Raw genomic sequence first — 115074 nt, forward strand, 5'->3', positions numbered from 1 at the left:
GCTCATAACCCGAAGGTCGCAGGTTCAAATCCTGTCCCCGCAATCATGGTCCCGTGGTGTAGCGGTTAACATGCCTGCCTGTCACGCAGGAGATCGCGGGTTCGATTCCCGTCGGGACCGCCATTTATTTAGGCTCAGTAGCTCAGTTGGTAGAGCAAAGGACTGAAAATCCTTGTGTCGGCGGTTCGATTCCGTCCTGAGCCACCATTTAAAGTAATGCCGGTGTAGCTCAATTGGTAGAGCAACTGACTTGTAATCAGTAGGTTGGGGGTTCAAGTCCTCTTGCCGGCACCATTCTCGATCTATTTATATGTGGAGGGGTAGCGAAGTGGCTAAACGCGGCGGACTGTAAATCCGCTCCCTCCGGGTTCGGCGGTTCGAATCCGTCCCCCTCCACCATTTATCATTCTAGGGGCATAGTTTAAAGGTAGAACTGAGGTCTCCAAAACCTCCAGTGTGGGTTCGATTCCTACTGCCCCTGCCAATTAAGTTTCTATCCTGGCGATTGTGGCGAAGTGGTTAACGCATCGGATTGTGGTTCCGACATTCGTGGGTTCGATTCCCATCAGTCGCCCCATTCTTTTTTTACAATTACATTTTGATGGGCTATAGCCAAGCGGTAAGGCAACGGACTTTGACTCCGTCATGCGTTGGTTCGAATCCAGCTAGCCCAGCCATTTATGCGGAAGTAGTTCAGTGGTAGAATACAACCTTGCCAAGGTTGGGGTCGCGGGTTCGAATCCCGTCTTCCGCTCCAAATATATGGCGGCATAGCCAAGTGGTAAGGCCAAGGTCTGCAAAACCTTTATCCACCGGTTCGAATCCGGTTGCCGCCTCCAAGAAACATGCCGGTGTGGCGGAATTGGCAGACGCGCACGACTCAAAATCGTGTTCCTCACGGAGTGTCGGTTCGACCCCGACCACCGGTATCAAATAGGTCGAAAAACAAGAGAGCCAGTGCTTTGTACAATCAGAGCGCTGGCTTTTTTGCATTTTTTGGCCAATCTAAAAAGCCAATGGCACGGTAGGATCGGCGCTTTATTAGTAAGAAAAGTACAGGTTAACAACCCAATCCAAAAATTGCGCTTATCAGCTATAGAAATTATTATTACCGACATTATAACCAGCCATCAATGAGCTTCCTGTCTAATCCATTTAGAAACGAGGCCATGACTACTATTCGATGATCCGAGACTCCGGCGTTATTGTTTAGTTTATGAGTTAATTCAATGCTTTATATCTACATAAACGTAATCGATAGAAAGCAGTTCTTATTTCCATTAAAGATAGAATTGACATTTAATATTAAGTGGAATCTAAATATTAATATACAATGAAGGTGACGTTCCATTGATAATCAACGATAAAGGGCTAATTTATTTAAATGAAACGACCATGACAGCTATTTTTGATTGTGTCTATGGGATAAATGACTATTTGAAACCGGAAACAAAACAACTACTGAACGAGAAAATGTTTCAAGATTTTGTGAATCTATTGCTTGTGCAGCAGAATTACAATTACTGGTATCGCCAAGGGATAGCTGCTGAGTTATTTTCTTTATTCGAATCCACAGTTGGACCAATGGAAAGAAATTCAGACGGAACAATTCTTTGGCTTGCTCTTGGACTAGCTATAAAAGAATTGTATGGATTAAGATATTCAACACTTAAAGAACTGCTTAAAAAGGTTAACGTGAGAAAATGAGCAATAATGTGATTCCAAGTTAAATAGGAGGATAAGAGATGGATATAGAAGTGTTTATTGGAGACTTAAGTGATCCGGACTTTGATTATGAAACCGGGAGCTGGTCCGGAAATATACCGAAAAGAATAAGTGGCTATTTTCCAAACCCACATAATATTTTCCCAAAGCTAGTTGATAAGATTGATAAAAAGGAAATAACAGGGAGACAAACAGATTGGGGTTCATGGACAGCAATTCTTTATCCAAATGAATTGACCAATGTAATTATTGATCTCTATGGTGAACAATCATTTGAGACAGATACTATGGTCAGTAGCTTACTAACGTTTGTCAGACAGTTGGATAACACTAAACAGTATGGTTTAGTAGCCAGTGAAATGTCATAGACATAACTTTATACTCCCTAAATCATTTGATAGATGTTCGAGAAGAGAGTGAAAGTACATCTTCGAGATTTTTGTCCAGAATATGAGCCTGGCACTTGCTGTTGCATCTGGATAAGGATGATTTCGGCGTTGTTGTTTCGTTGTAGGTGAACCATCATCAATATACGCTGTGAGACTTTTTTGGTATCAATAGCATTGAATTAATAAAATGGTACAGTTACCATTCTCTTTTTTATAAAGCGGGAAAAACGCTCCCGCTCATACAGTCAGGTTCCCTCTTGAAAGTTATATTTATCCCCATTTCTAAATTCACGCAAACCAATCGAGATAAAATCATTAACCATTAGCGTAACAAATTCCTCGCCGTATGCTTCAGTCAGAGCGGACAGTTCTTTCTCGACTTCTCTGGATACGAGAAATTTGAATTCACGCTTGGATATTTCATCATATAACTCATCGGTTAATTCATCGAGTTGCCGTAATAGCTCCAGGTAACGTTCGTGCGGTAATTTTCCATTACTCACAATACCAGCCCCTTTTTTGATTTTGTTTCATTCTACTGCATAAAGGGATGATCTATGCTTGTTAAGAAGGATGGAGGGGTAAAAATATCCCCACACTCTTCGTTGAATGCAGGGAATTAACGGAACTGGTTAATCATGTTTATGTATTTAAGATGTTTAAGTTTATCTTCTACAAATTCTTCGCATATTGGTTAAGCTTGTTCGACATGTCTTGAATATCCTGGATAAAGGCCGAAGTTTCTTGTATGGATGCTGCTTGTTCCTCGCCAATCGCAGCGATTTGGCCAATTGCAGCGGCGATTTGTTTTGTCGCTTCCTGGATTTGGGCCAAGGTGTCACGTATTGTTTGGGTAGATGAGACCGTCTCTTTGGAAAACTTGCGAATTTCATTGGCGACCACTTCAAAGCCTTTTCCTTTTTCCCCGGCCCGGGCTGCCTCTATGGCTGCATTCAGCCCTAATAAATTCGTCTGGTCTGCCACTCTTTTTATCATGGATACCACTTCATCAGTGTTCTTCACATGTTCTTCGGCTTGAAGGGACCTGGACAAAAGTTTTTTCGAAGAATCTGCCAGTGTACTGGAACCATCCGCAACTGAATTGATGCGCTCGGTTGCTTGTGATAAGGAAACGGATATCTGGTCGGCAATGGCCCTTAATTCACTTTGCCTGCGCAATTGAATGGCAATTCCGCCAATGACTTTACCGCTTTTGTCACTCAGCGGGGTTGCAGTTCCGGTGAACTCAAAACCATAAAAATCTGCCGGTACTTCTGACTTTAAGGACTTGTTTTGGCGTAGAGCGAGAGAGAGGGGTTCTTCCTTATTTAAGGCTTGGCCTATCTTAATATTTAAATTAATCGTTTCTCCCGGGTAATAGGCAATAAAGCGGTCTAAATCGCAAATGGCGATCGAGAGGTCAGCAGGTACCGCAGCTTTTAGGATTGGAACCATAGCAACAATGCTCTCTAATGATTCAATTTTGTTGATCATCGAAGTACAACTCCCCATTTCTTTATAAGGCTACTAGATTAATTATCGTCTAATTTACCGGAATATTTAAGACAGTAAATATAGAGCCTATTCATTTTCCATTTTCTATGGAAACACCAAGATAACTATTTAGTTGGTATATCGGAAACGAATGTGCCATGTTAACGCTTTGAAAATTTGTTAAGGTTTTTTTAATAAATAGGCTTGATTATATCAAAAGGAGGGTTTATAATAGATTTTATTGATAGGGAACATAATTCGACAGAATAAGACATAATCCTACGCGGGTGTAGTTTAATGGTAAAACCTCAGCCTTCCAAGCTGATGTCGTGAGTTCGATTCTCATCACCCGCTCCATACATATGATCACAACGCAGTGTTTCGTTACATAGAGAACGAGGTATTGCGTTTTTTAATTTTTTAGGGCATACCAACTTATGGTATGCTTTTTGTGTTTGCAGATAAGAAAATGTTTCCTAATCTGCATAAAGAATAACACAGACTAAATGCGCCACGTCCTTATGTCTTCTCCTGTTTTTCACTTTTATTATAGGAGGTTGTATGTACAGCTATGGAACAAACGAGGGAAAAATTTGAATGGAAACCTTTTTTGCAATTGATAACTGCTGAAAAACCTCCAATCTTAATCATCACGTCAGTATTGATTTTAAGCCTCATTGAAACGGCGTCGAGCCTAGTGGTTCCGCTCTTAACAAAGAGGCTTGTTGATTTGATGGCAGGTGGGGGAGTGCAAACAAGTATCGTCGCGCTGCTTGTTATGGTGTTTATCGCACAAACAGTGGCAGGGGGATTTTCTTTTTACTTGTTGACGTATATCGGTGAAAAAGTGGTCGCAGGCATTCGCCGAAAGCTATGGAACCATATCCTTCAATTGCCGATTTCATTTTTTGATGCGAATCAATCCGGAGAAACACTAAGCAGGATTACGCAGGATACGAATACGATTAAAACGGTCATTACAAATCACCTGGTTACGTTTATTTCAGGAGTAATATCCATCATCGGCTCGGTCATCATCCTTGTTATATTGGATTGGAAAATGACAGCAATTATGCTGGGAGTCGTCCCGGTTTCTGTCCTCATAATATTGCCGCTTGGGAGGAAAATGTACAAGGTTTCCAGAAAAACTCAGGATGAAATGGCGGAATTCAGCGGGAATCTTGGAAGGGTGCTGAGTGAGATCCGGCTTGTAAAATCCTATAATGGGGAGGATGCAGAAAGAAAGAAAGGATTTTATGGCGTCCAGCAATTATTCCTTTACGGCTTAAAGGAAGCCAAGATACAGGCGGTAATTTCCCCCTTCATGACAACAATCCTGATGGTGGTCCTGGTCATTTTGATTGGTTATGGCGGTGTGCGGGTCGCTTCAGGGCAATTGACGGCCGGGACTCTTGTGGCGATCATCATCTATATGTTCCAGATAGTTGTCCCTTTCAGCCAGCTTGCTTCTTTCTTTACGGCATTCCAGAAAGCGATGGGTGCGACAGACAGGATTCAGGGACTGATTACGCTTCCGATGGAAAAATATGAAGGAAAACAGGATACTTTGATGAATGGGGATTTGTCTTTCCGAGATGTGTCGTTTTCTTACAATGAATCGAAACTTATTCTGGACCGAGTCAGCTTTACCGTCCCCTCCAATAAAACGGTTGCACTGGTCGGTCCTAGCGGCAGCGGAAAAACAACGGTATTTTCCATGATAGAGCGGTTTTATAAACCTGATAAGGGATCCATAAACATTGGTGGAATCCCTATTGGGGAATTGGATCTGTCGCTTTGGAGGTCACATATCGGCTATGTCTCACAAGACAGCCCGGTGATGACAGGGACGATCAAAGAAAATATATGTTATGGGTTGCAGCGCAAGGTTTCTGAAGAGGAGGTACACGCTGCAGCTAAAATGGCGAATGCCCATGATTTTATTCTTGCGCTTGAAGACAAATATGCAACACAGGTTGGAGAGCGGGGAGTTAAGCTATCGGGAGGACAGCGGCAGCGGATTGCGATTGCCAGGGCCATCCTGAGGAATCCTAAAATCCTTCTTCTCGATGAAGCAACGTCCAATCTGGACAGCGAATCAGAACTGTTGGTACAACATGCCGTAAAAAATATGATGAAAGGGCGGACGACGCTAATCATAGCCCACCGCCTTTCCACAGTTTTAGAAGCTGACGAATTGCTTGTGCTTGAAGATGGAAGAGTTACGGGAAAAGGTACTCACTCCGAACTTCTGGAGCGCCATGAGCTTTACCAAAAACTTGCGAAACAGCAGTTAAAAATAAACGGCGTCTCCACACGCTGAAAAATGCAGCCTTTCCGGCTGCATTTTTCAGTCCTTATTCGAAATTACCCGGCAAGCAGCTTCACCGCCATGAATTTGCAGGAACATGTCCATTAGTGACTTTGTCAATTTATATCCATCTTCCTTTGTTATAGAAGGCCGCAAATAAATGATTTGCAAGGCATTGTTGGTGTGTTCGGTAACCATTGTCCGTTCTGAATCGACAAATGGGCTTCCAAAAGGACCTGCATCGTCTGTAGAGACAATCATATTTTGCATTGAATTGATCCTGCTATTGATGCCGGTATATTCTTCCCCCGCTTCCCCGATTTTGATCTTTACATCCCCACTGATATGATCACTGTTGTAGATGCCAATCGGCACTTCATATTGCAGGGAAAAGAAATTGTTCAAATCGATGGCCGAATTGACAGAGGGCAAATAGTTCTGTTTTTTGATGCGGCGATAAAGGGCTTCAGCAGACGGGCGGTACCGCGAAGGGTCGGTTCCCGCCGATTTGAAAACCTGGCGCCATTCTTTAATCCCTTTAAATTCGGCTAGTTCTTTTTCCTGCAGGTCAAAAAAGATCGACTCCTGGAATAGCTGCAATCTTCCTTTCACCATTTGCGGGGAATCTCCCACTTTTATATTATGGTATGTAATGATTCCCGCCTTAAAGCCAGGCACTTTGCGTTCCAAAGCATCATCAATATAAGTTTCCAATCGTTTCACCTCCAAAAAATGCCGGAAATCGTTTATCATAGGTAACAGTGGTTTTATTCAACTATAAGCGAATCTTCTTTCATTTTAAAGAGGAAAGGAGGCATCTTGAATGGATTATCGAAAACTGAAAGAAGAAATCATTCTATATAGCCAGGAAATTGGCATTGATAAAATCGGTTTTACAACTGCCGATACGTTTAGGGAAATGAAAAACAGGCTGATCCGCCAAGCGGAGTCAGGTTATCAATCCGGCTTTGAAGAGCCTGATATAAATAAACGGGTACATCCTGAATTGATTTTTCCGGAGCCGCGTTCTATCATTTCAATTGCAATCGCATATCCTTCCAAAATGAAAGATGCCCCACAAAGCAAAAAGGGGGAGCGGCGGGGAATATTTGCCCGTGCATCATGGGGAACGGATTATCATGTGATCCTTCGGGACAAATTGAAGCGGTTGGAAGAGTTTATCAAAGGGAGAGTTCCTGCCGCAATAACCAAATCAATGGTTGATACGGGAGAACTTGTGGACCGGGCAGTTGCCGAGCGGGCCGGAATTGGCTGGAGCGGCAAAAATTGCTCGATCATTACACCGGAATTCGGCTCTTACGTCTATTTAGGGGAGATGATAACCAGCCTCCCTTTGGAACCGGATAAGCCGATGGAAGACCGTTGCGGCGATTGCAATAAATGTATCGATGTTTGTCCGACGGGGGCGCTTGTGGCAGGAGGACAATTGAATGCCAAGCGCTGTATCGCGTTCCTGACGCAGACGAAAGGATTTTTACCGGATGAATTCCGCAAGAAGCTCGGGAACAGGCTTTATGGCTGTGATACTTGCCAAACAGTGTGCCCCGAGAATAAAGGAAAGGATTTCCATGTGCATCCTGAAACAGAGCCTGATCCTGAGATTGCCAAGCCTTTATTAAAGCCTTTGCTTTCAATCAGCAATCGCGATTTCAAAGAAAAGTTCGGCCATGTTTCCGGTTCATGGAGAGGGAAGAAGCCGATCCAGCGGAATGCGATTATCGCCCTGGCCCATTATAAAGATGAGACGGCACTGCCTGAGCTCATCAAAGTCTTGAAAGAAGATTCGAGGCCTGTCATCAGAGGGACGGCTGCCTGGGCGATTGGCAAAATTGGCGGGGCGGATGCTGAACCTGAATTACAGCATGCGCTTGACCGGGAAACAGATGTTGAAGTATTGAATGAAATAAAAAAGGGGATACAATTACTTGAAACTCCCCAGTAGATTACCCGGCATTTGCCGGGTTTTTTCGTTTTGGTGTAACATCCAGCTTTTATGTAGGCAGCAGTTGATGGCTCAATCTGCGTATATATAATGGTGGATTTTCCTGTGATGCATGCAAGATTTCTAAAGGATAAAATTGATTGCTCTTTCCACCAACCGGCGGGATAATTCTGTTTTTTAAACACGGAGTTAGTCTTCTACTAATACAGGCCAGTCTTTCATAGATATAAAAACATAGACATAAATGGGAGGGCTGACCTTGAGACAACAGCTGGAGGCATTATTACAGGAACGGGTAAATCAGTTTGTTTGCAATCAAAAAAATCGAAGCGGGCATAAAGAAGAAAAGTTGGAACGGAAACTGGAATCATTAATGAAACGGGGCGCAGAAATTGTCCAGGTGAGGGCTTCCGGAAACATTATTTCCGAGAGCAGAGGGTATCATGAAACTTTGGTTGATTATATGGTGCATTTCCGTTTTTTTATTAAACAAGATGATTTCTTTATTGATGAAGAAGGGACCGAGTATCGAACAGCAAGGTTTGTTGCCGGGGAATTGGTTGAAGATCAAGAGAAAGAGCAAAAAGCGGAAATACCCGATATCGTGTTGGGAATCGAGCGGGACGGGTTTGATGAAAGGCTGTCTTATTCGTATAACCGCATGAAGGCCGTGCAATATGCTGAAAGATGGTGGAATGAGTTTAATCCTGTTTATAAGAAATTCACGGATGATTGCACAAATTTTATTTCGCAATGCTTGAACGCCGGAGGCATACCGATGTGGGGGAGCCCCAACAAATCAAGGGGTTGGTGGATGAGGGGGAACAACTGGAGCTATTCCTGGACGGTTGCCCATTCCTTGATGTTGCTGCTGGCAAACGGCAAAGGCATCCGTACCAAACAGGTTCCTTCTCCAAAGGAGTTACAGCTCGGTGATATCATTTGTTATGATTTCGAGGGGAATGGGAGGTATGACCATAACACGATCGTTACAGCAAAGGATAGGAATGGCATGCCGCTCGTTAATGCCCATACCACGAACAGCCGACGCCGATATTGGGCATACGAAGATTCAACTGCCTATACTCCAAACATCAAATATAAATATTTCATTATCCTTGACGAGAAATGAGCCTCGTGGCAAGGAAGGATAAAAAAGGGAATCACCAAGTAATATCCTTAATCGGGGAAATAAATGACAAAATATCGCAATCAGATAGGAAAATCTATTTTTTATGTGAAAAAGCAAATAGTGATATAATATCCGGTAGAGTATATATTAGAGGTGACAATAGTGGCCATACATGTAGTATTATATCAGCCTCAGATCCCTTCCAACACAGGAAACATTGCACGTACATGTGCAGCGACGGATACAGCGCTGCACTTGATTCGTCCGCTTGGCTTTTCGACGGACGATAAAATGCTGAAACGGGCCGGACTGGATTACTGGGAGCATGTAAAGATCAATTATTATGACTCATTGGAAGAATTCTTTGAAAAAAATAAAGGCGGAGAATTCTTTTATCTCTCTAAATTCGGGAAAAAGCCGCATACGACTTTTGATTACAGCAACAAAGAAAAGGAATATTACTTTGTGTTCGGCCGGGAGACAACCGGGCTGCCGAAAGAATTGATCCGTGAACAAATGGATCGCTGCCTGCGGATTCCAATGACGGATAAGGTACGTTCGCTTAACCTGTCCAACACCGCAGCCATCCTTGTTTATGAAGCATTGCGGCAGCAAGATTACCGCAGTCTTGATATTGAAGGCAAACTTTAGGCCAAATCTCCAAAAGGCATAGGGACGTGATAGAGTGTAAAGGTTTTTCTGTCACTCTCCTCCCAGCCTTACTTTGTTTTATCGGTAAACTATCTTTGGAAATACATATTGGGGTGAAGAATTATGAATGAAGTAATAGAACGAATATTAAACCATCGCTCTATTCGATCTTTTGAGGACAAGCCGTTGACGGAAGATCAGATACATACGATAATTGAATCCGCCCAAGCGGCGTCTTCTTCAAGTTTTATTCAGGCATACACCATTATTGGTGTTACAGACCGGAAGAAGAAAGCTGCACTCGCCCAGGTTGCGGGCTCGCAGGAATATGTTGAAAAGAATGGGCACTTATTTGTGTTTTGCGCGGACTTACACAGGCATGACGTAATTGCAGAAATGGAAAATAAAGATCTCGGAGAGCCGCTTGAGAGTACGGAAAAATTCATGGTCGCCTGCATTGATGCAGCGCTGGCTGCGCAAAATGCCTCACTGGCAGCAGAATCGATGGGGCTTGGAATTTGTTATATCGGCGGGATTCGGAATGATCTTCCGGCGGTATCGGAGATTTTACAAATTCCAACAAGGGTGGTTCCGCTTTTTGGATTGACAGTGGGTTACCCGGAGAAAATTACGGATAAGAAACCTAGGCTTCCGCTTACAAATGTGTACCATATAAACGGCTACCAGCAGGAAAAAGATACCTTTATCGCTGAATTAAGAGAATATAATGACATTGTTTCCCGTTACTATTTGGAAAGAACCGGCGGAAAACGGGCTGACACATGGACAGGTCAAATCGCTTCAATGCTGGAGAAGAAAAGCCGGATGTATATGAAGGAGTTTGTGGAGAAACAGGGTCTGAATAAAAGATAAAAAGCTGCCAAATGGCAGCTTTTTAGGTAGGCTTTATTTTACACCGGGTTTATCATTGTAACCACCAGTGAAAATGGCAGCTAAAAATGCAACAGAAACAGCAATGATTAATATTGTCCCCACTATGTAGCCCCCTTTTTTGCATAATATAGTGCGTCGCTTGCTTAACGAATCCGCGGTTTGCAGGCGGTGTTCTTCGTTTAATGCCACGAGAATAAGTATGGGAATATTATACCCCATTTTTATATGGGTGTGAATGAAAACGGTTATACTTTTTTGTTGATCACAGTTTATTCACAAATTTTTCAATATTAAAAAACCGACGGACTCGCTGTTTTGAGCCATTTTGACCAGCAAGGTTTCCCTCTTTTCGCATCCTTATACATGTTTGGCTAAAACCGGGCATAGAGTAGAGTATCATCTCTGAAAGTAACAAGGGGAGGTTCCTTAATGGATATTTTAAAGAAGATTGAAAAGTACAGAGAAGATGAACAGAAGCTGAAATGGGAAGGCACCTTCGCGGAATATTTGGAGATTGTAAGAGAACAGCCAAGGGTTGCTCAGTCTGCTCATTCACGAGTTTATAACATGATCAGAGATGCCGGTATAGAAGAAGTCAATGGAACCCGTAAATACAATTTCTTCAGTGGCCAGCTCTTCGGCCTTGAGGAGTCGCTTGAGAGGCTGGTGGAGGAATATTTTCATCCGGCTGCCAAACGGCTTGATGTAAGAAAAAGAATTTTGCTTTTGATGGGCCCTGTTTCAGGAGGGAAATCGACACTTGTGGCGATGTTAAAGCGGGGGCTTGAAGCATATTCCCTGCGAAACCAGGGGGCGATATATGCTATCAAAGGCTGCCCAATGCATGAAGACCCGCTGCACCTTATCCCGCAGCATTTGCGTGAGGATTTTCATGAGGAATATGGCATTCGGATTGAAGGAAATTTATCCCCGCTGAATGTCATGCGGCTGGAAAAGGATTACGGGGGCCGAATAGAAGACGTGATAGTCGAAAGAATCTTCCTTTCGGAGGATAAGCGTGTCGGAATTGGAACGTTCAGTCCTTCTGACCCGAAATCACAGGATATCGCAGATTTGACAGGAAGTATTGACTTTTCGACGATTGCCCAATATGGTTCGGAATCCGATCCGCGCGCCTATCGGTTTGATGGCGAGCTAAACAAGGCAAACCGGGGCATGATGGAATTCCAGGAAATGCTGAAATGTGACGAGAAATTCTTATGGCACTTGCTTTCCCTCACACAGGAAGGAAACTTTAAGGCAGGGCGGTTCGCGTTGATTAGTGCTGATGAGTTGATTGTCGCACACACGAATGAAACCGAATATAAGTCATTCATTGCCAATAAGAAAAATGAAGCACTCCATTCAAGGATTATCGTAATGCCGATCCCATATAACCTGAAGGTGAGTCAAGAAGAAAAAATTTATGAGAAAATGATCCGTGAGAGCGATGTGTCGGATGTCCATATCGCCCCTCATACCCTTAAAGTAGCCGCGATGTTTACCATCCTTACGAGGTTGAAGGATCCCAAGAAAGGTGACATCGACCTCGTGAAGAAGTTGAGGCTGTATGATGGCGAAAATGTGGAGGGTTATAATTCAGCAGATATTACCGAGCTTAAGAAAGAACACCCGGATGAAGGGATGAGCGGTATTGATCCGCGCTATGTGATTAACCGCATATCATCGACCATCATCCGCAAAGAAGACAATCCGTCCATTAATGCCCTTGATGTACTCCGCTCATTAAAGGAAGGCTTGGACCAGCATCCTTCCATCACGAATGAGCTCAGGGAGCGATACCTGAATTTTATCTCGCTCGCACGGAAGGAATACGATGCGATTGCGAAAAATGAAGTGCAAAAGGCCTTTGTGTATTCCTATGAAGAATCAGCCAAGACGCTTATGGATAATTATCTGGATAATGTAGAAGCTTACTGCAACAAATCAAAGCTGCGCGACCCGCTTACCGGGGAAGAAATTTCTCCAGATGAAAAGCTGATGCGTTCCATTGAGGAGCAGATCGGCATTTCTGAAAACGCGAAAAAAGCATTCCGAGAAGAAATCCTGATCCGTATATCTGCATATGCACGCAAAGGGAAACGGTTCGACTACAATTCCCATGACCGCTTGCGTGAAGCGATCCAAAAGAAATTGTTTGCTGATTTGAAGGATGTAGTAAAAATTACCACATCCACAAAGACCCCGGATGAAAACCAACTGAAGAAAGTGAATGAAGTAGTCGCAAGGCTTATTGAAGAGCATGGATATAATTCCACCTCTGCAAATGAATTGTTAAGGTATGTTGGCAGTTTATTGAACAGATAGCAATTAAAATGGCCTGCCGAATTTGGCAGGTTTCTTTTTTTACCTGTACTGTTATGAAAAAAATTTAGAATTTTTGAATCAACCAGGAGGTGGGTAATAAGATGAATGTGAAGCGCTATCAATAAGGCGTCAGCCTGGTTGAATACTTCTCTACCTTGCGGGAAAGGTAAGGATAAAGGAGATGGTGTCTGTTGAAAAGGAATAATCCCAACCGGGAAACAGAACGGATAGTTGCCCCAGGTTTTCATTATGATGATGAGATAAACAAAAGTGCAACGCCAGGAGAGATTGAAAAAGGCGAATATACGCATGTAACCAGATTGTCTCTTGATGAGGTGGATCCAAGTTGAAACCCTGCCGTATGGCAGGGTTTCTTTGCGCTTTTAGAAAATTTTCACCTATATATTAGTGCTATTACTCTAGTGATATCTCGCTAAAATAATTTATAATATTCTTAACTTTCAAAAAAGGAAGTGTTAAGTATGAAAAAACAGTTATTTATCGACGGGAAACAAGTTTCCTATCTCGATGAAGGGGAGGCAGGTTGGCCGGCTGTCTTGATGGTTCATGGGAATCCAGAATCATCACTCCTGTGGAAAGATATTATCCCTGCGGTCGAGAAGTCCGGTTACCGGGCCATTGCTCCTGATCTTCCGGGTTTTGGAGAAAGCGACCCTTTTGATGGCCCCTCGACGTGGGAAGCCTATGTCGCATTTGTTTCACAGTTCCTCGGGGAATTAAATCTGAGAAATGTCCATCTCTTTGTGCATGATTGGGGAGGCGGTATTGGACTCATGTGGGCTTGCCAAAACGCGGACAAGGTGAGAAGCCTTTTTATTACGGATACAATTTTTTCTCCGGATTATACCTGGCATACCCTCGCTCAACAGTGGAGAACAACTGGAGTGGGTGAACAGATTATTCAAGGCATGTCCGATTGGGAGTTTTGGCAGGCAGCCATGAATAAGCAGATTCCAGGCATTTCAGAGGATGTATTAGCTGATTTCTTTAAGGTAGTGGCGTATCCAGAAAGGAAAAACGTAATTCTTGACCTGTATCGTTCCGGGGATATGGAAAAGGTAATCCCTTACAAGCCAAAGCTCCGTGAGATTTCTGGCCCGGTTACAATTGTTTGGGGAGAGGATGACCCATATATCCCCCAGGAGTTTGGAATCAGAATGAAGAAGGAAGATTTTCCACAGGCAACTTTCCATTTGATCCCCGGAGCGGGACACTTCATCCATATTGAAGCAGCGGATGCGGTATGCCAACTTGTTGAGGAACACTTTAAAAAAATATAACAATTAATCACAAAGCACAACAATCTGGATGAAATAGTCGAAGATGGCTTGGATGCTTTAAGTTAAGATAAGGATTAGATAGAAATTCTTTGTAAAGCTCAAAGTAAGGGATATCGCAAGGGCAATCATTCCGGCTCCCAGCTGTTTGCGTATTCAGTGAATAAAAACATGAAGAGGATATCCCCATTCCTGGATAGGATTGAACGTACGTCCCTGTCGAAGAAATGGGGTTTTCCTGTAACCTAAATAGTCACGTCCAATCCATGTTCTTCAAGTTTCACTATGATTTGCTGGAGGGAAATTTTTTCGTTTTCGAACTCGACTTTTATTTCACCGTCATTTGTATCGAACATAGCCCTTATAATTCCATCACTTTGAAGCAAAAGCGATTCCACATTTTGAATGTCACTGCCGGAAGTAGCCTCTTTCACAAAAATTGTAGCGTTTTCCATCATCAGTCTCCTTTCCACCAATTACTGTCTACTTTATCTATACCCTGTTGAGCAGAAGATATGACACAGCCTGCGTTAGTTTACCGTGGACCAACAACGGGTAAAAGCATTCAGAGGTGATTAATATGGACAAAGGACTGAAAAAGGAATATGTGCCTGAAAACAGTTCGATGGCAAAAGATTTAAAAGAAATGAAAGACCTCGGCAATCAAATGGAGAATTTAAGAACAAACGAAGAGCTGAAAGAATGGAATAAACGTCCCGGTACTGTACAGCATGAAGAAGTGGAAGTTAAGCCGGAATAGATAAAGTCTCCAGTGGTTTGGAGGCTTTTTTTGTACGTTAAAAAGTTTTTTTCTTCTTTAAAGAATTAAAGAGAAGAAATCGATTTCAGCTCTTTGGTAGAAAAGCCGGTTTTACTATTCCTATCAATACCTTATCTGTAAGCTTGTCTTTTTTTATTGTACATTCACCCGTTATCAAAATTTTTTGTAAATTATTTGCTGTCCGCGCATAAGATAGAGTAAACCCTTACTTTACTAATTTTAGCTTTGCAAAAGGAACTGAAAGATACCTTTAGAGAAATTAAAAAATTTTTTTCACACTACGTTATCTTATGCTTGGTTATGGAAGAATGTGCAAGAAGAAATAAGGAGGGGAAGAATATGTCAGAAGAGAACAATCATCAGTTTGTGATTTCTAAGGAAGATTGGTCCCTCCACCGGAAAGGCTATGACGACCAGCAGCGGCACCAGGAAAAAGTACAAGAAGCGATCAAGAATAATCTGCCGGATTTAATTTCCGAAGAAAGCATTATCATGTCAAACGGACACGATGTTGTTAAAATCCCGATTCGCTCTTTGGATGAATATAAAATACGTTATAATTATGACAAAAATAAGCATGTAGGACAGGGAGAAGGCGAGAGCCAGGTGGGAGATGTAGTAGCCAGGGACGGTTCGCCATCACAGCAGAAGGGCCCGGGTAAAGGGCAGGGGGCCGGAGATCAGGCCGGTGAAGATTATTATGAAGCCGAAGTTTCAATGATGGAAATTGAAGAGGCATTATTCAGCCAATTGGAGCTTCCGAACCTTCAGCAAAAGGAACGCGACGAAAACAGGGTGGAGAATATCGAATTCAACGATATCCGGAAAACAGGGCTCATGGGCAACATTGATAAAAAGAAGACAATGATGACCGCTTTCAAACGCAACGCTCTCACCGGCAACCCGGGATTTCACCCTATTTACCAGGAGGATTTGAAATTCAAAACCTGGAATGAAGTCATAAAGCCTGATTCTAAAGCGGTGGTATTGGCAATGATGGACACTTCAGGTTCGATGGGCCTCTGGGAAAAATACATGGCACGCAGCTTTTTCTTTTGGATGACCCGGTTTTTGCGGACAAAATATGAAACTGTCGAAATTGAATTTATTGCCCACCATACCGAAGCAAAAATTGTTCCGGAAGAGGACTTTTTCACAAAGGGAGAAAGTGGCGGGACCATTTGTTCATCCGTATACCGGAAAGCGTTGGAACTCATCGATTATAAATACGATCCAATGAGGTATAACATCTACCCATTCCATTTTTCCGACGGCGACAACCTCACATCCGATAATGCCCGCTGCGTCAAACTCGTCGAGCAGCTTATGAAGTCGTGCAACATGTTCGGATATGGCGAGGTCAACCAGTACAATCGCCATTCAACCCTTATGAGCGCCTACAAAAACATCAACAATGAAAAATTCCGTTATTATATCTTAAAGCAAAAAGCAGACGTGTTCCATGCGATGAAGAGCTTTTTCAAGAGTGAAGAGACAAAACAGTATGCATGAATTTACCCCGACAGGCAATAACCTGTCGGGTAAATTCTTTTTTATCAACTCCCGGCCTTCTGCTGCTGTTCGAGCAATAGAAATTGGCAAATTAGTATTTGTGAGAAGCTTTTATATAATTACAACAATAAACATGCCGATACATTTGGCCTGTTTATATCTTCCTGCAGGTTAAAGAATGTACGGGTCGCACTCATACAGCAAAAAAGCCGTGAATAATAAATCAAGCCTGTCACACATCGTCATGAAGGCTGGATTTTATATAGATAGGAAGGTTTATATGTTAAAATTTTGGAGGAAATTTGGTTTGGTTATGGCCGGGGGGAGCATTCAGGGATTCGGAATGGGGATTTTTTTATTTCCCCATGCCATCCCTTCTGGTGGTGCAGGCGGCCTGGCTGTGCTCTTGAACCATTTTTTTTATCTGAATATTGGACTTGCCCTCTGGCTTGTGAACTTTTCAATGCTGATGCTTGCGATGAAATACCTAGGGAACCGGGCCACGTTATGGACAATGATGTCCATGACGGTTACTTCACTTGCTATATACGCATCCCAGCAAACATTTAATTTTGTTAAAGGAGACGTTTGGATAGATTTGTGTCTTGGCTCGGTATTCCTGGGAACCGGCGTCGGCCTTCTTCTAAGGGAAGGCGTCTCCAACGGGGGAGTTGGAGTCATCGCCTTGATCATATCAAATTCAAGAAGCATATTGCCGGGTAAACCGCTTTTTTTCATTAATGGTCTTATCTTTATCCTTACTGCATTGATCATTAAGTGGGAAATCATCGTTCAAGCTATATTGAGCCAATGGATTTCGACCATCCTTGTCGATATTATCTGCAAAATGGAATTCCATCAAAACTATACCATTGGATGGAGGAAAAAATAGCTGGCAATGAATTTCCCATTTTAGATATATCTGTATCGTACAGGTGTATTTTTCTTTTTCTCTCCATCTTTTCCTTTTACGTGGATCATTGCTAAAGCGAGTAGTCCCACCACAAGTGTAAGAATGGCAATCGACACAAACATGCCTGTACGTGACCAAGCGATAAGCCGCGTAAAGACAGGCGGCCCAATTGCCACACCCAAAAAACGTACCGAGCTGTACAAAGACGTGATAAAGCCCCTGATTTCTTTTCCTACAGAGCCTGTGATCAAAGTGTTGACGCAAGGAAGTACGAGACCAGTCCCAAAGCTGCTGATGACCAATATGAACAAGAACGGAACAAGTTTTTCAAAGAAAGCCAATAAAGCATAGGAAATGGTCATAGAGAAGAAACCAATAATGATCAATTTCTTCATCAGTTCAAGGTTTTTTCCTATCTTCGCTCCGGTAATGTAGGACGTTGTACACATGACTAGCAATGGAATAGCAAGAATAAGCCCTTTTTGAACCCCATCAATTTTATATTGCTTCTCTAAAACATCCGATAAATAAAAAAGGATGCCGAAGAGTGCAAACAAGCATGTCGCTCCTGCCAAATAGGTTGCCACCAGCCATCGTCCATCTTGTTTAAACGTATGCTTAATTCCCAATACGTATTTTGCAAACGGAGGCGGTGCCTGCTTATGGCTCTTCTCTTTAACAAAAAACCATGTTAAAAGAATGGAAATGATACAGAAAATCGGAAATGCATAGAACGGTGCATACCAAACAATGATTGCAAGCAGGGAACCAATAATCGGGGATAATACTTTTCCTAAGCCGTTAGAGGCTTCTACAACCCCAAGGACCCTGCTCTGTTCACCGCCCTTGAACAAGTCGCCTGCCAAGGCCATGGCGATTGGTGCCGTGCCCGCTGCGCCTATCCCCTGCAAAATTCGGCCGGTCAATATCCAAGGATAGGGGGAGGATAGTGATGACGCGGCAAATCCCGCCAGCACCCCGCCAACCGCATATAAAATCAATGAAGGTATGATTACCGCTTTTCTTGAATAACGATCAGAAAGGTAACCAAGAACGGGGATGAGAATGGCAGCCGCGAATGAAAATACTGTAATAGTTAAACTAACCTGCAACGGTGATAGCTTTAATTGGGTCTGCATCGAAGGCAGAATTGGAATTAACATCGAATTTCCCAGGGTCATAATGAGAGGGATTGATCCGATGGCTGCTATCGTCATACCTTTATTTTGGGACGCCACTAAACTGTACACATCCTTTTTACATATATTTTTCTCTGGGTGATTTGGTCAGGGCTACTTGGCCATTAACGGAGGCGGTACAATCCAACCCTTTTCCTTATTGATCTTTAATAATTTTGCTCCGTACTCAGCCTTCTGTGTATGAAATTCTCCATACATTTCTGCAATGTCCTCCCTAATTGACAGACCCATAATTGTAGAGGCTACTACCATGCCGGCGGCTATTTCTTTTGACACCATGCTTGCGATCTCCGGGTCATTAAACCTTGCCCCGGCAGGAATATCCTGTACCTCAACATTAGGGCGCTCAGGCGGGGCTGGAGGGAGGCGGATTCCACTCTCTTTTAATAAAGTCTCTACTTGCTGTTCTTCCTGCTTTATACAGTTATCTTTAAGGTCACCTAACAAAATCTTTAAATCATGGTCTCCTGTATGATTGATCAATACTTCCAGCGTAACCAGCAGCTCCTTCGTTCCATGTAAATGGGTCCAAAGGTGAAAGACTTCCCCCGAATGCAATGGTTCCTCTTTTGGGTTGCCGCTTAAAATTCCCATACATCATCCCTCCTTATAATGTCTTATCCTATTTTTGCTCGTGAAGATAAATTTATGTACAAGTTTTTTTGAACCCGGACAGGAACCTCGAAATTTTTTATAACATACGCTAGAAAGTAAAAGAAAAGATGAGGATTGAGACATATGAGGAGAAAAAAACGTATTTCCCTATTGCTTTCAATTTTGTGTTTTAATGTGTTGATGTGCCTTTTACTTGCTGGCTGCAATGATGGACAGGGTACCAAGACAGGCGATACCGAACGGGAGAAAAAAGATTCTGGGCACAAAACGATTAAGATCGGATATCAAAAAAATGGGCCCCTGGTCATTTTGAAATCTTTGGGATCGCTGGAAAAACACCTTAAACCAAAGGGTTACGAGGTAGAATGGAAGGAATTTACCGCCGGTCCTGCGCTTTTGGAGGCACTGAATGTCGGGAGCATTGATTTTGGAAGAACCGGCGATTCTCCGCCTATCTTTGCTCAGGCAGCTGATGCGCCATTTGTATATGTGGCAGCTGGTAAAACGAAAGTGGAAGGCAGCGGGATCTTGGTTCCCGAGGATTCCGGGATAAAATCACTCGAAGATCTGAGGGGCAAGAAAATAGGTTTTGCGAAAGGCTCAAGCTCACATTACCTCTTAGTGAAAGCTCTTAAAAAAGCAGGGATATCCTATAAGGATATAAAGCCATCTTTTTTACAGCCGGGAGATGCGAGGGTTGCATTTGAAAAAGGAAATATCGATGCGTGGGTTGTATGGGATCCGTTCACTGCTGACACACAAATAAACTCCAAAGCCCGGATGTTGGTAAATGGGGAAGGACTGACAACTGACCGGGATTTCTTTTTGGCGAACATTGAATTTGAAAGGAACCATAGCGAGGCAGTGGATATCATAGTAGACGAAATCGAGAAGTCATCGGATTGGGCGAATGAAAATCATGAAGAATTAGTTGCGATGCTGTCACCGCTATTAAAAATCGATGAACGATCGCTATTAATGTCTGCCGAGCGGCGGATTTACGGCGTGGAACCCTTGACGGAGGAAATTGTGAAAGAACAACAGGAGATAGCGGACACATACTTCGAAATGAAAATCATACCGAAAAAAATTAATGTGCAGGATACGGTGGATCAAGGACGAATGGCTAAAAAGTAAAGAGAGGGGACTGACACTCTTGAAAATGAGCATAAATGGGGGGGGAAAACATTTTATTCCCTGGGCGTTCCCGGTTCTCCTCCTTATTAGCTGGCAAATCTTTTCATCATTAGGAGTAATCCCGGCCCGTGTTCTCCCCGCCCCGTTAGATGTGCTTTTGGCTGCAGTGGAGCTATCGAAATCCGGGGAACTGTTTGACCATATTTCAGTAAGTCTTGGGAGGGCCGTAACAGGATGTTTGATTGGGGGCACTATTGGATTTTTTCTTGGATTATTTAACGGAATCTCCCGGATCTCTGAATTGCTGTTTGATACATCTATCCAAATGCTGCGCAATATCCCCCACCTTGCGCTGATTCCTTTAGTCATCCTATGGTTTGGGATTGACGAAACATCAAAGATTTTTATCGTGGCACTCGGTGTTTTGTTTCCGGTCTATATTAATACCTATCATGGCATCAAATCAGTGGATAAAGGACTGATTGAAATGGGGAGGGCGTACGGCCTGTCAGCGACTTCTTTATTTTGGATGATCATTTTTCCTGGCGCGTTTTCGTCAATCCTGGTCGGAATCAGGTTTTCCCTTGGAGTGATGTGGATGACTCTAATCGTGGCGGAGACCATTTCTGCCCATTCAGGGATCGGTTATATGGCGATGAATGCCCGGGAATTCATGCAGATGGATGTGATTGTTCTAAGTATTGTACTGTACGCTTTATTCGGGAAGCTCTCAGACGTAATTGCGAGGATGATAGAAGGAAAATGGCTTCAATGGAATGCGTGAATTTTTTACAAGGGGAGGCGGATCGGATGATATCTCACATTCCCAAGGTTCATATCATGCTGGACGACGTCCAAAAGTCTTATAATGGCAGACCGGTATTGAGTGGGGTCGACCTGAACATCAGGTTTGGTGAATTTGTTGCGATTGTCGGAAAAAGCGGGTGCGGCAAAAGTACGCTTCTTCGATTAGTGGCAGGCCTTGAACAATATGATGGCGGTTCAATAACGGTAAACGCAAAACGGCTCAGCTGTTTAAATACAGATGCACGGATCATGTTCCAGGATGGAAGATTGCTGCCATGGAAGCGAGTTCTGAATAATGTAGGACTGGGACTAAAAGGAAAGTGGAGGGCTGAAGCACTGCAGGCATTAGCGAATGTTGGCCTGCGAGACAGGTTCGATGATTGGCCTGGGAAACTTTCAGGAGGACAGAAACAGCGGGTCGCTTTAGCCCGAGCCCTGGTCCACAAGCCGGATATCCTTCTTTTGGATGAACCGTTAGGGGCGCTTGACGCTCTTACAAGGATTGAAATGCAGGCACTGATCGAAAGGATCTGGGAAGAAAAAAAATTCACTTCGCTTTTAGTCACCCATGACGTTGAGGAAGCCGTCGCAATAGCTGACAGGGTCATACTTATTGATGACGGAAAAATTGTCTTAAATAAGCCCATCCATCTCCCGAGGCCTAGACAAAGGACACAGCCGGCATTTGCGAATTATGTGGACCAAATTTTGGACCGGATCATGGGCGGCCAGTCCCATGCCGCCGTTACACCATAAACTCAATGGGGGCCAGTCCCCCGGCACGTTAAAGCGGTGGAGCAATGGGGGTCAGTCCCCCGGCACGTTAAAGCGATGCAACAATGGGGGACTGACCCCCAGTACGTTACAGCGTTAAAGCGACAATGGCGGATTTCCACGTTAAGCAATACGTCCTCTGCAAAGTGTCAGATAAACTTGATTATTCTTATCCAAAACAACAAGATCGGCATCTTTTCCTTTTGTGATGCTCCCCTTTCTGTCGAATATATTCAGCTGCTTTGCAGGGTTTTCAGAAGCCATTTGAATGGCATCTTCCAGTGAACAATCGGTATAAGCTAACATGTTCCTTACTGCCTGATCCATCATTAAAGTGCTGCCGGCTAGCGTCCCATCCGGGAGAATGGCTTTGCCATCCTTTACGTGCACATTTTGTCCGCCAAACTTATAAGTTGACTCTGTTAAACATTTTGCCCGCATTGAATCTGTGATTAATATCAACCCATGCACCCCCTTTTGTTTGTAAGCAAGCTTTACCATTTCCGGACTGACATGGATTCCGTCAGCAATGATTTCCGCTTTCACTTCTTCCATCAACAGCGCAGCACCGGCAACTCCCGGTTCACGGTGATGCAGTGCTGTCATGCCATTGAAAAGATGGGTAATGTGCAAGGTTCCCTCTTTTATCGCTTTGGCCGCCTGTCCATAGGACGCAGCGGAGTGCCCGATGGAGGCAACTATCCCTTTTTTCTTTAAATAGCGGATTATTTCCATTCCGCCAGGCTTTTCAGGGGCTAATGTAACCAGTTTGATGGAATTCCCCGATATCTCTTCCCATTTTCTAAATAACTCCAAATTAGGACTGACTATATGTTCCACTGGCTGGGCTCCGGCTTTCTTGGGATTTATGAACGGGCCTTCGAGATGGATCCCAAGGATTTCTGCTTGTCCTGGAGCCTGAAGTTCATTGATATAATGGCGTGCATTTAGGAGGGCCTGTTCAATTGCTTTACTGTCCTGGGTAATGGTTGTTGCTAGAAAGCTTGTGGTACCTTCTTTTGGGAGAGCGGAGGATATGGTATCAAGCGCTTTCCGGGAGGCGTCCATTGTATCAGCACCTGCCACCCCATGTATATGGACATCGATGAAGCCTGGAAGCACCTTGGATTGGGTGGGTAGAAAAATCTCCCCGTATCCACTTTCTTCCGGAATATCTTCCATCGGGCCGAAATCCTTGATTCGACCATTTTCCATTAGTAAAAATCCATTTTCTAAAATCCCAATTTCTGAGTATATCTTCACATGTGAAAGCATGGTTTTGTTGCCTGCGTCCATATCTTTGTCTTCCTTTCTATTTCTATTTAACAATGGGAAAGTGGGCTGGTCCAACTTGATATGTAAATCTTTTTTCAGTATAAACTGTAGAATTCATCTGCCAATAAATTGTAAGATTACTAAAGAATGTATTTAATGAAAAAAGCGGGTGGCTGCAGTTGAAGAAAAAAGTAATCAGGATAACGGCCTTGATTCTGGCGGTTGTGCTGGCCATTGATATTTGTGCCAGTTTTTATTTCTATCATGTGGCGGTGACCAGGTCCTCAAAGGACTTTTTGGAAGGAAACCCTGACCTGGAAGTCACGAGCGAAATGACGACAGCCTATGAGGGCAAGGAATGGATGGCGAAAAAAGTTTTTGAAAATGCCATGATCACTTCCAATGATGGCCTGAAGCTGAAGGCATACTATTTAAAGGCGAAACACCCAACCAAAAAGACGGCAATCATTGCCCATGGCTATGCCAGCAAGGCGAAAGACATGGGGGCATATGCTAAATTTTATCATGAAAAACTAGGTTTCAATGTGCTGATGCCCGACAACCGCGGCCATGGCGAGAGTGAAGGGGACTATATCGGCTTTGGATGGGATGATAGGAAGGATTATTTACAATGGATTGATTATGTACTTGGAATGAATGGTGAGGAAACTGAGATCATTCTTCACGGCGTTTCAATGGGGGGAGCTGCCGTTTTGATGGCCAGCGGTGAAAAATTGCCTCAAAACGTAAAGGCGATTGTCTCCGATTGTGCATATACCTCGGCAGAAGATGTCCTTCCCTATCGGTTAACGAGAATGTACAATTTGCCTGGGTTTCCGATCTTGCAGAGTACAAGCATGCTGACAAAAGTAAGGGCGGGATATTCTTTTAAGGAAGCCTCCGCAATAAAGCAGGTGGCTAAAACGGACAAACCGGTCCTCTTCATCCATGGCCGGGCAGATACATTCGTTCCTGTCGAGATGGCCCACCGATTATATAATAATACAAATAGCAATAAAAAGTTGGTTTTAGTGCCGGACGCAGGACACGGGAATGCTTATGATGCCGACCAGGAAGGCTATGAAAAAACAGTGGCGGGGTTTCTGGCAAAGTATATGAAATGAAACCTGATGGCGGATTAGGCGCCGGAAGATCAAGCAGCAATAGAAAATACAGTAAAAGAGGTTACATAATGAACTGGAAAATGTTAGCGGCCTTCGTTGCAATATTATCATTTTTATTAGTACTTGTTCCAAAACAATCGGAAGCATCGGCTCCAACCTGTTATTCGCCAAACCAGCCGAAGAGAAATTACATAAACGTCTCTGTTTCGACACTATGGAAGGTACCCGGCACAAAACGGACGATCGACAAGTATTCTTTATCAAATCCTGTTGATATGAGAAAATGGACAGCAAGCATGCCTTCTGCCAATACACGCAAATGGCTTACAGGCAAAACGGAAACCCAGGCACTTTACGGACAAGAGGTACAAATCTTAAAAACGAGCGGGAGATGGCTGCAGATTGCAGTTAAAGACCAATACACCGCAAAAAATAAATACGGCTATCCGGGATGGGTCCCGAAATCCCACGTAACGAAGCAACAAGCCGGATATAACAATTGCCGAAAAGCAATTGTAAAAACAAAAACGGCTGATTTATATGATGATAAAAATAAAAAATATATGGAAATCAGCTTTAATGCCAGATTATTCGTGACCAAGACAGAAAAGGATTGGATAAAAGTGATCACACCTTCCAGTCAAACAAAATGGCTTAAAAGAAGTGATGTCAAAATATACGCAGCTTCAACCAAAATTCCGAAACCGAGCGGCTCCAATTTGGTCAATACAGCTAAAATGTTTTTGGGATTGCCCTATCTATGGGCAGGTACTTCCGCCTATGGCTTTGACTGTTCGGGTTTTACCCACTCTGTTTATAAGTATCATGGAATTACAATACCGAGGGATGCGTCCGAACAAATAAAGAAGGGAAAATCTGTGTCAAAAAATCAGCTTCATCCAGGGGATTTGCTATTCTTCGCCTATAATAACGGAAAAGGGCGGGTCCACCATGTGTCCATGTACGCAGGAAACGGCAAAATGATCCATGCTCCGAGAGCAGGAAAAAAAATCGAAATCATATCGATCAATACGGAACCCTATAAACAGGAATTTGCCGGAGCGAGACGGTTTGCTTACTAAATTGTCTACTGCCCAATACCGGCACCTATTTCAGAAAAAACAGCACCCGATCCCCGGTGATGACTGTTTACCGTGAAGATAATTTCGGATATTTATTATGTATAAGTCCTTTTGATTTGTCTGAATGAATTGGATTCACTAGCTGAATGGACAAAAAAGAGACCGAATTATATCAATCATATGTCTGAAGATGATTGGACACTTTTCAGTATCTGTTTGTATAATGAATCGGTTAGGCCGAAACTCACAGGCATAAATATTTCATTATAATTTTTATTCATATGATGTCTAAAACAAAGAGCCCGGAGTAATCGGCAACTTGGAATCTGGTTTATTGAAAAACAGAAAGGATAAAAGGCTTGCAAATGTTGGTTTTAGAAGATTTTTTTATTAATTTTTGTATCTTATGCACAGGTATTTTCCTGATACATCACTACTTCCTTAGGGATCATTTATCGAATAAATTGATTCGATGCAAGAGCCTTCGTGGGATTTGTCATGGCATTTTTGGTGTAGTTCTAATGCATTTCGGTATACAGCTAAACGATGGGGTCCTTATTGACCTTAGAAGTATACCAATGATGTTAGCAGCGTTTGTTGGAGGATGGGTTCCCACTTTTACGGCTACAGCGATCATTATCGTATTCAGGTTGGTATTGTATCCAATCACTTTTTCTTCCCTTAACAACATTTACGTTCTTGGCTTTTCCGCAATAATATTTACACTGATTTGTAATTCGAGAATGAGTGCAAAGAGGAAATGGGTTTTGATGCCATTATCTTTTATAATTATCCTTGCTTCTACGTTTTACATAGTCATACCTGAGTTCGAAACGGCAATTATCATTTTTGTACAATACGCCTCTGCTATTGCATTCGCTTCATTCGGAGCTTATATTATTAAATCTTACCTTAGCAGGAACGATGAGAACTACGAAAAAGTTAAACTAGCATCTAAGAAAGATCACCTCACCGGCTTAAACAATGTTCGTTCATTTGATCAAGCGATAGGTTCCTTCTTTTCGAGCGCAAAAGCGCAAGAAATAGATTTGTCGCTGTTGGTAATAGACATTGATCATTTTAAACAAATCAATGACACTTATGGCCATCCTGCAGGAGATAAGGTCATTAAGAAGGTTGCCCAATTACTCTTACTCTCCTGCAGGTCGGTCGATTTTGTTTCCCGTAATGGCGGTGAAGAATTCAGTATTATTATGCCGGATTGCGATACTGACTCCTGCCAGGTTATTGCAGAAAGAATCCGCAAAGCAGTTGATAAGAGTACTTCCAGAATAAGCGAGGTGGAATTGCAGGTCAGTGTTTCGATCGGTTATGCTACCGCTGTGCAAGATAACATTGTATCGGTTGCAGATTTAATAGATAAAGCAGATCAGGGTCTCTATAAGGCGAAGCAAAGGGGGAGGAACCGGGTGGTGGCAGGTCTGTAATACGGAAAGCGTTATCTTCTACTATCAGGAAATATTGTTTATTTCTAAACTAAGGGTTCGCATATTTAACAAAGAAGCAGCTGCGATGTTACTTTTTTATGTATATGGGAAAGGATAGTGGCAGGAAAATGCTTTTTGAAGGACTAAAACAGCACCCATCCGGGTGCTGTTTTACAATTATCAACGTGCAGCCTTTCGGAAACCCTCAGAAATAAAATCTGCAATGAATACCAAAATGATATAGCAGATCAGCAGTAGGGTGATTTCTGTATAATGAAAATAACTCAGGCTCAGTTTGAACTGCTGCCCGAGGCCTCCTGCACCTACGAATCCCACCACTATGGAGGTTCTCATGATCACCTCGCCGCGATAGAGAATGTATGTGAGGAATTTCGGCATTACGGCAGGAATAATTCCATAGAAAAGAATCTGGGCATTTGAAGCTCCCGCAGAAGCCAGATTCCGGATCGGCCTTGCGTCTGTATCCTCGATGACTTCCGCACAAAGCTTTCCGATTATCCCGAAATTATGAAGTGCAAGGGCGATCGCCCCGGGCAAGATTCCCGGTTTGAAAATAAAAACAATCACCATTGCAAACACGAGTTCCGGAACTGCCCTGGAAAAAATATATAGTCCGCGTATAATGCCGAATAAAATCCAGTGGTACCACCGTTTTGAGACGGTTAATGTGCCATCGGCAATGGTCCTTGAGGCTGGAATTACTGTCAACATGGCGACTATTGTGGCAAACCCAAGCGCCATCACACTCATTTGCAAGGTTTCATAGGTGAGCTGGATGGCATTTTTCCAGCTTTCCTTATCAACAAAAGCCGGTTTTTCTTCCTGAAAACCGAACAGGCCCGAGAAAAACTTCTTGGCATATTCAAGATTCCGTTCGTTAAACAGTTCAAAAAAGTGAGCTCTTTCAATAAATAAAATATGGCCCCAGGATCCGGCGAGCAGGGCAAAAACCAACAGGATAGAAAAGCTCACAAACGAAAAGCGGCGTTTTTTACGGGGAATTTGAACTTTATTCTTCATCACAGCACCAGCCGCTTTCGTAAGGAATTGCTCCAGGCATCTATCAGTACGACAATGGCGATCAAAAAGAACAGGAAGGTCCATACCTCATCATAGTTCAGGTCCGAGAGTGAAAGCTGGATCTGGTAACCGAGCCCCCCCAGGCCGACAAAGCTCATGATCGCCGAAGAGCGGATAGAGCATTCAAAACGGTACATCGTATAGCTGATCATATTCGCACGAACAAGGGGCAAATATCCATATAGCAGGCATTGCAGCCTTGATGCACCGGCAGCGCGCAACGCCTGGATAGGTTCTTTCGGGACATCATTGATCATATCCGCGAGTATCCTGCCAAGAATCCCTCCGTATGGAATCCCAAGCGCAAAAACGGCGGCATAAGGGGATAACCCAATTACCGCAACAAATAACAGGGCCCATACAAGTTCATGAATGGCCCTGATCGTCGCCAAAATCCCTCTGAAAATACCCATTGCAATTACCCGTACTGCGTGTGAAGAAAATAACACGCCAGAACCTAAAATGCCGAATATAAATGCAATGATAAGTGCAACAGTCATGCCTGTTACCGCGTAGACTACCGTCACCCATGAAGATTCTATCGCAAGCGCGACTATTTCGGGAGAGAGGTCCGGCTTTATCAATCCCTCAAAAATCTGAACGGTCGTAGTCCATCCGCCGGCATGAACCAGGTCCCGGCTCCAAGTCACAGAAAACAGGCTCCAGATAAAAGCGGCCAGCAGAAGCAGAGTGAGCACGGATCTATTATGCGTCTTAAGCGGAGCAAGGAGTTCTTTCATTCTTGGCTCAGCTCCTTTAACGAATAGAGTCCGGTTAAGTGTTCTTTGGTGATATCTTCTGTCGGCAGATCAAAGAAGATTTCGCCATCCCGCAGTGCAACGATTCTTGAAAAATACTTCTTCGCATATTCCACGGAATGCAGGCTCATTACCAGGGTCTGTTTTTCTTCTGCAACAAGCTTTGTGAGCATTTCCAGGATATCCTCTGCCCTGGCAGGGTCCAAAGAAGCCACAGGTTCATCAGCCAGGATCACCTCGGGATTTTGTACGAGAAGCCGGGCCATGGCGACCCGCTGCTGTTCGCCCCCTGACATCCTTGACGTTTGGTCATGCATTTTATCGAGAAGGCCAACCCGCTGTAACGCATTCGCAGCTGCTTGTTTATCCTGCGGAACAAATAATGAGAGCATGGATTTGAAAAAACCCCACTCTCCCAATCTGCCTGCAAGGACGTTATGGATGGCCGGAAGAGCGGGAACAAGATCAAATTGCTGGCGGATTACACCGATTTTGTTTGCCAGTTCCCTGCGGTTTTTATATTGCTGGATTGGCTTTCCGTCTAATAGATATATCCCTGTATCCGGAGGTATGGATCCCGCCAGAATATTGAGCAGCGTGGATTTTCCCGCGCCGCTCGGGCCGATAAGAGCGACCGTTTCGCCTTTCTTTATATCAAAAGAAAGGGAAGATATTGCTATCTTCCGTCCGAATTGTTTTGATAAGTTATTTATTTCTACAATATGCATCACAAATCACCTGCTATTTGATGATCCCGAGGTCTTTTGCCACTTGTTCGATCGTTTTATAGTTTTCATTTTTTGTTTCGATGAATGAGTCTGTCTGGAACAAGCTGAGGAATTCTTTCAGGTCCTGGTCATCTTTGTCGATGTCAAGGATTGCCTTTTTCATACTGTCCCCTGTTCCGTTTCCAAACTTATCGTCCACATTGTTGATGATCCAATGGTAATCATAGTAGGAAGGGGTTTTATAGACGACTTTTACTTTATTCAGATCGACTTTTTTCTCGGCGACAGCCGCTTCCCACACGGCTTCATTCAATACGCCGGCTTTAAAGGAGCCGGATTCTACAAGCTTATAAGTCTTATCATGTGAGCCCGAATAGCTTGGGTCTCCATCGAAATCCTTGTCCGGATCGATTCCGGCTTCTTTCAGGTAGTAGCGCGGCATCAAGTGGCCGGACGTAGAGCTTTCGCTTCCGAAGGTAAAATTAACGCCTTGTAAGTCCTCTAATTTATCTGCCTTTACGCTCGTTTGGGCAATAAAGATTGAATGGAATTCCTTGTCGCGGGGACGTTGGGCAAAAGCTTCTGCCTCTGGGACAAGATTGCGCGCCTGAACGCCGGTCAACCCGCCAAACCAGGCCATGTCAATTTCACCGCGCTCGAATGCTGTCACAAGTGCAGCGTAATCGACTGACGGAACATACTCGACTTTCATGCCTGTTTCTTTGCCTAAATGTTTAGCAAGAACGTCCATGCTTCTGCTTAAATCAGCAGCATTCTGGTCAGGCAAGGCACCGATCTTAAAGACTTCATCTGTTTTATTTCCCGATTTTTTCGCTTCCTCTTTTGGCTCTTCATTTGCTGCGCATCCGGTAACTAGCGCAAAAATGATCAAAAGGCTAAATAACGCCATAAGTTTTTTCTGCAAAATTCTCATCTCTTTCTAATAAATTTTAGTTGACTATTAAATTTTACACGTTTTACTTTAATTTACAAATGATTCGATTACTTATTCGAGGATATGTTCCTGCATCAGCGTTTGAAAGGATGCTGAGCCGTGAAATCTTTCAGTAATTTATGTAGAATGAGACAAAAAAGAGTGGAGGAAAACGAGGTGTGTGGCAGATATAATCTTTTTTCCGAGTTAAAGACGATAGCTGAAAGATTTCAGCTAATGAACAGTGAAGTGTCGGAATTGGTCCCCCGCTACAATATAGCCCCTGGTCAGGATATTATGGCCGTACGGTCTGATAAAAACGGGAACCATGCTTTCTTCCCTCGTTGGGGTCTGGTTCCTACGTGGGCCAAGGATCCGAAAATCGGTTATAAAATGATTAATGCACGGGCAGAAACCTTGCACGAAAAGCCGACTTTTAAAAGGCTGTTAAGCAGGAAACGATGTTTGATCGTTGCAGATGGTTTTTACGAATGGAAAAAAGAGAAGAATGGAAAACAGCCTTATCATATTCACTTGGATGACCGTTCCCCATTTGGTTTTGCGGGTCTGTGGGATGAATGGGAGAATCAGGGGGAAGTGATTCATACGTGTACGATCATCACGACCGAGGCCAATGAACTGATGAGAGATATCCACCATCGTATGCCGGTGATCCTTACAAGAGATTCAGAGGAAGCGTGGCTGGATCAAGCTGATTTATCCATGACTGACTTAACTGAATTATTGGTTGCATATGATCCTAACGCAATGTTTGCCTACCCGATCTCGACGTTTGTCAATAATTCCAGAAATGAAGGGAAGGATATCCTTAATTCTTTATAGGGACCGGCAACACCTTCTAACGGGAAACAAAAGGGCTGTCCTGGGTCCAAAATCTCCAGGGGTAGTCTTTTGCTTCCCCGGAATTTTGTATGCCGATGCGGGGGCCGGAAGATATCTTTTCTGGCTTTTTTCCCGCTGTGATCCATAAAGGCGGCTCCGTGAATGAATGCCCGTAATCCGCCATGGAAATACCGAGTGCCTTCGTAAGTTTGCCTGGGCCGCTCGTCAATTTGCGAAGTTCAGTAGTGCCCCGCCTTTCCTGCATCAACGGGATGCCATGGCACGGTTCGACTGCCCTGATCAGTACTGCCTCAGGTTTTTCTTTTTGTGCGCTTACCACATTGACCAGTGTATGGGTGTGCATTACATACGTGTAGACGAGCCCGGCTTCCCCGAACATGACCTCTGTCCTGTTTGTCCGCCTGTTGCCATAGCTATGGGCCGCACGGTCTTCGGGCCCGATATACGCTTCGGTTTCCACGATAAAACCTGATGCCGTTCCTTCCGGCGTTTGTTTTATCAGCAGGCAGCCAAGCAGGGCGCGGGCGAGTTCCAGGGTCGGAACCTGGAAGAATTCCCTTGGCTTTGGCAAGCCGATTTTTTCCTTATCGTTAAGCATGGGGATCGTCCTCCCTTATGATTGCGTTTTTATTTAAGCTGAAATAAACATTAATTTGTCCAAAATAAAAATAATGTAGCCATTTTATATGATGATTTGTTTAAAATAAAATAGTGCAACTACCACATCATTTATCCGGATTGATTTATCCCTAAACCCGGCAGATTTTGTGCTTTCTTGCTTATTTCCTCTATAATGGGGAAGAAATAAGGTCGGGATGTGAAAAAGAATGAAAAATATTGGATTTATCGGCTGCGGGAAAATGGGGCAGGCGATGATTGAAGGAATGCTCGGGTCCAAAACGGTAAACCGCGGGCAAATCATGTTCAGTACAAGCCGGATGGAAACCTTGGCTGCAATCGAAAAGAAGCTCGATGTTAAAGGGACATTACATAACCAGGATGTAGCCCGTTTCGCTGACTTTCTTTTTTTGGCAGTAAAACCGCATTTGCATAGCCTTGTTATAAATGAAATTAGGGATGATATCAAGGAAGATGCAGTTATTATCACTATCGCCGCAGGAATTGCTACACAAACGGTTGAAAATGCTTTTGGAAAACCAGTCAAGGTAGTCAGGACGATGCCCAATACGCCGTCTCTTGTCAGAGAAGGCATGACCGCGGTGTCCATGAATTCTGCTGTTTCCGGGCAGGATGTAGAAGAAGTCCTAAAATTGCTAAACAGCTTTGGGAAGACCGAATTAATTGGCGAGGAGCTGATGGATACTGTTCCTGCGATAAGCGGGTCATCCCCGGCTTATGTCTATATGTTCATCGAAGCTCTTGCCGACGGCGGTGTAAGGGACGGCATTCCCAGGGAAAAGGCATATAAAATGGCTGCTCAAGCCGTTTTGGGTGCAGCAAAAATGGTGCTGGAAACGGGAATTCATCCAGGCGCACTTAAGGATGCTGTCTGTACTCCAGGTGGTTCTACCATTGAAGCGGTCGCTGAACTCGAAGCGAATCATTTTCGATCTGCTGTACTGAATGCTATGAAAGTGTGTACCAATAAAAGCAAAGCGCTCGCCCAAAAATAACAGGAAAAAGAACAGCATTCGCCCAAGAAGGACGAATGCTGTTCTTTTTTTCTTATTGCATCAACCTGCGATATCGATGTTTCCTTTTTCCTCTTTTGCAAGTCGTTGCTTCTTTGATTTCTTAAAATGAAGCAGTTCATATACGACGGGAATAACAACAAGTGTTAATAAGGTAGCAGCACTCAGTCCGCCGATGACGACTACTGCCAGGCTTGCAGAAACAAGGTTTGCTGTTTCGGTTTCTTTAAACAATAACGGAAGCATGGCGCATATTGTTGCTACCGCTGTCATTAATATCGGGCGCATCCTGGTCGTGGCTGCTTCGACAATGGCATCCCGGATAATCATGGTCTGTTCGTTATGCTTCGTACGGTCGAGCAATACGATGGCATTTGTTACCACAATTCCAATCAGCATGAGCGCACCGAGCAGGGCTGTCGGATCCACAGAAATTCGGCTGATAAGCAGCGCTGTCACAGCTCCGATTGCTGCCAATGGCAAAGAGCAAAGAATGGCGATTGGAGCACGGAATGTCTTGAAGGTGATCACCATTATTAAGAAAACAAGCCCGATGGAGATCAGCATGGTCATAAACATGTCGGCGAAATCACTGGCCTGGTCAACGCTTGCCCCGCCGACGAGGACCTCTACATCTTTTGGAATTTCAATCCCTTTATCCGTCTTATCCCCAAAAACCTCTTTTTTAATATCTGCTGAGATTTCCGATAATTTCTTTGGATCGACATTGGCGGTTACGCGGATGTATTGTTCTCCGTCCTTATGGAAGGCGCTTGTTGTTTTTTCTTCCATTTTCACTTCAGCCAATTTAGAGAGTGGCACCAATTCTGCTGCAGACATGACAGGGATTTGTTCTATGTCTGACTGGGATTTTGGATTCAGGGCAGGCTCCAATAACACCGTTGTTTGCTGTCCTTCCAGAGAAATGGAACCAATGGGAGTTTGATTCAACATGACTCCCATCTGCTGTGCTACCTGCTGGGTTTTTGCCTCGGCGGGGTCTACCACTAATGAATAGACTGTTTTCTTTTCATCCTGGTTTGTAACGACCGTTTCAATCCCTTTAATGTCTTGAATGGTTGACTTCACTTTATCTGCTGTTTTTTCAAGTTTCTCAAAATCTTCACCGACTATATCGATGGTAATGGCAGTAGCCGAACCTCCCCACATGGATGCAGGGCCGACTTTTAAAGTGGCATCGGAGAAATTCTTCTCTTGGGACTCTATGGCCTTAATGAATTTATCTTCGTTAGCTCCGTCTTTCAGCAACACCATGAACATAGTCTGTGTAGGAGGGCGGACATCCCCATATTTTATCGCATCCGGAGAATTCCCTAGTTGGGTGTACACATATTTGGCCTGGGCCTGCTTAAGGGCGAATTTTTCCAGTTCAAGTGTGCTTTCCTTTACCTGATCCAGTGGAGTATCGCTGGGATAGCTTAATGTTATATCGATAAAATCAGATTTCGCTTTACTGATTGTTCCTTTTGGCATTGTAAAATAGGCACCGATGGAACCAAAAAAAAGTAAAAGTGAAAGGGTCAATATGATCCATTTATGATTCAGCGACCAGGTTAAAAATTTGCTAAAGCGCATAGATGGCTTATGTTCAGCCAATTTAGCATTTTTCAATAACCCTGCGCTCATAAGCGGAACAACCGTCAAGGCAACGATTAATGATGCGAGCAGTGAATAGGTGATCGTGAGTGCGAATGGCAATACAAGTTCTTGCAATCCTCCGTTTACCAGACCAAGCGGAAGGAATACGGCGACAGTCGTTAGTGTAGATGACGTAATAGCTGCTCCAACTTCTTTTGTGGCTTCCATGATCAGGCCGATGGAAAACTTTTCGGTTTGCATTTTACGGAATATGTTTTCGATGACTACGATACTGTCATCCACCAAGCGGCCGACGGCAACAGCCACGCCACCCAGCGTAAGGATGTTTAATGTTACCCCAGATTGGGATAGCAAGAATAATGTAAAACACAGGGATAATGGAATGGAAACGATCGTAATGAATGTTGACCGGATATTGCGCAAGAAAACCATGATTATGATGGTTGCGAATAATGCACCGAGCAATACCTCTTTTATCATACTGTGTACGGAATCCTCAACCATATCGGCCGATGCCAATATCACCGTGGCCTCCGCATTATTGTATTTTTTATTAATCTCTTTTGTCGCTTCTCTTACCTTCTTCGTAAGGCTTACTGCATTTGAATTGCTTTCTTTAGTGACACTGAACAGTAACCCGTCCTCTCCGTTAATACGGGTTAAATTATTTTCGGGTTTCTTCAGTTCAATGGTTGATATATCGGTAAGCTTAACTTTCGGTGTAACCTGCAGCTGCTTTAATTCATCCAACGTCTTAATGTCGCCCACAACTTTAATGCTGGCGGTTTTTCCTTCAATCGTTTTTTCCCCGACAGACATTGCCATATTCTGGCCCTGTAAAACCGTCATGGCATTTTCTACTGAGACCTGTTTGCCCGCCATTTTTTTATTGTCGAGATCCACCGAGATGTAAGAATCCACTTTTCCATAGGTCTGTACGTTTGACACACCCTTAATGTCCTCGAAATAAGGGGCTAATTTCTCATTGGCAAAATCAAGATTATGCGGTGTTACCCCATCCTTAAAGGTGATGGCCACATTTGCAATTGGAATCATTGTTGTGTTTAATTGCACAACATTAGGTTTCGCTGCACTTTCAGGCAGTTTGATTTGGGCTAGAGCATCTTCTATTTCTTGTTTTGCTTCTTTTTTGTTCGTTTTCGATTCAAGATGAATATCCACCATGGAGTACCCATCACCAGTTGTTGAAAAAATATTGATTTTTCCATTTACAGTAGAAATGGCGTCTTCAATAGGATTCGTTACTTGTTCCTCCATCGTATTTGAGTCCATACCCTGGCCCATCGTTACAATGGAAATAAACGGCTGGTCTGCGGTAGGCAAAAACTCCATCGGTAAGCGGATATAGCTTATTATTCCGATGGTCAATACCAGCACGGACATAAGTGATACCGCTGCTTTGTTCTTAAAAGCCCAATTTGTAAACCAAGACATTCTTTTTCCCTCGCTCTCTAATTTTCACACAAATCAAATCATATCATGATTTGTGGGTAAAAATACTCAAAATAAGGGAAAAATATTCCAACAAAATCCGACACTGCTTTTCTATTATCATAAAGTTACTGGGGAGAAAATACGTCAAGTCAACTTTTTGTAGTTGGATGAAGAATAAAAAAGCTATCCATTCAATAATTTCTAGTGAACGGATAGCATTCATTTAAAGCGATTATATAAAAAGGGAACAAAAGGATGTACTAATGTCTTGTAAACCCGCCCTCCGAATGAATGATTTGCGCGGTGACCCATTCGGCGTCGTCACTTGGCAAAAAGGCTATGAGCCGGGCTGCATCTCTTGGCTGACTGATCCCTGCCTTTCAATTTGGCCTGGTTATTTGTCTGATTCATTCCGCCAACTCCTTTGGTAGCTTTGTAAATACAAAAAAACTCCATAAAACCTAGAGAGCCGACAGCGAAAGGTAAAACAATTCCCGATAAATATGTGTAATGATACTCAGGGATCGGACCGATAAGAGGATGATTCTAAAAATAAGCTATTAATCCTGTTCTCTAGGTTTTACATTTTTAAAACCAGTAAGAAAACGGACTAGAACTTCATTGTCACCAATCACCCTTCCAATATATGTTATATTTAAATGTTATTCCCAGTATTCCATTGGTGTCAATAACTATCAAAACAAGGGATATTTGGAATCCTAACGAATTATATAGAGGGGAGATTTTCTTGGGGGGAGACTTTGAAGATGTCACGTAAAATCACCGAAATTTATAGGTAGAGGGGTATTTAGGAATTTGGGATAATGGGGGTCAGCCGCTTTATATAGCAGGAAAGCTAATGGCTTTAAAAATGTATGGGGCCAATTATGAACTTAGGATTATCCCTATCAATTTAAGATTTGGAAACGAGCACAATCAAAACTCATATGATTGGGGAGACACTGGTTAACTGTTATTCAGCTGTAGAGCAGGACATGCTGAATATACAGATTCCGAGGTATATTTATTCGAAAAAGTAACGACACCTGCTATGAAAACTATTCGGGAGACAAGAATGATGGAAGAAACCAAGAGAATCATTGAATTGAGCAAGTATAAACCGGAACACCTGGATGTATTGCTGGAGTTCCAATTACCGGAAGAACAAGCACAGTTTACAGCTTTGCCTTCCGGAATAATTAAAAAAGCAAATGAAGATCCCAGCAAACATCTACTTGTCATTTTAGCCGGAGATATACCGGTTGGCTTTTTTGTCTTAAACGAAGGCAATAGGGTGATGGATTATACAGAAAACATTCATGCACTACTCCTATCTGCTTTTTCTATCAATTTTTCTGAACAAGGAAAGGGTTACGCGAAAAAAGGGCTGCGGTTGTTGCCGGCTTTCGTTTCAGAGCATTTTAAAGGCATAAATGAAGTGTTATTGGCTGTCAATAAGAAAAATACTGCTGCCCAAATAGCTTATAAGAAATCTGGTTTTATTGACAGGGGCCAAAGAAGGATGGGGCCGAAAGGCGAGCAATTGATTTTTCAACTTCCCCTGATTTAAAAACAACAAAGCGCTAGTTAAGGGGGAAAATAAATGATAGTCAAATTAAATCCCGATGATCAGGAAGAAGCCGAAAAAATCTTGAAAGTACAAATTCCGGCATATGAAGTGGAAGCCGAACTGATTAATTTTCACGGCATCCCACAATTAAAAGATACCGTGCAGACAATCAAGAATTCTAAAGAAACATTCCTAGGTTATATACTTCAAGGAGAATTGGCAGGATTTATAGCTTACACACTTGATTGTGCTGAAATAGATATTTGCCGGCTCGTGGTTCATCCCAGCCACTTTCGAAAAGGAATCGCCAGAAAACTGGCAGGGCATGTGATTAGCCAAGCAGCCAATAATCATCAAAAACTCCTGGTCAGTACAGGATCCAAGAATTTGCCGGCAAAGTCCTTATATCACAGCCTCGGCTTTATGGAAGTCAAGGAGTTGGAGGTAAGCCCTGGGATTTATATTTCGTTAATGGAGTTGGACACTCTGGGAAATACGAACATCAAAAAATAGACCTATTCAGCTTTGTGAACAGATCTTAGGCTATAGAGATTATAATTGTGAGGATTATGCACTAACATTCTCGTTGTTTAAAGCTTTTTCCACATTTACATAGGGGTAACCCAGGTCGCGGGCTACGGCCTCGAAGGTGATTTCGCCATTGGCGACATTTACGCCTTTGGCAAGTGCGGAATTCTGGCGGATTGCCTTGACGGCCCCAAAATTTGCGATCTGCAATGCATAAGGGATGGTAACGTTAGTTAACGCAATCGTGGAGGTTTGCGGCACCGCTCCAGGCATGTTCGCAACCGCATAATGGACGACGCCGTGCTTTACATAAGTTGGGTTATCATGAGTGGTAATCATGTCAACCGTTTCGAAAATCCCTCCCTGATCAATTGCAACATCAACGATCACGGAGCCTTCTGGCATGGACTTTACCATTTCTTCCGTAACCAGTTTAGGCGCTTTTGCACCTGGAATTAACACAGCACCAATGACGAGGTCCGATTCTGCAACAGCTTGGGCAACGTTATATGGATTGGAAATCAGCGTGGTTATTTGATTACCGAAGATGTCATCCAATTGTCGGAGCCGGTCAGGACTTAAGTCGATGATCGTCACATCAGCACCCAGTCCAACCGCAATCTTGGCTGCATTTGTGCCTACGACGCCTCCTCCGATGATGGTAACCTTTCCACGTTTCACTCCGGGTACCCCGCTAAGGAGAACCCCTTTCCCGCCTTTAGGCTTTTCAAGGAACTGGGCGCCGATTTGTGCGGCCATTCGCCCTGCGACCTCGCTCATAGGTGTCAAAAGCGGCAGCGTATTGTTCAAGGCCACTGTCTCGTATGCAATTGCCAAAACGCCGCTGTCTTTGAGGGCCTTTGTTAATTCAGCATCAGCTGCAAGATGAAGGTAAGTAAATAAAATCAACCCTTTTCGGAAAAATTTATATTCTTCCTGGATTGGTTCTTTCACTTTCAGTATCATTTCAGCTTCTGACCAAACATCTGAAGCACTTTCAACGATAATTGCCCCTGCGGTAAGATAGGAGTCATTCGGGAAGCTGCTCCCTGTACCAGCATCTTTTTCTATAAATACTTCATGGCCGGCATTTACTAACGCTACTACACCGGCAGGAGTTATGGCTACGCGGTTCTCATTGTTCTTGATTTCCTTTGGTACACCGATTCTCATATCATAAACCTCCCATAGAAAAATTCACCCTTTATAAGAAAATTATAATCTTTATATAAAAAATGATAATTGTGAAAAAAGGAAAAAATAAGAAGGAGCGTTTGTGTAATTTCACAAACGCTCCTTCTCCGGAGGTCAGTACCCAAGCATGGTAACGCGGTAAAGGAGAGGGAGACGACCCCCGGCATGGTAACGCGTTAAAGCAGTGGGGGACTGACCCTCAGCATGGTAATGTGGTAAAGCTGTTGAGGGGACTGACCCTATATTACATGAGTTCGATTTGGAGAGGCTCTCCTTCCGGCTGGTTAAGCCTTTGGAGAATACGGCGTTTTCTGTAGAGCATATGTCCGGCTTCTGCAATGTCCTGAATCATCGAACGATTCGTGAACGCCCCAAAAATCATTCCTGCAACCGGCACCATTTGCAACAGCTTTTTCCAGCCGAACTGATCGCGGTACGTATATACAACCTCGCGCCATCCCTGCAATTGGGACATAACTTCCTTTGAACCGTCACCGTGATGATCATAAAAGGAAGACAACTCATTAAGGATAGCTTCTTTTCCTACGATATCGGACGTTGCAAATTGCAGGCATTTAATGATGAAAATCCTTTCTTCCTTCCTGCTTGGATCGTAACCATATGAAACAGCGATATCCTGGAGCGTTTTTAACGAAAGCCCAAGCAGGGCAGGGATATCAATCGCCAGTGTGAAAATGCCGCCAACGCCTGTCGTGGCTCCCTGGACTGTTGCAAGTTTACTATTCGTCTTTTGTATATCTTCACAAACAGCATCCATGATGGCTAAAGGAACATTGTCGACATCCGCAATTTTGGAAATGATCAAATCAGGAACCTGGACCTGCAATTTATTTAAGATGTTTTTTTCTTTCGTTAAATAGCTGCCTCCTGACTGAACAAAGCTGCCCAGATCTTCAAGCAGGACACCTATTTTCTTTTGGATAAATGCCGGTGTCATTTTGTCCAGCAATTTAAATGGCAGCCTGCCTATCCGTTCCCAGAACCATAACCCCTTTTGGTCCTTTTCCCATTTTTCAATCTGTTCCAGTTGCGTCCTCAATGTTTGTCTAGATTCAAGTATGACCAATTCCTTCATCCCTTTTCATTTATTTCCACAAAGGAAAGCGCCGGCATGTTTCATTTTTTCTTTATAAAATCCTGGTACTGTTTCAATTTGAAATCAAGATATAAAGTCACTTTTTGCAAAGGGTCTTTCATGTTTATCCCTCCGATTTCAGAGATTCGCTTTAACCGGTAGGTTAATGTATTAATATGGATGTGTAGCTGCTTTGCCGTTTCGGCAGGGTTGCAGTCCTTCTCCAAATATACCTGCAAAGTATGTAACAGGTCTGTTTGATTTTTTATATCGTATGCTCTTAAATCTTGAATTGGCCTGTGCTCCTCTAAGGTATACCGGCTTGTGACAAGGATATCCATGGATTGATAGATGCCGAGTTCCCGGTAATCGGTTATGTTTCGGGTATCCTCCGGAAAGGCCCGTTTTATTTTCAAAGTGAACAAGGCTTCCTCATAGCTGGCCGTTCCTTCTGTTAAAGAGCTATATATGCCCCCGCAAGCACCTATTATGCCGTAAACATTAAACCTGGTCCACATTTGGCTGATGAAATAAGGAATGAACTCTTTAATCGACGCCTCGAAGCCATCTTTCTTGTCAAAACCGACGAGTAACATCAATTTCTTATGATCGGTCGTGAAAAAAAGGGGCTTAATTTTTTGGGTGGTTGTAAGCATATAGGTAATATTGCGCTCCACTTCCTGTGTAATTTCTTCGGGAAAATCGAAAACCAGGACTGTGAACCGGGCAGGTCTGGGCAAGGAAAATTGCGCAAGCCTTTCAGCTATGTCCTGCTCATCCTGGAAATGACCGGTTAGCAGCTGCCAAAAAAATTCCTGATGGCTTTCTTCTTTTCTTTTCTTTCGTACCTGTAGCTGCAATAGCTGGTTTTTTGCTTCTTTGGAGGCTAATAGTAAAAAGTCCATGTCTTCTTCGGAAAATGGTTTATTCACTTCCAGAACCCATATAAAGCCAAGAATTTCATCATTTTTGCGGATGGAGATAGCTGCCCGCTTTCCCAGGCCCACTTCATGAATGGACGGAACTTGAACAGGTTTTTCACTGCTTATGATGGCGGGCAAAATTCCCTCTCTCCAAAGGCTGTTAATTACTTTTTCGGGAACCCTGCGTCCTATGATCGTTGAAATTCTGGCCTGATCGGTGATGTCATCATGCATGCTGTATGCCAAAACACGATGATTGCCGTCCTCAATGGTAACCGGGCAGCCAAGTATGGAACTGACACGGTCGGCAAACTCCATAAGATCCCCGAAAATCCCCTTAAAAATATCGTTTTTTCCGCCGGATGCCTCCATAGGATTACCCCTTAAAAGATCATAGTTTCTTTAATCGATATTAATATAATCTTAACAAAATATCAGCAAGTATATAAGCTTGAACTCACGATTACATAAACAAAATATATTGAGCAGCATGAAAACATCAGGTTTAGTTTAAAACCATGTTAAAGGGCAAGTACTAAGGCATCCGGACGATGTTCATCTATACAAAAAATCCTTTCCGTTCGGAAAGGATTTTTTGGATTGGCCAGCAGGCTGGCACTTTTAAAAGAAAAAGTTTAAAACAAAGTAAGTAAGGGCGGCAAGCGTACCTGAAATAGGTAATGTGATGAACCATGTAATGATCATGCGCTGTGCTGTACCCCATTTCACTCCCTTGACGCGGTGTGCGGCACCGACTCCAAGAATAGAGGAGGAGATTACGTGTGTCGTGCTGACTGGCAAGTGGATAAAAGTAGCGCCGAATATGATAGACGCACCCGTCAAGTCTGCTGCCACACCGTTTACTGGCCGAATTTTCATAATTCCTCCGCCTACTGTTTTGATGATTTTCCAACCACCGACAGATGTTCCAAGCCCCATTGCCAGGGCACAGGATAGCTGGACCCAAAACGGAATATCAGAGGTTGAAAGCTGCCCATTGGCAATTAACGCCATAACGATGATTCCCATTGCTTTCTGGGCATCGTTCGTACCATGTGTATAGGCCTGAAGTGCAGCTGTTAATATTTGGAAGTAACGAAACCCTCTATTTGTTTTCGTAAGATTATTGTTTTTAAACACGATTTTAAAAATGCTGTAAACTAGGTATCCTATTCCAAAAGCCAATAACGGTGAGATGATCAAAGCTTGAAGGATTTTTAGGAACCCCGCCCAATTCAATGCTCCGAAGCCGGCTGCACCAATGGCTGCTCCAGCTATTGAACCAATGATTGCGTGCGAGGAACTGCTAGGTATGCCGTAATACCAAGTAATTAAGTTCCAGGCGATGGCGGCTAACAGGGCCGCAAGAATCACAAGGGATCCATTATTTAAGGTAAATGGATCGACAATATCCTTTGTGATGGTTTTGGCAACTCCCGTGAATGTCATGGCACCGACAAAGTTCATCACTGCGGCCAGAATAATCGCGTGCCTTGGTTTTAATGCCTTTGTCGAAACTGATGTGGCAATGGCGTTTGCGGTATCATGAAACCCGTTTATGAAGTCAAATGCCAATGCCCCGATGACAATAAGAATAGTTAAGATAAATAAAGTATCCATGTATGGAGGACTCCTTAAGCATTTTTCATGATAATGGATTCAAGCGTATTAGCAACGGTCTGGCAGCTGTCCGCAATTTCTTCGAGATCCTCATAAATCTCTTTAAATTGAATGATTCGAATTGGGTCTTTTTCAACTGCAAACAAGTTCTTGATTGATTGGCGCTGGATGCCATCACAAACAGACTCAAGATCCTTTATTTTTATTGCGTTTTCACGAATGCTTGGTAATTTGCTCTTCGATGAAAGCAATTCCACTGCCTTTACAATTTCGTTTGTACATTCTTTAATTGCCTCAACAAATTTCAGCATGTATTCATCTGCATTAATCATGGAGTACATTTCGAACAAAGCAGAGGTATGCTCAAGCCCGTCAAGAACATCATCCATGCTCATTGTGAGCGCAAGGATATCTTCACGCTCTATTGGAGTAATAAAGGCGTTGTTTAGCTCTTTGATTACCTCGTGGACCATGTCATCGCCCTTATGCTCATAATCCTTCATTTTATCTGCAAATACTTTTAAATCGCTGACATTGTTAAGCTTAAAATCGGCGAAGGCATCCGAGGCCTCCTTTAAGTTTTGGGCAATGCTTGAAAGAAGAATTGCGAACTTATCTTTTTTCTTGAAAACCATAAAAACAACCCCCAATTTTTTTGCGTGAATTATGCATCATCACTTCATCCAAGAACTTAACGATGCATAACATAAGCCAACCAATTGTATCTGAAAAAGGTCAGATTACGGAAGTGTTTTCGACGAAAATTTACAAAATCTTAACATTGTAAATACAAAATATTAAGAAAAATCCCGAAAAAAATTAAAATCATTCTGTCAATAAGCTATATACCCAAAAGTTGTGAAATTAGCGAATAGAGCAATTTATTAATGAAAATAACAAAAGTTTTTCCAACGGCTTTAGTTGAGTTCTATAGGAAACGCTTCTATTTCCGTAGTTAGGAAAAAGCTAAGTTAAGAGTCTAGTTTAAATTATTTCAAGAAGCGGGAATGATAGCTAAGATACTAAACGACTTAGGGGGTTCAGGTATGAAAAGAGGGTTCAAAGGAACAATCATTATCATAGGAATAGTGATCATTGCAGGAATATTAATGCTCATGTCGAGTTATAATGGGTTCGTTAGTGAAGAGGAGAATGTTGAGCAAGCTTATGCACAAGTTGAAAATCAGCTTCAGCGGAGGCTGGACCTGGTGCCCAATCTTGTGAATACGGTAAAAGGATATGCGTCCCATGAAAAAGAAGTGATCCAATCCGTATCCGACGCCCGGGCTAGGCTAGCCGGTGCTAAAACGCCTGAAGAAGAGGCAACTGCCAACGCTGAGTTGTCCAGTGCTTTGAACCGATTGCTAGTGGTCGTTGAAAATTATCCAAACCTTAAGGCGGACAGGCAATTTACCCAATTGATGGACGAGCTTGCCGGTACGGAGAACCGCCTTTCTGTTGCACGCAAAGACTATAATGACCGGGTTTCAGTTTATAACAAAAAGGTCAAAAGATTCCCGGGCGCTATTGTAGCAGGAATTACGGGTTTTGATGCAAAAGAGTATTTTAAAGCAGACCCAAGAGCGGAAACGGCTCCAAATGTAGATTTCGGAGACAACGGTAATGCTAAGTAAAAAGGTTCCCAGCCTTTTTGTTTTATGTATGTTTTTTTTCTTCGTGTTGACAGGGAATTGTGTTTTAGGGGCTATGGAGCAAATTCCAACACCTGAGGGAGATATATATGTTCAGGATTTTGCAAATATTTTAAGCAATCGGCAGGAAGTTGAATTGAACGGACTTGGCCGTAGAATTGACGATAGTACAACCAGTCAGGTAGCGGTGCTTACCATTGAGACAACCGGGGAAATGGAAATGGAGGAATTTGCTAATAAAGCTTTCCGAAACTACGGCCTTGGGACACAGGAGAAAAATAATGGCGTGCTCCTTGTTCTTGCGATCAAAGACGAAAAAATCCGGATTGAGGTTGGGTACGGATTGGAAGGAATCCTGCCCGATGGCAAAGCGGGGCGGATTCTTGATGAGACGGCCATCCCGTACCTTCAAAATAACCTTCCGGATCAAGCGATTATGAAAACATACTCGAAATTGGCAAATGTGGTGGCCGAGGGATATGAAGGAAGCGGGGAGCAAGTAAATGAACCGGAAAATGTTATTCCTTCATGGATATTGATCGTCCTTATCGTCGGTGTATTGATTGTTGATTTCATCTTTTTAGGAGGAACGCTTTCCTATGCCCTTCTTTCTGTGCTTGCCAGGGGAAGCTCTGGTGGAGGAGGACCCCGTGGAGGCGGGGGAGGCTCTTCAGGCGGGGGAGGGGCTGGCCGGGGCTGGTAACTTTAATCGGGACAATAAAATGATTCTATGGGGGCCGGATTATCCGGCCCCTTTTGTTTATCCGTAGCCATTTATCTCCGGAGAAAAACTTTGATTAGTATCCCGTAAAAGGTGGGAGGCTTAATAGTGGGAATTTCCAATGGAAAAATGCTACAATTGTTAAAAAAAGGAGGATTCACTTATGATAAAAAATATCCAGGATACCATAACTTTACATAACGGAGTGAAGATACCCCAGCTTGGGTTCGGCGTTTTTAAGGTAGAAGAGGGAAGCCAAACAGTGGAATCCGTTAAAAAAGCATTGGAAGTCGGATACCGTTCCATCGATACGGCAGCTATTTATAAAAACGAAGAAGGCGTGGGAAAGGCGATAAAGGAAAGCGGGATTGCGCGCGAGGAATTGTTTATCACATCAAAGGTATGGAACAGCGACCAGGGTTATGAATCAACGTTACAAGCATATGAGGAAAGTTTGAAACGGCTGGGACTGGATTACTTGGACCTTTATCTGATCCATTGGCCTGTAAAAGGAAAATACAATGAAACATGGAAGGCTTTGGAGAAGCTTTACAAGGAAGGAAGGGTGCGTTCGATCGGTGTCAGTAATTTTCATGTCCATCATCTGGAAGACTTATTTGCAAACAGTGAAATCAAACCAGTCATTGACCAGGTGGAACTGCATCCCCGCTTAGCCCAGCCTGAGCTTAGGGAATTCTGTGCAAAGCATGAAATTAAAGTCGAAGCTTGGGGCCCTCTTGGACAGGGGCATCTGATTGATGAACCTACTTTGAACCACATAGCAGAAAAACACGGAAAGACAACAGCCCAGGTTCTCATCAGATGGCACCTGCAGCACGGGATCGTTGTGATTCCTAAATCCATCACCCCATCACGGATTGAGGAAAATGCACAGGTGTTTGATTTTGAATTAAGCCTGGATGAAATGAATAAGATTGATGCTTTGAATCGTAATGAAAGATATGGGGCAGACCCGGACAATTTCAATTTTTGATCGATCCGCCAAAAAGGAAAAGGCTAAAGTTAGCCTTTTCCTTTTTATTTTTTGAATCAATGTATTATATTGTATATTTATACATTGTTTTATGTGGTAATTATTTATTTACCCCATTTATCCTGAATTAATCATAATGTTTATACGTTTTTTTATTCGTTTTTATAGGTTTCGAATTTTGTCAGCGGGGAAAATAGTGAGTACAACGGCAAGGACACACAGCTAAGAAATAAGCTTACGGGAGGTGAAGCTTTGGATGATTAATAAGCAAAGCTGCTGGTTAGCTAAGGCTTTGCTCGCTGGCTGCGACAGATAAGGGTGAAAAATCCTGACTGTTTAAAACATGAATAAATGCATGAAAACAGGATGGAAGACAGATACTAACCCATAAGTGGCAGCAGCTTAAAAACAACTGAAATCCAGCCTGGAAAATGCAAGACGAGGAATTATACAAATAAACTAAAGAAGGCAAACATTGGTTGTTTTTTCAAAGTATAATCTTAGTAACTGCCGTAAGAGAAGAAGTAAGGCCAAGAGCCGGCTTCTTACACTCTAAATTTTAAAAATCAGATTAACAAACATTAAGGAGGAATAAAACATGGAATTTCTATGGTCATTAATTGTTGGTGGTATTATTGGTTGGTTAGCTGGGATGATTGTTGGACGAGATGTGCCGTTTGGCATTATCGGTAACATCATTGCAGGTTTCGTTGGGGCTTGGCTGGGTACTCTTATCCTTGGCGACTGGGGCCCTGTAGTAGGTGACTTTGCTATTATCCCTGCTTTAATTGGAGCCATCGTATTGGTCTTTGTACTAAGCCTTATCTTCAAAAGCATGCGTAAAGCATCATAATGAATGGCTATATGGACAGTAAAAACCTTCCCGCCTTCGGGAAGGTTTTTTTCTGTCTGCATGATTGATAAGCATGAAGCTACAAATGTTTGGGTGGCATAATGAAGCGGCGTGCCGCATAAAAAGATATAAATGGAATTTTTATGAGCAAGAAAACTTAACGTTGGTTCCCTATGGAAGCCGGGAACCCGAAAAGATCGGTGGGTTGTCTAAAAAAGGTGCTCGGCACACAATGGATTTCTCAGTTATTGGATGGGTTAAGCTGATTTCATATGCATGCAAGGCTTGCCGCGGAAAGATCGCCTTCCCTCCATATAAAAGGTCTCCCGCAAGCGGATGGCCAATATGGCTAAAGTGCACACGAATTTGATGGGTACGCCCGCTTTCGAGAGAACACTTGACCCTTGTGAGCTTATTCTTTTCATCACGGTCAAGGACCTGGTAATGGGTGACTGCTGCCTGCCCTGTCGGCGATACCCTTCTTCTTGTTGGATGATGTCTATCCCGGCCGATTTTTTCATTGATTTTCCCTTTTTCTTTTGTTAATATGCCGTGAACGATCGCGGCATAGGTTCGGTGGATGTTCCTTTCCTCAAGCATTTTATCGAGCATGGACCCGGATAGCCGGTTTTTTGCAAAAAGGACTGCGCCGGAGGTGTCCCGATCCAGCCGATGAATATGTTTAACCACCGCAGGCTGTCCCGTGGCAAGCAGGTGATGAGCGACTCCATTTAACAACGTATCAACCTTGCCCGCAGCACTGGGGTGGGTATCCATTCCAGGCGGCTTATTTGCGATCAAAAGGTGTTCATCTTCATATAATATAGAAATATCTAAATCGGAAGCCGGGACAGGATCAGAATCAACATCTTCAAATATTGGCACTGCTAACTTGTCACCCGGTTTCATAGGGGTATTCCAGGGAAGTATTCGATTATTTACCGTCACCTGTTTTCCCATTCTCCATTCATGGATCAGTTTTTTTGGAACTTTCCAATAATCCTTGAAAATACCTTCAATAGTATATTGCTTCCATTCATTAGGTATGGTCAAAACCATGAATTTTCCTTTCTTGACAGTTTCAATCAATTTTCTCCCTACTTTCGACATGGTTCTTGTTGAAACGCTATAATTTTTGCTATAAAATGACATCAACAGGAAAAAATAAACAACTTTTGTACTATAAGAAAACTGGTGAGTGGGTATAATTACCACCCTTTTTCTTGCGGGTCATATGTTATTCTAAACAAAAGAATGTAACATGAAAGATATAAAGGTCTGTGTGACTAAAAGGTGGGTTATTTTCGTGAAGATTGTTTTTTCTTCAACATCTGAACAGGAGCAGGAAATTGGAAATCTGGTCTCGATCTTTTACGGATCGATTTTCCCCCGGTATTTTAGTGAAGAAGAAATTCTTCATTTTGAGCAAATAGGGGTATTGCAGACTCCGGCTAACAGCATCACATATTTTGGAACCCTTAAAGATGCGTATCAGGTGATGACCTGCCTTCAGGTTATCATCACAATATTGGAAAAGAAAGAAAAAAGCAACCAACCCCTTGAACGCAAATTCGAAGATTTGTTTGAAAACAACATTAGGATTCTGAATGATTATGGGATATTCTTCCCCCTCAACTTCGATCACTTCACCTCTTTAAAGAAAGAAAAAAGTGAAAATTCATATCTTTTATATGTTGAAGCTGCCAACCAATACCTAGTATAAGAAATTTTACATACCTTCAACCATAAAAGAACAATAAAAAACGAGGCTGGCTCATGTAGAGCCAGCCTCGTTTTTTTGTGAGGTTATGAAATCTGCATCATAAAGGAGATAACAGGCTAAGTGGCGCCTAATCGATTTTTCTACACCTTTATTACCCATATCCTTGGGCCGGGGCTGGCCTAATTGTCTCTTTTATGCGCGTGGCAGCCGGTGAGCTTCAAATGAATTGCCTTTAGAGTTTTCGAGCTGAAGGTTTTATCCTAATTAACATCATTTGTTTCAAACCAGTTCTTGAAGGCGGATTCTTCGTTATATCCAACGATGCGCGCCCGTTCTTTGCCATTTTTAAAATGGACGATGGTTGGCGTAGATTCTAACTTGTATTCATCCCATCCCTGTTCGAATTCCAGCAGGTTGTACTGGACCAAATCTATCCCCATTTGCTCGGCCAATGGCGCTACGACCGGGGTAGTCTTTTTACAATGCGGACATTCAGGGCTGTAGAAATAAACAGTTACGTCCTCTTTTTCCGCGAGCTTCTTATCAAGCTCATCAGGAAGGATCAAGTTCTGGTAGTTGGGATCATCGAGCTGATCCACCGTAGAAGGTTTCAGGTCTTCCTTCCCATAAGGATTCCCCTGGGATTGTTCTTCTTTTTGAACATTGGTAATGATTGCAATAGCGGCAAATAAAACAATGATAATGCCCAAAAAAATAACTATCTTTTTCATGATGCTTCCTCCCTGGTATTTTTCCAAACGATATAACTGCAGATAAAGATGATCACAAAGGCCGTTAACGCCAGGAATGGAATCGTAATGAATCCGGCCCAGTTAATGTATTGCCCTGTGCAAGGAACTCTTCCGCATGCAGGCGCGTAATCAGTAAAGAACGGCACCTTTTGGATCAAATAATGATATGTGGAGATGCTTGCCCCGATTGCAGAAAGGGCCATAGTGTACAGGCTTACTTTGTAATCTTTTTTTACGATGGCGATTCCCAATATCACAGTAAAAGGATACATGATGATTCTTTGGTACCAGCAAAGCTCGCACGGTTCATATTGCTTAATTTCAGAGAAGTATAAGCTGCCGGACATTGCAATAATCGCTGCAGCCCATGCGATAAATAGGATGTTTTCCTGATTGCCATTGGTTTTCTTCATCTATACTCCACCTAATGTAATTTCTTTCAAATTATATTATGTATCCCTTCGCGCTGTAAAATATATAGTTCCGCCAGCGGCAATTTCCCACGGCACATTCCCTTCTAAAATAACTTGTAATAAACGGCCTAAAAAAAGGGACTGATAAATATATATGAAGCAGGCAAAACCTTAATAATTGCCGAGCTTACATGAAGCGCTGTTTGAGCCTTTATTTTGATGGGTAAAATTACATGAAAAAAAGTCCGAATAACTTATTGCAGGGAGGAATTCCTGTACTGTCGGTTATATGCTTAAAAGGAGTGCAAGGCTACCATGACAAAGCTTGATTTGCATAAATTTGAAAAAAAGATGGAAATCCGAAACATGAAACATAGTGATATAGACGAGATTATATCCATGCAGGAGGTTTGTTTCCCAGGCATGATCCCATGGAAGCGGGAACAGCTTGAAAGCCATCTCGAAATCTTTCCCGATGGCCAATTTTGCGCGGAGTACGACGGCAAGGTAATTGGATCGTGTTCGAGCCTGATAATCAATTTTGATGAATACGATGACCGCCATTCATGGGATGATGTCACCGAAAATGGATATATAACCAACCACGACCCAAATGGTTATAACTTGTACGGAATCGAAGTGATGGTCCACCCGGATTTCAGACGGATGAAGATAGGGCAGCGTTTGTACGAAGCTCGAAAAGAACTTGCTGCCGAATTGAATTTAAAAAGTATTATAATAGGCGGCCGTATCCCGAACTACCATAAATATGCTGATGAACTATCGCCAAGGGAATATGTCAGGGAAGTACAGCTGCATAAAATATATGACCCTGTGCTTTCCTTCCAGCTTCTAAACGGGTTTTCCCTTATGAGGATCAATCCTAATTATCTTCCGGACGATAAAGCATCAAATAAATATGCGACTTTAATGGAATGGAATAATGTCGATTATCATCCAAAATCAAGGAGGCATTATAAAACCTCCGAGCCTGTACGGATTTGTGTTGTGCAATATATGATGCGGCAAATCAACACGTTTGAGGATTTTGCGAACCAGGTAGAATACTTCACGGATGTGGCTTCTGATGCCCATGCAGACTTTGCGGTATTTCCGGAGCTTTTTACAACCCAGCTAATGTCCTTTTTGAATGAGAAGTCCCCGAGCCTTGCGATAAGAAAGCTAACTGATTTCACCGAGCAATACATCGAACTGTTTACAACGCTTTCGGTCCGCTATAACGTGAATATCATTGGCGGGTCCCATGTTGTAAAAGAAGACGATGATAACATTTATAACATAGCCTACCTATTCCGAAGGGATGGAACAATCGAAAAGCAGTATAAAATCCATATCACCCCAAATGAGCGGAAATGGTGGGGATTAAGCCCTGGGGACAGGGTCAGGGTTTTTGATACGGATTGTGGCCGCATCGCCATCCAAATTTGTTACGATATCGAATTCCCGGAACTTGCTCGGATTGCAACGGAAATGGGAGCGAAAATCATCTTTACCCCATTTAATACCGAAGACAGACAGGGTTATCTGAGGGTTCGCTATTGTGCCCAGGCACGGGCGGTGGAAAACCAGATTTATACCGTAATTTCTGGCACCGTGGGAAATTTGCCGCAAACGGAAAACATGGACATCCAATACGCCCAATCTGCCATTTTCGCCCCATCCGATTTCGAATTTGCGCGGGATGGTATCGTTGGGGAAACGAACCCGAATATTGAAATGGTAGTGATCGGGGATGTAGACCTTGAAATTTTACGCCGGCAACGACAATCGGGAACCGTTCGCCAGCTAAAGGACCGGAGGCATGATGTTTATAAAATAGAATACAAAACCGGAATGAACAGGATGTAGAAGTACGTATTTTTCAACCTTGGTCATAAGAAAGAGGCTGATGTCAATCATCAGCCCCTTTTTGCTTCGCTAAATCCGGGTACCAGCCAAGTATCCCTTTGTATACAAATCACATTTTGCGCCGAAACCATTTCTAAATTGCCCGGAGCGCCTTGTGTTATTGCCTTTTTCTGAAGTATCTTTAATTCTCCTCTAAAATTACCCGTATAATCGAAAATCCTGTGAGGACATTTCTGCAGCATGATCCAGGTAACGGAGGAGGCCATAAAGCTTTGATTCGATAATACTGTAATCGTGTTCAAAATTGTATGCATGCAGAAAATGTTCAATCTTTTTTGACAAAATATTGTCTTTTGTCCGCACCATTAAGATCAGCAGGTTATCCCACTCCGACCGGTGTGTATAAAACAGAGCGCGATCATAATCGGTTTTATTCATTCATATCTCTCCTCCTTAAAGGAGTTACTTGTAGTTTGCTCTCTTGGCGAAGAACATTCCCATGCAAATAGTGGAGATACGGCAAGATGGTGAGTGTTTTAATTTTCCTGGATAAATAATGGTGTGGCATAAATGAAAATGCTCCTTGCCATCATTCTTCTGTGATTTCAGCTCAATGTGTTCCTGCCAAAAACATCATGGTTATCGAGTATACTTATACATATGAAAAAATGGAAACAGATTTGAAGGCTTCGATGAAAAAATATAAATAATTTGGCCGGACTGTTTCTGAATAACATGCGAATCGATTTGCAAGTATAAGAGTGGCAATTAAGCACATATTAAGGATATACAAATCAGAAAAGGAGAGGCATCATGAAAAAGCTGCTTGGAATTTTATTTGCTGTCGTGTTTTTATGCCAGTCAGGAATCGTCTCGGCGCAGCAACCTGATTATGAAAAATATGGGAAAATTGCGATTTCTGTTGTACAAGGAGATTATCCTGGAGAATCTGTGACGGATTATCAATACATGGGCCGAAAAAATCTTGGAAATGGGCAAGTAGAAGATTCATTTCTCTTTACTGTTAAGGAAAACGGAAAAACAGTAAAGCCGCTGGTAAAAGTAAGGCATAGTGTCACTAACAACAAACTTTTGAACTTGAGTGTAGAAGAAATGAGCGGCCAGACACAGCCGTAAGAGCTGTTCAGCTGCCATTTAATTAAATAAGGATGAAATGGTAACGCCTGGTTCGAGTCCAGGCGTTTTTTATGGTTTGTGCCAATTGGTCCCTGATGCGAGTTGAAAATATAAACCAACGCGTCATTTTCCATTATCTTAATCATACATTGTGGTAAGAGAGGAAAATGGGGGGACGCTGATGAATATTGCGGAACAAAAAGCCCTGGAAAATGCTATCGGAGAGATTACTGAGATTGCCAAAGGATTCGGCCTCGACTTTTACCCGATGCGCTATGAAATTTGCCCTTCTGAAATCATTTACACGTTTGGCGCTTATGGCATGCCGACTCGTTTTTCCCACTGGAGCTTTGGGAAACAATTTCATAAAATGAAGCTTCATTATGATTTTGGGCTGAGTAAAATTTACGAATTGGTGATTAATTCCAATCCCTGTTATGCATTTTTACTGGATTCCAATACATTGATCCAGAATAAACTGATCGTTGCGCACGTACTGGCCCATTGTGACTTTTTTAAAAATAATGTGAGATTCCAGAATACGAAGCGTGATATGGTTGAGAGTATGGCGGCAACAGCCGAACGGATCCGGCAATATGAAATCGAACATGGAAAAAAAGAAGTAGAAACCTTCCTGGATGCTGTCCTTTCCATTGAGGAGCATATCGACCCTTCACTTGTCCGTCCAAAATTGTCCTGGACGATGGAGGATACGGAATATGAAGAGGAAACACCGAAACCGTCAGCCAGTCCATATGATGATTTATGGGGGCTTGATACGAGATCGGAAATCCGTCCAAAATCGGGCAAAAAGAAAAGGAAATTTCCCCCTCAACCAGAAAAAGATCTTCTTCTGTTCATCGAGCAATACAGCCGGGAACTGACTGCTTGGCAGAGGGATATCCTGACGATGATGCGGGAAGAAATGCTGTATTTTTGGCCGCAGCTTGAAACGAAAATCATGAACGAAGGCTGGGCATCGTTTTGGCATCAGCGGATTCTCCGCGAGCTTGACCTGACATCGGATGAGGCCATAGAATTTGCAAAGCTGAATGCCGGAGTGGTCCAGCCTTCCCGAACAAGCATTAATCCTTATTATTTAGGATTAAAGGTTTTTGAAGACATTGAAGAACGATATGATAATCCATCGGAAGAAATGAAAAAGCTAGGCATAAAACCTGGATCCGGCAGGGAGAAGATTTTCGAGGTCCGCGAAATCGAGAGCGACATCTCCTTTTTACGCAATTACCTGACCAAGGATCTCGTAACACGAGAGGATATGTATTTATTCCAGAAGCAGGGCAAGGACTATAAGATCGTCGACAAGGACTGGGAGCAGGTGAGGGACCAGCTCGTAAATATGCGCGTGAATGGGGGCTTCCCGTATCTGACAGTGAACGACGGCGATTATCTGCGTAATGGTGAGCTATATATAAAGCATGAGTTCGAAGGCATTGAACTGGATGTGAAATATCTGGAAAAGGTTCTTCCGTACATTTATCAACTGTGGGGCCGTGCTGTACATCTCGAATCAATGATGGAAAATAAGGAAATCCTTTTCACCTATGATGGGAAAGGGATTCACCGGAAGTATTTATAATGGATAGGCTGTCGCTTGTTACGGCAGCCTCAGACTGTAGTCAAAGCCGAGGAAAAGGGGTTTGCCTGCAGTCTTTATTATTTTTTTTAAAATAAACATACAAGCATGTTGATGATCATGATTTCAAAACAAAATTCAATCTAACGCGAATCAACATGAAATGGTTGCTTTAGCCACATTGGTGAAAGACGATCATTTGGCTTGTAAAGGGTAGCAGCTATTGATTTCTCCTTCCTTTATGATTTGGCGGAAAATTTGTATTCGGAAGCTAGGGCCCTTTAATGAAATCAATCCACTTCTTCCTCTTTTACCTCTTTGAAAAGCGATTGTACGCATACGAAAACGAATATTAATTCTTTTTTGGGAAGTGATAAGACTTATTGCAAACTCGCTCATTTTCATTATTGCAGCATTTCTTAAGGCAATTGTGCTGCGTAATATATGCGTCCCATACTGAATAAGCAGAAAAACATGAGGAAATGTGAACAGCTGCCATTTATGTTAACAAAGAAAAAAGACACCATAATGAATGTCTATACATATTTGTCCGCCCCGGCAAAAGATTTGCAAAATTAACGCGATGTCCCTTTGTATCCCTGCTTGCCGTTTTGATGTTCAATTTAAGTTGCAAGTTATGGAGGAACATACACTATTCCTTAATGTTCCTTATTTTTATTTGTTTATCAGTGCCTTATGTACTCTTTAAAAAAGAGAGGAAATAGCTCAAAATGGTACGTGATTGAGCAGCTTGTTTCTTTTTTTTAATAACGGTGAAGAATGTAAACACTTTCAACCTATCAAACTTAGATTTATAAACCCCGTACGTCAGCATAGCGAGTTATCTAAGGAAATATGGTTATCAAAAAAAATTATGAGAAAGGCCAGAATGAAATTGACAAAGTTTTATTATATTGCTAGTTTATAGTAAAAAAGAACTATTTTTGTCTGGAGCACTTGATTTTTATTATCACAGAACTAATCAAGACGATACATTATATAAATAGTTTTGTTTACTGTTTGTTCGGAAAAAATGAGGAAATATAATATGGAGGTTCTCTCGAATGGTTGGAAAGATTGCTAATTTAGATACTTTAATAACTGCTGTACCAGTGATAAAAAGTTGTTTTCCTGTCGATTCATCTATTACAATCGCTGATTTGGAGATGGTGGTCGGTGTTTTTCCTGGTGAGAGTATAGATCTTGGAATAAAAGCAGGGGATGTTTTACATCCGCAAACTCCGATTGCCCAGGCAATGAGTCAAAAACAATCTGTTCTTATTAATGTTCCAGAACACGTGTATGGATTTGAATTCTCAGCAAGGGCTATTCCCATTTATGACTTAGACGGTAAAATGATCGGTGGAATGGGGATTGCCATGAAAAGGCAAACCGAATTGAGGAATATGGCTGACCAAATGCTGCAATCACTTACCCAAGTCAATGAAGGCATGAATGAAGTGTCAGCAGGAGCGGTATCGTTATCGGATTTTACACAACAGCTTATTGTAGAATCACAAAATGTGACGGAAGATGTAAAAAATTCCGAAGAAGTATTACAAATCATTAAAAAAATTGCCGAGCAAACCAATCTGTTAGGCTTAAATGCTGCTATCGAAGCTGCCCATGCAGGAGATAAAGGCAAAGGATTTGGCATTGTGGCCAACGAAATTCGAAAACTATCTAGTGAAACTGTTATATCTACCAACAAAATCCGTGAGACATTGGTGCAATCTCAGGCAGCTACCGCTGAAATTGTTTCATCTATCCAAAAAATGAATTCAATTGGAATGGATCAAGCCTCTTCCATTCAGAATATATCGGCCTTTATAGAGGAATTACAGAAAATGTCCGAAAAAATAAATCAATTTGCAGAAAAATTGTAGTTGTATTAAACGAAGCGATAATCAGGTGTAGCGCCGTGCCATACATCTCGAATCAATGTTGGAAAACAAGGAAATCCTTTTTATCTATAATGGTAAAGGGATTCACCTGAAGTGTTTTTAATGGGGAAAGGCTGCCGGCTTGTTGCGGAAGCCTTTTTTATTTGTTTATGGACAGTAGAAATTATACTGAATTATGTTAGAAAATTTACTTGCAGTTTACAAATAAATGGTTATATAATAAATTATGGAAAATATTTTAGATGAAGGTGGAAAAATGGAAACCGAAAACCTTAGAGGGCTTTTTCAACTTCTGACCAGACGTTTTGGATTTTTGAGTAAGAATTGCTGCAGTGTCGGTGAAAAAGAAATATCACTTGTCCAGAGCCATATCCTGTTTGAAGTCAGCCGTCAGCATAACCCATCCATTCAGCAGGTTGCTGAGACGTTGGGGACTGATATCACTACCTTCTCCAGACAGATTCAATCCCTCATTAAGATGGGGTTAGTGAAAAAAACTCCAGATATAGGGGATCGAAGGATTTCCATCCTTTCTTTAACCAAAGAAGGGGAAGAAATGAACGAGACAATCGACAGGCAAATGAATGAATATCTGGAAGAGATCTTTTTGACCATGAATGAATTTGAAAAGGAGACCGTGGTCAGATCACTAAAATTTTTAAATGAGCGGATGGTGAAATCATCCGTATGCTGCACTACTCCTTTGGGGTAGTCTGCAACCGTCATAAACTTGCATTTTGCAAATAATAAGTGAGGGATCTTAATTTGTATATTTTTAACTTGTAAGGAGGTGGAAATAAATAAAACACTTCTTGTTACTACATCAACAAAGAAGAAATTAAGTCAAGAAGAGGATTTCTGCTGTACCGGCCAAATAGCAGAAAGAATTGAGAAATAAGGACAGGAAAGGAGATGAGTTTATGTTCAATGATTATGAAATCCAATTTATATTGAAGGATAAGATCCGTAAACATGAGCGTTACATTCAGGAGTTATCCTATATACAGAAAATGAAAAGAGAAGCACGACAAAAGAAAAAACACATGTTGAGAAATGCCGATCAGCAGCCATGCTGCCTTGCTTGTTGCTAATCAAACAAAATATAGGGAGGATGTTATCATGAAAGCACACGTAGGAATAAATGTAACAGATTTGGAGAAGTCCATCGAGTTTTACACAAAAGTGTTTGGTGCAAGCCCGGTTAAAGTAAAAACAGATTACGCTAAGTTCTTGTTGGAAGAACCAGGCCTAAATTTCACATTGAACGTTAAGGATGAGGTGTCAGGTAATCAGGTTGGACATTTCGGCTTCCAGGTGGACAGTTCGAAGGAAGTAAACAGACACAAGGAACGGTTGGAACAGCTTGGTTTCTTTGCCTATGAAGAAATGGATGTAACCTGTTGTTATGCCACTCAAGATAAATTTTGGGTTACCGATCCTAACGGCAACGAATGGGAATTCTTTTATACAAAAACTGATGCAGAAAGCAAGATGTCCGAAAAAGGTGCGTGCTGTGCCTCGACAACCTGAACCTATAAAATGTTGTCAACCGCTCAGAAAACAACGAAGACTGAAAAAACTGAAACTGTTGATTTAATATAATTAGCAGGTTTTAGAGGCTTACCTGATAAGAGATAAGTCTCTTTTTTCATTTAACATAATTTTTTTACTTGTGTATATAACAATATGCTTATACAATTTTGTTTGTTATGTATAAGTACATAATTATCTAAGAATATTCTTAGGAGGAGCCTTATGCAAACGACTCAATATATAGACATTGAAACAGCTGCCGGCCTATTGAAACTTCTTGGTGATAAAACGCGTCTATCAATGATGAAAATTATGTCGGAACATGAATGCTGCGTTTGCGAGTTGGTCGATTTATTTGAAATGAGCCAACCTGCGATTAGCCAGCATGTACGGAAGTTAAAAGACAGCGGACTCATAAAGGAGCGAAGGGGCGGACAATGGATTTATTACTCATTAAATCCCGATTCCCCGTTTCACCCTTTTGTTCTACACATCCTTAATGAGTTACCGAGTCAGCGCTTTAAAGTGGATGAATTAGAGGCACGGGGAAAACGAGTTTGTTGTGACTAACGAGGAGGAGAACATCAGTGGGTTCGGTTATTTTAGCCAGTATCATCTTTTTGCTGACACTGACACTCGTCATTTGGCAACCGAAGGGGTTGTCGATCGGCTGGTCAGCTTGCGGGGGTGCGTTACTTGCGTTGCTAGTTGGGGTTGTTGACTTCAATGATGTAATTGCCGTTACGGGTATTGTGTGGAACGCGACTTTGGCGTTCATCGCCATCATCATTATTTCTTTAATCTTAGACGAAATCGGTTTCTTTGAATGGGCTGCTTTGCACATGGCAAGAGCAGCAAGTGGAAACGGAATTAAAATGTTTGTTTATGTAAGCATGCTTGGCGCCCTTGTCGCCGCTCTGTTCGCGAATGATGGAGCGGCTCTCATTTTGACGCCCATTGTGTTGGCGATGGTTCGGAATTTAAAGTTGGAAGAGAAAATGGTCTTCCCATTTATCATTGCGAGCGGCTTCATTGCGGACACGACATCATTGCCTCTCGTGGTAAGTAATCTAGTGAACATCGTGTCTGCCGACTTTTTTGCCATCGGTTTTGTTGAATTCGCATCCAGGATGATCGTTCCAAACCTGTTTTCATTGGCGGCAAGCATCCTTGTATTGTATTTGTACTTCAGAAAGAGTATCCCAAGGCAATATGATATGGATCAGTTAAAGAAGCCGGTTGAGGCAATTAAGGATCTCAAGATGTTCCGTTTGTCCGGAATTGTATTAGCTGTATTATTGGCTGGGTACTTTATTAGCGAGTTCTTAAATATCCCAGTGTCCGTTATTGCGGGAGCAGTCGCAGTATTCTTCTTGTTGATGGCAAGAAGAAGCCATGCGGTCAATACCAAATCAGTCATAAAAGGAGCGCCATGGGCAATCGTGTTCTTCTCGATTGGCATGTATGTCGTTGTTTACGGACTAAGGAATGCTGGATTGACGAACGTATTGGCAGACCTAATTCAAGTTACGGCTGATCAAGGATTATTCGCTGCCACTATCGGGATGGGATTCATCGCAGCCATCCTTTCATCCATCATGAATAATTTGCCCACTGTCATGATCGATGCTCTTGCCATCGCTGATACCAATACCTCAGGGGTCATAAGGGAAGCGCTGATTTACGCTAATGTGATTGGTTCGGACTTGGGTCCAAAAATCACTCCAATTGGTTCACTTGCTACCTTGCTTTGGCTGCATGTTTTATCCCTAAAAGGTGTGAAAATCTCATGGGGCACTTACTTTAAAACAGGAATCGTCTTAACCATCCCAACGCTGTTCATCACGCTAGGCGGATTATATATATGGTTACTTATCGTTCGTTAAACTAACTAACTCTACTAACAAAGGAGAATGTAATCATGTCTAAAAAAACAATCTATTTCTTATGTACTGGAAACTCATGCCGCAGCCAAATGGCAGAAGGATGGGCAAAACAGCATTTAAATAGTGATGTGTGGGAGGTTAAAAGTGCTGGACTTGAGGCGCACGGGCTCAATCCATACGCCGTGAAAGCAATGAAAGAAGCGGGAATCGATATTTCTAACCAGACATCCGATGTCATTGATCCAGAGATTCTAAACAAAGCTGATTTACTGGTTACGCTTTGCGGTCATGCAGCTGACCACTGCCCTGTTACTCCACCGCACGTGAAGCGCGAGCACTGGGGATTTGATGACCCTGCAAAAGCGGAAGGAACAGAAGAAGAGAAGTGGGCTTTCTTCCAACGTGTCCGTGATGAAATAGGGATTCGCATCAAAACTTTTGCTGCAACTGGTAAATAAACGATAACAGAATAGGCATTGAGAATTGTCTTAGTTATTTATTTGACAATTGGAACAGAATGAATGATTGTGCAAAGATACCTCAGGAGGTATGGCTCAAGGCGCTACAAAAAATAATAGATAAATATATTCCAAATCAGAGATAAAAGAAGTAGGATAAGTAAGTAAAAATTCTTTTCTTGAAAGGTGGAAGGGCAATGATTATCACAGATCAGGCGCGTGATATATTAATACAAATGTTCCAGGAACAGAACGCCAAGAACATTCGTGTATTTTTTGCTGGCTATGGCTGAGGACAGCCCCAAGTAGGACTGGCTCTGGATGAGCCAGAAGCGGATGATAAAATTTTTACCATAAATGAAATACAGGTTGCGATCGACCCGATGATTGAAGCAAGTACACAAGACCTTACCCTTGACCTTAGCGGGGATAAGAAAGGGATAGTGTTGTTAGGAAATACGGGTCATTGCTGCTAAGTCAAAACGAAAAGGAGCCCTAAAAAAGGTGCTCTTTTTTCATAGGTACGATAACGTGCCGTGATAAGATGGAATTACTCGAATTTCTTTCAATTATGATATTACAGAATTATTTGGGAAATCTATAAATCTAAGTAATCAAAAGTTCATGGATTCAGGAAAAAAATCATGTCAAGTTTTTATGGAGAAAAGTGGGCATTTTTGAGCGTGAGCTTGATAAAATAGGTTCCCGGCTTTCTTCAGGCAGGAAGAGAAAAATCTTGACGGTTAAAAGTTACATAATTATACTAACTTACATATAGTAAGTAAGAATCAGGTTATACCTTCATCGAATAAAAAATACAATTGAATTGCAAAATAAAACAAAAAAGGTGAATAAAACAATGAACGATACAAAAATCCAAAAGGAAATAATATCTGTTTTAGAAGATAAAATTCAGCTTATCAAACGAGAAGCCGGCGCCATCTATTTAGTGGGGCCTATCCGGCTGCCGGTCAATCTTGATGGAGAGACGGTCACTTTTAAGTGGTATTGCTGGTTGAATTGTGATGAGGTAACAGAGGATTATGAGCGCATAATCGAAAAGCTTTCTTCAGAAAACCTGGCTGAATACCAACAATCCAGTGTGCTCGTTTACGGGGATTTTGAACATGGAGAGAATGCCTTGATCCGCATGCATTCGATATGCCATACAGGTGATATTTTCGGGAGCAAGCGATGCGATTGCGGTTTCCAGCTGAAGCAATCCATGAAAATGATTAAAGAATATGGAACAGGGGCATTGTTTTATTTGGCAAACCATGAGGGCAGGGGAATTGGTTTATTCAGCAAGGCGATGGCCTATGTCCTCCAGGAAAACGGATACGATACGGTGGATGCCAACGTCAATTTGGGGTTTGTTGACGACTCACGGAATTACAGTGATGCCATTCATGTGCTTAAAGCCTTGCGAACAAAACCTGTAACACTTATCACGAATAATCCCAAAAAACTGCAGGCGCTAGAGAACGCAGGAATGCTGGTATCAGGCAGGACACCTTTATGGGGTGACATTTCCGAGTTTAATGAAAAATATTTGCAGACAAAAATAAACCGCTCCGGCCACCTGGAACAGGAAGGGATGCCTTTACATGACTAACCATGAATTTTATATGGACCTGGCCATAAAGAATGCACAGGCAATGAAGGGGCAGACAGATCCTAATCCGTTGGTCGGATCGGTGATTGTAAATGATAACAGGGTTGTAGGCATCGGCGCGCACTTAAAGGCAGGGGAGCCGCATGCGGAGATTCATGCAATCAGGATGGCCGGGGAAAAGGCCAGGGGTGGAACCATTTATGTCACGCTAGAGCCATGTTCGCATCACGGCCGTACCGGTCCCTGCGCGGTGGCCATTGTGGAAGCGGGCATAAAAAGAGTGGTAATTGCTACCTTGGATCCGAATCCGCTTGTGTCCGGAAGAGGCGTCAAAATCCTGGAAGAGGCTGGCATTGAGGTGATTGTGGGCATCTTTGAGAAAGAATCCCGGAAAATGAATGAAGTGTTTAATAAATTCATTGTCAGCCAGTTGCCCTTTGTAACAGTAAAAGCCGGGATCACACTGGATGGAAAAATTGCCACGGCTTCATCAGACAGCAAATGGATTACGTCTGAAGAGGCGAGATATGATGTACACAAGGAAAGAAATGTAAATCAGGCGATCCTTGTCGGGGCAGGTACAGTTTTGAAGGACAATCCTAAGCTCACCGCCAGAATTCCCAATGGTCGCAATCCAATCCGCGTAATCCTGGATTCCACTTTAAAAATTCCCATGGAGTCAAAAGTGGTTACGGATAAGCTTGCGGATACGTGGATTTTTACGAGTCAAGCCTATCAGAAGGACAAAAAAGAAAAGTTAGAAGAATCAGGGATAAAAGTTTTTATAACAAAGGGTGGAGTGAAAGTGGATTCCCGGGAGGTATTGGAGATCCTTGGAAAACATTCCGTCTCATCTGTTTTGGTTGAAGGCGGCGGCACCGTCAACGCCTCTCTTATTGAACAAAGATTGGTGGATAAAGTGATCATCTATATAGCACCAAAATTAGCGGGCGGCGCGGCGGCTCCAACGTTCCTTGAAGGTGCGGGCATCGATAAAATGGCTGATGCTGTTGAACTTACGGATGTAACAGTGGAAAGCATAGGAAAAGACTTTAAGTTTATTGGTTACCCAAACTACAAATCAGATCAGTCTCAAGAGGGATAATATATGAAATTTGGTTTTGATATAGATGATACTTTAATTAATCTAAGGGAGCATGCCTTTAACATCTACAATAAGAACTTGAACCAAAATGTTGGCCTTGATGTATTCCATACACTAAAACGGGTCGAAATCCACGAGGCTTTCGGGTTATCGGATGAACAAGGGAAAGACATGTGGAACAGTTCCTTGGAAGAAATCTATTATACGTCTTGCCCCGCTTTTCCTGATGCCGTACAACTCTTGCAGGAATTAGACGAACAAGGCCATGAAATATACTATATAACCGCAAGGCCTAAGGAGCATGGCGAGCGAACAAAAAATTGGTTGATTGAAAACGGCTTTCCGGTCCAAGAAGGGAGATTCTTCTACGGAATGAAGGATGAAGAAAAAATAAACATCATTAGGGAGCTGGATTTGGATTTTTATTTTGACGATAAACCGGCGGTGCTGGAAACACTATCGAATGAACCTGTGCAATTGTTTGTAAAAGATCAATCGTACAATCAACACCTAGGCGTCCCCCGGTTTATAAATTGGTCTGAAATAGCTGAAACGCTAAAGAGCGGTAACAAAAAGATGTAGACATTGCCTCTTTTGGTAGCAATGTCTTTTTTGATATATAAACTTGAACTAAGGATTCGACTGTTCTGGATTGTCAAATATTTGTACAGTAAATCAGGCAAAACATTGTCTTGCACAGCCTGTGATATGTATACCAGAGGAAAACGTGTAATCAAGCTGGCAGCAGGCGACTTAATGTTCTTTGCACCTAACAAAGCTTCAAAACAGAAAAATGTTTCCATTTATATCGGCACCGGAAAAATGATTCATTCTTCTTCAAAAGGTCGTTTCCTTTGATATACAAGCAATTCTATTGAAACGAAAATATATTGGCGCCAAGCGTATATAATTGATTGGAATGGGACGGCCCCGGTTCGCTCTCTATTTTTTTGCGCACGTGAGGAAAAAGTGCGTACTAAAGGTCATAATGTTATTATGAAGAGGTTGAACAGAACACTCATTGGCAAAAGGAAGGGAGCAGCATGTTGAAGAAACTAGTTTTACTTCTAATGTTTATCTTATTAGTACCTAACATTACAAGCGCCCACACCGGCCTGTCTTCATCCAGTCCGAAAGAAGGCCAGGCAGTAACAGAAGATTTAAAAGAAATCACCCTTACATATGAAACAAAAATTGAAAAATTAAGTTCGATGAAACTAAAAAAGGCCGGAACTGAAATCCCATTGCGACAAACCAAGGTCCTGGATAACCAGATGATCGGAATCTTATCGGAACCGTTAAGCAATGGACCATATGTGATAGAGTGGAAAATCGTTGGAGCGGACGGGCATCCAATAACAGGTAAAGTATCCTTTAAAGTTCAGCTGGAAAACAATGAAGTAGATGACCAAGAAAAAACTGACAAACAATCTAAAAGCGAAGAAACGGAGGAAAGGCAGCCTGATGTCAAAGAGCATGAAAAAAGTGCACCTGTCAAAGAATCCAATAATTCTCGAAACACGCTTATTACCGTGATAACGTCGATTCTTGTGCTTGTTTTACTTGCAGGTTTATTGCTGCTTTTAAGAAAGAAGCGTTAAGACATGGGTTTTTTTAACCCTATCGCCGAATTTATCACTTATTTGTTGTTTTCGGTTCTTGTTGGCCATGCTGCGCTTCAATTTGTCCCGGCAAAGTATAAGCCGGAAGTATTTATCCCTGTACCATTTTTACTGCTTTCTGCTCTTGGTATCATATTTTTTACGTTCTTCCCGGTTCTCCAAGTCATCTTATACTTTCAAGAAAGTATCGGACTGGGTTCAGCAGCATTATCAGTCCTGACAGATTTTCAAGTGGGAAAAGCATGGATTTTCATCGGGTTTGCGGCTACATTTTTATACTTGACGATATACGCCCATGGATCAAAGTATTTACAGGCGCTTTGGTTAGTCCTGATGATCATGGCAATCGGATATGCGAGCCATGTCTCTAGTTTGTCATTTTGGTATGGCTTGATAAATCACAGTATTCACTTTGTAGTGGCGGCAAGCTGGGTAGGCATCCTACTTAATGTTGCATGGTTCTCAACGGATAACAATAATTGGGGGCGCTTTTTACGGTGGTTTACACCGTTTGCTGTGATTTGCCTGGTTATGATAATCGTTAGCGGCCTGCTTGTTATGTTTCTGATAGTCGAACCGAAAGCGTATATGAAGGCATGGGTGCTGCCTTACGGGCAAATGTTATTGCTAAAGCATATAAGCATCATTCCGGTGGTTGTGTTTGCAGTTATTAACGGCATTCTTTCTAAAAAAGGAAAGGATTTTTATGACCTGCGGCCCTGGATTAAGGCTGAAACGATAGTATTAATGATTGTCTTTTTCTTCACCGGGGTAATGGGAACTCTTTCGCCGCCCCATGAGGCAGACTTAACAGTAAGTACGGAGGGAGCCGCCAGATGGGTGGAATTGTTAATAAATAAGGAGATAGTATCTCCTTTCCAGGCTGGGCTTTCACCATCTAGCCTCTCAGTCTTGTTTCTATTCATTTCTATATTATTTCTGTTATGTATGATCATCAGCCATAGGCGGAAACTTCCGTTTTTAGGGGTGGTTTTTGCCTGCTGCTTAATCGTTGCTATATATATGGCGCTTATGCTGGCTTTTAACATTGTCGCTTAACGTTATTTACCAAAATCTCAATTGTGAAGAAATAGTCTGTTGATTCTATAGCAGGCTTTTTTTTATTTCTTTTCAATGTTTGGTAATAAGGTTAAATAAGCAGGGATCGGGGAACATAGAAGAAAAAGGGAGGAATTGTTATGAAGGACCAGGAAAAGCAGGTAAATGGGCAAGCGGACTATGCTGCGGGTGCTGCTCAAGCTTCGGATGATACTCTAAACGGAGGCGGCCAAGAAGGCAATCACAGCTTAATCTGCAACAACGAACTTTTCAATAAAGAATTATGGGCTATTGTGGATGACACTTCACGGGAGGATTAGAGAGAGCTTTCCTCATCCAGATCCCAAACTTGCAAATGAAACTGGGATTTCACAACTTTATCTTGATTTATCCTAACTCTTTAATTTCATGAAAAAACTGGATTTCATCAAATAATCAATTGATTCAGGATTTCAAAAAATGCATATCAGATTTTCCACAAGTATTTCATAGTTGAACTACAAAAACTGACGGGCATGGTACTGCCTGTCAGTTTTTGTTTAATGCATTTCGAGTTTCCATAGAAGAGGAACGTTTCTTGGCGCGGTGTAACAGCCACCCTGCTAAAATCAATAAAAGGCCTGAAATATCAAAAAGTACGTCGTATAAAAACTGGTTTGGCCCTGGTTTCACATGGTGGATCCCGAGTAAATGGTGATCAATAATGCCTTCAAGAAAGTTAAACATACCTGCTCCCAATAAAAAAGCTCCCCAAAACTTGCGGGTGTTGTGCCTGTTTTCTGCTGGATTACTTTGCCACAGCAAGATTCCGGCAAAGAAAATAATGATGGTTACAAATAAATGGAAAAAACCATCGCTCATAATCTGATGATGCCGGTCAGTCGGCATATAGACACTATGCCATTGTAATAATTGGTGAAGCACGATACCATCAAGCATTCCAATCATCCCTACACCGAATAGAAACGCACCCCAAAACAAACGGTTATTTTTCATTAGCAACATCCTAATATATTTTTTGAATTTTACAAACATTATTGCCGGAATGTCTTGTGTTTAAACCTATCTCCTTTTTAATGAATAAGGGTGGAACGAAGACCGGGCGGTAGATATATTTTTTCATCGGGATGCTACTTTTTGATTTCAGGTCAACAGCTAAATATATTGAAACAAATTAAATATTATTCCATACTATATTCGTAGCTTCTACTATCGTTTACGCAAGGGAGGGCTCTGCTTGAGTCACCATCATGGACATTCACACGGAGATGGTCATCACCATCACCATTCTTCCAATAAAAAGGCACTGCTTTCTGCGTTTATATTAATCTCTCTCTTCATGGTCATTGAAGTGGCAGGGGGAATTTTGACGAACAGCCTGGCGCTTATCTCTGATGCAGGCCATATGCTCAGTGACGCCGCCGCACTCGGGTTAAGTTATTTAGCGATAAGCCTTGGCGAGCGAAAGGCAACGAATGCCAAGACTTTTGGCTATAAGCGATTTGAGATTATCGCGGCATCGATCAACGGCATTACGCTGCTTGTGATTTCCATTTATATATTTTACGAAGCGGTACAAAGATTTATTGATCCGCCTGAAGTCCAGAGTTTGGGTATGCTGGCTATTTCCATCATTGGCCTTCTCGTTAACATTGCTGCGGCCTGGATTTTAATGCGGGGCGATAAGGATGAAAACCTGAATGTCAGAAGCGCGTTTTTGCATGTGATTGGGGATATGCTCGGCTCTGTTGGGGCAATTGTTGCAGCTCTGTTGATCTATTTCTTTGGCTGGGGAATAGCCGACCCGATCGCCAGTGTAATTGTGGCCGTATTGATTGTGGTAAGCGGCTGGAGGGTCACGAAGGATTCGTTCCATATTTTGATGGAGGGTGTGCCGGATCAAATTGACATGAAGGAAGTAAAGGCATCCCTGCTTGGCTTGCCGAAAGTGACCGGTGTCCATGATTTGCACATATGGACGATCACTTCAGGCTTCCCGACACTTAGCTGTCATGTTGTCATCGGTCCGAAGGCAGCCCATGACCAGGTTTTATCTGAAGCGCAATTATTGCTTCACGATAAATTTGGCATCGAGCACAGTACGATACAGGTGGAACGGGAAGAAGATGGTTGCCCAAATCCACATAATTCATGTAATTAACCAGGTAAAATCATGGGGAAATCCATGATTTTTTTATTTTCTATAAACATGCTGCCTATTATGGGCGTTCTTCCAATTTGTTATGGAAGATGGAGAATGGTTCACTTTAATATCCCCAATTGGCTAACAGCGGAAACTTGTGTTGGTGAAAAGGGAGTGGCGAGAAGAAAACCAGATAAAATCATTGGAATGGCAAACTTCTTTTTCAAATGAATACCTCCATATATAAAATAGATTTAGTATAGTAAAGCATCAAATCAATGTGAATAGACTATTGATTACATTAATAAATCACAAAATTTAAAGAAATGGCTTTCTATGAATGGTTAATCCTTTTTTTGGCACACCTTATCTAACATCTCCCTGACATATTCCTATGATATACTCTAATTTGACTACGACTTATTAATTAAACTGTTTATATTGCACGGTAGAGGAGGATGGCTATGAAAACAATCCTAATCGTCGAGGATGAAAAACCGATTTCGATGGTTTTGAAGGCATACTTGCAGCGGGAAAGTTTCCAGGTTATTCAAGTATTTGATGGTGCTGAGGCCTCGGCTGCCTTTAATGATAATAGTCCTGATCTTGTGCTGCTTGACGTGATGCTCCCAGGAAAAGATGGATGGGAAATATTGAAAGAAATCCGGCAAAAAGGGACATGCCCGGTCATTATGCTGACTGCACTTGGGGATATCGATTATAAATTAGCAGGGTTCAAGACCGGTGCAGATGATTATATTTCGAAGCCCTTTGTGGCCGAGGAAGTGGTTGCGCGTGTGCATGCTGTGTTAAGGCGCTCTCCGGGGATTCTTGCTGAGGACAATGTAAGGCGGTTTGGCAGCTTGACGGTAGATCTGGATTCTTACAGTATCCAGGTGAACGGAAACGAAGTCAGTTTGACGCCAAGGGATTTATCACTTTTTGTCTTTTTTGCCAAAAATCCCAACCAAATTTTCACAAGGGAACAGTTAATCGAGCAGGTATGGGGAATGGATTATGACGGCAGTGACCGTGCGGTGGACCTTGCCATTAAACGCATTCGCAAAGCGCTTGAAAACTGGCCTGCCACTGACGGGGAAATCAAAACTCTACGGGGATTGGGGTATCAGTTGTGTGTTAATGAGATCTAAAAAGCGAACGACACTACTAAGATATTGGACAACACGATATGTACTGACCCTTTTTGTCGGGCTAATATTCCTGGGGGTCTTCTCGATGTGGTGGATGCAGCAGACCGCCCTCGAATATCGTCTTAATTTATTGAAATATTTAGCGGATGAGACAGCTGACAGGGCCATCAAGGATAATGGGAATGTTGTCATCGGACCGATTTTATCCGGGATTATCAATGAGCGGGAAAAAATTCTGCATCTGAACAAGGAGCCAATCATTTATATTACGGATCCCGACGGCCAGATAATTTTTACGAACCCGCAAATTTATATAAAAGAAGGAGAGGACCAGATCCAGAAATCCATCCTTCAAAGTAAAAACAGCATCCAAAAGGTGAAATTGAATGATGGAAATAAAGTATTCGTTGTAAAGTCACCGATTGATTATTCAGAAAAACGGTACGGCTGGGTTTTCATTATTCAAGATGAAAGTTCGTTAAAAGAGGTTGATCAGGACCATGGAATTCTTGCGATCATGCTCATCGGGCTCGGGATTCTTGGGCTTGCGGTTATCTATGTATTATCACGGAGAATCTCCAGGCCTATTCAAAAGGTGGCCAAGGCTGCCGCCCAGATCAGGGAAGGGAATTATGACATCGACTTGCACGAAGATGCCCGGGAGGAAGAAATTTATGAACTAGTACAATCATTTAAGCAGATGACGAACCGGTTGACACAGCTGGAGAAGCTAAGGGCACAACTGTTCGCGGGTGTAACCCATGATTTAAAGACGCCTGTTACCTCCATCAGCGGGCTCGTACAAGCTGTTAAGGATGATGTGGTAACAGGGGAAGAAAGCAAGGAATTCCTGGATATATCGTTGAAGGAAATAAAAAGGCTCCAAAGAATGATTGAAGATCTTCTGGATTTCAATGCGATTTCATCGGGAGCCTTTACAATCAAGGTGAAGCAGGAAAATTTAAATGAACTAATTAAAGAAATCGCGTATCAATGGAAGGTAACCCAGGAGGATCAGAATTTTGAATTAAATGTGAAGGTACCTGAGAAGTTCCTTTTTGGAATGGTAGATTCATTGCGGCTTCAGGAAATACTCATCAATTTATTGAATAATGCGAAACAGGCTCTGGCCGAGGATAGAAGAATCGAAATCTCGCTATACAAAAGCGATAACAATCGTATTAATATTGATGTTAAAGATCACGGAAAAGGGATATCGCCTGAGGAAAAAGATTATATTTTTGAACCATTTTACCGGGGAGAGAAGAAAAAGCTGAAAGTCCGAGGGCTCGGGCTGGGGCTTCCTTTTAGCAGAATGCTGGCAAAAGCGCAAAGAGGCGATCTTGTTCTTAAGGAAAGCAGCGATGCAGGGACCACCTTTTCCCTATCTTTGGTCCACCAGCCTGAAGTGTAAGATCTATTACTATAAAATACAACAAAAGGTTGTCCCATTACATTGGGACAACCTTTTAAGTAAATTTAATTGATCAGGCTGATTGCTCTCCATAATTGAATATTACGGACCTTTCTAGGAAGGAAGCGGCCCATTTCCTCTTCGTTATAACCGGCATGTAAATTCTTATGGTCAAACACAATGGGGCGTCGCAGCAGGTCCGGATTTTCCTGGATGATTTTGCATAGCTCATTTAGAGGTGTGTTATTGATATCAAGTTTCAGGTTTTTAAATTTCTTGGAGCGTGTCGAAATGATTTCATCTGTTCCGCCTTCTGTTTTCCTAAGTATCTCCTTAATTTCGTCCACTGACAGAGGCTGTGCATATATATTTCTTTCGTTGTATGGAATATTGTTTTTTTGAAGCCATGCTTTTGCTTTTCTGCAAGCGAGGCTGCTGGGAGTTGTATAAATGGTAACCAATAGAATCGACTCCTTTAGATTTAAAATTCTATTATATTGGGGTCTTCAGTTTGTTATTTATATTTGTTATTTGTGATACTCTTACTTTATCTTTAAAATGTGTCAGCTAAATGTCAGGAAAGTATTTTTTTCTAGACATTTTCATTTTTCCAGGGTATGTCAATGTGTATAATCAGGTTGTACAAATTCCAGTGGAATGAAAAAAGGAAGTGCGTTAATGAAAAGGTTTCACATGCTATTATGTGCACTGCTGCTCTTTACTGTCATCAGCGGATGTAACGCTGCGAAACAGGATGGGGGGAAAAAAAATATCGAACTCACTGTTTCCGCAGCCGTCAGTTTAAAGGCTGCCCTGGAAGAAATCAGGGATGAGTTTGAAAAAGAAAATAAACACATCAATATTCACTTTAATTTCGGGGCTTCGGGGACTTTGCAGCAGCAAATCATCCAGGGGGCGCCGGTGGATTTGTTTTTTTCAGCCACGGAAGACAAATTCGACTTGTTGGTGAAGGATGACATAATAGAAACTAGGCGCAATTTATTAGGGAATGAGATTGTCCTGATTGTCCCAAAGCAATCGAATCTAGACATACATTCCTTTGATGGGCTCGGCAACGCTTCAAAAATTGCAATTGGTACGCCAGAAGTTGTACCTGCGGGGGAATATGCCCATGAAGCATTAAAATCAATGGGGCTTTGGAACAAGGTAGAGCCGAAAATAATTTTTGCGAAGGATGTAAGGCAGGCTTTGACCTACGTCGAATCAGGAAATGTTGATGCCGGCATCGTTTACCGGACTGATGCAAAACATTCCAAAAACACTGAAATTGCTTCAGAGGCCCCGCACGGCAGCCACTCGGCAATCATCTATCCGATGGGTATACTAAAAAATACTAAGCACCCGAAGGATAGCGAACGGTTCTATGATTATTTGCAAGGAGAAAAAGCAATGGATATCTTTAAAAAATTCGGATTCAAAGGCTTGGATTAAGGAATGGCAGAAGATTTTTGGCCGCCGGTGAGTTTATCGGTCAGGGTGGCAATCCTTTCCGGAATCATCGTTTTCATTTTTGGTACGCTCGCAGCACGGCTGCTGGCACGGAAGAAATTTAGGGGGAGATTAATTCTTGAGACGCTGTTTATCTTGCCGCTCGTCCTGCCCCCATCAGTCGTAGGTTTTTTGTTGATCGTGATTTTTGGAAAAAACAGTCCGGTGGGCCGCGGTATTGAATGGGTGTTCCAGCAGCCTGTCATGTTTACGTGGTGGGCGGCTGTCATTGCGTCGGTCGTGGTCGCTTTTCCTTTAATGTATCAATCTGCAAAAACCGGTTTTGAAGAGATTGACAGCGATATTGAGAACGCGGCGAGAGTAGATGGAGCGGATGAATGGAAGGTTTTTACAGGAGTAACTATTCCTTTGGCAGTAAAATCGATCGTTGCCGGGGCGATCCTTAGCTTTGCGAGAGCACTTGGGGAATTCGGGGCCACCTTGATGTTTGCGGGCAATATACCCGGCAAAACGCAAACGATACCTACAGCGATTTATGTTGCCATGGATTCAGGAAACATGGAAATGGCCTGGATGTGGGTCGGAACGATGATTGTCATCTCCTTTGCCATGCTGATGCTGGTGCATTTTATAAGAGATTAAATTCGGCAGCTGTACTTTATATTCCTTTCCAAAAAATTGTACAAAGAAAAGAGGGCTTTTTGTGCTGACTTTTGAAGAAAAACTAAAAATTATTGAATCATTCCCGGAACTTGAACGAAAAGACGTTTCTCTTGGAAGGGTGAATTTTCATTTTGAAGGGAGCGTTCACGAAAAAAAGCTTGTAGTCCAGCATTTGCATCCCAATGGGAATGGGTTTGTTTACGCAGGCCATTTGCCTAAAAAGGAAAGAGACAACAAGTGGTTCGTTAATATCAGGGAATACTCTGAAAGCGAACTTCGACGAATAGTGAAGGATAGCATTTCCTATCTGTCTGTCCCCTCCGTGTCGGAAGCAGGCGGGGAAGCAACTGCTTACCAAGAACTAGAGGGCAAATGGGTCGGACCGGGTAAACAGGAGCTTACCGTAGCCAATGAGGATTTGCTTTGGAACGTATATTCCGGAATAAACCTTGAGGAGTGCTTTGAATCACCAGTAGAAGCGAAGCGCTATTTGAAAGAGGAAGGGTTCCGGAAAAAATAATGTAGAATAGTGGTAAAACTTGTCGGTAAATTTTTTAGGGGTTTTATTGTTTTTTTTAAATAAATCATGTTATACTAAAGACAATTATTTTTGTGCGGAATAAGTTTGAAAGAGCGATCCACCTAAGGTTTCCTCTTGAGACATTATCCTAAATCAAGAATAGTAATAAAAAGGATTTTTTTCCAAACAGGAGGAACTATACATGGTTCAAGGTAAAGTTAAATGGTTTAACGCTGAAAAAGGTTTCGGTTTCATCGAAGTAGAAGGTCAAGACGACGTATTCGTACACTTCTCTGCTATTCAAGGCGACGGATTCAAAACTCTTGAAGAAGGTCAAGAAGTTACTTTCGAAATCGAGCAAGGCGCTCGCGGACCACAAGCTGCTAACGTTCAAAAGTAATTTGAACGGTTAAAAAGACTCCTCTCGGGGTCTTTTTTTATTGCGTTCATTTCCTTCTCATTTACATAATGCGTATTGCAGCAATTAAGCGGGGGTGTTTTCATCAATATTATTTTAATGATGCTGGGTGGATTTATTGGAAGTATATGCCGTTTCTATGCCGGAGAATGGGCGAGGGGGCATCTGGATGCGCGTGTTCCATTTGGTACGCTGCTTATTAACCTGCTTGGCTGCTTTTTTCTCGGATGGCTATTAACATATGCATCCAGGAAAGTACAAATTAATGAACGGGTCGTTTTATTTTTGGGAACCGGCTTTACCGGCTCTTTTACAACGTTTTCCGCTTTTTCAGTGGAAACAGTCATCCTTTTAGACGATGGACATTTTTTATGGGCTGCTATCTATGTGCTATTGAGTATCCTGCTTGGACTATGTTTTGCGATTGCGGGTAAAGCACTGGCTGACTCCATTTTTATAAGGGGAGGTGAGTCTGAATGATTTGGTTAATTGGGGCAGGGGGAGCGATTGGCGCAGCTGCCAGATATTTTTTAGGTGCCTTCATTAACTCCAGGGGGAAAAGGGATTTTCCTATAGGTACATGGCTCGTCAATATCACTGGATCACTTTTGCTGGGGGTGCTCACTGGGCTGTATGTTTTCCATTATTTGCCGCAATGGATATGGTTTTTGCTTGGTATCGGGTTCTGTGGTGCCTATACCACTTTTTCCACTTTTAGCACAGAAAATATGGCATTAATTGAAAAGAGTAAGTACAGGCTTGCAATGAGTTATTTAATATCCTCCGTACTTATAGGGATTTTGGCTGCGGGGGCAGGTTATTTCCTGGTTGTGAAACTGATCGGCTAGAAGCCAAAAATGGATAGTAAAAGAAAAGCTATCCTTTTTTGGCTGATAATAAAGTATAAAAATTTCTTATAATGCAGAACACAAAAGCGCCTGTGTCCTCATCCTTTGGTCCTGCCTGCACCTCTGCGTTTGACTTTATCGGCTCGCCAATCGGCGACTTTTCTAAATTTGCTGTTTACAAATCATCAAAGCCGTTATCGACATGGTTCACCTTTGTATATTGCCGAGATTTCTGTTCGAAGAAATCTGACTTCCCCAGGTCAACATCTTCATAGGCGATAATCCAGCGCATCGGATTTTCGCGGTACCCTTCAAAAGGTCGGCCGAAGCCCAGTTGATTACAGCGGACATTCGCATAAAATTTTATATAGGCTTCAAGTTCACCCATCGTGATACCATCAATCTTGTTTCCGATAATGTAGCGGCCCCATTCAATTTCTAAATCAGCAGCCTTCCTGAAAGTTTCCCGAACGAATTGTTCCAGCTGCAAGGTGTGATATTCGGGATACTGAGTGAGCACCTCTTTAAAGATTTTAACAAAAAGGTCGACATGGATTTGCTCATCCCTGTTAATATAGTTAATCATGGTCGAAGAGGCAACCATTTTTTGGTTTCGTGCCAAGTTGTAGAAGAAAGCGAACCCTGAGTAAAAGAACAGGCCTTCCAGAATCACATCAAAACAAATCGATTTCAGAAAGTTTTCTACGCTAGGATTTTCGGCAAAATCTTTGTAACCGTTCGTCACAAACTCATTTCTTGCTATAAGCGCAGGTTCGTTACGCCAGAATTCAAATACCTCCTCTTGTTCTTGCTTTGGCACGAGACTGGATAATACATAAGAATAGGAATGATTATGGATGACTTCCTGTTGCGCCAGCATGATCATTAGTGCGTTCAGGCTGGAATCTGTCAAATAATCGGCAGCCTTGCCGGCAAAATCGGTCTGGATGCTGTCGAGCAGTGCAAGCAGGCCAATGATTTTCAGGAATGCATCCCTTTCGGTTTCAGATAGCATCGGGAACTGTTTTATATCCTGGGACATGTTGATTTCAAAGGGAGTCCAAAAATTAGCAAGCATTTTTTTGTATTTAGGATAGGCCCATGAAAATGCGACATCGTCCCAATTCAGAATATTGGAACAGCTTCCGTTAATGATTGCTGTAGAACGGTTTGGGGCAGCGGTATCCATCATTTTTCTTTTTTTTAGATTTGCAGACAAAATCTTCACCTCTTAATGATGTTTTTTTTTAACTTGAACAAGAGTCGCATTCTTCAATCGTGCTTGACGTGGAACGGGTGTAATACGTTGTTTTCATTCCGGATTTCCATGCCTGGATGTGATAATTCAACAAGTCCCTTGCTTTAACTGTGTTTTGGACATATAAATTGAAGGAGATGGCCTGGTCGATATGGCGCTGCCTGGCTGCGTTTTGTTTTATGCTCCACAGCTGATCGATATGGAATGAAGACTTATAAAACCAGGTAGTTTCAGTGTTTAAATCGGGAACAGTTACCGGAATCTTATAATCCTTCTTTTCCTCGGAATACACCTTCCGGAAGATTGGGTCGATGCTGGCGGTGCTTCCGGCAATGATGGATGTCGATGCATTTGGTGCAACCGCCAACAGGTAGCCGTTTCGAATTCCATGTTCCTGTACTTTTTGCTGTAAGCCTGTCCAATCGAGTTCCGATTTTCCATCAATATATCCCCGTTTCCTGAAGTAGTCGCCATTTTCCCAATCAGAATCCCTAAATGCCGGATAAGCCCCTTTTTCATGGGCAAGATTCATGCTTGCTTCGATGGTCAGGAAGGCAATCCGTTCATATAGCTGGTCTGCAAAATTGACTGCTTCATCGCTTTCCCATTTGATATTGCTGATTACAAGCAGATGATGCCAGCCAAAAGTCCCAAGGCCAACTGCGCGGTATTTTTGGTTGGTTAATTGAGCCTGAAGAACTGGAATGGTATTTAAATCGATAACATTGTCAAGCATCCTCACCTGAATGGGGATAAGCCTTTCCAGCAGGCCGTCCCTGACTGCAAGGGCCAGGTTGATGGAGGAAAGGTTACATACCACGAAATCGCCCGGTGTTTTTACAGTAATGATCTTCCCATCTTCCGTATATTGTTCCACCATTATCGTAGGGCTTTGATTCTGTGTAATTTCCGTGCAAAGATTGCTGCAATAAATCATTCCGGCATGGGCATTCGGATTCATCCGGTTGACTTCATCCCTGTAAAACAAGTAGGGCGTACCAGTTTCAAGCTGGCTTTTCATAATCGACTTCATGATTTCTATCGCGGGCACCTCTTCTTTTGACAACTGAGGATGGTTGACACATTGCCAATACTTTTCCCGAAATCTGCCATTTCCGCGCAATTCGTCAAAATGGTCCTCCAGGGAAAAACCCATTATCGTCCGGACTTCATGCGGGTCAAATAAATACCACTGCGACCGTGATTCTACCTGTTCCATGAATACATCCGGCAGGCAAATTCCTGTGAATAAATCGTGCGTCCGCAATCTTTCATCACCGTTGTTAAGCTTGGCATCTATAAAAGAGAAAATATCTTTATGCCACACATCCAGGTAGACTGCGATGGCACCTTTGCGCTGGCCGAGCTGATCCACGCTCACTGCAGTGTTATTCAGCTGCTTCATCCAGGGGATAACGCCTGAGGATACCCCTTTAAACCCCTTGATATCACTTCCGCGGCTGCGGATTTTTCCAAGATACACACCAATGCCGCCTCCGGATTTTGACAAATTGGCAATATCGGTGTTGCTGTCATAGATACCCTGCAGGCTGTCATCCAGTGTATCGATAAAACAGCTGGAAAGCTGGCCATAGCTTTTTCCCGCGTTTGCCAGGGTTGGGGTGGCCACGGTCATATATAAATTGCTTAAAGCCCAGTAAGCTTCCAATACCATTTTGATTCTGTGTTCGCTCTTTTCCCGGGACATAAGTGTCATGGCGATGATCATAAATCGTTCTTGAGGCAGCTCGAACGTTTTTTTGTCGTAATCCCGCGCAAGGTATCGGTCTGCCAATGTCCGCAACCCTATGTATGTGAAAAGATTGTCCTTTTTGTGATCGATATAACTGCCAAGCTCATGAATTTCTTCAATGGAAAAATCATTGAGCAAGGATGGACTGTATATTCCTTCTGCCGTAAGTGAAACGATCAACGAATAAAAAGATGCATCACCAGATTTACAATGTCGGTTATATTTTGCCTCACGATATAGCTGTTGTAAGTAAAAACGTGCACAAACATATGTCCAATCAGGTTCGAATTCGGAAATATTAGAAAGGCCTTCAAGGATTAGCTGGTTCGTAATTTGCGAGATGGTAAGCGAATCTTTAAAAGAAAAAGAGGTTAATAGCCTTTGTTTAAAGGTTTGTCCATCCAGATGGGGAAAATCACGAAATGTTTCTTCTAGAGAAGATGCGAATCTCTCCTCTGAAAAAAGATTCCTGCTGCCGTCCTCTTTGATAAAAGTGCATTGCTGCGTTTGTTCAGCCATTTTGGTTTCCTCCTTAAAATGAAAAATCCACTCATGGGGAATGAGTGGATCAAACGACAGGATAAAAGGACAAAAAGACACGAAAGCTCTTACACCGTCGTTTCATCTTCCCAACCCCCGAAGAACGAGAAACTTTTATGCAATGTAAGGCAGGTCTCCTGACTTGTGTTCATCCTACTCCTGAGCCCTTCCCGTATCCCAGAGAGGATACAGTGGTTCACCCAGTTCGTCACACTTACAGTTGCGGGGACAGTTCCGGATTCACACCGGATTCCCTTTTCAGCCATAGCTGGCACCTTTACTTGCAGTTTCTATATGTAGTTTTATTGTAGAAATATTTATCAATATATTGTGTTTCCTGTTTTTTCTATCGTAATCTATCTATTTGAAAAATTCAACCCGGAAGCAAAAGAAATTTTTGCTTACAAAAAAACGACCTGAAACGATTATCTGTTCAGGTCATCAGAATCTTTTTCATAAGCTATTACTACAACATCTTTATGGGTTTGTTCGCTCAACTTATTTTCAAGCGATTTTATTTCATTTACCAAATTAGTTGACAAGTCTGCTGCTGTGTAGGATTTGTCATTTTTCAAATTGATCACTCCTTAGTTATAACATTTCCTTGTGAAAGCTAATTATTCTTTAAACGTAAAGCAAATAAACAAGCATAAAAAAGCGTGGCTCAAGATGAGTCCACGCTTTTTCGTATATGTTAAACTTACTGATTCGCAATTTTAGCGTCAGGCTTATCATAAATGGCAAGTTTCTTGATTAATGCCAAGCTGTCCTTATTCAGTCCATACACCCGTACGGACTTGCCATTTTCTTTGTATTTGATGATTACCTTATCTATAGCACCGACAGCTGAATCATCCCAGACATGTGAGCTGGAAAAATCAATAATGATCGTTTCAGCTGTTTCTTTGAAATCAAATCTTGAGACAAAATCATTTACCGAAGCGAAGAATAATTGCCCCTTAACATGATAGGTCCTGGCTTTACCATTCTCTGTCTTATCAACATAAACCTTGGATATTTTCACGGCAAAGAAAATCATGCTCAACAAAACGCCGGCGAATACACCTTTTGATAAATCATGTGAGTAGACCACAGTCGCTACTGTCACGAACATCACGATTGTATCCGTTTTTGGTACAAGATGCAGTTTGGTCAATGATGACCAGTCAAAAGTCCCGATTGAAACCATGATCATGACGCCAACGAGGGCTGCCATCGGGATTTTAATCAATACATCATTTAAAACAACAATCAACATCATTAAGAATATACCGGCTACAAACGTTGAGAGCCGGCCGCGCCCCCCTGATTTTATATTGATGCCGGACTGGCCGATCATGGCGCACCCTGCCATGCCTCCAAAAAAGCCGGCTACGATATTTGCTATGCCCTGTCCACGGGCTTCTTTGTTTTTGTTGCTGTCAGTATCTGTCAAATCATCTACAATTTGTGCTGTTAATAGTGATTCAAGCAGACCTACAAAGGCCAATGCAATTGAGTATGGCAAAATAATCGATAATGTCTCAAGATTCACAGGGATATCCGGCAGCATAAACATAGGAAGCGCCTGTTTTAGCTCACCCATGTCACCGACTGTACGGACCGAAGCCCCCGCTGCAATTGAAATAACCGTGATGATAATAATGGCAACCAGTGGGGAAGGGACGGCATTCGTAAACCTTGGGAATAGATAAATGATGGCCAAAGCGCCCGCAGTCATCGCATACATTACCCATGATTCGCCGACAAAATGCGGCAGCTGAGCCGTGAAAATTAAAATCGCAAGAGAATTGACGAATCCAATCATCACGGAACGGGGGATAAATTTCATAAGCCGTCCTATTTTACATACACCGAGAATGATTTGGATGATACCTGTCAAAATGGTAGCAGCCAATAAATATTGCAGACCATGGTCTTTTACCAGGTCAGCCATCACCAATGCCATCGCACCTGTTGCGGCGGAAATCATACCGGGCCTTCCGCCGACAAAGGAAATTACAACGGCAATACAAAAGGAAGCGTACAATCCAACCATCGGATCCACACCTGCAATAATGGAAAAAGCAATCGCTTCCGGAATCAGAGCCAAAGCAACGACAATGCCGGATAGGATATCTCCCCTAACATTGCCAAACCAATCCTGTTTAATTGTTTGTAACTTCAAAAGAACACTCCTTCTTTTATTTTAATTTGCTTAAGAAACTGCCAGCATAAGGCTAAAACATTCATAAGTGTTTAAAGATGGCTTTCAACTCTCATGAAAGCCGGGGCCGTTATCAATGCTATAGATTATATCATGTATCGCTATGAAGTTGTACTCAATATGAAAGCGGATAAAACCTTCTATTTTTATGAATTTCTTCGTTTTTCTCGGAATTTCTTAATTGCATAAATTCCAGCGGGAAATGTAAGAAAATCTTCAATTCATTTTGTATTTTAGTGGTACTATTGAAAGTAGAGATGAAGATGGAGGGGGACTGATTGTATGTTCCGGAAAATTTTACTGGCTGCAGACGGGTCTCATCATGCTTTGCGGGCCGCCGAAAAGGCTGCAGAAATGGCAACAATGAATGAAGCGGGAATCACAGTGCTGTATGTCGTCGATAGTTCCACGTCAAAAACTGATATCCTGCTGGAAGGGGATAGAGGAGCCGTTAACGATAGGCGCAGGCAGCGGCTCGCTCCTATTGAAAATCTACTGAATGAAAAAGATGTAACACATCAGGTTAAGATATTAAAAGGAGATCCAGGTCCCACAATAGTTGAGTATGTAAACCAGAATGGATACGACCTTGTAGTGATTGGCAGCAGAGGGTTGAACTCTCTCCAGGAAATGGTCCTTGGGAGTGTCAGTCATAAAGTAGCAAAGCGTGTGCAATGTCCGGTTATGATTGTGAAATAATGAGGTAGCCTTCTGATTGGCGAGCCTTTGATAAGGTGGAAAAAGAAGTATAGTTATGGTCACAGGATCTGGGTGACATGGGCGTTGCTTCACGATGGTGCGCACTTACTCTGTATTGTGGTTTGGTTTATGCATATGGAAAGTTTTATTTTTTCTTTACTACAAAACAAGATGCCCTGCTGGTTGCGAGGGCATTTGCTTTGTATCTATATTCTTTCGCTGGATGACCGGTCTTTCGTATCTTCCTTATCCTTTTCTTCCTCGCGCTCCATATCGATGTCTTCAAGCGGCAGGTCATCGACAGGCATGACAACCTGGTCTCTCTCCATTTGTTCTTCCCAGTTCTCTTTGAATGCTTTGGTTTTGTCGTTTCTTTCTCTCAAAACCTGGTCTTTTTCAGAATTTTTCATTGTCTTACCCTCCGTTTCCGTTTTTACCTCCTTTCCCGTTGAGGGCGAAAGTAAAACTTTCAAAAATGTCCTCATTTAGAACAGCATTTTTATCACAGACTTATCTCCTTAAGAGCAGTTTCTTATGGAAACTGGAATAATAGGAATAATAATGACAGGATATGTTGGTTTTTATCCCCCCTGAAAAAGGGTAATTGGAAGTGAGGTATGTGGGAAAGGTGGGGCTGACAGTGGAGTTTTTATTCATCCTCTTATATTTTCTGATTATCACTCTCGTCATTGAGATATCAGTGGTACTGTTTAATTTTACCGGAATGGAAACGAAAGTTTCGAGGTTTCAGGTTATATCGATGTTAACGGGCACCGGTTTCACGACAGATGAATCAAAGGTAATCATCGACCATCCGGTGCGCAGGAAGATTGCGGCATTCTTGATCTTATTCGGGGCATTCTCATTGGCGGTGATCATTTCTTCTATAAGTAATATCCTTGCTGATGACCTGCGGACCAAAGAGCTGTCATTTATTTGTGCGGGCCTTGTAATTTTTGTTGCGGTGTTGTACACCCCGTGGGTAAAAAAGCGGGCTACCATAAAGCTGGAGGAGGAAATGGAGCAACATTACCAGATGTTCGAGCGGCCGGTCAAAGATGTCCTGTATTTAGACGAAAATGATCTGGTTACGGACATCGTGGTTAGTGAAGGGTCTAAATTGGTTGGCAGGAAAATAATGGATATCATTATGAAAGAAGATGATATCAGCATTCTTTTCATCCAGCGCGGAAAGGTCCGGATCCGCCGGGAGCTTTACGACAGTGAAATCCAAGAGGGGGATCAGATTTACCTTTATGGAAATGGAAAGGAAATAGAAGAGAAATTTAAGAAAGAATTGGAACATACGAGACAAATGAAAGAAGATGGTGCAACCTAACAAAAGCTTTATACAGCAAAATAAAATTTCAAAGGGGGTTAACAAGCAACTTATTTGTTCCCTAAACAGTTAGAGACGGCAGCTCTGCAGAAAGGGTTGTTCGCTGTATTAAAAAAAATACAATTTGAAAAAGATTGTATAAATACGCTATGATATAGATACATTTTATAATTTGCTAAGCAAGCACTAAACATAAATGTGAGGGAGGTTTATGACCTTTCGCCAATAGTTGGCAGGCCTTATTTAATAAGCCGCCGTGGATAAAATCGCAATGGATGGGAATGAGCAGGCAATATGCTTTTACGGTGGTTTTGGAGGATTGTCCTCCTACTTGTTTTATTATACATAGTCCCATATTCGTGGACATTGATTTTCGCGCTGGTGACGGCAATGCTGCTTGAGGGTTTCATCAACTCCATCAGCAAAACGTTCAAGCTTAACCGGCTCTGGTCCGTTTTGATCGCTTTTATTGTGTACGTAGGCGGTTTGCTGGGTGCGGTATTCATTATCGTCTCTGTGTTGACGAAACAGATTATTACTCTTTCCCAAAAACTGCCCGGGGTCGTAAAGGACTTATATAATACTGCTGTTTTGCCATTTATCAGAAAATGGGAAAATTATTCTCAGTCGCTTCCAACCGATGTGATTCGTTCGGTTGAAGATGCGCTTGAAAGAGGCATTTCTTCCCTGGAGGCTTTTGCAAGGAATTTAGTTGAGGGTACTGTCCAGCTTGTTGCTGTAGTGCCGGGATTTTTGATTGAATTTTTAATTTATTTGATTGCCTTGTTTTTATTTTGTCTTGAGTTTCCTGTGATAAAAAGGAAGGCGAAGAACTTCCTGCAGGAGTCAACCTATCAGAAAATTTCCCTCGTATTTGTGGATTTGAACAAAGCAGGGATCGGCTTCCTAAGGGCCCAGCTTTTCCTAAGCCTGATCACATTTACAATGGCATACACAGGTTTATGGCTGCTTAAGGTACCATATACACTGTTATTATCGATTTTGATTGTAATTGTCGATATTCTGCCTATCCTCGGAACAGGTTCGGTTTTGGTGCCATGGGCAATCGTTGCCATGCTTCAGGGTAATCAGCATCTTGGAATCGGTTTGATCATCATGTTTATTGTGATCACCATCATCAGAAGAATCGTCGAGCCAAAGGTATACTCAGCAAGCCTTGGTTTGACACCATTAGCTGCTTTGGTCAGCTTGTACCTGGGCTTTAAGATTCTTGGCTTTGTAGGCTTGTTTTTAGGCCCTGCACTGTTGATCATATACGAAACCCTGAAAAAGGCCGGCGTCATAAAAAGAAATATTCTACTATAAACAAAAAAAGGCATAGGGACATTTTACAAAATTGTACCTTCGCCTTTTTTCATTTCCTTTAAATGTTTCGTTGTTTTGCCAAGTCCATTGCACTGTGTGCAGGGTCGGGAAAAAAACTGAAGGAATGGGACTCTCCCTTTTCCCTTGCATTGTCTGCAAATATTGATAACCTTCATTGTAATTCGCCTCCTTTAATTAGGGTTTCCGGGCAAGCCCGGGAAAATACATTTATGAAACAGGTCATTTATCATTTAATTTGTAATATGAGAGGGACACAAAAGCTAGGGTAGAATAGTGGTTATAATTCTGAAAAATCTGATTATTGTTACTTTTTACACTCTATCAAACGAACAACAAAAAAGTCTTATAGGGTGCTTCCCTAATGGTCGAATGAGAGGATGTGGCGCCAATCATGGTGCAAACGATTGTATTGTTTGTTTTAGCCGGATTGGCTGAAATCGGTGGAGGTTATTTGATATGGATCTGGTTACGGGAAGGTACAGCCTGGTGGTGTGGATTAATCGGGGCGGTTGTTTTAGTGATGTATGGGATCATTCCGACATTCCAGTCCTTTCCTTCGTTTGGAAGGGTTTATGCGGCTTATGGCGGCGTGTTTATCGTACTTGCCCTTCTTTGGGGATGGGCGGTAGAGAAGAAAACACCCGATTTATTTGATTGGATTGGGGCGCTTATTTGCCTGATTGGTGTCTCGGTAATTCTGTGGGGGCCAAGGACCTTTGAATAGATAACAAGCGGTATTTTTCCATTTATTATATGCCGGCTTTATGGAAAAGAATATTAACAGCGTATATGAAATTTATTTAACTTGAAAAATATACTTTTGCCTTATTAATATGTATTTACACTCTTCAGCATAAAAACAACTATATTATTTAACAAGTCGTAATTCTTTCGTTTAACTATTGTTCGAGTTGTATTTGTTGCTCCCAGGAAGTTTTTTGATCGTATTCCAAGCTTCAATTGATTCTCTGCGAAAAAGTTACGTATAAATTGATTATATTCAAATTGGGGAGCTATCTTTTTCTCGTATTGCCAGTCCTTTTTTTCGTGCTTCTTCATGCCAGGCATTTACAACACCACGATACGTCTTTCCTACATTGTTTTTAAAATAATTCTGAATATAAATAGAAATTAAGGAGATTGACATGACAACCATCAATTCTAATCTTTTTTATGGTGAACGGGTAAAACTTGCATTAGCTAGAGATGAAGACGTTGAAATCATGGTGCAGTGGGGAGAAGATGCTGAATATCTACGTAATGTAGACACAGAAATAGCTTTTCCTAAAAATCAAGAACAATTGGCTGCTGAAGGGAAAGCGGGCTCAAATGAAGTATATTTCCGACTGAGAACAATTGAAGATGATGATTTAATCGGATTTGTTGCAATCCATAGCATAGAATGGAACAATCGCACGGGTCTTATGGCAATTGGAATTGGAGATTCATCTAATCGTAATAAAGGTTATGGGACGGAAGCGTTGAAGCTAATACTTCGTTATGCGTTCCATGAATTAAATTTAGACCGGGTCGGTTTGGAAGTTATTGAATATAACAAAAGTGGAATAAGAGCATACGAAAAGGTTGGTTTTCAACAGGAAGGCAGAAAGAGATCGGTTGTTTATCGGGATGGAAAAAGATATGATATAATCGTTATGGGAATTTTACGTCCCGAATGGGAAACCGTATCAAAGTAATCTAGGGAAGGACCCTTTTCATTTAGTTGAAATTTTATAGAATTGTATGGTAAGTTTCAGTGAATTAAGGATGCTTTCGTGAAAGTCAACAGATACTGTTGGCTTTTTTTGTTGCGCTTACGGTAGCTATTGTGCCATCAAATATTCAACGAATGATTTGGCTTAGATTTTTCTGAAAAAATAAAAAAATTTGAGCTAAATGACAGTCTAGTTTGTCTAATGAGTGTAAGAGATAAATCGGAGAGGGTGAATGATAATCATCAGGTTAGTGAAAAAAGCTCAAAATGGGGATGATAAAGCCTTTTTAAGGCTTTTCCAACAATATGAAGAAGATGTATACCGTATGGCTTACGTATATGTCAAAAATGAAAGTGATGCTTTAGATGTAGTTCAAGAAGTGGCATATCGGTCATTCAACAAAATAGAAACATTGAAAAATCCAGAGTATTTCAAGACGTGGTTGATAAAAATTGCTATCACTTGTTCCATTGATTTAGTCAGAAAGAATAAAAAAGTGGTCCATCTGAAGCCAGAGTATGATGACTTTATTGGCATGGAGGATGAGGATGTACCTCTTTCAATAACACTTAAAGAATTGCTGGAACAGTTAAATGAAGATGAAAAAACTATTGTAATTTTAAAATACTATGAGGATTATTCATTCAAAGAAATAGCAGCCTTGTTTAATATGCCTGTAGGAACAGCAAAATCGGTGTTATATCGTGCTTTAGGCAAGCTTCGAAAACAATTTAAGGAGGCTGATCTTTATGAGTAATATAAAACAAGAGTTAGAGAAAATTAAGATTCCAACAGAATTACACGAAAGAACAAAGCTTGGCGTACAAAAAGCAAAATTAGAGAGACAAGGATATAGTGGAGAAATTAACAGCTCAAGTAAGGTCAGTGCTTTAAACAAACAAAGAAGACTGTACAAAAGAATTTCAATGGCTGCAGCAGCTTGTCTGATAGCTGTTTCAACAATAACTTATACTCCTGTATTAGCCGCTATTCAAGAGGTATATGACAAAATATTCTCGAGTAAGCATATTGATGATAAAGGTGTAAGGACGGCAGTCAATCTAGGTGAGGGTCAAACTGTTGATCAAACTTTTTATGATGAAAAACATGACATAACAGTGCATTTTGAGAGGGTAATGACGGATGATAGGGAGACCAAGCTCTTATTCACTTTTAAAAGTAAAAAAACAAATCTAAAAAACTTTTATATAGACATCTTCGAGGGTAAAAGTTCTATCCATCTGGTTGCCGGAGACGAAAAAAGGATGCCATTGGATCATGTAGGTTGGGGAAGCAGATATTACGACAGTAAAGAAAACAAAGTGGCCGAAGCGTTATCTTTTGAATCAATTAAGGAATATGAAGGACAAAACCTTCGTTTAGAAATTCAAAATTTAACAATTTATGAGGAAAACCAGACACGCAGCATAGAGACGATATGGCCAATTGATTTCAAGCTGGATCATTCTGCCATTTCAGAAAGAAAAACGATACAAGTAAATAAAGATTTCAATTTTGGAAATGAAACATACAGGATTAAGCAGGTAGAGTTTTCAGCCCTGGAAACTAGAGTCGTAGTCACTGGGTCTGACACTAAACTCCTAAAGGATGAACGTGGAATGGAATACAAAGTGATGAGCAAGTTGGAACATCAATTCCTTAATGCAAGAAAAATAGATAAAAAATACGGTTATATCATTGATAATGAAAAATCTGGTGTTTTTTTGAAATCAGCTGGCGAAAAAGTTGTTCCAGTTTTTAGTAAGGGTGAAGTAGCGGGCGCAGATAATGAATATATGATGATTTTCGCTCCCGTTAAGGATCGCCAGGACTGTATTCTTGAAGTGGGTGATGATATTAAAATACGATTGACTAAGTAGATCCATAAATATTGAATCGAACACATTTTTTCTGTCACTAAATGTGTTACTGCAAGATCAGCTGCTCTTTTATGGGCGGCTTTTTTATTGACGGGGCGTATTCCTTTTTGATCAAATTACACTTAATCACCCATTCTGGATTTCCATACGAGGCATTTTAACAAATACAATGGAATGGCACATGATATCTGCTGTCCATAATAAGAAATGGGCAAGAGTTAAACAAAATGTAGGGAAATAAAGGCTAAGAAAAAGACCTTCTGTTGTCTGGTTTTACCATGAATATCCAAAAATATCCTGAAAAAAGAGGCTCCTCTAAGACCGTGTATTACGACCTAATGAGGCAGCCTCTACTACTCATTACGATACAATTTCCGTCTGTGGAAGGGGGACTTCTTTGATATCCGCCTCATCCGTGACAGTTTTATAGATTTCAATATATCTGATATGATGATCTTCCATTTCGATGATTTTGAAACAGTAGGAGCCATGGAGCAATTCATCGCCCTCTTTGGCTTCGTAATTCTCTGTCAAAATCCATCCTCCGATTGTATCGATATCCTCATCGGATATTTCAAGGGAGAGCAAGTCGTTGACTTCGCTTATCAGCACTTTTGAATCCATGATAAAGTGGTCTTCTGTTATTTTTCGGACCATTGGTACTTCATCCATGTCGAATTCATCGCGAATATCGCCAACGATTTCTTCAAGGATATCCTCAACTGTTACCAGTCCGCTTGTTCCGCCATACTCATCCATCAGAATCGCCATATGAATCCGTTCCTTTTGCATTTTCAGCAGCAAATCGTGGATCGGAATGCTATCAATCACACGGATAATGGGGCGGATATAACTTTCAATGGACTGCTCGGAATTGCTGCCGTTAGAAACCATTTCCGTAAATAGTTCTTTAACATTCACCATTCCAATGACATGGTCCTTATCGCCATCAATCACGGGATATCTGGTAAATTTTTCTTCGGTTAACACCGCAAGGAAATCTTCTATTGTATCCTCCTGGCTAAGGGTAACGATTTCAGTGCGGGGAACCATGATTTCCTTGGCGATGCGGTCATCAAATTCAAAAATTTTATTTACATATTTAAACTCGGATTGGTTTATTTCACCACTTTTATAGCTTTCGGACAAAATGATGCGAAGTTCTTCCTCGGTATGGGCAAGTTCGTGCTCGGATGCAGGCTTTAACCCAACCATTCTGGTAAGGACGCGGGCAGAACCATTTAAAACCCAAATGAAAGGAAACATAATCTTATAGAAAAGAATCAGCGGCCTTGCCGTTAGCAGGGTAACTGTTTCAGCCTTTTGGATTGCCAGTGTCTTGGGCGCCAATTCTCCAATAACAACATGAATGAAGGTAATGAACGCGAAAGCCAAACCGAAGGACAGGATGTTGGAAGCACCTGACGGGATATTGAACCCAAGCAGCAATGGATGCAGCATCCGGTCGATAGTCGGTTCCCCTAGCCACCCAAGGCCCAGGGCTGTAATCGTAATGCCAAGCTGGCAAGCTGAAAGATATTCATCCAGGGCCGAGATTACTCTTTTTGCCGATACGGCATTCGCGCGCCCTTCTTCGATCAATTGGTCAATCCTAGAGCTCCTCACTTTGACGATTGCAAACTCCGAAGCTACAAAAAATGCTGTCAAAGCAATTAAAATGGCTATAAAAACCAAGTTTATTATGTCCAAATAGTCATCCTTACTCGCCTGTTTGGCGAATAAGGAGTCCACCTCCTAATGGAATAGAATCTTTTGCATGAATCCTTCTACTCTATAAATCTAAACGCGCCGGCAGGACATAAACTTCAGGCGGGATTTTGTTTGCCGCAAGGTCTTGTAAGCGAAACGAATTAGATATGTTATAGCACAAAGACCGGGCCGGAAGTTTACGTTCACTTATACGGACCACATTCAATACCCCATGCTATCACCTCTTGATAAAAAATAAGTAAATAAGTTCATTATAGAAAAAGTAAATAATTCAGTCAAATTCGCTCAGGGTGTAAAAAACGGTGATTATTATAAGTATATGGTTGATAATTCCCTATTAGTAGCGGTTTTTAAACGAAATGAACACTAGTTTACTGAATATTCTAAATTTGTATGCTGGAAATTTTTGGCAGTTAGAGCAATCTTTAAGCTTTGCTGAAAGCATGTGACACCTTGGTTTCACATTAATGAACCAAGTATCAATTGTCTGCAACTATCATTAATCACATCAACTTTTTAAGTTTACTAAATTTCAATACTAAAACGGGATTATTCCCATAGGTTATTACTATGGAATGGGACAAGGAGGGAACCGCGATACTTGAAAAAATTATGGCCATTTTGATTGGCAGTTTATCGGTCGGCATCGGAGTGAATTTCTTTCTGGCACCATATCAGCTTTTGGATGGGGGGCTCATAGGGATTGCACTTCTCATACACTATTACTTTGGGTTCCCCATCGGTTTGACCACAATTATCATCAGTATCCCGCTTTATATATATGTATGGAATTACGAAAGGAAATTTTTTTTTCACAGCATACACGGACTGCTTTTTTCCTCATTTTGTATTGACCTGTTTGCGAATGTCGAGACAGACTGGGATTTGCCAATCCTTGCGAGCGCCATTCTTGGCGGGATAATCATTGGTTTGGGAGTGGGCCTGATGCTAAGGTATGATACAAGCACAGGCGGGACCGATCTCATTGCGCAGATTATTTCCAGGAACACGGCTATTAACGTGGGAATCCTGATCTTCATGATCGATGGCTGCATTATTCTTTCAGGCATTGGCATTGTCGGAGTCCCGGTTTTCTTTTATTCAAGCATGACTATTGTTATTGTAGGAGTATTAACCTCACTTACTTCAGTAAAACCAACATAAGCAAAAAACTTTCGGCCTGATGTTTTGAATCGTAAAATTCTGGGAACATAATGGGTGAACATATTACTTTCTACAGAGGTGAGTAAGTTGGATAATGAGGTGATCATGAAATTTAGGAACAAAGGAATAAAGATTGAAAAAACAAAGTCTCGGCACGAGGTTTTTTCAACCCTATATCAGTCCGATCCATCGTTACTGGGCCTCCAGTCTGCGTCTTCAGCAGACAGGTTATCAATGATTCAAATCGATGAACAAAAAATGAATGAGCTTTGAAATACATAAGGCACATCCTTTGACGGGTGTGCTTTTATCATGCATATTGATTAATCACGGGACAAACCGTAATATAAAAAGATTCTCCTTAATAAGATGTAGAGACGCGAAACACCGCAAATATTTTTTAAGGAGAACGACAAAGATGGAGTATTTCACAAATGTCCTCGAGTTTTTTGCAAATTTAGGCTATTTCGGGATTGCCCTTGGATTAATGGTTGAAATTATTCCAAGCGAACTGGTGCTTGGCTATGGCGGTTATTTAATCTCCATCGGCAGGATCCATTTTCCCGGGGCCCTTTTAGCGGGTGTGATAGGCGGGACAATGGCGCAATTATTTCTTTATTGGGCAGGCTATTATGGAGGACGGCCTTTTTTGCGAAAGTATGGCAAATACATATTCATTACAGAAAGGCATCTGGATATCGCGGAGCAATGGTTTGGCAAGTATGGGGCAGGAGTTATTTTCACTGCAAGGTTCATCCCGGTTGTCCGGCATGCGATATCGATTCCCGCAGGCGTCGCAAAAATGTCTGCTGTGAAATTTACTATATATACAATAGCGGCCATCGTTCCCTGGACTATTTTTTTCCTGGCCATAGGAAAATTGTTAGGTGAAAACTGGCGGGATATCAAGAGCATTACAGCTCCCTATATCATTCCGGTTGTAATCCTTGCTCTTTCTTTGGCAATCATTTATTATATTTGGCGAAAAAAGCAAACCCCCCCTATTGTCACCGTTCATAAGAAAATTAAATCGAAGTAAACCAAATGAAAAAGCTTTGCTGTATAAGGTGGCAAGGCTTCTTTTGTTTTGATTGAAATGCTGCTGGTTAGAATAAATCATGAAAGCTGAAATGTTTAGTAAAGCTTGCCAAAAGGGTAGTAAGTTAGCAAGTTACAATTTTGCAATTCAGGGGGTCAAATTTTTGAAGTTAACTACAAAAATCGTCATCGGGTTACTTTCAGGGGCAGTGGCCGGCCTGTTATTGAATATTTTTGCACCTGATGTTTTTATCGTACTTGATAAATACCTTTTTACTCCTGTAGGAAAGACCTTTATTAATTTAATTACAATGCTGGTTGTCCCCATTGTGCTATTTTCAATCATTTTGGGAACCGCGGGATTGGGCGATCCAAAAAAACTGGGAAGGATCGGTTTGACTACCATAGTTTATTTCCTTGTGACAACTACGATTGCTATTATCATCGGTTTAAGTTTAGCACTATTAATCGAGCCAGGAAATCAGGGTTCTTTCGACACAGCAAACGCTGAATTTGAAGCGGAGAAAGCCCCGCCTGTAAGTGAAACGCTGTTGAATATCATCCCTACAAATCCGTTTGCAGCCATGACAGAAGGAAATATGCTCCAGGTAATCGCTTTTGCCGTATTGATAGGTTTTGCGTTAACGGCGTTGGGCGAGAGAACAACCGGGATATTTAAGCTGGTTGAACAAGGAAATCACGTGATGATGTATCTAGTGAACCTTGTTATGAGGCTCGCCCCCTATGGTACATTCGCATTGATTGCGACAGCTGTAGGCAGCCAGGGGTTTGATGCCGTTAAGGCAATGGGAGTTTATATGATCGTCGTGATTCTTGCTTTGATTATCCACGGCATACTGACTTACGGAGGGTCGATTGCTTTTTTGGCACGAAAAAATCCCCTTTGGTTCTTTAAGGGATTTGCTCCCGCCATGGGCGTAGCCTTTTCTACATCAAGTAGCAATGCTACATTGCCCATATCCATGGAAACAGCACAGACCAATTTGAGTGTGCCAAAATCAATTTCTGGCTTTGTACAGCCGCTCGGTGCAACGATCAACATGGATGGTACAGCAATCATGCAAGGAGTTGCTGCCATTTTTATCTCCCAGGTTTATAACATTGATTTAAGTGTAGGAGAGATGGCAACCGTTGTAATAACGGCCGTTTTGGCCTCTATCGGCACTGCGGGTGTCCCCGGAGTAGGATTGATCATGCTGGCAATGGTTCTTTCATCGGTCGGATTGCCAGTTGAAGGAATCGGCCTGATCCTGGGGATTGACCGGATCCTCGACATGGCGAGGACTGCCGTCAATATTACCGGGGACGCAGCTTGTGCAGTAATTGTTGCGGAACAAGAGAAAAGGCGCCAACGAAAAGTGAATACACAGGTTAGGAATTAACAGAAAGAACGCCTGGATAACTAAATCCAGGCGTTCTTTCTTAATTTTTCTACTGTACTGTCATATTTCCTTGGAAGGGTGGTATGGTTCAACGTGGATAATCGCATTTTTTATTTCATGTTTGTTTTCGAGGATTTTTTCGATTTCCTCGGTGATATCGTGGCCTTCATTTACCGTTAAATGGGGATCGACATGGATGGTCGCTTCCAGGAAGATTTCATTTCCATGCATCCGCGCTTTTAAGTCGCTCGTTGCCTTGACTCTGTCTGCAGATCCGATGGTCTCATTTATTTCCTGCAGCAATGCTTCATCGAACCCATCAATAAGGGTATGGGAAGCTTCCCGGAAAATTTCCCACGCTGTCCTGCAGATGAGCAGGCCCACAACTATAGCGGCTACAGAATCCAGCCAGCCCACACCGAATCTCGTGCCAAGAATCCCTATAAACGCTCCAATGCTTACCAAAGCATCGGATTTATTGTCCTGTGCGACTGCATTCACAGAAGCACTGTTAATACGTTTGCTTAGCCGCAGGTTATATCGGTAAACTCCAAACATAAACAGCGCTGAAAACAAGGCAGTGTATGCAGTCAGCATACTGGGATCTTCCTGGCTGCCGCCAATAAATGCTTCCACAGCACTGAAGATAACCTGGACACCGACTGAAATCATAATGAAAGCAGCAACTAGTGAGGCGATGGTTTCTGCACGCATATGGCCATAAAGGTGATCATCATCCGGAGGCCTCTTTGAAATCTTTAAACCAATCAACACAGCTACTGAAGCAATGATATCCGTTGCGTTGTTTAACCCATCGGCCCATAACCCCCTTGAGTTACCTATATGGCCAATGGATAATTTCAATACCGCCATAAATATGTAAGCAGCTATGCTGATATAAGCACCCTTTTCAGCAGGGCTGATTTTATTTTCGCGCAACATTCCTTTACCTCCGTCGAATAGTAAGACTAAATAAAGATAACAAACCAAATGTGGGTAAGTCTACAGAAAAAATGTCGTATAACCTCATGTTTATTGGGCATTTTCACTGTTATTGTGCAAAGGTAAAGAAGTTGGCTCAAGCTAAAAAACACCGCAGCTCTTTCTGACCGTGGCACTATCGATATGTGGTTTTTCCTGCTTGAATTCCCGTTAAACTAGTAGTATATTCTAACCGAGGAATAAAAAAAAATACGTCCACAAGGGGAGCCGCATGGCTGAGAGTGAACGAACGAGTTCTGACCCTATGAACCTGTTAGTTAATGCTAGCGTAGGGATGTGGTTTTGGAGCTTGCAATGCTGGGGTTTATCCATTACCGCCCTGGGATTGCTTTTTGGCGTTAAAGCTGTGCCGGGTGTTCTCTTGATGTGCTTTCCCCGAGGTGGAGAAGGGAGAAGGAAAATGAATAAGAAGACATTATTTTTAGTGGAAGTAGCCATTTTTGCTGCACTTGCTTTCTTGCTTGACCTGGTTTCTAATTTCATCTTTTCGAGAATTTGGCCGCAGGGAGGATCCGTATCGATTGCTATGGTCCCTGTCTTCCTGATGGCGTATCGCTGGGGGCTAAAAGGCGGACTTACAACAGGATTTTTGCTAGGATTGTTGCAGGTGGTCAGCGGCACTGCCTGGATCGGGCATCCGGTCCAAGGATTTATTGATTATTTCCTTGCCTTTACTGTCGTCGGGTTTGCTGGGGTATTCGCAAAGCAAGTTACAGAGGGATACCGGGAAGGCAACAAGGGAAGAGGAGCTGCATATGCTACAATCGGAATGTTTATTGGCAGCTTTTTGCGATTTCTGTGCCACTATGTATCAGGGATTGTTTTCTTCGGATCAGAAAATGGGCAGCCAGTCGCTATTTTCTCCCTTACTTATAATGGAACCTATATGCTGGCAAGCTTCGTTCTATGTACGGCAGTCCTGATACTTCTCTACTCAGCCGCATCACGGGTATTAATAAAAAATGTACATCATGCGAAGTGACCATAACATCGAATGAACGTTGGCGATCATCGCCAGACTGCAAAAAAACTATAAACAATTTCTGCTGCTTCTTACGGAGGCAGCTTTTTTTATGTCATTGTCTTGGAAAATGGTGTAAAATTACACTAAAACTAAATCTGGAGCGTTCACATGATAAAAGAAGAAGTCATTGAAATCATATCGGAAAAAATCAAGCTGATCAGGGTAGAAATGGGCTATACCCAGGACAAGTTGGCAGAAGCCATCGGCGTTTCCAAAAAAACGTTGGTCCAAATTGAAAAAGGAAGGGTCGCAGCAGGATGGACAGTGACCATCGCGGTTTGTGCATTGTTCCGTGAAAGCAGTGTAATCCAGTCAGCCTTCGGGGGTGACCCGCTTGATGTGGTTGAAACGATCGCCAGAGAAAGAATGGATTACCGAAAAGAAAAAACACTTGGCGGCAAGGTATGGTGGAAAGAGCTGTCGCGCAGGTCAGGATATATATTGCAGCAAAACATCGTCAGCCAGCATTATCGGATTCTGGATGATGAGAATTTTCGTATCTACAGCAGTTTAGCGAAAGAAGAAGCAGAGGCAAGGTTCGCCGAGCTGGTAAAAGATAGTCCCCGGCAGTCTTCCTGATGAATGGTTCCGGTTCTTTTGGTAAGAAATAAGAGTATGAATCATTTTTTTCAGAAAAAGGTTTATTCCTAAGCAGGAGTGGAAGGATTTAGAGTAACGGCACCACTTATGGAATAAGTGGATTATTCTTACTAAGAATATAAGGAGGCTCCATCATGGCGGAAAGAGAGCATGTTGTCCAGAAGGACGGCCGTGTAAATATCGAGAATGTAGATGAGGCTCTTAGCAAAATAGATCCTGGAAGAGTCGAGGATATTGTATCGAATTTTGAAATTTTTAAGAAGTATTTACACAGGAGGCTGGATGTAGCCCAGAATATCGGCTTGAATGAGGAGCAGCTGACCAATATAGCCCGGAAGGTAGCGGATTACCTGGCAGAGAAAGTGGAACCAAGGAACCGGGAGGAAAAACTGCTTCAGGAGCTATGGAATGTCGGCAATGAAGAGGAACGCCAGAAATTAGCCAATATGCTTGTTAAACTTGTAGACGAGAAAAAATATTCATAGGAAAAAGCTGTCTTGCGCGCAGAAGGGAATCATGTGCGGAAGATAGCTTTTTTTATTTAACGCTTTAAAGGATTATAAAAAGAGATCGACTTTAGCTATTATCCTTAAATTGGAATTTCTCGATTCGGAACTTTTTAGAGATTTCTTGATTTCACTTTGCGATCAAAACCGCGCATGGTGCTTCATTGGCCACCCTGCTGCTGGTACTGCCGAGGAGGAACTTCTGTAATCCTGTTTTTGAACTGCTTCCGATAATGATAACATCACCGCGTGTTTTTTTTGCAAAGCCGCAAATGCTTTCGGCAGGATTGCCTTCAAGGATTTCAAAAGCACCCTCAACCCCTAGTGCCCCCATAACAGACTGAGCTTTACTTCTTGCCATTGCAAGGCTATCTTTAACGACTGCATGGGTATTATTGCTATGATCCATCGAATTTTGCCCGATATCCCTTACGTAATGTGATTGGGTGGGATCTATGTAGAAACCATCATTGGCGAACCCTTGTACGGGGGGATTCCCTGCCGCTTTTTGTGCGACCTTTTCCTTGAACACATGTACTACGGTCAAGGTTGCTTCCGGAAAAGACCTTTTCAAACTGGCCCCCCATTCAATTGCCTTTTTGCTGTTTTCGCTGCAATCAAATGCAACAATGATGTGGTTTAGTTCCGGGAACATTCTCTTCAGCTCCTTCTTTCAGTAATATTGCTTTAAAATCTTATAAATAAGTATTCGGTCTGGAGGATGCAAAACTTTATAATAATGCGGCAGAAATGTGAAGGATTGAATTTTTTTCTGCAATAACTAAGCCATATCATTTTTTACTTGTTTTCCCTATTTGCTTCATTATTAAGCGTGAATATACAAGCCGTGACAATATCAAGAAAAAATTTCCGACAAAAAGCTTACAAATGAGACAATAGTCTACTGTGTATTTTCCAATAATAGGATATGCTGTATAAAGGCTGATGAAAAGAGGTGGTTACATGCTTCATGCTGATGCAAAAGTACACCCCGCTATTGAGCGCTGCTTAAAACACTTGCATATTCTGGGCACGGATGATAAAATACGGCAAATCGTTTACATGTATATGGAAACGCTTGCCAGAGAAGTTTCGATGGAAAAACAGGCTGAAAACACGGAAACCAGGTCTGATTTTGAAAACAATGAAAAGCATTGATACTAACAACCGCTCTATAAAGGGGGGTTGTTTTTTTGGTTGATAGAAAGTATAAAATTTCTTATCTATATCTGTATAAGCTAAAGCACACACTAAATTTGCAACGTCTGCGTGACCCAAGTCTGCAGGTCTTGCTACGCCTCAGTCTTCCCCTTAACAGGCTCGCGAATCGCCGGGTTTACTAAATTTTGGTGGCAGTTCCTCATTGAACAAATTCTTTTTCGATTAAGGCCCCTGGGCCAGGTGAGTTATAAATCCCCTCTTTTCGTTAAGGTTATAAGCAAATAATTATTTATTCAGGTGTTAGTTTCACTTCGGGTGGGTAAAGGGATGAAGGTAGAGTTATGCCATCATATTATTTTTGGGAATTGCCATTTTTCGAAATAGGGGGTTTATATGAAAGCGTTCATCGGGCTTTTTAGCGGAATAAAAAGCTTCACTCCTTCCTGGCTCATTCGGGGGAGCTTTATTGTATTCTCAGCTGCAACCGTACTTGCAGTTGGTTTTTTAGCGTTTTTTAAACCTGAAACGAACATCAACAACTTGAAGGACCAGCTGGAACATTCGACTGAGATATATGATGAAAGGGGCATGCTGGCCAGTAAAATCACCGCCAATAAAACAGAGGGCATTCCGATTGAGGAAATTCCTGGACATGTCACTGATGCGGTCATCGCCATAGAAGACCACAGGTTTTATGATCACCATGGAATTGATTATAAGGGAATCTCCCGGGCATTTTATACGAATCTGAAAGCCGGTGAGGTGAAAGAAGGCGGGAGCACGATCACGCAGCAACTCACAAAGATAGGCCTTTTGGAATCCGAGAGGACTTACAAAAGAAAATTGGAGGAATTCTTTTTGGCCCGGGAGGTAGAAAAGGAATATTCCAAGGATGAGATTCTCGAAATGTATCTCAACCAAATTTACTTCGGGCGCGGTGCATGGGGAATTAAAGAGGCGGCGCAAATTTATTTTGGGAAAGAAGTGAAAGATCTGACTGTTGGCGAAGGTGCGATGCTGGCAGGGATCATCAATGTGCCGGCCGCTCTTGATCCTTATGACCATTTGGAGAAATCCACTAAAAGGCGCAATTTGGTGTTATCCCGAATGAAGGAGCATAGGTTTATTTCGAGTGCCCAATATCAAAATGCTACCCATGAAAAGGTGGCACTGAACGGCAAACAGCAAGGTGACCCCTTAAAAGGGAGATATCCTTTTTATGTCGACCAGGTTCTTTCTGAAGCATCCAAGAAATATCACATTGAAATGGACGAACTGTTGACCGGAGGATATAAAATTTATACAACGCTGGATCAGGACATGCAAAAGGCAGCAGAAAAAGTATATAAGGACGATTCCATCTTTCCAAAGGGGACCAGCGGCAAAATGGTACAAAGCGGGGCAGTTTTATTGGATCCAAAGACAGGCGGGATCAAAGCGTTGATAGGGGGAAGGGGAAAGCATCAATTCCTGGCCTATAACCGGGGCACACAGCTGCAAAGAAGCCCGGGTTCAACCATCAAGCCGCTAGCTGTTTATACACCGGCCCTTGAGGAAGGTTATACAATTTCGGACCAATTGAAAGATGAAAAAATGGCCTTTGGCATTTATAAACCATCGAATCTGGGCGGTACTTATAAAGGCGAGGTGCCAATGTATGAAGCGGTAATAAAATCCCTGAATGTACCGACTGTTTGGCTGTTAAATGAAATGGGTGTCGGCAAGGGGATTGCTTCACTTGAGAGATTCGGCATTCCAATGGATAAGGAAGACCGCAATCTTAGCATCGCCCTAGGCGGAATGAAATACGGTGTCTCTCCGCTTGACATGGCCGGTGCCTATTCAGCCTTTGCTAATGAAGGGGAGAGGGTGCAATCCCACTCAATCCTTAAAATTGAGGATGCAAAAGGTAACCAAGTAGCTAAATGGAAAGAAAAGAAAACCCGGGTCACGACAAAGGCTGTTGCTGATGATATAACTTCCATGCTTTTGGGGGTTGTTAAATACGGAACGGGAAAAAACGCTGCAGTGAATGAATGGGAAATTGCAGGAAAAACAGGCTCAACCCAGCTTCCCATAGAGGGACTGGAAAAAGGCGTGAAAGACCAGTGGTTTGTTGGATATACACCAACTCTGGTCGGGGCGGTATGGACCGGATATGACCATACAAACGCAAAAAATCATTTAACGACTCACAGCAGTGAAGGGGCAGCCATCGTCTTTCAGCAGTTGATGGCTGAAGCCTTAAAAAACCAGGAACCAAAAGGATTTGATGTGGAGGATATCGGTCCGCTGATTGAACAACAGGAGAAACAGGAAGACCGTGAAGAAATATGGCGTTACTGGAAAGATAAAAAAGAAGAAGTAGAAAAGGGGTATCAAAAATGGCGGGATCGAATCTTTAATGGAACTGGCCAGGACGGAGAAACTGACAAACCTTCTGCAAATGACCCCGCTACCCATAATGAAGACAATGTTAGTCAGCCTGTACAGGTCAAAGCAAAGGAAAACACAGACCAGCAAATCCCAGTCGATGTACCACAAGATAACAAGGATACAAAGGAAACCGAAAAATCACCTCCTTCTACAGGCAATGAAAAAACGAAAACACCTAAGGATAGGGAAGAACCACAACCCCCTGAGGAAAAAGAACTGCCGAAGCCTCCTAAGGATCAGGGCGAACCGAAACCTCCTAAGGATCAGGACGAACCACAACCTCCTAAGGAAAAGCCCGATGAGCCAAAAGAGCCGGCAAACCCTCCTAAATCAGGTGGCGGGCAAGAGAACCCCGGGGAGCCAGGTGGGGATGATTAAGGTGTACCAAGAAAGGAAACGAGGAAATCCCGTTTCCTTTCTCTGTAATTATCCAGTGGGGTGAAATGTATGAAAGAGAAGCGATTATGTTATTTTAATATAGAAACTCATTGAAGTTAAACACATGCATAAATATGTATAAGGGAGAGGCCACGGAAGGAAAATAAAAAACTGCATAGAAAAAGACCGCCGTTAGTGAAGGCAGTCTTTTGCAAAGCAAACTGTTACATTTGGGCAAGGGATAATTATAACAATGGTTATGTTAAAGTATTTTTTATAAAATTTGAACCGTATCCGTTGGATTTACGTAGAATTTATAGTTGTTTTGATTCTTTTCAGCCGCCGTTCCGCAGCAATTTGTTACCTTGTTAATCATATTTTGTACTTTTTGTCCCTCGATGACAACCTTTATGGAAGACTTTTCATTCAAAGTAAGCATTAATGAAACTAACTTTGAAAGCTTGGCCGCATCAATGACCTTGTGGTTAGAAAGAAAATAGACATTTCCGTCGTAGTTTCTCACTGTTTGGTATAGGGCCATGATTTGTGTGATGGGCAATTTTTTGTTTATTTTTAAATCTGATGAGATGATTTCATACATAGTGTGCAAACTCCTTTAGTTGATTCATTTTATATACATTTTGCTAAATGGCTTGGTTATGTTTCTTATTTACCCGGAACACTGAAAATAAAACCTTTCGTTATTCTAGAAAAGTTATTTGAATGCAGATCACTCACTGTTTGAAAGGGAGAGATTTATTGTATGTTAACTATGATTAAAAATGGCGAAGTATACGCCCCTGATTATCTTGGAAAGAAAGATATCTTGTTAACAGGGAGACAAATAGGCTTTATCGAGAATTATATTGAGGTTCCCGAACAGTTTGTGGAGATGAAAGTTATTGATGCAACAGGGAAACTGGTGTTTCCAGGATTCATTGATTCCCATGTCCATATTATCGGCGGTGGAGGTGAAGGAGGCTACAAGACAAGGACACCAGAGCTTCAACTTACCGATGCGACATTGGCGGGGATTACCACGCTTGTAGGGGTGATTGGAACGGACGGCACCACAAGGACGATGCCAAGCCTTATTGCGAAGGCAAGAGCGCTGGAGGAGGAAGGAATTACTTGCTTTGTCCAGACAGGATCCTATCAAGTGCCGGTTAAAACGCTGACGGGAAAAATTGAAGATGATCTTATCTTGATTGACCGTATTATTGGGGCGGGTGAGATTGCGATTTCTGACCATCGTTCGTCCCAGCCGACAGTGGAAGAAATTGCGAAAGTGGCTTCAGCCGCCCGCATCGGGGGGCTGTTATCCGGAAAAGCGGGCATCGTCAATATCCATGTAGGGGACAGCCTTGACCATTTGAATGTAATTGAAGAAGTAATCGATAAAACGGAAATTCCGATACATCAATTTTATCCGACCCATATCAACCGGAACCACCATCTATTTGAGGCAGGCATCAGGTATGCAAAAAAGGGCGGGTTCATTGATTTCACGACAAGCTCCATAAAGAAATTCCTTGAAGAAGGCGAGGTGAAATCCAGCACAGCGCTTAAAAAGGCACTTGATGCCGGTGTGGATATCAGCAGGATTACCTTTACCTCGGATGGCCAGGCTAGTTTACCTGACTTTGATTCAAGCGGACATTTAAAAGGCCTGAATATCGGAAAATGCTCTTCCCTGTATAAAGAAGTCCGTGCAGCGATAGTTGAAGAGGGCGTTCCTATTGAAAATGCAATCCGGGTGATTACGGAAAACCCGGCTCGGATTCTTAAGCTTTCACAAAAGGGTCTTATTCAAAAAGGAATGGATGCTGATCTTGTGTTGATAAATAAAGAAACATTTGACGTGGATAGCGTGTTTGCGATGGGGCAGCTAATGGTGGAAAAAGGCAAAGCAGTTGTTAAGGGGACTTTCGAAGATAAATAATATCATCCTAGCTGTCTTGGTTCCCGGAGTGATTATCTCCATTTTCATTCTGGCCACGATATTTGGTTTGTCGTTTATTCAGATATCCTGGTTCAAATCCCATTGACCTATTTAAAAGCAGCTCCATTTGCTCCATATGTGCCTTTGTAATGACTGGATCATCCAAAGACCAGTCTGCAGAATGAGTAAAATAATAAGTCTTTACTCTCCTGAATCTTACCGGGGAATTAGGATGGCTATCAAATAAAGCTTTCACTTCATTGCGCCTGAAATACGACCATTTGATCAGTTCCATGGGTGAAGCCTCCGATGAATGTGCAGATTTAGGTATCAGATTCCAGTTTTGTTGCGATGTTTCAGAATGCGTGTTTCTTTTCCAAATTTCAACCTTATTTTTGATATTCCGGTTTTTTGTTGCGAATTACAGAAGGTAGTTGCGATATTCGGATTTTAACTCGTAACGTAAGTACCTCTTGTTTACCCCGATTGATTTTGCCTAAACAAAAAAAGCCTGTCAATTGTAATAATTGACCAGGCTTGCATTATCAGGGTTGAACAATTCATTTGTAACTAAATCAATCTCCATCCAGCATTCTGAATATGCCGCCCAGCATGCTGCCTTCGTCTTTGGAGCCGCCTCCCCCAGGCGCTGCGGCAAATACACGGCTTGCCAGGCGGCTGAATGGAAGGGATTGGACCCAAACGGTTCCAGGTCCGCGCAATGTCGCGAAGAAAAGACCTTCCCCGCCGAATAAAGCGGTTTTAACGCCTTTAACCATTTCGATGTTATAATCAACGCTGCTCGTCATCGCAACTAAGCAGCCTGTATCAACACGGAGCAGTTCGCCAGGAGTCAATTCTTTTTTGTAAATCGTTCCTCCGGCATGGACAAATGCCATTCCATCGCCTTCAAGCTTTTGCATGATAAATCCTTCCCCGCCGAAGAAACCCGCACCAATTTTCCGCTGGAACTCAACTCCGACAGTAACACCTTTTGCGGCTGCAAGAAACGCGTCTTTTTGGCAAATGATTTTACCGCCTAATTCGCTTAAGTCCATGGGAACAATTTTTCCCGGATACGGAGAGGCGAAAGAAACATGTTTTTTTCCGTGGTCCTGGTTGGTGAATGTGGTCATGAACAAACTTTCACCAGTTATTAACCGTTTTCCGGCACCAAACAATTTCCCCATGATCCCGCTGCTACCGCCGGAACCATCTCCGAATATCGTTTCCATATGGATGCCGTCTTCCATCATCATCAAGCTTCCGGCTTCAGCGATCACCGTTTCATTCGGATCAAGCTCCACTTCCACAAACTGCATGTCATCCCCATAAATTTTGTAATCAATTTCATGGTTATTCATATGTATACCCCCAATTGAAATTTTTTCCTTGATATGATTGTAAAAGATTAATGGGAGTTCCGCAATGAGGGGTCATATTTTTATATCGTATTAGCGGCTGTTATTATAGTATTAATTTAAAGAAAAAAACAGTGTATGGATGGGAGAGATACAATTGGAACAATACATCTTATCTTTAGACCAGGGTACGACAAGTTCACGGGCCATCCTTTTTAATAGGAAGGGCCGGATCGTCCATATTTCACAGAAGGAGTTCACTCAGTATTTTCCAAAACCTGGATGGGTGGAGCATAATCCTGATGAGATTTGGGGATCGATCCTGTCTATAATTGCCTCGTGCTTATCTGAAGCTGGGATAAAACCGGAACAGATAGCTGGAATCGGGATAACGAACCAAAGGGAAACGACGGTGGTCTGGGAAAAGGAGAGCGGCAAGCCTGTATACAATGCAATCGTATGGCAATCAAGGCAGACAATCGGGATTTGCAATGAATTAAAGGACAGCGGCTACAATGATTTATTTAAGGAAAGAACGGGATTGCTGATTGATGCGTATTTTTCGGGGACAAAGGTGAAATGGATTTTGGACCATGTAGAAGGTGCGCGACAAAAGGCAGAGAGGGGAGAGCTGTTATTCGGGACGATCGATACATGGCTCATTTGGAAATTGTCTGGAGGCAAAGCCCATGTAACCGATTATTCCAATGCTTCCCGAACATTGATGTATAACATTTATGATTTGAAATGGGATGATGAACTGCTTGATATATTGACGATTCCAAAATCGATGTTGCCAGATGTAAAGCCGTCTTCGGGGATATACGCAAAAACAGCTGATTATCACTTCTTTGGCAAAGAAATTCCCATTGCCGGAGCAGCGGGGGATCAACAGGCAGCTTTATTCGGGCAGGCTTGCTTTGAAAAAGGGATGGCAAAGAACACATATGGAACAGGGTGTTTTATGCTTATGAATACTGGGGCACATGCGGTACGTTCTGAGAATGGACTGTTAACGACCATTGCCTGGGGGCTTGATGGCAAGGTGGAATATGCGCTTGAGGGCAGTATTTTTGTCGCGGGATCCGCGATTCAATGGCTGCGGGATGGCCTCCGAATGCTTAAACATTCAAAGGATAGTGAGAACTATGCCAGAAAAGTCGTTTCTACTGAAGGTGTATACGTGGTTCCCGCATTTGTCGGCCTGGGGACTCCGTATTGGGACAGTGATGTAAGGGGAGCGGTATTCGGCTTGACGAGGGGAACTTCGAAGGAGCATTTTGTAAGAGCTGCCTTGGAATCACTGGCTTACCAGACAAAAGATGTTCTCGGTGCCATGGAAGTTGATTCCGGAATCCGCTTGAAGACACTCCGGGTCGATGGGGGTGCTGTAAAAAATGACTTCTTGATGGAATTCCAGAGCGACATGTTGGATGTCCCGGTTGAAAGGTCTTCTGTCAATGAAACTACAGCACTCGGAGCAGCATATCTTGCAGGCTTGGCGGTAGGATATTGGCAGAGCAAGGAAGAAATTGCAGAGCAATGGGACATCGATAAAGCATTTAAGCCTTCGATGGGAGCAGATTCACGTGAAGAATTATACGGAGGCTGGAAGAAAGCCGTAAAAGCGGCGATGGCGTTTAAATAATTGATATAATGTTTAATCCTAACATCCTTTTAGTGATGAAGTCGGGGCTTTTTAATTCCCTTTTTGTCAAACAAAATAGAAACAAAGAGTTTCGCACCGGGGTCATGAAGGATAAAATCCAGGCATCAAGTGAGTGAAATGTCTTTCATCGGGAATATAAAGTACAAAATCCAGGAACCAGGTGAGCATAATTTCTTTTATCTCCGGATTAACTCAGTTCGGTTTGTCCACTCTGTTCCTCGTACAATTCATAGGCAAGCATGCCATGGGTTCAAGACTCTTCAAAAGGACTTATCACTTTCATTGGGGTTCCTGAGTTTCTCCGAGCAATAGGTTTGATTCTGCCTTCTCTTACGGGAGGCCTTCCTTGGCTGACACCGCTTTCGGGAGCCGGGATTTCCCTCATTATGATTCTTGCGGTTATCTTCCATGCCCGGAGAAAGGAAAACCTGGCCATTATTTTTAATCTCATTTTGCTGGCGTTGTCCCTGTTTTGTGGCATATAGCCGTTGGTTTTTAGAGATACAGTAATTCTCGTGCCTCTTCCTTACAAGATCATAGCTGAGCTGCCGGTTTCCATTTGCTCTACTGTTACAACCTTTGAAAAATGCCCCTCTAACTCTTCCCACTTTTCCGGATAAATATATTGAAATCTTTCCACCGTATGCAAGGAGTATAGGAACAGGCAATCCAGTATTCCGGGTTTTTGGGTTTGTATATCAAGAAGGAGTGCGTGCGGGATTGTATAGTAGTCATGTATTTGATATGGATTCAGCTGAAGGATGGTTACTTTCCATTCATCTGTCAGTTTATCCACCATCATTTTTTGGAACAGCAAGCTTTCTGTTCGGGGCAGCTGTCCGATTGAAAAGTGAGGATTTAATAGTACAATTCCCTTCATTATGTACCATCTCCCTTGTTTTTCTCAAGTTTTTCCAGAGAGAATGGATTTTATTCAGGTGAACTAGGATTGTCGAGGTATGACGAAATTGCATGGTAAGTTAAAATTGACCAAAAATAGAAGCTATAGTAACCTAACAAGGTATTAATGCAAAGACTTGTAAGACAGGTAGGCCGTTATGATTTTGATTAGGTTAAGTGATAAGCATTCTAACAAAATCAAAAAACGCAGTCTGCCCTTTATTTTTATCCATCATGAACTAACATTTTCTGAAACTGCATTTTTAGCGCCGGCTGCGATTTAGATCGTGGCATGCGACTTTTTCATTTTTTTGCGTAATTTTTACGCGTATTTAAAGAGCTTTCGCATGGGTGCGGAGGCTTATTAAAATGCCGACCAGATTCTTGTTCTCGATAGAGGGACAATTGTTGAGTGCGGCAATCATAAACAGCTGATGTCTTTAAAAGGCAAGTATTATCAAATGTATGAATTACAGCAACGGGCAATACTTTCTTGTTAAACTGCGAGAACAGATTAGGCCGACTTGAATTGAACCGGGCTACATGTCGATACCTAAAGGCAGATTTTTGGAAAATTCAGTTGTTGGCCCCCTTTTAGTCTGATACAATGGAATAAATAACATAGTTCTTATCAAGAGAGGCGGAGGGAATGGCCCTGTGAAGCCCGGCAACCTTCAAACAATCGTTTGAAAAGGTGCCAAGTCCTGCAAAGATTACTTTGCGAGATAAGAGACGGATACCGGAAAACGCCTCTCTATCTCTTGGTAGAGAGGCGTTTTCGTCTCGAGGGGATTTCCCACAACTTAGCGAAAGAACTGCTGAACATGAGAGGAGAAATGGAAATGACTTCATTGAAGGTTGCACTATTGGGATTGGGGACAGTCGGGCTGGGTGTATTCGAATCAATCACACAGCGGAAGGAACAAATCGAGGGATTAATTGGAAGGAAAATTGAGATATCAGGAGTTCTTATCAAAAATCAAGTGAAATCCAGGGATCTGCATGACGGAGTGTTTATTTCCAAGGACTTTGAAGAAGTCATTACCCGAAAGAAGCCGGAAGTTGTTATAGAAGCGATCGGGGGGATCGAACCGGCCCGCACATACATTGAATACTCGTTGCGAAATGGCTGCCATGTAGTTTCGGCAAATAAGGATTGTATCGCCAGACATGGCAAGGAGTTGCAAAAAATTGCCAGGGAAAACGGAGTGCGTTTTGTGTATGAAGCCAGCGTAGCAGGAGGAATTCCCGTGTTGCGGACGCTGCGGGAATTATTGGCGGTCAACAAAGTTGAACGGCTCGAAGCGATTTTAAATGGTACTTCCAATTTCATTTTAAGCATGATGAGGTCAGAGGGTGCATCGTTTACCGAAGCATTGGCACTTGCGCAGCAAAAAGGCTTTGCAGAGCAGGATCCGACTAATGATATTGAGGGGATCGACGCCTTCTATAAATCAATGATTTTGAGTGAATGGATTTATGGTGACCAGCCGGATTGGGCCAATGTACAAGTAAAAGGAATCTCCGGCATTACCTTGGACGAAATCCGGGCTGCGGAAAAAATCGGTCTCCGGGTTAAGCACCTCGTATCCATAGATGAAAGCCTTAAGGTAGAAATTACCCCTAAGTTTGTAGACTCTGAACATCCGCTCTATAGTGTGGAAAATGTAAATAATGCTGTGTTAATCAAAACAGATTTATTGGGGGATTTGACGCTGATTGGTGCAGGAGCGGGAGCTAAACCTACAGCGAGCGCAATCGTGGAGGATTTAATATCGCTCTATCTGACACTGGAAAACTTGCACTTTAACATTCCGAAGAGAGCTGATAACAGCCTGGGTGAAGAAGGCGCTGCAGAAAACCAGGAGCAAACCATGTTATTGTTCTATGAAAATCTTTCAGTCCAGGAGTCCGCTGCAATAATAAGTGATCTTGAAGAACGCGGGTCCGTCATAACATATTCAGAAGATGAGAGCCTGGGACTATCATACGTGTTATTCATTGGAAGAAATACGGATTATTCACATCCCAAATTAAAAAACGTGTATGACGCTATAGTAAATAACGTGATTTCAAACGCAAAACAGCCGATTGGCGTATAAATGGAAAAAGGAAAGTTTTGGTATGACAGAATAATAGGGCTGATTTTGGCATTGACAATTGTGTGGTTAACTGCAATAATAGGGATTAATTAAATACTGGTACCTTTAAAGTCAGTCCTGTGAGGCTGACAAGGACAGCGGGGATTATATGGTCAGGGATGGGGAAGTTTAAGTACCCAGGCTTTGCCATATATAAAAGCGGGCTTCTTGTCAGAAAAGGCAAGGAGCCCTTTTTTATATAAGTCTCCAAAACCAATATCGAAGCTCTCTTCGGTACCAGTTCACATTTTATAGCTAACAGGAGGAATTGGTATGGAAAAGAAACAGGTTGTAGATTTAGATTTTTCCCTTCAGGCTGTGCCTGCATCCCATCGAAATGGTTTTTGGAGAATGCTGGTTGTTATGCTTGGGTTTACGTTCTTTTCAGCAAGTATGTTATCCGGTGGAACGCTTGGTTTGGGTTTAACAATGCCTGAATTTATTTTGATTGTGCTGGCAGGCAATTTAATTCTGGGAGCCTATACAGGGACTCTGGCCTATATCGCTGCCAAAACGGGCCTATCCACCCACTTACTGACGCGTTATGCTTTTGGGGAGAAGGGCTCTTATCTATCATCATTCCTGCTGAGCGCAACGCAGATTGGATGGTTTGGCGTTGGAGTGGCCATGTTTGCTGTACCTGTCCAGAAAGTAACAGGAATTGATACAATTATTCTGATTATGATTGCTGGTCTGATGATGACCGCAACGGCATTTTTCGGAATGAAGGCCCTGGCTATCCTGAGCTTTATTGCGGTCCCCGCCATCGTGGCACTGGGTGGATTTTCAGCATTAAAGGCAATAGATACAGTTGGCGGTTTTGGAGCTTTAATGCAGCACCAGCCCACTGAAACAATGAGCCTTGCTGCCGCATTAACCATCTGCGTGGGCTCTTTCATCAGCGGAGGTACATTAACACCTGATTTCACCAGGTTTGCGGATACTAAGAGAACAAGTGTTATTACGACGGTCATAGCGTTTTTTATTGGAAATTCCCTAATGTTTGCGTTTGGTGCAATCGGGGCGATTGCCACTGGAAAATCCGACATTTCGGAAGTAATGTTTTTGCAAGGGTTGATCGTCCCGGCAATCATTGTTCTCGGTTTAAATATTTGGACAACCAATGATAATTCCATTTATGCATCTGGGCTTGGCATCTCGAATATTACTAAAATCAAAAAAAGCAAGGTAGTCATTTTCAATGGGATTCTCGGTACAGTGCTCGCAATGTGGCTTTATAACAACTTTGTCGGATTCCTTACTTTACTAGGTTCAACACTACCACCAATTGGTGCAATCATTATAGCTGATTATTTCATTTTGAACCGCGGCAAATATGGGAATTTCGTGAAAATGAAATTCCAGGCAGTCAATTGGACAGCAATCGCATCATGGGCAATGGGAGCCGCACTGGGGAAATTTGCTCCTGGGATTCCGCCATTGAACGCTTTGATCGGTACTGCTGTTGTGTATGTGGTCCTGTCACTTATTGTCAAAAAAGTGACAGCAGCAAGTTCAACTACAATTGAAGTGAAAAAGGTGAGCAAAGCGTGATTATTAAAAATGCAAAGCTAAGAAACAAGGAAGGCCTCTGGCAAATCCTTATCCACGAAGGAAAAATCGAGAAAGTCTCCGAATCCATTGAAGCCAGTGAGGGACAGGAAGTAATCGATGTTGAGGGGAATCTGGTTCTTCCTCCCTTCATAGAACCGCATATCCACCTGGATTCTGTATTGACGGCAGGTGAACCGAATTGGAACGAAAGCGGTACGCTATTCGAAGGAATTCAAAGATGGTCTGAACGAAAGCGGCTTTTAACGGCAGAAGATGTTAAAGCCAGGGCAAAGAAGGCATTAACTTGGCAAATTGCCCAGGGAATACAGCATGTCCGGACACATGTGGATGTCACAGACCCAAGCCTGACTGCATTAAAGGCGTTGCTGGAAGTAAAAGAAGAAATGTCACGCTTTGTAGACTTGCAGCTCGTTGCATTTCCGCAAGATGGCGTTCTTTCCTTTCCAAATGGTCCGGAACTCGTAGAAGAAGGACTGAAGATGGGTGCAGACGTAGTAGGCGGCATTCCGCACTATGAATTTACAAGGGAGTATGGGGTGGAATCGTTAAAAACGGTATTTGCCCTGGCTGAAAAATATGACCGCCTGGTAGACATCCATTGTGACGAAATCGATGATGAGCAGTCCCGATTTGTGGAGGTCGTCGCGGCTGAAGCATATCGCCTCGGCATGGGGGAACGTGTTACTGCAAGCCACACAACGGCGATGGCGTCTTATAATGATGCATACACGTCCAAGCTGTTCCGTTTATTAAAATTGTCTAACATCAACTTTGTCGCCAATCCACTGGTCAACATCCATCTTCAAGGCCGATTTGATACCTATCCGAAACGCAGGGGTGTAACGCGTGTCAAGGAATTGCAGGAAGCAGGCCTGAATGTTTGCTTTGGCCATGATGACATCTTTGATCCATGGTATCCGCTTGGTACGGGGAATATGCTGCAGGTGCTGCACATGGGAATCCATGTCACGCAATTGATGGGGTACGAGCAAATCAACAATTCGATCGATCTCATAACGCAAAACAGCGCAAAAACATTGGCGGTTACTGATATCTACGGAATTGAAGAGGGGAAACCGGCAAACTTTATCGTATTGGACGCAGCTGATGAATATGAAGCCATCCGAAAACAGGCAGCTGTGCTTTACTCCATTCGTAACGGCGAAGTGATTGCCAAAACGAAACCGGCTGAAACAACCGTGAAACTTGGCGATTTAACAGAAAAAGTGACATTTGAAAAATAAACTATTGCTAGCAAAAAAAGGCATGATAACCATAATTGGGATTCATGCCTTTTTATTTTGAGGCATTAATGTTTAATAACAGCATTGTCGTGGAAAAAATAACCAACAAGAGGTTTTCGATTGTATTGTAGATAGTTATGTGATTGATATTATTGGTTGTTATCATCTTGCAACTATTGGATGCTGAGTGAATTTTTGATAAATGGTTCAAATTGTTGATATGGTCGTCCACATTTGTTGATATAGTATTCAAATTGTTGAAATGCTGGGGGAAGGGGAAAGTTTTATGTTATTTGTCAGGCATGAATCGTTCCAGGAATTTTTGCGGGCCTATCCAGTAACCAGTGCCATTGTTTTTATGAATGCCATCATGATGCTGATGACTGTATTGCTCGGCTGGTTTTCGGGGGGGGAGTGGATTTATCGGTGGGGAGGATTAAATAAACAGTGGGTGATGGAAGGTGAAGTGTATCGTCTGGTAACTTATGCTTTTCTGCATGGCGGATTTATGCACTTTGTGTCCAATATGGTTTTCATGGTGATTGCCGGGCCATCGATTGAGAAATTGCTCGGCCGGTTAAGATTTACCGGGTTGTTTTTCTTTTCGATTTTAATGGCAGCTCTCGCTATAATCATTATTCCTTCAGCACCATATTCAGTCGATATAGGGGCATCCGGTTTTGGTTACAGCTTATTTGGATTCTACTTTTATCTAATCCTGTTTAAAAGAAACTTTATTGAGAAAGATTCCAGCAAAATGATAATGGCGTTCATAGCGATTGGCTGGCTGACAACTTTACTTGTTCCCAATATTAGCATTGCGGCGCATTTGGGAGGGTTTGCCGCAGGCTGGATCTATGCTTTCTTCATGAACAAATCCCTGAATCGCCTGCGGCTGGTTAATCCTAAATCATTTTATAGGTGAATTGATATTTATATCCCTTAAAGCTAATTGAAAAGCTTGAAAAAACCGCCTGGACCATGATCCAGGCGGTATAAAAGTTAAACTCGGGTTTCAACCTTGCTTTTCTCCAAAGCCGCAGTGAAATCGCGAATGATATCATCAGGATTTTCCAGCCCGGCAGAAAGGCGGAGCAGTCCACCTGTGATGCCGCGTTTTTCCCTCTCTGCTGCAGGCATCGAGGCGTGAGACATTTTGGCCGGATAAGAGAGGATTGATTCCACTGCACCCAGGCTGACTGCAAATACAGGGAGCTTCACATTTGAAACAAATGAGTTTAGGGCACTTTCATTTTCAAGTTCAAAGGACAGTACCGCTCCAGCGCCGCTTGCCTGATCTCTCTGGAGGCTGTACCCTGGATGATCTGGAAGCCCCGGGTAATACACTGCCTTAACATGTGGATGGGCTGCCAGGAATTCCGCTACCTTTACGGCAGCCTTCATGGAATGCTCCATTCTGACATGCAGGGTTTTCAGACCGCGCATAACCAGCCATGCATCCTGGACACCAAGCACTGCCCCGAAGGAATTCTGCAAAAAGTAAAGCCGGTCAGCAAGCTCTGGATCTTTAACGACGGCAAGGCCTGCGACAACATCACTATGCCCTGAGAGGAATTTCGTCGCACTATGAAGGACGATATCCGCCCCAAGATTCAAAGGCTTTTGCAGGGCCGGAGTCAGGAATGTATTGTCGACATAAGTGATGGCCCCGATTTCTTTTGCAATGGAGCAAACCGCTCTGATATCGGTCACTTTCAGCAGCGGATTAGAAGGAGTCTCCATATAAATTGCTTTTGTATTAGGCCTTACCGCAGCCTTCACGCTGTCAAGGTCGGTCATATCAACAAAGGTATGCTCAATCCCAAACCTGGTCAGCACACTTGTGACCATCCTGAAGGTTCCGCCATATACATCCTCTGTAACGATGACATGGTCACCGGCAGAAAGAAGCAGGAATGCGGTCGAGATTGCAGCCATTCCGGAGGCAAAAGCAAAGCCCCTTGTGCCTTCCTCCAGTTCTGCAATTATATCCTCAAGCGCTTCCCGGGTTGGATTTGCGCTGCGGGCGTAGTCATATTTCCCAAATTGTTCCGGATCGGCCTGGTGGAATGTTGAAGCGTGTTGAATGGGAACACTTACAGCCCCGGTGGCACTGTCAAATTTATGTCGGTTATGCAATAGTCGTGTTTCAAATGAAAACTCCTTGTTCTCACTCATACTCTAGCCTCCTTGTTAACGGCTGCAAATGCATGATCCAAATCCTTGATTAAATCCCTGCAATCTTCAATGCCCACTGAAAAGCGCAGCAGACGGTTACAGACGCCGTTAGCTGTCCTTATTTCCTCAGGGATATCTGCATGGGTCTGTGTTGCAGGGTATGTGATAAAGCTCTCGGTCCCGCCGAGGCTTTCCGCAAAGGTGATAAGTGACAACTCCCGTAAAAATGGATTCACCCACGCCTCTTCTTTTACCCTGAAAGAAATCATGCCTCCCTGGCCAGGGTAAAGGACATCAGTTACAGACTCATGTTTCTCAAGGTAATCCACCAGCTGTCTGGCGTTTTCCTGATGCCTTTCCATACGCAAGGAAAGTGTCTTCATGCCGCGCATTAACAGCCAGGAATCAAACGGGCTTAATACAGCTCCTGCGCCATTATGATATAAAAAGAGCGAGTCGCATAATTCCTTGCCTTTTGCAACGATCAGCCCTGCGAGGACATCGTTATGGCCTCCCAAATATTTGGTAGCGCTATGAATCACGATATCTGCACCAAGCTTTATCGGCTGCTGGAGCAGCGGGGTATAAAAGGTGTTATCGACAATCAAAAGAACGCCGTATTGCTTGGCGATTTTTGCCACACCTTCAATATCGGTCTGTTCCATAAGCGGATTTGTGGGGGTTTCGATGAAAATGGCCTTCGTTTTAGGAGTGATCGCATTTTCAATTTCTGTAAGTTCGCTAGTGTTTACATATCGACAGTCCAGGCCCCATTTCTTAAATCCTTGCTCCAATAAACGGTATGTACCTCCATATAAATCCTTTGAGATGACCCACTCATCTCCTGACTGAAATAAAGAAAGAACTGTAAGGATGGCCGCCATTCCTGAACTGCAGGCAAATCCACGGTCTCCCCCTTCAAGGTCCGTGATCGCCTGTTCAAGAAGCTCGCGCGTCGGATTGCCTGTCCGCACATAATCATACCCTGAGGATTGTCCGATCCCTTCGTGGCGGTAGGCGGTCGAGAAGTAGACCGGCGGATTCACTGTTCCTGTAGATGTTTCACTCCGGTTCCCGATTTGTGCTAAAAATGTATCAATGTTGTGCATGGCTCACTGCTCCTTTAAAGAAATGATAAAAAATAAAAAAGCCTTCTATAAGAAGAAGACCTTTGAAATACGCTTATGGCAGTCATTCCTCTTATCTTCCAAGTTTCATCGTGGACTTGTTGGAATTAGCACCTTTCCAATGCCTGCAAAAAAACATTGAAGGTTGCTGAGGCGTCGTCGGGCCAATCCCCTCGACCTCTCTGGATAAGAATTATCATAATTCAGTTTCTTTTGAATTTACTATAGAATGGCACGGGTGTCAACCTCAGAAAAAGAATAGGGTATGTTTCAAGTCATATACAGAGGCAGAAAAAAATTATTTCGTATAGTAATTAAGGCTAAAATAATAGAAATCTTTTCACAATTTGAAACCTGCAAAAATGCTTGTCGTTTATGAGTTTCTTATTGGAGAAGTTTTTTTTATAAGGGTGAAGTTGTAAAGGTTGCCGAACAGCTTCAACAAATGCTGGAATCCATTAATAGCTTTCATCCAAGATGGATCAATCTTCCAAGCATGAAGCAGGGGAACACCGGCAGTTTAACCTGGGGGAGGGTGAAAACTGTAATTTATTGGATCAATCGAGGGAACGGCCTTCGTTCACTGAGTGTTCATTTTCCTGCCATTAAACCGTATTAATTCCTTTCTGTTTGACCCATTTTTGTATGTTATTTTAATGGTATAAACAAGAACCTGGAAGACGGGAGGTTGGCATATATGGAAGAGTTAAATGTAACGCTTGCAATTGCAAGCATTATAACATTGGGCTATTATCTGTTCTATACAGTGTTCCATTTTGAAAGATAGTCTTGCAAGGGCAGTATAGGAGTGCTGTCTTTTTTTCTAATCAAAGCAAAAAAGAGCTGTCTAAACAGCTCTTCATGCATTCGGCGCGATTACCCATTTTTAAATAATAGAATGGTTTGGTCATCGAAGATTTGGTCTTTTTGCTTTTTTTTAATATCCTGATAGAGAGCATCCACAATGTCCTGTGCGGGCAGGTGTTTGTCGGTCAACGCGAATAATTCCTTCAGTTTTTCATTGTTATCAATCTCATTGTTCTGGCGTTCCTCAGTGACTCCGTCGGTATAAAGTAAAATCATATCATCAGGTTCCAAATCAATTTCTTCTGTTTTATAAACAGTGTACTTCGATAACCCGAGTACCGCGCCTTTAGCATTAATGTCAATCATGCGGCCTCTTTCTGCCTGATATAAAATCCCCGGCTCATGGCCTGCGGATGCATACCGGAAAACACCGGTTTTTATATCGAACGTCCCCATGAACATGGTTACAAACATTGACGGGTCCAAATAGTTCGCGCAATACTGGTTCAGTTCGTGCAAGATCTCGTGCGGCAGT

115 protein-coding genes, 11 tRNA genes, 4 pseudogenes and 4 riboswitches (1 of these 134 only partly in view) are annotated in these 115074 nt (G+C 42.4%); of the genes and pseudogenes, 89 read left to right on the forward strand and 41 right to left on the reverse strand.

The window, feature by feature from the left end; all coding sequences use genetic code 11:
* The first annotated feature begins 47 nt into the window (after window positions 1-47).
* The 12 genes from D0466_RS15325 (at window position 48) to D0466_RS15380 (ending at window position 2093) form a co-directional block, all read left to right on the forward strand.
* Window positions 48-123 (forward strand) — tRNA-Asp (locus tag D0466_RS15325).
* An 8-nt stretch (window positions 124-131) separates the two neighbouring features.
* Window positions 132-207, forward strand: a tRNA-Phe gene (locus D0466_RS15330).
* 11 nt (window positions 208-218) lie between these two features.
* A tRNA-Thr gene (locus D0466_RS15335) sits at window positions 219-294 on the forward strand.
* A 20-nt stretch (window positions 295-314) separates the two neighbouring features.
* A tRNA-Tyr gene (locus tag D0466_RS15340) sits at window positions 315-399 on the forward strand.
* Window positions 400-410: 11 nt separating this feature from the next.
* Window positions 411-484: transfer RNA gene (locus D0466_RS15345), tRNA-Trp, on the forward strand.
* Window positions 485-501: 17 nt separating this feature from the next.
* Window positions 502-577, forward strand: a tRNA-His gene (locus tag D0466_RS15350).
* A gap of 25 nt (window positions 578-602) precedes the next feature.
* Window positions 603-677: transfer RNA gene (locus D0466_RS15355), tRNA-Gln, on the forward strand.
* A 5-nt stretch (window positions 678-682) separates the two neighbouring features.
* Window positions 683-757: transfer RNA gene (locus tag D0466_RS15360), tRNA-Gly, on the forward strand.
* 7 nt (window positions 758-764) lie between these two features.
* Window positions 765-839 (forward strand) — tRNA-Cys (locus tag D0466_RS15365).
* 8 nt (window positions 840-847) lie between these two features.
* Window positions 848-929 (forward strand) — tRNA-Leu (locus tag D0466_RS15370).
* A 421-nt stretch (window positions 930-1350) separates the two neighbouring features.
* On the forward strand, window positions 1351-1707 hold the full coding sequence (locus tag D0466_RS15375) for a hypothetical protein (protein WP_117323433.1): 357 nt from the start codon (window positions 1351-1353) through the stop codon (window positions 1705-1707).
* Window positions 1708-1745: 38 nt separating this feature from the next.
* Entirely contained in the window at window positions 1746-2093 is a 348-nt protein-coding gene (locus D0466_RS15380; RefSeq protein WP_117323434.1) for a hypothetical protein, read from the forward strand.
* A 266-nt stretch (window positions 2094-2359) separates the two neighbouring features.
* Here D0466_RS15380 and D0466_RS15385 read toward each other — a convergent pair whose 3' ends face one another.
* Window positions 2360-2617, reverse strand: a complete 258-nt coding sequence (locus tag D0466_RS15385; protein WP_117323435.1) for a hypothetical protein — start codon at window positions 2615-2617, stop codon at window positions 2360-2362.
* A gap of 169 nt (window positions 2618-2786) precedes the next feature.
* Entirely contained in the window at window positions 2787-3608 is an 822-nt protein-coding gene (locus D0466_RS15390) for a methyl-accepting chemotaxis protein (protein ID WP_117323436.1), read from the reverse strand.
* A 283-nt stretch (window positions 3609-3891) separates the two neighbouring features.
* Here D0466_RS15390 and D0466_RS15395 point away from each other — a divergent pair.
* A tRNA-Gly gene (locus D0466_RS15395) sits at window positions 3892-3965 on the forward strand.
* Between the two features lie 214 nt (window positions 3966-4179).
* Complete coding sequence (locus D0466_RS15400) at window positions 4180-5931, forward strand: ABC transporter ATP-binding protein (RefSeq protein WP_117323437.1); 1752 nt, start codon at window positions 4180-4182, stop codon at window positions 5929-5931.
* A 27-nt stretch (window positions 5932-5958) separates the two neighbouring features.
* Here the strand turns inward: D0466_RS15400 and D0466_RS15405 are convergent, their stop codons facing one another.
* Window positions 5959-6633 carry a B3/B4 domain-containing protein gene (locus tag D0466_RS15405; protein WP_407675640.1) on the reverse strand — a complete coding sequence of 225 codons (675 nt, stop codon included), beginning with the start codon at window positions 6631-6633 and terminating at the stop codon, window positions 5959-5961.
* A 109-nt stretch (window positions 6634-6742) separates the two neighbouring features.
* On the opposite strand from D0466_RS15405, the gene queG reads away from it, so the two are divergent.
* From queG to D0466_RS15435, 7 genes are all read left to right on the forward strand, one after another.
* The gene (gene queG, locus D0466_RS15410; RefSeq protein WP_117323439.1) at window positions 6743-7882 is read left to right on the forward strand and encodes a tRNA epoxyqueuosine(34) reductase QueG; all 1140 of its coding nucleotides are present in this window, start codon (window positions 6743-6745) and stop codon (window positions 7880-7882) included.
* A gap of 259 nt (window positions 7883-8141) precedes the next feature.
* Window positions 8142-9014, forward strand: coding sequence for an amidase domain-containing protein (locus tag D0466_RS15415; RefSeq protein WP_117323440.1), 873 nt, complete (start codon window positions 8142-8144; stop codon window positions 9012-9014).
* A gap of 162 nt (window positions 9015-9176) precedes the next feature.
* A complete protein-coding gene (trmL, locus tag D0466_RS15420) occupies window positions 9177-9665 on the forward strand; it encodes a tRNA (uridine(34)/cytosine(34)/5-carboxymethylaminomethyluridine(34)-2'-O)-methyltransferase TrmL (protein ID WP_117323441.1) in 489 nt (162 codons plus the stop codon).
* Window positions 9666-9788: 123 nt separating this feature from the next.
* Window positions 9789-10538: an oxygen-insensitive NADPH nitroreductase gene (nfsA, locus tag D0466_RS15425; RefSeq protein WP_117323442.1), complete on the forward strand. Its 750-nt coding sequence runs from the start codon at window positions 9789-9791 to the stop codon at window positions 10536-10538.
* Between the two features lie 450 nt (window positions 10539-10988).
* Complete coding sequence (locus D0466_RS15430; protein ID WP_117323443.1) at window positions 10989-12887, forward strand: PrkA family serine protein kinase; 1899 nt, start codon at window positions 10989-10991, stop codon at window positions 12885-12887.
* Window positions 12888-13078: 191 nt separating this feature from the next.
* On the forward strand, window positions 13079-13237 hold the full coding sequence (locus D0466_RS22265) for a hypothetical protein (protein WP_158555916.1): 159 nt from the start codon (window positions 13079-13081) through the stop codon (window positions 13235-13237).
* A 132-nt stretch (window positions 13238-13369) separates the two neighbouring features.
* The gene (locus D0466_RS15435; protein ID WP_117323444.1) at window positions 13370-14188 is read left to right on the forward strand and encodes an alpha/beta fold hydrolase; all 819 of its coding nucleotides are present in this window, start codon (window positions 13370-13372) and stop codon (window positions 14186-14188) included.
* A gap of 242 nt (window positions 14189-14430) precedes the next feature.
* On the opposite strand, the gene D0466_RS15440 is transcribed toward D0466_RS15435, so the two are convergent.
* Window positions 14431-14643, reverse strand: coding sequence for a heavy-metal-associated domain-containing protein (locus D0466_RS15440; protein WP_142919937.1), 213 nt, complete (start codon window positions 14641-14643; stop codon window positions 14431-14433).
* Between the two features lie 122 nt (window positions 14644-14765).
* On the opposite strand from D0466_RS15440, the gene D0466_RS15445 reads away from it, so the two are divergent.
* From D0466_RS15445 to D0466_RS15460, 3 genes are all read left to right on the forward strand, one after another.
* Window positions 14766-14945: a hypothetical protein gene (locus D0466_RS15445; RefSeq protein WP_117323446.1), complete on the forward strand. Its 180-nt coding sequence runs from the start codon at window positions 14766-14768 to the stop codon at window positions 14943-14945.
* Between the two features lie 360 nt (window positions 14946-15305).
* Window positions 15306-16478 (forward strand): sporulation protein YhbH, encoded by a 1173-nt coding sequence (gene yhbH / locus D0466_RS15450; RefSeq protein ID WP_117323447.1) that lies wholly within the window; start codon window positions 15306-15308, stop codon window positions 16476-16478.
* Between the two features lie 280 nt (window positions 16479-16758).
* Complete coding sequence (locus D0466_RS15460; protein WP_117323449.1) at window positions 16759-17370, forward strand: YitT family protein; 612 nt, start codon at window positions 16759-16761, stop codon at window positions 17368-17370.
* A gap of 20 nt (window positions 17371-17390) precedes the next feature.
* On the opposite strand, the gene D0466_RS15465 is transcribed toward D0466_RS15460, so the two are convergent.
* Both D0466_RS15465 and D0466_RS15470 read right to left on the reverse strand, forming a co-directional pair.
* The gene (locus D0466_RS15465; protein ID WP_117323630.1) at window positions 17391-18608 is read right to left on the reverse strand and encodes an MFS transporter; all 1218 of its coding nucleotides are present in this window, start codon (window positions 18606-18608) and stop codon (window positions 17391-17393) included.
* Between the two features lie 75 nt (window positions 18609-18683).
* A complete protein-coding gene (locus D0466_RS15470) occupies window positions 18684-19184 on the reverse strand; it encodes a DUF3231 family protein (protein WP_117323450.1) in 501 nt (166 codons plus the stop codon).
* 144 nt (window positions 19185-19328) lie between these two features.
* On the opposite strand from D0466_RS15470, the gene D0466_RS15475 reads away from it, so the two are divergent.
* The 3 genes from D0466_RS15475 to D0466_RS15485 are packed head-to-tail and all read left to right on the forward strand — an operon-like array spanning window position 19329 to window position 21905.
* Window positions 19329-20342, forward strand: coding sequence for a sulfonate ABC transporter substrate-binding protein (locus tag D0466_RS15475; protein ID WP_233522666.1), 1014 nt, complete (start codon window positions 19329-19331; stop codon window positions 20340-20342).
* A gap of 25 nt (window positions 20343-20367) precedes the next feature.
* Complete coding sequence (locus tag D0466_RS15480) at window positions 20368-21126, forward strand: ABC transporter permease subunit (protein WP_117323632.1); 759 nt, start codon at window positions 20368-20370, stop codon at window positions 21124-21126.
* A 26-nt stretch (window positions 21127-21152) separates the two neighbouring features.
* On the forward strand, window positions 21153-21905 hold the full coding sequence (locus D0466_RS15485) for an ATP-binding cassette domain-containing protein (protein ID WP_117323633.1): 753 nt from the start codon (window positions 21153-21155) through the stop codon (window positions 21903-21905).
* A 141-nt stretch (window positions 21906-22046) separates the two neighbouring features.
* Here D0466_RS15485 and nagA read toward each other — a convergent pair whose 3' ends face one another.
* Window positions 22047-23219 carry an N-acetylglucosamine-6-phosphate deacetylase gene (gene nagA / locus D0466_RS15490; RefSeq protein ID WP_117323451.1) on the reverse strand — a complete coding sequence of 391 codons (1173 nt, stop codon included), beginning with the start codon at window positions 23217-23219 and terminating at the stop codon, window positions 22047-22049.
* Between the two features lie 158 nt (window positions 23220-23377).
* Between nagA and D0466_RS15495 the strand changes: the two genes are divergently transcribed.
* The 3 genes from D0466_RS15495 (at window position 23378) to D0466_RS15505 (ending at window position 26852) form a co-directional block, all read left to right on the forward strand.
* A complete protein-coding gene (locus D0466_RS15495; RefSeq protein WP_117323452.1) occupies window positions 23378-24322 on the forward strand; it encodes an alpha/beta hydrolase in 945 nt (314 codons plus the stop codon).
* A 68-nt stretch (window positions 24323-24390) separates the two neighbouring features.
* Window positions 24391-25404 (forward strand): C40 family peptidase, encoded by a 1014-nt coding sequence (locus D0466_RS15500; RefSeq protein WP_233522667.1) that lies wholly within the window; start codon window positions 24391-24393, stop codon window positions 25402-25404.
* A gap of 365 nt (window positions 25405-25769) precedes the next feature.
* Window positions 25770-26852, forward strand: a complete 1083-nt coding sequence (locus D0466_RS15505; RefSeq protein WP_117323454.1) for a diguanylate cyclase — start codon at window positions 25770-25772, stop codon at window positions 26850-26852.
* Between the two features lie 180 nt (window positions 26853-27032).
* Here the strand turns inward: D0466_RS15505 and D0466_RS23020 are convergent, their stop codons facing one another.
* From D0466_RS23020 to D0466_RS15525, 4 genes and pseudogenes are all read right to left on the reverse strand, one after another.
* A complete protein-coding gene (locus D0466_RS23020) occupies window positions 27033-27893 on the reverse strand; it encodes a PhnE/PtxC family ABC transporter permease (protein WP_117323455.1) in 861 nt (286 codons plus the stop codon).
* The gene (locus D0466_RS23025) at window positions 27893-28693 is read right to left on the reverse strand and encodes a PhnE/PtxC family ABC transporter permease (protein WP_117323456.1); all 801 of its coding nucleotides are present in this window, start codon (window positions 28691-28693) and stop codon (window positions 27893-27895) included. The genes D0466_RS23020 and D0466_RS23025 overlap by 1 nt, the downstream gene beginning before the upstream one ends.
* Window positions 28690-29370 (reverse strand): annotated as a pseudogene (locus D0466_RS15520) (phosphonate ABC transporter ATP-binding protein); the annotation flags it as partial. The gene D0466_RS23025 and the pseudogene D0466_RS15520, both read right to left, overlap by 4 nt.
* An 82-nt stretch (window positions 29371-29452) precedes the next feature.
* Complete coding sequence (locus tag D0466_RS15525; protein WP_233522669.1) at window positions 29453-30364, reverse strand: putative selenate ABC transporter substrate-binding protein; 912 nt, start codon at window positions 30362-30364, stop codon at window positions 29453-29455.
* A gap of 156 nt (window positions 30365-30520) precedes the next feature.
* On the opposite strand from D0466_RS15525, the gene D0466_RS15530 reads away from it, so the two are divergent.
* Window positions 30521-31216, forward strand: a complete 696-nt coding sequence (locus D0466_RS15530) for an SOS response-associated peptidase (protein ID WP_233522670.1) — start codon at window positions 30521-30523, stop codon at window positions 31214-31216.
* A gap of 16 nt (window positions 31217-31232) precedes the next feature.
* Here D0466_RS15530 and D0466_RS15535 read toward each other — a convergent pair whose 3' ends face one another.
* Complete coding sequence (locus tag D0466_RS15535; protein ID WP_117323460.1) at window positions 31233-31835, reverse strand: DNA-3-methyladenine glycosylase; 603 nt, start codon at window positions 31833-31835, stop codon at window positions 31233-31235.
* A 229-nt stretch (window positions 31836-32064) separates the two neighbouring features.
* On the opposite strand from D0466_RS15535, the gene proC reads away from it, so the two are divergent.
* Entirely contained in the window at window positions 32065-32871 is an 807-nt protein-coding gene (proC, locus tag D0466_RS15540; protein WP_117323461.1) for a pyrroline-5-carboxylate reductase, read from the forward strand.
* A gap of 60 nt (window positions 32872-32931) precedes the next feature.
* Here proC and D0466_RS15545 read toward each other — a convergent pair whose 3' ends face one another.
* Window positions 32932-35964, reverse strand: a complete 3033-nt coding sequence (locus D0466_RS15545; protein ID WP_117323462.1) for an efflux RND transporter permease subunit — start codon at window positions 35962-35964, stop codon at window positions 32932-32934.
* A gap of 260 nt (window positions 35965-36224) precedes the next feature.
* Window positions 36225-36335 (reverse strand): annotated as a pseudogene (locus D0466_RS23030) (SDR family oxidoreductase); the annotation flags it as partial.
* Between the two features lie 707 nt (window positions 36336-37042).
* Here D0466_RS23030 and D0466_RS15550 point away from each other — a divergent pair.
* Both D0466_RS15550 and D0466_RS15555 read left to right on the forward strand, forming a co-directional pair.
* A complete protein-coding gene (locus D0466_RS15550) occupies window positions 37043-37534 on the forward strand; it encodes a GNAT family N-acetyltransferase (protein WP_117323463.1) in 492 nt (163 codons plus the stop codon).
* A 33-nt stretch (window positions 37535-37567) separates the two neighbouring features.
* Window positions 37568-38047, forward strand: a complete 480-nt coding sequence (locus tag D0466_RS15555) for a GNAT family N-acetyltransferase (RefSeq protein ID WP_117323464.1) — start codon at window positions 37568-37570, stop codon at window positions 38045-38047.
* Between the two features lie 54 nt (window positions 38048-38101).
* Here the strand turns inward: D0466_RS15555 and ald are convergent, their stop codons facing one another.
* From ald to D0466_RS15580, 5 genes are all read right to left on the reverse strand, one after another.
* A complete protein-coding gene (gene ald, locus D0466_RS15560; protein WP_117323465.1) occupies window positions 38102-39235 on the reverse strand; it encodes an alanine dehydrogenase in 1134 nt (377 codons plus the stop codon).
* A gap of 265 nt (window positions 39236-39500) precedes the next feature.
* Complete coding sequence (locus D0466_RS15565; RefSeq protein ID WP_117323466.1) at window positions 39501-40352, reverse strand: EcsC family protein; 852 nt, start codon at window positions 40350-40352, stop codon at window positions 39501-39503.
* 41 nt (window positions 40353-40393) lie between these two features.
* A complete protein-coding gene (locus D0466_RS15570) occupies window positions 40394-41647 on the reverse strand; it encodes a PucR family transcriptional regulator (protein WP_117323467.1) in 1254 nt (417 codons plus the stop codon).
* A gap of 249 nt (window positions 41648-41896) precedes the next feature.
* Window positions 41897-42895, reverse strand: coding sequence for an inorganic phosphate transporter (locus D0466_RS15575; RefSeq protein ID WP_117323468.1), 999 nt, complete (start codon window positions 42893-42895; stop codon window positions 41897-41899).
* A gap of 14 nt (window positions 42896-42909) precedes the next feature.
* A complete protein-coding gene (locus tag D0466_RS15580; protein ID WP_117323469.1) occupies window positions 42910-43530 on the reverse strand; it encodes a DUF47 domain-containing protein in 621 nt (206 codons plus the stop codon).
* Window positions 43531-43941: 411 nt separating this feature from the next.
* On the opposite strand from D0466_RS15580, the gene D0466_RS15585 reads away from it, so the two are divergent.
* From D0466_RS15585 to D0466_RS15600, 4 genes are all read left to right on the forward strand, one after another.
* A complete protein-coding gene (locus D0466_RS15585; RefSeq protein WP_117323470.1) occupies window positions 43942-44529 on the forward strand; it encodes a LemA family protein in 588 nt (195 codons plus the stop codon).
* Window positions 44519-45250, forward strand: a complete 732-nt coding sequence (locus D0466_RS15590) for a TPM domain-containing protein (protein ID WP_117323471.1) — start codon at window positions 44519-44521, stop codon at window positions 45248-45250. Before D0466_RS15585 ends, D0466_RS15590 begins: the two co-directional genes overlap by 11 nt.
* Before the next feature lie 181 nt (window positions 45251-45431).
* On the forward strand, window positions 45432-46262 hold the full coding sequence (locus tag D0466_RS15595; protein WP_117323472.1) for an aldo/keto reductase: 831 nt from the start codon (window positions 45432-45434) through the stop codon (window positions 46260-46262).
* Window positions 46263-46860: 598 nt separating this feature from the next.
* Complete coding sequence (locus D0466_RS15600; RefSeq protein ID WP_117323473.1) at window positions 46861-47115, forward strand: GlsB/YeaQ/YmgE family stress response membrane protein; 255 nt, start codon at window positions 46861-46863, stop codon at window positions 47113-47115.
* Window positions 47116-47286: 171 nt separating this feature from the next.
* Here the strand turns inward: D0466_RS15600 and D0466_RS15605 are convergent, their stop codons facing one another.
* Window positions 47287-48225 carry an RluA family pseudouridine synthase gene (locus D0466_RS15605; RefSeq protein WP_117323474.1) on the reverse strand — a complete coding sequence of 313 codons (939 nt, stop codon included), beginning with the start codon at window positions 48223-48225 and terminating at the stop codon, window positions 47287-47289.
* A gap of 196 nt (window positions 48226-48421) precedes the next feature.
* Between D0466_RS15605 and D0466_RS15610 the strand changes: the two genes are divergently transcribed.
* Entirely contained in the window at window positions 48422-48838 is a 417-nt protein-coding gene (locus tag D0466_RS15610; protein WP_117323475.1) for a DUF5365 family protein, read from the forward strand.
* A gap of 260 nt (window positions 48839-49098) precedes the next feature.
* On the opposite strand, the gene D0466_RS15615 is transcribed toward D0466_RS15610, so the two are convergent.
* Window positions 49099-49569, reverse strand: a complete 471-nt coding sequence (locus tag D0466_RS15615; RefSeq protein ID WP_117323476.1) for a thioredoxin family protein — start codon at window positions 49567-49569, stop codon at window positions 49099-49101.
* On the reverse strand, window positions 49566-50003 hold the full coding sequence (locus D0466_RS15620; RefSeq protein ID WP_117323477.1) for a disulfide oxidoreductase: 438 nt from the start codon (window positions 50001-50003) through the stop codon (window positions 49566-49568). The genes D0466_RS15615 and D0466_RS15620 overlap by 4 nt, the downstream gene beginning before the upstream one ends.
* 315 nt (window positions 50004-50318) lie before the next feature.
* Here D0466_RS15620 and D0466_RS15625 point away from each other — a divergent pair, with 315 nt between their 5' ends.
* Window positions 50319-51872, forward strand: coding sequence for a bifunctional GNAT family N-acetyltransferase/carbon-nitrogen hydrolase family protein (locus tag D0466_RS15625; RefSeq protein ID WP_117323478.1), 1554 nt, complete (start codon window positions 50319-50321; stop codon window positions 51870-51872).
* A gap of 198 nt (window positions 51873-52070) precedes the next feature.
* On the opposite strand, the gene D0466_RS15630 is transcribed toward D0466_RS15625, so the two are convergent.
* Window positions 52071-52310: a YhdB family protein gene (locus D0466_RS15630; RefSeq protein WP_117323479.1), complete on the reverse strand. Its 240-nt coding sequence runs from the start codon at window positions 52308-52310 to the stop codon at window positions 52071-52073.
* Window positions 52311-52685: 375 nt separating this feature from the next.
* Between D0466_RS15630 and D0466_RS15635 the strand changes: the two genes are divergently transcribed.
* From D0466_RS15635 to D0466_RS15705, 16 genes are all read left to right on the forward strand, one after another.
* Window positions 52686-53009, forward strand: a complete 324-nt coding sequence (locus D0466_RS15635; RefSeq protein WP_117323480.1) for a DUF3889 domain-containing protein — start codon at window positions 52686-52688, stop codon at window positions 53007-53009.
* A 181-nt stretch (window positions 53010-53190) separates the two neighbouring features.
* On the forward strand, window positions 53191-54609 hold the full coding sequence (locus D0466_RS15640) for a SpoVR family protein (RefSeq protein ID WP_117323481.1): 1419 nt from the start codon (window positions 53191-53193) through the stop codon (window positions 54607-54609).
* A 1061-nt stretch (window positions 54610-55670) separates the two neighbouring features.
* Window positions 55671-56492 (forward strand): methyl-accepting chemotaxis protein, encoded by an 822-nt coding sequence (locus D0466_RS23490; protein WP_117323482.1) that lies wholly within the window; start codon window positions 55671-55673, stop codon window positions 56490-56492.
* A gap of 274 nt (window positions 56493-56766) precedes the next feature.
* Entirely contained in the window at window positions 56767-57222 is a 456-nt protein-coding gene (locus D0466_RS15650; RefSeq protein ID WP_117323634.1) for a MarR family winged helix-turn-helix transcriptional regulator, read from the forward strand.
* 208 nt (window positions 57223-57430) lie between these two features.
* Complete coding sequence (locus tag D0466_RS22595; RefSeq protein WP_199484579.1) at window positions 57431-57601, forward strand: hypothetical protein; 171 nt, start codon at window positions 57431-57433, stop codon at window positions 57599-57601.
* Between the two features lie 25 nt (window positions 57602-57626).
* The gene (locus tag D0466_RS15655; protein ID WP_117323635.1) at window positions 57627-58040 is read left to right on the forward strand and encodes an ArsI/CadI family heavy metal resistance metalloenzyme; all 414 of its coding nucleotides are present in this window, start codon (window positions 57627-57629) and stop codon (window positions 58038-58040) included.
* Between the two features lie 225 nt (window positions 58041-58265).
* Window positions 58266-58613, forward strand: coding sequence for an ArsR/SmtB family transcription factor (locus D0466_RS15660; RefSeq protein WP_117323483.1), 348 nt, complete (start codon window positions 58266-58268; stop codon window positions 58611-58613).
* 17 nt (window positions 58614-58630) lie between these two features.
* The gene (locus D0466_RS15665) at window positions 58631-59929 is read left to right on the forward strand and encodes an arsenic transporter (RefSeq protein WP_117323484.1); all 1299 of its coding nucleotides are present in this window, start codon (window positions 58631-58633) and stop codon (window positions 59927-59929) included.
* 35 nt (window positions 59930-59964) lie between these two features.
* A complete protein-coding gene (gene arsC / locus D0466_RS15670; protein WP_117323485.1) occupies window positions 59965-60387 on the forward strand; it encodes an arsenate reductase (thioredoxin) in 423 nt (140 codons plus the stop codon).
* A gap of 859 nt (window positions 60388-61246) precedes the next feature.
* A complete protein-coding gene (locus D0466_RS15675; RefSeq protein WP_117323486.1) occupies window positions 61247-62002 on the forward strand; it encodes a GTP cyclohydrolase II in 756 nt (251 codons plus the stop codon).
* Window positions 61995-63107, forward strand: coding sequence for a bifunctional diaminohydroxyphosphoribosylaminopyrimidine deaminase/5-amino-6-(5-phosphoribosylamino)uracil reductase RibD (ribD, locus tag D0466_RS15680; RefSeq protein WP_117323487.1), 1113 nt, complete (start codon window positions 61995-61997; stop codon window positions 63105-63107). Before D0466_RS15675 ends, ribD begins: the two co-directional genes overlap by 8 nt.
* 3 nt (window positions 63108-63110) lie before the next feature.
* Window positions 63111-63689, forward strand: a complete 579-nt coding sequence (locus tag D0466_RS15685) for a 5' nucleotidase, NT5C type (RefSeq protein WP_117323488.1) — start codon at window positions 63111-63113, stop codon at window positions 63687-63689.
* A gap of 21 nt (window positions 63690-63710) precedes the next feature.
* The gene (locus D0466_RS23370) at window positions 63711-63965 is read left to right on the forward strand and encodes an NlpC/P60 family protein (protein WP_142919938.1); all 255 of its coding nucleotides are present in this window, start codon (window positions 63711-63713) and stop codon (window positions 63963-63965) included.
* A 185-nt stretch (window positions 63966-64150) separates the two neighbouring features.
* Entirely contained in the window at window positions 64151-64708 is a 558-nt protein-coding gene (locus D0466_RS15695) for a copper resistance CopC family protein (protein ID WP_117323490.1), read from the forward strand.
* A gap of 3 nt (window positions 64709-64711) precedes the next feature.
* Window positions 64712-65788 (forward strand): copper resistance D family protein, encoded by a 1077-nt coding sequence (locus tag D0466_RS15700; protein ID WP_117323491.1) that lies wholly within the window; start codon window positions 64712-64714, stop codon window positions 65786-65788.
* Window positions 65789-65928: 140 nt separating this feature from the next.
* Window positions 65929-66108 carry a hypothetical protein gene (locus tag D0466_RS15705; protein ID WP_117323492.1) on the forward strand — a complete coding sequence of 60 codons (180 nt, stop codon included), beginning with the start codon at window positions 65929-65931 and terminating at the stop codon, window positions 66106-66108.
* 208 nt (window positions 66109-66316) lie between these two features.
* Here D0466_RS15705 and D0466_RS15710 read toward each other — a convergent pair whose 3' ends face one another.
* Window positions 66317-66784, reverse strand: coding sequence for a DUF2243 domain-containing protein (locus D0466_RS15710; RefSeq protein WP_117323636.1), 468 nt, complete (start codon window positions 66782-66784; stop codon window positions 66317-66319).
* A gap of 241 nt (window positions 66785-67025) precedes the next feature.
* Between D0466_RS15710 and D0466_RS15715 the strand changes: the two genes are divergently transcribed.
* The 3 genes from D0466_RS15715 to D0466_RS15730 all read left to right on the forward strand — a co-directional run bounded on the left by D0466_RS15715 (window position 67026) and on the right by D0466_RS15730 (window position 70496).
* Window positions 67026-67949: a cation diffusion facilitator family transporter gene (locus tag D0466_RS15715; protein ID WP_117323493.1), complete on the forward strand. Its 924-nt coding sequence runs from the start codon at window positions 67026-67028 to the stop codon at window positions 67947-67949.
* Between the two features lie 446 nt (window positions 67950-68395).
* Window positions 68396-69082 (forward strand): response regulator transcription factor, encoded by a 687-nt coding sequence (locus D0466_RS15725; protein ID WP_117323495.1) that lies wholly within the window; start codon window positions 68396-68398, stop codon window positions 69080-69082.
* An 85-nt stretch (window positions 69083-69167) separates the two neighbouring features.
* A complete protein-coding gene (locus tag D0466_RS15730) occupies window positions 69168-70496 on the forward strand; it encodes a HAMP domain-containing sensor histidine kinase (protein ID WP_233522672.1) in 1329 nt (442 codons plus the stop codon).
* A 65-nt stretch (window positions 70497-70561) separates the two neighbouring features.
* Here D0466_RS15730 and spx read toward each other — a convergent pair whose 3' ends face one another.
* Window positions 70562-70957, reverse strand: coding sequence for a transcriptional regulator Spx (gene spx / locus D0466_RS15735; protein ID WP_117323497.1), 396 nt, complete (start codon window positions 70955-70957; stop codon window positions 70562-70564).
* Window positions 70958-71174: 217 nt separating this feature from the next.
* Here spx and modA point away from each other — a divergent pair, with 217 nt between their 5' ends.
* The 6 genes from modA (at window position 71175) to crcB (D0466_RS15765) (ending at window position 74415) form a co-directional block, all read left to right on the forward strand.
* Window positions 71175-71948, forward strand: coding sequence for a molybdate ABC transporter substrate-binding protein (gene modA / locus D0466_RS15740; RefSeq protein ID WP_117323498.1), 774 nt, complete (start codon window positions 71175-71177; stop codon window positions 71946-71948).
* A 3-nt stretch (window positions 71949-71951) separates the two neighbouring features.
* On the forward strand, window positions 71952-72608 hold the full coding sequence (modB, locus tag D0466_RS15745; RefSeq protein WP_117323499.1) for a molybdate ABC transporter permease subunit: 657 nt from the start codon (window positions 71952-71954) through the stop codon (window positions 72606-72608).
* Window positions 72609-72669: 61 nt separating this feature from the next.
* Complete coding sequence (locus D0466_RS15750; protein ID WP_117323500.1) at window positions 72670-73149, forward strand: hypothetical protein; 480 nt, start codon at window positions 72670-72672, stop codon at window positions 73147-73149.
* A 202-nt stretch (window positions 73150-73351) separates the two neighbouring features.
* Window positions 73352-73549: a cold-shock protein gene (locus D0466_RS15755; RefSeq protein ID WP_101633732.1), complete on the forward strand. Its 198-nt coding sequence runs from the start codon at window positions 73352-73354 to the stop codon at window positions 73547-73549.
* A gap of 117 nt (window positions 73550-73666) precedes the next feature.
* Entirely contained in the window at window positions 73667-74047 is a 381-nt protein-coding gene (gene crcB, locus D0466_RS15760; protein WP_233522673.1) for a fluoride efflux transporter CrcB, read from the forward strand.
* Window positions 74044-74415, forward strand: coding sequence for a fluoride efflux transporter CrcB (gene crcB, locus D0466_RS15765; RefSeq protein ID WP_117323501.1), 372 nt, complete (start codon window positions 74044-74046; stop codon window positions 74413-74415). The genes crcB (D0466_RS15760) and crcB (D0466_RS15765) overlap by 4 nt, the downstream gene beginning before the upstream one ends.
* Before the next feature lie 175 nt (window positions 74416-74590).
* On the opposite strand, the gene D0466_RS15770 is transcribed toward crcB (D0466_RS15765), so the two are convergent.
* The 4 genes from D0466_RS15770 to D0466_RS15780 form a co-directional block, all read right to left on the reverse strand.
* Window positions 74591-75634 (reverse strand): ribonucleotide-diphosphate reductase subunit beta, encoded by a 1044-nt coding sequence (locus D0466_RS15770; protein WP_117323502.1) that lies wholly within the window; start codon window positions 75632-75634, stop codon window positions 74591-74593.
* 28 nt (window positions 75635-75662) lie between these two features.
* Window positions 75663-77945: a ribonucleoside-diphosphate reductase subunit alpha gene (locus D0466_RS15775; protein ID WP_117323503.1), complete on the reverse strand. Its 2283-nt coding sequence runs from the start codon at window positions 77943-77945 to the stop codon at window positions 75663-75665.
* Window positions 77946-78076: 131 nt separating this feature from the next.
* Window positions 78077-78260, reverse strand: a riboswitch (cobalamin riboswitch).
* A gap of 131 nt (window positions 78261-78391) precedes the next feature.
* Window positions 78392-78541, reverse strand: coding sequence for a hypothetical protein (locus tag D0466_RS22600; RefSeq protein ID WP_199484574.1), 150 nt, complete (start codon window positions 78539-78541; stop codon window positions 78392-78394).
* Window positions 78542-78666: 125 nt separating this feature from the next.
* Window positions 78667-80133 (reverse strand): SulP family inorganic anion transporter, encoded by a 1467-nt coding sequence (locus D0466_RS15780; protein ID WP_117323504.1) that lies wholly within the window; start codon window positions 80131-80133, stop codon window positions 78667-78669.
* A 321-nt stretch (window positions 80134-80454) separates the two neighbouring features.
* On the opposite strand from D0466_RS15780, the gene D0466_RS15785 reads away from it, so the two are divergent.
* The gene (locus tag D0466_RS15785; protein ID WP_117323505.1) at window positions 80455-80871 is read left to right on the forward strand and encodes a universal stress protein; all 417 of its coding nucleotides are present in this window, start codon (window positions 80455-80457) and stop codon (window positions 80869-80871) included.
* Window positions 80872-81077: 206 nt separating this feature from the next.
* Here the strand turns inward: D0466_RS15785 and D0466_RS15790 are convergent, their stop codons facing one another.
* Entirely contained in the window at window positions 81078-81281 is a 204-nt protein-coding gene (locus D0466_RS15790; protein WP_117323638.1) for a hypothetical protein, read from the reverse strand.
* Window positions 81282-81511: 230 nt separating this feature from the next.
* On the opposite strand from D0466_RS15790, the gene D0466_RS15795 reads away from it, so the two are divergent.
* From D0466_RS15795 to D0466_RS15805, 3 genes are all read left to right on the forward strand, one after another.
* A complete protein-coding gene (locus D0466_RS15795) occupies window positions 81512-82210 on the forward strand; it encodes a TrkA C-terminal domain-containing protein (protein WP_117323639.1) in 699 nt (232 codons plus the stop codon).
* A gap of 294 nt (window positions 82211-82504) precedes the next feature.
* Window positions 82505-83536: a sporulation integral membrane protein YtvI gene (gene ytvI, locus D0466_RS15800; protein ID WP_117323506.1), complete on the forward strand. Its 1032-nt coding sequence runs from the start codon at window positions 82505-82507 to the stop codon at window positions 83534-83536.
* A gap of 412 nt (window positions 83537-83948) precedes the next feature.
* A complete protein-coding gene (locus tag D0466_RS15805; RefSeq protein ID WP_117323507.1) occupies window positions 83949-84281 on the forward strand; it encodes a YnfA family protein in 333 nt (110 codons plus the stop codon).
* Between the two features lie 171 nt (window positions 84282-84452).
* Here D0466_RS15805 and D0466_RS23045 read toward each other — a convergent pair.
* Window positions 84453-84686: pseudogene (locus D0466_RS23045) on the reverse strand (DUF6434 domain-containing protein); the annotation flags it as partial.
* Between the two features lie 16 nt (window positions 84687-84702).
* Between D0466_RS23045 and D0466_RS15815 the strand changes: the two are divergent.
* The 3 genes from D0466_RS15815 (at window position 84703) to D0466_RS15825 (ending at window position 87152) form a co-directional block, all read left to right on the forward strand.
* On the forward strand, window positions 84703-85254 hold the full coding sequence (locus D0466_RS15815) for a GNAT family N-acetyltransferase (RefSeq protein ID WP_117323508.1): 552 nt from the start codon (window positions 84703-84705) through the stop codon (window positions 85252-85254).
* 250 nt (window positions 85255-85504) lie between these two features.
* Complete coding sequence (locus D0466_RS15820; protein ID WP_117323509.1) at window positions 85505-86029, forward strand: sigma-70 family RNA polymerase sigma factor; 525 nt, start codon at window positions 85505-85507, stop codon at window positions 86027-86029.
* Window positions 86022-87152 carry a DUF4179 domain-containing protein gene (locus D0466_RS15825; RefSeq protein WP_117323510.1) on the forward strand — a complete coding sequence of 377 codons (1131 nt, stop codon included), beginning with the start codon at window positions 86022-86024 and terminating at the stop codon, window positions 87150-87152. The genes D0466_RS15820 and D0466_RS15825 overlap by 8 nt, the downstream gene beginning before the upstream one ends.
* A gap of 360 nt (window positions 87153-87512) precedes the next feature.
* Here D0466_RS15825 and D0466_RS15830 read toward each other — a convergent pair whose 3' ends face one another.
* Window positions 87513-88862 carry a hemolysin family protein gene (locus D0466_RS15830; RefSeq protein WP_117323511.1) on the reverse strand — a complete coding sequence of 450 codons (1350 nt, stop codon included), beginning with the start codon at window positions 88860-88862 and terminating at the stop codon, window positions 87513-87515.
* Between the two features lie 591 nt (window positions 88863-89453).
* Between D0466_RS15830 and D0466_RS15835 the strand changes: the two genes are divergently transcribed.
* The 4 genes from D0466_RS15835 to D0466_RS15850 all read left to right on the forward strand — a co-directional run bounded on the left by D0466_RS15835 (window position 89454) and on the right by D0466_RS15850 (window position 92488).
* Window positions 89454-90047 carry a YitT family protein gene (locus tag D0466_RS15835; protein ID WP_199484575.1) on the forward strand — a complete coding sequence of 198 codons (594 nt, stop codon included), beginning with the start codon at window positions 89454-89456 and terminating at the stop codon, window positions 90045-90047.
* 105 nt (window positions 90048-90152) lie between these two features.
* Window positions 90153-90320, forward strand: coding sequence for a hypothetical protein (locus D0466_RS22270; protein WP_158555920.1), 168 nt, complete (start codon window positions 90153-90155; stop codon window positions 90318-90320).
* Window positions 90321-90465: 145 nt separating this feature from the next.
* Window positions 90466-91086: a DedA family protein gene (locus tag D0466_RS15845; protein WP_117323513.1), complete on the forward strand. Its 621-nt coding sequence runs from the start codon at window positions 90466-90468 to the stop codon at window positions 91084-91086.
* 163 nt (window positions 91087-91249) lie between these two features.
* Window positions 91250-92488 (forward strand): dicarboxylate/amino acid:cation symporter, encoded by a 1239-nt coding sequence (locus tag D0466_RS15850; RefSeq protein ID WP_233522674.1) that lies wholly within the window; start codon window positions 91250-91252, stop codon window positions 92486-92488.
* A 60-nt stretch (window positions 92489-92548) separates the two neighbouring features.
* Here D0466_RS15850 and D0466_RS15855 read toward each other — a convergent pair whose 3' ends face one another.
* Window positions 92549-93430: a cation diffusion facilitator family transporter gene (locus D0466_RS15855; RefSeq protein WP_117323514.1), complete on the reverse strand. Its 882-nt coding sequence runs from the start codon at window positions 93428-93430 to the stop codon at window positions 92549-92551.
* 250 nt (window positions 93431-93680) lie between these two features.
* Window positions 93681-93782, forward strand: a riboswitch (TPP riboswitch).
* Between the two features lie 108 nt (window positions 93783-93890).
* Between D0466_RS15855 and thiT the strand changes: the two genes are divergently transcribed.
* From thiT to D0466_RS15870, 3 genes are all read left to right on the forward strand, one after another.
* On the forward strand, window positions 93891-94472 hold the full coding sequence (gene thiT, locus D0466_RS15860; RefSeq protein WP_117323515.1) for an energy-coupled thiamine transporter ThiT: 582 nt from the start codon (window positions 93891-93893) through the stop codon (window positions 94470-94472).
* Between the two features lie 150 nt (window positions 94473-94622).
* A complete protein-coding gene (locus tag D0466_RS15865) occupies window positions 94623-95093 on the forward strand; it encodes a helix-turn-helix transcriptional regulator (protein WP_117323516.1) in 471 nt (156 codons plus the stop codon).
* A gap of 155 nt (window positions 95094-95248) precedes the next feature.
* Window positions 95249-95599 (forward strand): DUF3243 domain-containing protein, encoded by a 351-nt coding sequence (locus D0466_RS15870; protein WP_117323517.1) that lies wholly within the window; start codon window positions 95249-95251, stop codon window positions 95597-95599.
* Window positions 95600-95750: 151 nt separating this feature from the next.
* On the opposite strand, the gene D0466_RS15875 is transcribed toward D0466_RS15870, so the two are convergent.
* Entirely contained in the window at window positions 95751-96275 is a 525-nt protein-coding gene (locus tag D0466_RS15875; protein WP_117323518.1) for a universal stress protein, read from the reverse strand.
* 308 nt (window positions 96276-96583) lie between these two features.
* On the opposite strand from D0466_RS15875, the gene D0466_RS15880 reads away from it, so the two are divergent.
* On the forward strand, window positions 96584-96778 hold the full coding sequence (locus tag D0466_RS15880) for a hypothetical protein (RefSeq protein WP_117323519.1): 195 nt from the start codon (window positions 96584-96586) through the stop codon (window positions 96776-96778).
* Between the two features lie 396 nt (window positions 96779-97174).
* A complete protein-coding gene (locus D0466_RS15885) occupies window positions 97175-99595 on the forward strand; it encodes a PBP1A family penicillin-binding protein (RefSeq protein WP_117323520.1) in 2421 nt (806 codons plus the stop codon).
* A 274-nt stretch (window positions 99596-99869) separates the two neighbouring features.
* On the opposite strand, the gene D0466_RS15890 is transcribed toward D0466_RS15885, so the two are convergent.
* Complete coding sequence (locus D0466_RS15890) at window positions 99870-100196, reverse strand: hypothetical protein (protein ID WP_117323521.1); 327 nt, start codon at window positions 100194-100196, stop codon at window positions 99870-99872.
* Window positions 100197-100358: 162 nt separating this feature from the next.
* Between D0466_RS15890 and iadA the strand changes: the two genes are divergently transcribed.
* On the forward strand, window positions 100359-101537 hold the full coding sequence (iadA, locus tag D0466_RS15895) for a beta-aspartyl-peptidase (RefSeq protein WP_117323522.1): 1179 nt from the start codon (window positions 100359-100361) through the stop codon (window positions 101535-101537).
* Window positions 101538-101544: 7 nt separating this feature from the next.
* Here iadA and D0466_RS15900 read toward each other — a convergent pair whose 3' ends face one another.
* On the reverse strand, window positions 101545-101832 hold the full coding sequence (locus tag D0466_RS15900) for a hypothetical protein (RefSeq protein WP_199484576.1): 288 nt from the start codon (window positions 101830-101832) through the stop codon (window positions 101545-101547).
* Between the two features lie 280 nt (window positions 101833-102112).
* Window positions 102113-102901 (reverse strand): TIGR00266 family protein, encoded by a 789-nt coding sequence (locus tag D0466_RS15905; protein WP_117323523.1) that lies wholly within the window; start codon window positions 102899-102901, stop codon window positions 102113-102115.
* 154 nt (window positions 102902-103055) lie between these two features.
* Between D0466_RS15905 and glpK the strand changes: the two genes are divergently transcribed.
* Together glpK and D0466_RS23645 are read left to right on the forward strand one after the other, a co-directional pair.
* Window positions 103056-104546 carry a glycerol kinase GlpK gene (gene glpK, locus D0466_RS15910; protein WP_117323524.1) on the forward strand — a complete coding sequence of 497 codons (1491 nt, stop codon included), beginning with the start codon at window positions 103056-103058 and terminating at the stop codon, window positions 104544-104546.
* 260 nt (window positions 104547-104806) lie between these two features.
* The gene (locus D0466_RS23645) at window positions 104807-105052 is read left to right on the forward strand and encodes a DoxX family protein (protein ID WP_117323525.1); all 246 of its coding nucleotides are present in this window, start codon (window positions 104807-104809) and stop codon (window positions 105050-105052) included.
* A 41-nt stretch (window positions 105053-105093) separates the two neighbouring features.
* Here D0466_RS23645 and D0466_RS15920 read toward each other — a convergent pair whose 3' ends face one another.
* Complete coding sequence (locus D0466_RS15920; RefSeq protein WP_117323526.1) at window positions 105094-105447, reverse strand: hypothetical protein; 354 nt, start codon at window positions 105445-105447, stop codon at window positions 105094-105096.
* Window positions 105448-105835: 388 nt separating this feature from the next.
* On the opposite strand from D0466_RS15920, the pseudogene D0466_RS23050 reads away from it, so the two are divergent.
* The 5 genes and pseudogenes from D0466_RS23050 to D0466_RS15940 all read left to right on the forward strand — a co-directional run.
* Window positions 105836-105967, forward strand: a pseudogene (locus D0466_RS23050) (hypothetical protein); the annotation flags it as partial.
* Window positions 105968-106092: 125 nt separating this feature from the next.
* Window positions 106093-106199, forward strand: a riboswitch (SAM riboswitch).
* 110 nt (window positions 106200-106309) lie between these two features.
* Window positions 106310-107569: a homoserine dehydrogenase gene (locus D0466_RS15925; RefSeq protein WP_117323527.1), complete on the forward strand. Its 1260-nt coding sequence runs from the start codon at window positions 106310-106312 to the stop codon at window positions 107567-107569.
* 312 nt (window positions 107570-107881) lie between these two features.
* The gene (gene codB / locus D0466_RS15930; protein ID WP_117323528.1) at window positions 107882-109162 is read left to right on the forward strand and encodes a cytosine permease; all 1281 of its coding nucleotides are present in this window, start codon (window positions 107882-107884) and stop codon (window positions 109160-109162) included.
* The gene (locus tag D0466_RS15935; protein WP_117323529.1) at window positions 109159-110427 is read left to right on the forward strand and encodes a cytosine deaminase; all 1269 of its coding nucleotides are present in this window, start codon (window positions 109159-109161) and stop codon (window positions 110425-110427) included. Before codB ends, D0466_RS15935 begins: the two co-directional genes overlap by 4 nt.
* Before the next feature lie 286 nt (window positions 110428-110713).
* Window positions 110714-111352, forward strand: a complete 639-nt coding sequence (locus D0466_RS15940; protein ID WP_158555921.1) for a rhomboid family intramembrane serine protease — start codon at window positions 110714-110716, stop codon at window positions 111350-111352.
* Window positions 111353-111429: 77 nt separating this feature from the next.
* Here D0466_RS15940 and metC read toward each other — a convergent pair whose 3' ends face one another.
* From metC to D0466_RS15955, 3 genes are all read right to left on the reverse strand, one after another.
* Window positions 111430-112605 carry a cystathionine beta-lyase gene (gene metC / locus D0466_RS15945; RefSeq protein ID WP_117323531.1) on the reverse strand — a complete coding sequence of 392 codons (1176 nt, stop codon included), beginning with the start codon at window positions 112603-112605 and terminating at the stop codon, window positions 111430-111432.
* The gene (locus D0466_RS15950; protein WP_117323532.1) at window positions 112602-113714 is read right to left on the reverse strand and encodes a methionine biosynthesis PLP-dependent protein; all 1113 of its coding nucleotides are present in this window, start codon (window positions 113712-113714) and stop codon (window positions 112602-112604) included. Before D0466_RS15950 ends, metC begins: the two co-directional genes overlap by 4 nt.
* Window positions 113715-113802: 88 nt before the next feature.
* Window positions 113803-113925, reverse strand: a riboswitch (SAM riboswitch).
* A 683-nt stretch (window positions 113926-114608) separates the two neighbouring features.
* A protein-coding gene (locus D0466_RS15955) for a PAS domain S-box protein (protein ID WP_117323533.1) crosses the window boundary here: on the reverse strand, window positions 114609-115074 show its final stretch. The gene runs 2192 nt beyond the window's last position; only the last 466 of its 2658 coding nucleotides appear in the window; the start codon falls outside the window, past its right edge — the gene reads right to left on this strand; it ends in the stop codon at window positions 114609-114611.

The sequence above is a fragment of the Peribacillus glennii genome, assembly GCF_003429105.1.
In the GTDB taxonomy this organism is placed as follows: domain Bacteria; phylum Bacillota; class Bacilli; order Bacillales; family DSM-1321; genus Peribacillus; species Peribacillus glennii.

Coding starts and splice junctions, on each gene's coding strand:
- D0466_RS15575 (WP_117323468.1), bottom strand. CDS start 42,895: ATGGATACTTTATTTATCTTAACTATTCTTATTGTCATCGGGGCATTG.
- D0466_RS15880 (WP_117323519.1), top strand. CDS start 96,584: ATGCTTCATGCTGATGCAAAAGTACACCCCGCTATTGAGCGCTGCTTA.
- D0466_RS15435 (WP_117323444.1), top strand. CDS start 13,370: ATGAAAAAACAGTTATTTATCGACGGGAAACAAGTTTCCTATCTCGAT.
- yhbH (WP_117323447.1), top strand. CDS start 15,306: ATGTCAGAAGAGAACAATCATCAGTTTGTGATTTCTAAGGAAGATTGG.
- D0466_RS15635 (WP_117323480.1), top strand. CDS start 52,686: ATGAAAAAGCTGCTTGGAATTTTATTTGCTGTCGTGTTTTTATGCCAG.
- crcB (WP_233522673.1), top strand. CDS start 73,667: ATGATGCTGGGTGGATTTATTGGAAGTATATGCCGTTTCTATGCCGGA.
- D0466_RS15900 (WP_199484576.1), bottom strand. CDS start 101,832: ATGGAACTGATCAAATGGTCGTATTTCAGGCGCAATGAAGTGAAAGCT.
- D0466_RS15905 (WP_117323523.1), bottom strand. CDS start 102,901: ATGAATAACCATGAAATTGATTACAAAATTTATGGGGATGACATGCAG.
- ribD (WP_117323487.1), top strand. CDS start 61,995: ATGACTAACCATGAATTTTATATGGACCTGGCCATAAAGAATGCACAG.
- D0466_RS22595 (WP_199484579.1), top strand. CDS start 57,431: ATGTTCAATGATTATGAAATCCAATTTATATTGAAGGATAAGATCCGT.
- D0466_RS15390 (WP_117323436.1), bottom strand. CDS start 3,608: ATGATCAACAAAATTGAATCATTAGAGAGCATTGTTGCTATGGTTCCA.
- D0466_RS15580 (WP_117323469.1), bottom strand. CDS start 43,530: ATGGTTTTCAAGAAAAAAGATAAGTTCGCAATTCTTCTTTCAAGCATT.
- D0466_RS15585 (WP_117323470.1), top strand. CDS start 43,942: ATGAAAAGAGGGTTCAAAGGAACAATCATTATCATAGGAATAGTGATC.
- D0466_RS15500 (WP_233522667.1), top strand. CDS start 24,391: ATGAACTGGAAAATGTTAGCGGCCTTCGTTGCAATATTATCATTTTTA.
- D0466_RS15925 (WP_117323527.1), top strand. CDS start 106,310: ATGACTTCATTGAAGGTTGCACTATTGGGATTGGGGACAGTCGGGCTG.
- D0466_RS15805 (WP_117323507.1), top strand. CDS start 83,949: ATGGTGCAAACGATTGTATTGTTTGTTTTAGCCGGATTGGCTGAAATC.
- proC (WP_117323461.1), top strand. CDS start 32,065: ATGAAAAATATTGGATTTATCGGCTGCGGGAAAATGGGGCAGGCGATG.
- D0466_RS15820 (WP_117323509.1), top strand. CDS start 85,505: ATGATAATCATCAGGTTAGTGAAAAAAGCTCAAAATGGGGATGATAAA.
- nfsA (WP_117323442.1), top strand. CDS start 9,789: ATGAATGAAGTAATAGAACGAATATTAAACCATCGCTCTATTCGATCT.
- D0466_RS15865 (WP_117323516.1), top strand. CDS start 94,623: ATGATAAAAGAAGAAGTCATTGAAATCATATCGGAAAAAATCAAGCTG.
- D0466_RS15870 (WP_117323517.1), top strand. CDS start 95,249: ATGGCGGAAAGAGAGCATGTTGTCCAGAAGGACGGCCGTGTAAATATC.
- modB (WP_117323499.1), top strand. CDS start 71,952: ATGGCAGAAGATTTTTGGCCGCCGGTGAGTTTATCGGTCAGGGTGGCA.
- D0466_RS15570 (WP_117323467.1), bottom strand. CDS start 41,647: ATGGAGGCATCCGGCGGAAAAAACGATATTTTTAAGGGGATTTTCGGG.
- D0466_RS15550 (WP_117323463.1), top strand. CDS start 37,043: ATGGAAGAAACCAAGAGAATCATTGAATTGAGCAAGTATAAACCGGAA.
- D0466_RS15920 (WP_117323526.1), bottom strand. CDS start 105,447: ATGAAGGGAATTGTACTATTAAATCCTCACTTTTCAATCGGACAGCTG.
- D0466_RS15685 (WP_117323488.1), top strand. CDS start 63,111: ATGAAATTTGGTTTTGATATAGATGATACTTTAATTAATCTAAGGGAG.
- D0466_RS15790 (WP_117323638.1), bottom strand. CDS start 81,281: ATGAAAAATTCTGAAAAAGACCAGGTTTTGAGAGAAAGAAACGACAAA.
- D0466_RS23020 (WP_117323455.1), bottom strand. CDS start 27,893: ATGAAGAATAAAGTTCAAATTCCCCGTAAAAAACGCCGCTTTTCGTTT.
- D0466_RS15775 (WP_117323503.1), bottom strand. CDS start 77,945: ATGGCTGAACAAACGCAGCAATGCACTTTTATCAAAGAGGACGGCAGC.
- D0466_RS15625 (WP_117323478.1), top strand. CDS start 50,319: ATGACAAAGCTTGATTTGCATAAATTTGAAAAAAAGATGGAAATCCGA.
- D0466_RS15700 (WP_117323491.1), top strand. CDS start 64,712: ATGGGTTTTTTTAACCCTATCGCCGAATTTATCACTTATTTGTTGTTT.
- D0466_RS15595 (WP_117323472.1), top strand. CDS start 45,432: ATGATAAAAAATATCCAGGATACCATAACTTTACATAACGGAGTGAAG.
- D0466_RS15535 (WP_117323460.1), bottom strand. CDS start 31,835: ATGCTTAACGATAAGGAAAAAATCGGCTTGCCAAAGCCAAGGGAATTC.
- D0466_RS15475 (WP_233522666.1), top strand. CDS start 19,329: ATGAGGAGAAAAAAACGTATTTCCCTATTGCTTTCAATTTTGTGTTTT.
- queG (WP_117323439.1), top strand. CDS start 6,743: ATGGATTATCGAAAACTGAAAGAAGAAATCATTCTATATAGCCAGGAA.
- D0466_RS15725 (WP_117323495.1), top strand. CDS start 68,396: ATGAAAACAATCCTAATCGTCGAGGATGAAAAACCGATTTCGATGGTT.
- D0466_RS15825 (WP_117323510.1), top strand. CDS start 86,022: ATGAGTAATATAAAACAAGAGTTAGAGAAAATTAAGATTCCAACAGAA.
- D0466_RS15380 (WP_117323434.1), top strand. CDS start 1,746: ATGGATATAGAAGTGTTTATTGGAGACTTAAGTGATCCGGACTTTGAT.
- D0466_RS15460 (WP_117323449.1), top strand. CDS start 16,759: ATGTTAAAATTTTGGAGGAAATTTGGTTTGGTTATGGCCGGGGGGAGC.
- iadA (WP_117323522.1), top strand. CDS start 100,359: ATGTTAACTATGATTAAAAATGGCGAAGTATACGCCCCTGATTATCTT.
- arsC (WP_117323485.1), top strand. CDS start 59,965: ATGTCTAAAAAAACAATCTATTTCTTATGTACTGGAAACTCATGCCGC.
- D0466_RS22270 (WP_158555920.1), top strand. CDS start 90,153: ATGAAATTTAGGAACAAAGGAATAAAGATTGAAAAAACAAAGTCTCGG.
- D0466_RS15845 (WP_117323513.1), top strand. CDS start 90,466: ATGGAGTATTTCACAAATGTCCTCGAGTTTTTTGCAAATTTAGGCTAT.
- D0466_RS15465 (WP_117323630.1), bottom strand. CDS start 18,608: ATGACGATAGCAGCCATCGGATCAATCCCTCTCATTATGACCCTGGGA.
- D0466_RS15695 (WP_117323490.1), top strand. CDS start 64,151: ATGTTGAAGAAACTAGTTTTACTTCTAATGTTTATCTTATTAGTACCT.
- D0466_RS15590 (WP_117323471.1), top strand. CDS start 44,519: ATGCTAAGTAAAAAGGTTCCCAGCCTTTTTGTTTTATGTATGTTTTTT.
- ytvI (WP_117323506.1), top strand. CDS start 82,505: ATGCTTTTACGGTGGTTTTGGAGGATTGTCCTCCTACTTGTTTTATTA.
- D0466_RS15815 (WP_117323508.1), top strand. CDS start 84,703: ATGACAACCATCAATTCTAATCTTTTTTATGGTGAACGGGTAAAACTT.
- D0466_RS15730 (WP_233522672.1), top strand. CDS start 69,168: ATGTGGTGGATGCAGCAGACCGCCCTCGAATATCGTCTTAATTTATTG.
- thiT (WP_117323515.1), top strand. CDS start 93,891: ATGAATAAGAAGACATTATTTTTAGTGGAAGTAGCCATTTTTGCTGCA.
- D0466_RS15615 (WP_117323476.1), bottom strand. CDS start 49,569: ATGAAAAAGATAGTTATTTTTTTGGGCATTATCATTGTTTTATTTGCC.
- D0466_RS15640 (WP_117323481.1), top strand. CDS start 53,191: ATGAATATTGCGGAACAAAAAGCCCTGGAAAATGCTATCGGAGAGATT.
- ald (WP_117323465.1), bottom strand. CDS start 39,235: ATGAGAATCGGTGTACCAAAGGAAATCAAGAACAATGAGAACCGCGTA.
- D0466_RS15705 (WP_117323492.1), top strand. CDS start 65,929: ATGAAGGACCAGGAAAAGCAGGTAAATGGGCAAGCGGACTATGCTGCG.
- D0466_RS23025 (WP_117323456.1), bottom strand. CDS start 28,693: ATGAAAGAACTCCTTGCTCCGCTTAAGACGCATAATAGATCCGTGCTC.
- D0466_RS23645 (WP_117323525.1), top strand. CDS start 104,807: ATGCCATGGGTTCAAGACTCTTCAAAAGGACTTATCACTTTCATTGGG.
- D0466_RS15675 (WP_117323486.1), top strand. CDS start 61,247: ATGAACGATACAAAAATCCAAAAGGAAATAATATCTGTTTTAGAAGAT.
- D0466_RS15545 (WP_117323462.1), bottom strand. CDS start 35,964: ATGTCTTGGTTTACAAATTGGGCTTTTAAGAACAAAGCAGCGGTATCA.
- D0466_RS23370 (WP_142919938.1), top strand. CDS start 63,711: ATGTCTTTTTTGATATATAAACTTGAACTAAGGATTCGACTGTTCTGG.
- D0466_RS15885 (WP_117323520.1), top strand. CDS start 97,175: ATGAAAGCGTTCATCGGGCTTTTTAGCGGAATAAAAAGCTTCACTCCT.
- modA (WP_117323498.1), top strand. CDS start 71,175: ATGAAAAGGTTTCACATGCTATTATGTGCACTGCTGCTCTTTACTGTC.
- D0466_RS15600 (WP_117323473.1), top strand. CDS start 46,861: ATGGAATTTCTATGGTCATTAATTGTTGGTGGTATTATTGGTTGGTTA.
- D0466_RS15470 (WP_117323450.1), bottom strand. CDS start 19,184: ATGGGAATTTTAAGCGGCAACCCAAAAGAGGAACCATTGCATTCGGGG.
- metC (WP_117323531.1), bottom strand. CDS start 112,605: ATGAGTGAGAACAAGGAGTTTTCATTTGAAACACGACTATTGCATAAC.
- D0466_RS15855 (WP_117323514.1), bottom strand. CDS start 93,430: ATGTTGCGCGAAAATAAAATCAGCCCTGCTGAAAAGGGTGCTTATATC.
- D0466_RS15445 (WP_117323446.1), top strand. CDS start 14,766: ATGGACAAAGGACTGAAAAAGGAATATGTGCCTGAAAACAGTTCGATG.
- D0466_RS15555 (WP_117323464.1), top strand. CDS start 37,568: ATGATAGTCAAATTAAATCCCGATGATCAGGAAGAAGCCGAAAAAATC.
- crcB (WP_117323501.1), top strand. CDS start 74,044: ATGATTTGGTTAATTGGGGCAGGGGGAGCGATTGGCGCAGCTGCCAGA.
- D0466_RS15430 (WP_117323443.1), top strand. CDS start 10,989: ATGGATATTTTAAAGAAGATTGAAAAGTACAGAGAAGATGAACAGAAG.
- D0466_RS15605 (WP_117323474.1), bottom strand. CDS start 48,225: ATGTCGAAAGTAGGGAGAAAATTGATTGAAACTGTCAAGAAAGGAAAA.
- D0466_RS15660 (WP_117323483.1), top strand. CDS start 58,266: ATGCAAACGACTCAATATATAGACATTGAAACAGCTGCCGGCCTATTG.
- D0466_RS15530 (WP_233522670.1), top strand. CDS start 30,521: ATGAGACAAAAAAGAGTGGAGGAAAACGAGGTGTGTGGCAGATATAAT.
- D0466_RS23490 (WP_117323482.1), top strand. CDS start 55,671: ATGGTTGGAAAGATTGCTAATTTAGATACTTTAATAACTGCTGTACCA.
- D0466_RS15400 (WP_117323437.1), top strand. CDS start 4,180: ATGGAACAAACGAGGGAAAAATTTGAATGGAAACCTTTTTTGCAATTG.
- D0466_RS15485 (WP_117323633.1), top strand. CDS start 21,153: ATGATATCTCACATTCCCAAGGTTCATATCATGCTGGACGACGTCCAA.
- D0466_RS15620 (WP_117323477.1), bottom strand. CDS start 50,003: ATGAAGAAAACCAATGGCAATCAGGAAAACATCCTATTTATCGCATGG.
- D0466_RS15630 (WP_117323479.1), bottom strand. CDS start 52,310: ATGAATAAAACCGATTATGATCGCGCTCTGTTTTATACACACCGGTCG.
- D0466_RS15565 (WP_117323466.1), bottom strand. CDS start 40,352: ATGAAGGAATTGGTCATACTTGAATCTAGACAAACATTGAGGACGCAA.
- nagA (WP_117323451.1), bottom strand. CDS start 23,219: ATGGACGCAGGCAACAAAACCATGCTTTCACATGTGAAGATATACTCA.
- D0466_RS15440 (WP_142919937.1), bottom strand. CDS start 14,643: ATGATGGAAAACGCTACAATTTTTGTGAAAGAGGCTACTTCCGGCAGT.
- D0466_RS15755 (WP_101633732.1), top strand. CDS start 73,352: ATGGTTCAAGGTAAAGTTAAATGGTTTAACGCTGAAAAAGGTTTCGGT.
- D0466_RS15875 (WP_117323518.1), bottom strand. CDS start 96,275: ATGTTCCCGGAACTAAACCACATCATTGTTGCATTTGATTGCAGCGAA.
- D0466_RS15950 (WP_117323532.1), bottom strand. CDS start 113,714: ATGCACAACATTGATACATTTTTAGCACAAATCGGGAACCGGAGTGAA.
- D0466_RS15505 (WP_117323454.1), top strand. CDS start 25,770: ATGTTGGTTTTAGAAGATTTTTTTATTAATTTTTGTATCTTATGCACA.
- D0466_RS15480 (WP_117323632.1), top strand. CDS start 20,368: ATGAGCATAAATGGGGGGGGAAAACATTTTATTCCCTGGGCGTTCCCG.
- D0466_RS15835 (WP_199484575.1), top strand. CDS start 89,454: ATGGAATGGGACAAGGAGGGAACCGCGATACTTGAAAAAATTATGGCC.
- D0466_RS15940 (WP_158555921.1), top strand. CDS start 110,714: ATGTTATTTGTCAGGCATGAATCGTTCCAGGAATTTTTGCGGGCCTAT.
- D0466_RS15650 (WP_117323634.1), top strand. CDS start 56,767: ATGGAAACCGAAAACCTTAGAGGGCTTTTTCAACTTCTGACCAGACGT.
- D0466_RS15890 (WP_117323521.1), bottom strand. CDS start 100,196: ATGTATGAAATCATCTCATCAGATTTAAAAATAAACAAAAAATTGCCC.
- D0466_RS15785 (WP_117323505.1), top strand. CDS start 80,455: ATGTTCCGGAAAATTTTACTGGCTGCAGACGGGTCTCATCATGCTTTG.
- D0466_RS15710 (WP_117323636.1), bottom strand. CDS start 66,784: ATGAAAAATAACCGTTTGTTTTGGGGTGCGTTTCTATTCGGTGTAGGG.
- codB (WP_117323528.1), top strand. CDS start 107,882: ATGGAAAAGAAACAGGTTGTAGATTTAGATTTTTCCCTTCAGGCTGTG.